General features: G+C 61.3%; 105 protein-coding genes (1 of these 105 cut by a window edge). 46 read left to right on the top strand and 59 right to left on the bottom strand.

The genetic code is table 11. The annotated features are described in order from the left end of the window. The 5 genes from truD to rpoS all read left to right on the top strand — a co-directional run. A protein-coding gene (gene truD / locus ACM530_RS03295; protein ID WP_416364260.1) for a tRNA pseudouridine(13) synthase TruD crosses the window boundary here: on the top strand, positions 1-69 show its 3' end. 990 nt of this gene lie to the left of the window's left edge; only the last 69 of its 1,059 coding nucleotides appear in the window; the start codon falls outside the window, past its left edge; it ends in the stop codon at positions 67-69. Then, positions 57-806, top strand: a complete 750-nt coding sequence (gene surE / locus ACM530_RS03290; RefSeq protein ID WP_145161904.1) for a 5'/3'-nucleotidase SurE — start codon at positions 57-59, stop codon at positions 804-806. Before truD ends, surE begins: the two co-directional genes overlap by 13 nt. A gap of 41 nt (positions 807-847) precedes the next feature. Continuing rightward, entirely contained in the window at positions 848-1,483 is a 636-nt protein-coding gene (locus ACM530_RS03285; RefSeq protein ID WP_169850588.1) for a protein-L-isoaspartate(D-aspartate) O-methyltransferase, read from the top strand. Positions 1,484-1,692: 209 nt separating this feature from the next. Then, complete coding sequence (locus ACM530_RS03280; RefSeq protein ID WP_145161907.1) at positions 1,693-2,529, top strand: peptidoglycan DD-metalloendopeptidase family protein; 837 nt, start codon at positions 1,693-1,695, stop codon at positions 2,527-2,529. Between the two features lie 106 nt (positions 2,530-2,635). Beyond that, on the top strand, positions 2,636-3,646 hold the full coding sequence (rpoS, locus tag ACM530_RS03275) for an RNA polymerase sigma factor RpoS (RefSeq protein WP_016974430.1): 1,011 nt from the start codon (positions 2,636-2,638) through the stop codon (positions 3,644-3,646). Between the two features lie 206 nt (positions 3,647-3,852). Here rpoS and ACM530_RS03270 read toward each other — a convergent pair whose 3' ends face one another. After that, complete coding sequence (locus tag ACM530_RS03270) at positions 3,853-4,062, bottom strand: cold-shock protein (protein ID WP_002554837.1); 210 nt, start codon at positions 4,060-4,062, stop codon at positions 3,853-3,855. Between the two features lie 389 nt (positions 4,063-4,451). Here ACM530_RS03270 and dcd point away from each other — a divergent pair, with 389 nt between their 5' ends. Further along, positions 4,452-5,018 (top strand): dCTP deaminase, encoded by a 567-nt coding sequence (gene dcd, locus ACM530_RS03265; RefSeq protein WP_106577147.1) that lies wholly within the window; start codon positions 4,452-4,454, stop codon positions 5,016-5,018. A gap of 107 nt (positions 5,019-5,125) precedes the next feature. Beyond that, a complete protein-coding gene (locus tag ACM530_RS03260; protein ID WP_106577146.1) occupies positions 5,126-5,326 on the top strand; it encodes a hypothetical protein in 201 nt (66 codons plus the stop codon). A gap of 30 nt (positions 5,327-5,356) precedes the next feature. On the opposite strand, the gene pdeM is transcribed toward ACM530_RS03260, so the two are convergent. The 15 genes from pdeM to ACM530_RS03185 form a co-directional block, all read right to left on the bottom strand. Continuing rightward, entirely contained in the window at positions 5,357-6,007 is a 651-nt protein-coding gene (gene pdeM / locus ACM530_RS03255) for a ligase-associated DNA damage response endonuclease PdeM (protein ID WP_404487236.1), read from the bottom strand. After that, entirely contained in the window at positions 6,007-8,487 is a 2,481-nt protein-coding gene (locus tag ACM530_RS03250; RefSeq protein WP_416364259.1) for a ligase-associated DNA damage response DEXH box helicase, read from the bottom strand. Before ACM530_RS03250 ends, pdeM begins: the two co-directional genes overlap by 1 nt. Before the next feature lie 57 nt (positions 8,488-8,544). After that, positions 8,545-9,309 (bottom strand): ABC transporter ATP-binding protein, encoded by a 765-nt coding sequence (locus ACM530_RS03245; RefSeq protein ID WP_106577143.1) that lies wholly within the window; start codon positions 9,307-9,309, stop codon positions 8,545-8,547. A gap of 13 nt (positions 9,310-9,322) precedes the next feature. Continuing rightward, a complete protein-coding gene (locus tag ACM530_RS03240; RefSeq protein ID WP_404487237.1) occupies positions 9,323-10,441 on the bottom strand; it encodes a succinylglutamate desuccinylase/aspartoacylase family protein in 1,119 nt (372 codons plus the stop codon). A 9-nt stretch (positions 10,442-10,450) separates the two neighbouring features. After that, the gene (locus tag ACM530_RS03235) at positions 10,451-11,161 is read right to left on the bottom strand and encodes an ABC transporter permease (RefSeq protein WP_145161917.1); all 711 of its coding nucleotides are present in this window, start codon (positions 11,159-11,161) and stop codon (positions 10,451-10,453) included. After that, a complete protein-coding gene (locus ACM530_RS03230) occupies positions 11,158-11,886 on the bottom strand; it encodes an ABC transporter permease (RefSeq protein ID WP_416364258.1) in 729 nt (242 codons plus the stop codon). Before ACM530_RS03230 ends, ACM530_RS03235 begins: the two co-directional genes overlap by 4 nt. Before the next feature lie 59 nt (positions 11,887-11,945). After that, positions 11,946-12,725, bottom strand: a complete 780-nt coding sequence (locus ACM530_RS03225) for a transporter substrate-binding domain-containing protein (protein ID WP_106577139.1) — start codon at positions 12,723-12,725, stop codon at positions 11,946-11,948. 311 nt (positions 12,726-13,036) lie between these two features. After that, the gene (locus tag ACM530_RS03220; protein WP_416364257.1) at positions 13,037-14,671 is read right to left on the bottom strand and encodes an ATP-dependent DNA ligase; all 1,635 of its coding nucleotides are present in this window, start codon (positions 14,669-14,671) and stop codon (positions 13,037-13,039) included. Continuing rightward, entirely contained in the window at positions 14,668-15,672 is a 1,005-nt protein-coding gene (locus ACM530_RS03215) for a ligase-associated DNA damage response exonuclease (RefSeq protein ID WP_145161921.1), read from the bottom strand. The genes ACM530_RS03220 and ACM530_RS03215 overlap by 4 nt, the downstream gene beginning before the upstream one ends. Positions 15,673-15,874: 202 nt before the next feature. Beyond that, complete coding sequence (locus ACM530_RS03210) at positions 15,875-18,316, bottom strand: penicillin acylase family protein (RefSeq protein ID WP_416364256.1); 2,442 nt, start codon at positions 18,314-18,316, stop codon at positions 15,875-15,877. 207 nt (positions 18,317-18,523) lie between these two features. After that, positions 18,524-19,168 carry a glutathione S-transferase N-terminal domain-containing protein gene (locus ACM530_RS03205; RefSeq protein ID WP_416364255.1) on the bottom strand — a complete coding sequence of 215 codons (645 nt, stop codon included), beginning with the start codon at positions 19,166-19,168 and terminating at the stop codon, positions 18,524-18,526. Positions 19,169-19,261: 93 nt separating this feature from the next. Continuing rightward, the gene (locus ACM530_RS03200) at positions 19,262-20,047 is read right to left on the bottom strand and encodes an ABC transporter ATP-binding protein (RefSeq protein ID WP_416364254.1); all 786 of its coding nucleotides are present in this window, start codon (positions 20,045-20,047) and stop codon (positions 19,262-19,264) included. After that, positions 20,044-21,117, bottom strand: coding sequence for a FecCD family ABC transporter permease (locus ACM530_RS03195; RefSeq protein ID WP_416364253.1), 1,074 nt, complete (start codon positions 21,115-21,117; stop codon positions 20,044-20,046). The genes ACM530_RS03200 and ACM530_RS03195 overlap by 4 nt, the downstream gene beginning before the upstream one ends. A 155-nt stretch (positions 21,118-21,272) precedes the next feature. Then, on the bottom strand, positions 21,273-22,388 hold the full coding sequence (locus ACM530_RS03190; RefSeq protein ID WP_416364252.1) for an ABC transporter substrate-binding protein: 1,116 nt from the start codon (positions 22,386-22,388) through the stop codon (positions 21,273-21,275). 32 nt (positions 22,389-22,420) lie between these two features. After that, positions 22,421-22,915, bottom strand: a complete 495-nt coding sequence (locus ACM530_RS03185) for a TonB-dependent receptor plug domain-containing protein (RefSeq protein WP_416364251.1) — start codon at positions 22,913-22,915, stop codon at positions 22,421-22,423. A 196-nt stretch (positions 22,916-23,111) separates the two neighbouring features. Between ACM530_RS03185 and ACM530_RS03180 the strand changes: the two genes are divergently transcribed. Both ACM530_RS03180 and ACM530_RS03175 read left to right on the top strand, forming a co-directional pair. Continuing rightward, positions 23,112-23,822 carry a response regulator gene (locus ACM530_RS03180; protein WP_416364250.1) on the top strand — a complete coding sequence of 237 codons (711 nt, stop codon included), beginning with the start codon at positions 23,112-23,114 and terminating at the stop codon, positions 23,820-23,822. Then, positions 23,819-25,240, top strand: a complete 1,422-nt coding sequence (locus tag ACM530_RS03175) for an ATP-binding protein (RefSeq protein WP_416364249.1) — start codon at positions 23,819-23,821, stop codon at positions 25,238-25,240. The genes ACM530_RS03180 and ACM530_RS03175 overlap by 4 nt, the downstream gene beginning before the upstream one ends. A gap of 127 nt (positions 25,241-25,367) precedes the next feature. On the opposite strand, the gene ACM530_RS03170 is transcribed toward ACM530_RS03175, so the two are convergent. From ACM530_RS03170 to ACM530_RS03155, 4 genes are read right to left on the bottom strand one after another with little or no spacing between them, the layout of a single operon-like run. Continuing rightward, on the bottom strand, positions 25,368-25,568 hold the full coding sequence (locus ACM530_RS03170) for an SEC-C metal-binding domain-containing protein (RefSeq protein ID WP_003189235.1): 201 nt from the start codon (positions 25,566-25,568) through the stop codon (positions 25,368-25,370). Continuing rightward, on the bottom strand, positions 25,565-26,047 hold the full coding sequence (locus ACM530_RS03165; protein ID WP_106577128.1) for an LEA type 2 family protein: 483 nt from the start codon (positions 26,045-26,047) through the stop codon (positions 25,565-25,567). The genes ACM530_RS03170 and ACM530_RS03165 overlap by 4 nt, the downstream gene beginning before the upstream one ends. A 21-nt stretch (positions 26,048-26,068) precedes the next feature. Next, complete coding sequence (locus tag ACM530_RS03160; RefSeq protein WP_145161945.1) at positions 26,069-26,539, bottom strand: YchJ family protein; 471 nt, start codon at positions 26,537-26,539, stop codon at positions 26,069-26,071. Positions 26,540-26,541: 2 nt separating this feature from the next. Then, positions 26,542-27,039 (bottom strand): DUF6231 family protein, encoded by a 498-nt coding sequence (locus ACM530_RS03155; RefSeq protein WP_145161948.1) that lies wholly within the window; start codon positions 27,037-27,039, stop codon positions 26,542-26,544. Between the two features lie 190 nt (positions 27,040-27,229). On the opposite strand from ACM530_RS03155, the gene ACM530_RS03150 reads away from it, so the two are divergent. The 3 genes from ACM530_RS03150 (at position 27,230) to ACM530_RS03140 (ending at position 29,130) form a co-directional block, all read left to right on the top strand. Next, complete coding sequence (locus tag ACM530_RS03150) at positions 27,230-27,925, top strand: OmpA family protein (RefSeq protein WP_369300778.1); 696 nt, start codon at positions 27,230-27,232, stop codon at positions 27,923-27,925. Between the two features lie 160 nt (positions 27,926-28,085). Further along, positions 28,086-28,379, top strand: coding sequence for a DUF1145 domain-containing protein (locus ACM530_RS03145; protein ID WP_404487245.1), 294 nt, complete (start codon positions 28,086-28,088; stop codon positions 28,377-28,379). Next, positions 28,372-29,130 (top strand): collagen-like protein, encoded by a 759-nt coding sequence (locus ACM530_RS03140; RefSeq protein ID WP_145161956.1) that lies wholly within the window; start codon positions 28,372-28,374, stop codon positions 29,128-29,130. The genes ACM530_RS03145 and ACM530_RS03140 overlap by 8 nt, the downstream gene beginning before the upstream one ends. Before the next feature lie 155 nt (positions 29,131-29,285). Here ACM530_RS03140 and ACM530_RS03135 read toward each other — a convergent pair whose 3' ends face one another. Further along, the gene (locus ACM530_RS03135; RefSeq protein ID WP_119738805.1) at positions 29,286-29,750 is read right to left on the bottom strand and encodes a CopD family protein; all 465 of its coding nucleotides are present in this window, start codon (positions 29,748-29,750) and stop codon (positions 29,286-29,288) included. 99 nt (positions 29,751-29,849) lie between these two features. Here ACM530_RS03135 and dinG point away from each other — a divergent pair, with 99 nt between their 5' ends. The 6 genes from dinG to ACM530_RS03105 all read left to right on the top strand — a co-directional run bounded on the left by dinG (position 29,850) and on the right by ACM530_RS03105 (position 38,328). After that, entirely contained in the window at positions 29,850-31,994 is a 2,145-nt protein-coding gene (dinG, locus tag ACM530_RS03130; protein WP_416364248.1) for an ATP-dependent DNA helicase DinG, read from the top strand. 98 nt (positions 31,995-32,092) lie between these two features. Further along, positions 32,093-34,390 (top strand): beta-galactosidase, encoded by a 2,298-nt coding sequence (locus ACM530_RS03125; protein ID WP_416364247.1) that lies wholly within the window; start codon positions 32,093-32,095, stop codon positions 34,388-34,390. An 82-nt stretch (positions 34,391-34,472) separates the two neighbouring features. Further along, positions 34,473-35,618, top strand: coding sequence for a serine hydrolase domain-containing protein (locus ACM530_RS03120; RefSeq protein ID WP_369300773.1), 1,146 nt, complete (start codon positions 34,473-34,475; stop codon positions 35,616-35,618). Positions 35,619-35,761: 143 nt separating this feature from the next. Further along, positions 35,762-36,922, top strand: a complete 1,161-nt coding sequence (locus ACM530_RS03115; protein WP_242194247.1) for an OmpA family protein — start codon at positions 35,762-35,764, stop codon at positions 36,920-36,922. Positions 36,923-36,949: 27 nt separating this feature from the next. Further along, on the top strand, positions 36,950-37,597 hold the full coding sequence (gene pdxH, locus ACM530_RS03110) for a pyridoxamine 5'-phosphate oxidase (protein ID WP_416364246.1): 648 nt from the start codon (positions 36,950-36,952) through the stop codon (positions 37,595-37,597). Between the two features lie 266 nt (positions 37,598-37,863). Then, a complete protein-coding gene (locus tag ACM530_RS03105; RefSeq protein ID WP_003189251.1) occupies positions 37,864-38,328 on the top strand; it encodes a glycine zipper 2TM domain-containing protein in 465 nt (154 codons plus the stop codon). Positions 38,329-38,416: 88 nt separating this feature from the next. Here the strand turns inward: ACM530_RS03105 and ACM530_RS03100 are convergent, their stop codons facing one another. Both ACM530_RS03100 and nhaA read right to left on the bottom strand, forming a co-directional pair. Next, a complete protein-coding gene (locus tag ACM530_RS03100) occupies positions 38,417-40,039 on the bottom strand; it encodes a methyl-accepting chemotaxis protein (RefSeq protein WP_242194245.1) in 1,623 nt (540 codons plus the stop codon). Positions 40,040-40,235: 196 nt separating this feature from the next. Then, positions 40,236-41,411 (bottom strand): Na+/H+ antiporter NhaA, encoded by a 1,176-nt coding sequence (gene nhaA / locus ACM530_RS03095; RefSeq protein WP_416364245.1) that lies wholly within the window; start codon positions 41,409-41,411, stop codon positions 40,236-40,238. Positions 41,412-41,627: 216 nt separating this feature from the next. On the opposite strand from nhaA, the gene ACM530_RS03090 reads away from it, so the two are divergent. Beyond that, a complete protein-coding gene (locus tag ACM530_RS03090; RefSeq protein ID WP_242194240.1) occupies positions 41,628-42,722 on the top strand; it encodes a PLP-dependent cysteine synthase family protein in 1,095 nt (364 codons plus the stop codon). Positions 42,723-42,858: 136 nt separating this feature from the next. On the opposite strand, the gene ACM530_RS03085 is transcribed toward ACM530_RS03090, so the two are convergent. The 3 genes from ACM530_RS03085 to ACM530_RS03075 form a co-directional block, all read right to left on the bottom strand. Then, positions 42,859-44,472, bottom strand: coding sequence for an NAD(P)/FAD-dependent oxidoreductase (locus ACM530_RS03085; protein WP_179606714.1), 1,614 nt, complete (start codon positions 44,470-44,472; stop codon positions 42,859-42,861). Positions 44,473-44,578: 106 nt separating this feature from the next. After that, on the bottom strand, positions 44,579-45,250 hold the full coding sequence (locus tag ACM530_RS03080) for a COG3650 family protein (protein WP_106577112.1): 672 nt from the start codon (positions 45,248-45,250) through the stop codon (positions 44,579-44,581). 97 nt (positions 45,251-45,347) lie between these two features. Then, entirely contained in the window at positions 45,348-45,947 is a 600-nt protein-coding gene (locus tag ACM530_RS03075; RefSeq protein WP_242194236.1) for a short chain dehydrogenase, read from the bottom strand. Positions 45,948-46,050: 103 nt separating this feature from the next. Between ACM530_RS03075 and ACM530_RS03070 the strand changes: the two genes are divergently transcribed. Beyond that, on the top strand, positions 46,051-46,965 hold the full coding sequence (locus ACM530_RS03070; RefSeq protein ID WP_242194233.1) for a LysR family transcriptional regulator: 915 nt from the start codon (positions 46,051-46,053) through the stop codon (positions 46,963-46,965). Here ACM530_RS03070 and ACM530_RS03065 read toward each other — a convergent pair. From ACM530_RS03065 to ACM530_RS03025, 9 genes are all read right to left on the bottom strand, one after another. After that, the gene (locus tag ACM530_RS03065) at positions 46,956-47,441 is read right to left on the bottom strand and encodes a DoxX family protein (protein ID WP_145161998.1); all 486 of its coding nucleotides are present in this window, start codon (positions 47,439-47,441) and stop codon (positions 46,956-46,958) included. The genes ACM530_RS03070 and ACM530_RS03065 overlap by 10 nt on opposite strands. Next, positions 47,438-48,214 carry a DNA-binding domain-containing protein gene (locus ACM530_RS03060; RefSeq protein WP_242194230.1) on the bottom strand — a complete coding sequence of 259 codons (777 nt, stop codon included), beginning with the start codon at positions 48,212-48,214 and terminating at the stop codon, positions 47,438-47,440. The genes ACM530_RS03065 and ACM530_RS03060 overlap by 4 nt, the downstream gene beginning before the upstream one ends. Beyond that, positions 48,211-49,089, bottom strand: coding sequence for a DUF692 domain-containing protein (locus ACM530_RS03055; protein WP_242194227.1), 879 nt, complete (start codon positions 49,087-49,089; stop codon positions 48,211-48,213). The genes ACM530_RS03060 and ACM530_RS03055 overlap by 4 nt, the downstream gene beginning before the upstream one ends. 23 nt (positions 49,090-49,112) lie before the next feature. Then, positions 49,113-49,412 carry a DUF2282 domain-containing protein gene (locus ACM530_RS03050; RefSeq protein WP_145162006.1) on the bottom strand — a complete coding sequence of 100 codons (300 nt, stop codon included), beginning with the start codon at positions 49,410-49,412 and terminating at the stop codon, positions 49,113-49,115. A gap of 260 nt (positions 49,413-49,672) precedes the next feature. Continuing rightward, the gene (locus ACM530_RS03045; protein ID WP_010212366.1) at positions 49,673-50,374 is read right to left on the bottom strand and encodes an ABC transporter ATP-binding protein; all 702 of its coding nucleotides are present in this window, start codon (positions 50,372-50,374) and stop codon (positions 49,673-49,675) included. A gap of 1 nt (position 50,375) precedes the next feature. After that, a complete protein-coding gene (livG, locus tag ACM530_RS03040) occupies positions 50,376-51,143 on the bottom strand; it encodes a high-affinity branched-chain amino acid ABC transporter ATP-binding protein LivG (protein ID WP_016975067.1) in 768 nt (255 codons plus the stop codon). Next, complete coding sequence (locus ACM530_RS03035) at positions 51,140-52,393, bottom strand: high-affinity branched-chain amino acid ABC transporter permease LivM (RefSeq protein WP_064451210.1); 1,254 nt, start codon at positions 52,391-52,393, stop codon at positions 51,140-51,142. The genes livG and ACM530_RS03035 overlap by 4 nt, the downstream gene beginning before the upstream one ends. After that, complete coding sequence (livH, locus tag ACM530_RS03030; protein WP_106577104.1) at positions 52,390-53,313, bottom strand: high-affinity branched-chain amino acid ABC transporter permease LivH; 924 nt, start codon at positions 53,311-53,313, stop codon at positions 52,390-52,392. The genes ACM530_RS03035 and livH overlap by 4 nt, the downstream gene beginning before the upstream one ends. A 228-nt stretch (positions 53,314-53,541) precedes the next feature. After that, the gene (locus ACM530_RS03025; protein ID WP_145162009.1) at positions 53,542-54,669 is read right to left on the bottom strand and encodes a branched-chain amino acid ABC transporter substrate-binding protein; all 1,128 of its coding nucleotides are present in this window, start codon (positions 54,667-54,669) and stop codon (positions 53,542-53,544) included. A 341-nt stretch (positions 54,670-55,010) separates the two neighbouring features. Between ACM530_RS03025 and ACM530_RS03020 the strand changes: the two genes are divergently transcribed. Then, positions 55,011-55,313: a DUF2288 domain-containing protein gene (locus ACM530_RS03020; protein WP_017530446.1), complete on the top strand. Its 303-nt coding sequence runs from the start codon at positions 55,011-55,013 to the stop codon at positions 55,311-55,313. A 435-nt stretch (positions 55,314-55,748) separates the two neighbouring features. On the opposite strand, the gene ACM530_RS03015 is transcribed toward ACM530_RS03020, so the two are convergent. Next, the gene (locus tag ACM530_RS03015; RefSeq protein WP_145162014.1) at positions 55,749-58,013 is read right to left on the bottom strand and encodes a putative bifunctional diguanylate cyclase/phosphodiesterase; all 2,265 of its coding nucleotides are present in this window, start codon (positions 58,011-58,013) and stop codon (positions 55,749-55,751) included. Positions 58,014-58,152: 139 nt separating this feature from the next. Then, a complete protein-coding gene (locus ACM530_RS03010) occupies positions 58,153-58,518 on the bottom strand; it encodes a YkgJ family cysteine cluster protein (protein ID WP_145162017.1) in 366 nt (121 codons plus the stop codon). Positions 58,519-58,769: 251 nt separating this feature from the next. Here ACM530_RS03010 and ACM530_RS03005 point away from each other — a divergent pair, with 251 nt between their 5' ends. Beyond that, positions 58,770-60,116 (top strand): spinster family MFS transporter, encoded by a 1,347-nt coding sequence (locus ACM530_RS03005; protein WP_145162019.1) that lies wholly within the window; start codon positions 58,770-58,772, stop codon positions 60,114-60,116. A gap of 104 nt (positions 60,117-60,220) precedes the next feature. Here ACM530_RS03005 and rapA read toward each other — a convergent pair whose 3' ends face one another. Continuing rightward, on the bottom strand, positions 60,221-63,067 hold the full coding sequence (rapA, locus tag ACM530_RS03000) for an RNA polymerase-associated protein RapA (protein ID WP_145162022.1): 2,847 nt from the start codon (positions 63,065-63,067) through the stop codon (positions 60,221-60,223). A gap of 219 nt (positions 63,068-63,286) precedes the next feature. Here rapA and ACM530_RS02995 point away from each other — a divergent pair, with 219 nt between their 5' ends. Next, positions 63,287-63,628, top strand: coding sequence for an aspartate-semialdehyde dehydrogenase (locus ACM530_RS02995; protein ID WP_145162025.1), 342 nt, complete (start codon positions 63,287-63,289; stop codon positions 63,626-63,628). Here ACM530_RS02995 and ACM530_RS02990 read toward each other — a convergent pair. The 3 genes from ACM530_RS02990 to ACM530_RS02980 form a co-directional block, all read right to left on the bottom strand. Beyond that, positions 63,625-64,806 (bottom strand): aminotransferase class V-fold PLP-dependent enzyme, encoded by a 1,182-nt coding sequence (locus ACM530_RS02990; RefSeq protein WP_145162028.1) that lies wholly within the window; start codon positions 64,804-64,806, stop codon positions 63,625-63,627. The two genes, ACM530_RS02995 and ACM530_RS02990, sit on opposite strands and share 4 nt — an antisense overlap. After that, positions 64,803-65,273 (bottom strand): RidA family protein, encoded by a 471-nt coding sequence (locus ACM530_RS02985; protein ID WP_416364244.1) that lies wholly within the window; start codon positions 65,271-65,273, stop codon positions 64,803-64,805. Before ACM530_RS02985 ends, ACM530_RS02990 begins: the two co-directional genes overlap by 4 nt. A gap of 91 nt (positions 65,274-65,364) precedes the next feature. After that, a complete protein-coding gene (locus ACM530_RS02980) occupies positions 65,365-66,237 on the bottom strand; it encodes a LysR substrate-binding domain-containing protein (RefSeq protein ID WP_416364243.1) in 873 nt (290 codons plus the stop codon). 100 nt (positions 66,238-66,337) lie between these two features. Between ACM530_RS02980 and ACM530_RS02975 the strand changes: the two genes are divergently transcribed. After that, positions 66,338-66,532 carry a hypothetical protein gene (locus ACM530_RS02975; RefSeq protein ID WP_145162038.1) on the top strand — a complete coding sequence of 65 codons (195 nt, stop codon included), beginning with the start codon at positions 66,338-66,340 and terminating at the stop codon, positions 66,530-66,532. A 143-nt stretch (positions 66,533-66,675) separates the two neighbouring features. Beyond that, positions 66,676-66,792, top strand: coding sequence for a cytochrome c oxidase subunit CcoM (ccoM, locus tag ACM530_RS02970; protein ID WP_017137226.1), 117 nt, complete (start codon positions 66,676-66,678; stop codon positions 66,790-66,792). A gap of 722 nt (positions 66,793-67,514) precedes the next feature. On the opposite strand, the gene ACM530_RS02965 is transcribed toward ccoM, so the two are convergent. The 3 genes from ACM530_RS02965 to ACM530_RS02955 all read right to left on the bottom strand — a co-directional run bounded on the left by ACM530_RS02965 (position 67,515) and on the right by ACM530_RS02955 (position 70,093). Then, positions 67,515-68,990, bottom strand: a complete 1,476-nt coding sequence (locus tag ACM530_RS02965) for an inorganic phosphate transporter (RefSeq protein WP_200623568.1) — start codon at positions 68,988-68,990, stop codon at positions 67,515-67,517. Positions 68,991-69,312: 322 nt separating this feature from the next. Next, positions 69,313-69,513, bottom strand: a complete 201-nt coding sequence (locus tag ACM530_RS02960) for a hypothetical protein (RefSeq protein WP_057701255.1) — start codon at positions 69,511-69,513, stop codon at positions 69,313-69,315. Positions 69,514-69,805: 292 nt separating this feature from the next. Continuing rightward, positions 69,806-70,093 (bottom strand): hypothetical protein, encoded by a 288-nt coding sequence (locus ACM530_RS02955; protein WP_404487265.1) that lies wholly within the window; start codon positions 70,091-70,093, stop codon positions 69,806-69,808. On the opposite strand from ACM530_RS02955, the gene pcaR reads away from it, so the two are divergent. From pcaR to pcaC, 11 genes are all read left to right on the top strand, one after another. Next, positions 70,082-70,924: a pca regulon transcriptional regulator PcaR gene (gene pcaR / locus ACM530_RS02950; protein WP_145162733.1), complete on the top strand. Its 843-nt coding sequence runs from the start codon at positions 70,082-70,084 to the stop codon at positions 70,922-70,924. The two genes, ACM530_RS02955 and pcaR, sit on opposite strands and share 12 nt — an antisense overlap. A 145-nt stretch (positions 70,925-71,069) precedes the next feature. After that, on the top strand, positions 71,070-72,410 hold the full coding sequence (locus ACM530_RS02945; RefSeq protein ID WP_416364242.1) for an MFS transporter: 1,341 nt from the start codon (positions 71,070-71,072) through the stop codon (positions 72,408-72,410). A 300-nt stretch (positions 72,411-72,710) separates the two neighbouring features. Further along, entirely contained in the window at positions 72,711-73,568 is an 858-nt protein-coding gene (locus ACM530_RS02940; protein ID WP_416364241.1) for a CoA transferase subunit A, read from the top strand. Next, complete coding sequence (locus tag ACM530_RS02935) at positions 73,565-74,347, top strand: CoA-transferase subunit beta (protein WP_242194199.1); 783 nt, start codon at positions 73,565-73,567, stop codon at positions 74,345-74,347. Before ACM530_RS02940 ends, ACM530_RS02935 begins: the two co-directional genes overlap by 4 nt. Beyond that, positions 74,344-75,546: a 3-oxoadipyl-CoA thiolase gene (gene pcaF / locus ACM530_RS02930; RefSeq protein WP_242195045.1), complete on the top strand. Its 1,203-nt coding sequence runs from the start codon at positions 74,344-74,346 to the stop codon at positions 75,544-75,546. Before ACM530_RS02935 ends, pcaF begins: the two co-directional genes overlap by 4 nt. Positions 75,547-75,563: 17 nt before the next feature. Next, positions 75,564-76,268, top strand: a complete 705-nt coding sequence (gene pcaH / locus ACM530_RS02925; protein WP_145162748.1) for a protocatechuate 3,4-dioxygenase subunit beta — start codon at positions 75,564-75,566, stop codon at positions 76,266-76,268. Between the two features lies 1 nt (position 76,269). Further along, entirely contained in the window at positions 76,270-76,836 is a 567-nt protein-coding gene (pcaG, locus tag ACM530_RS02920) for a protocatechuate 3,4-dioxygenase subunit alpha (protein WP_145162751.1), read from the top strand. A gap of 186 nt (positions 76,837-77,022) precedes the next feature. After that, positions 77,023-78,318 (top strand): MFS family transporter, encoded by a 1,296-nt coding sequence (locus ACM530_RS02915; RefSeq protein ID WP_416364240.1) that lies wholly within the window; start codon positions 77,023-77,025, stop codon positions 78,316-78,318. Positions 78,319-78,327: 9 nt separating this feature from the next. Beyond that, the gene (locus ACM530_RS02910) at positions 78,328-79,692 is read left to right on the top strand and encodes a 3-carboxy-cis,cis-muconate cycloisomerase (RefSeq protein WP_416364239.1); all 1,365 of its coding nucleotides are present in this window, start codon (positions 78,328-78,330) and stop codon (positions 79,690-79,692) included. Positions 79,693-79,702: 10 nt separating this feature from the next. After that, entirely contained in the window at positions 79,703-80,494 is a 792-nt protein-coding gene (gene pcaD, locus ACM530_RS02905; protein WP_145162758.1) for a 3-oxoadipate enol-lactonase, read from the top strand. 72 nt (positions 80,495-80,566) lie between these two features. Continuing rightward, positions 80,567-80,962 (top strand): 4-carboxymuconolactone decarboxylase, encoded by a 396-nt coding sequence (pcaC, locus tag ACM530_RS02900; RefSeq protein ID WP_242194196.1) that lies wholly within the window; start codon positions 80,567-80,569, stop codon positions 80,960-80,962. A gap of 114 nt (positions 80,963-81,076) precedes the next feature. Here the strand turns inward: pcaC and ACM530_RS02895 are convergent, their stop codons facing one another. The 7 genes from ACM530_RS02895 to ACM530_RS02865 form a co-directional block, all read right to left on the bottom strand. Further along, complete coding sequence (locus ACM530_RS02895; RefSeq protein WP_262209272.1) at positions 81,077-81,961, bottom strand: polysaccharide deacetylase family protein; 885 nt, start codon at positions 81,959-81,961, stop codon at positions 81,077-81,079. 311 nt (positions 81,962-82,272) lie between these two features. Continuing rightward, entirely contained in the window at positions 82,273-83,523 is a 1,251-nt protein-coding gene (locus ACM530_RS02890) for an OprD family porin (RefSeq protein ID WP_242194192.1), read from the bottom strand. 152 nt (positions 83,524-83,675) lie between these two features. Then, positions 83,676-85,295 carry a J domain-containing protein gene (locus ACM530_RS02885; RefSeq protein WP_416364238.1) on the bottom strand — a complete coding sequence of 540 codons (1,620 nt, stop codon included), beginning with the start codon at positions 85,293-85,295 and terminating at the stop codon, positions 83,676-83,678. 11 nt (positions 85,296-85,306) lie between these two features. Beyond that, positions 85,307-87,004: a molecular chaperone HscC gene (locus ACM530_RS02880; protein WP_242194187.1), complete on the bottom strand. Its 1,698-nt coding sequence runs from the start codon at positions 87,002-87,004 to the stop codon at positions 85,307-85,309. A gap of 314 nt (positions 87,005-87,318) precedes the next feature. Further along, positions 87,319-88,776 (bottom strand): AdeC/AdeK/OprM family multidrug efflux complex outer membrane factor, encoded by a 1,458-nt coding sequence (gene adeC / locus ACM530_RS02875; protein ID WP_119738870.1) that lies wholly within the window; start codon positions 88,774-88,776, stop codon positions 87,319-87,321. Beyond that, positions 88,773-91,937 (bottom strand): efflux RND transporter permease subunit, encoded by a 3,165-nt coding sequence (locus ACM530_RS02870; RefSeq protein WP_242194184.1) that lies wholly within the window; start codon positions 91,935-91,937, stop codon positions 88,773-88,775. The genes adeC and ACM530_RS02870 overlap by 4 nt, the downstream gene beginning before the upstream one ends. Before the next feature lie 3 nt (positions 91,938-91,940). Continuing rightward, positions 91,941-93,089 (bottom strand): efflux RND transporter periplasmic adaptor subunit, encoded by a 1,149-nt coding sequence (locus ACM530_RS02865; RefSeq protein ID WP_119738874.1) that lies wholly within the window; start codon positions 93,087-93,089, stop codon positions 91,941-91,943. A 286-nt stretch (positions 93,090-93,375) separates the two neighbouring features. Between ACM530_RS02865 and ACM530_RS02860 the strand changes: the two genes are divergently transcribed. Next, positions 93,376-94,008 (top strand): TetR family transcriptional regulator, encoded by a 633-nt coding sequence (locus ACM530_RS02860; protein WP_027604391.1) that lies wholly within the window; start codon positions 93,376-93,378, stop codon positions 94,006-94,008. 385 nt (positions 94,009-94,393) lie between these two features. Here ACM530_RS02860 and ACM530_RS02855 read toward each other — a convergent pair whose 3' ends face one another. Genes ACM530_RS02855 through ACM530_RS02845 form a run of 3 tightly spaced genes read right to left on the bottom strand, consistent with a single transcriptional unit; the run spans position 94,394 to position 96,988 of the window. Continuing rightward, complete coding sequence (locus ACM530_RS02855) at positions 94,394-95,449, bottom strand: alkene reductase (RefSeq protein WP_416364237.1); 1,056 nt, start codon at positions 95,447-95,449, stop codon at positions 94,394-94,396. 31 nt (positions 95,450-95,480) lie between these two features. Next, on the bottom strand, positions 95,481-96,647 hold the full coding sequence (locus ACM530_RS02850; protein ID WP_017137251.1) for an MFS transporter: 1,167 nt from the start codon (positions 96,645-96,647) through the stop codon (positions 95,481-95,483). Between the two features lie 14 nt (positions 96,648-96,661). Then, positions 96,662-96,988, bottom strand: a complete 327-nt coding sequence (locus ACM530_RS02845; protein ID WP_145162776.1) for an ArsR/SmtB family transcription factor — start codon at positions 96,986-96,988, stop codon at positions 96,662-96,664. 154 nt (positions 96,989-97,142) lie between these two features. Between ACM530_RS02845 and ACM530_RS02840 the strand changes: the two genes are divergently transcribed. Next, on the top strand, positions 97,143-97,727 hold the full coding sequence (locus ACM530_RS02840) for an ACP phosphodiesterase (protein WP_404487270.1): 585 nt from the start codon (positions 97,143-97,145) through the stop codon (positions 97,725-97,727). 113 nt (positions 97,728-97,840) lie between these two features. Here ACM530_RS02840 and ACM530_RS02835 read toward each other — a convergent pair whose 3' ends face one another. Together ACM530_RS02835 and olsB are read right to left on the bottom strand one after the other, a co-directional pair. After that, positions 97,841-98,632 (bottom strand): lysophospholipid acyltransferase family protein, encoded by a 792-nt coding sequence (locus tag ACM530_RS02835; protein ID WP_242194176.1) that lies wholly within the window; start codon positions 98,630-98,632, stop codon positions 97,841-97,843. Then, entirely contained in the window at positions 98,632-99,387 is a 756-nt protein-coding gene (gene olsB, locus ACM530_RS02830; RefSeq protein ID WP_119738887.1) for an L-ornithine N(alpha)-acyltransferase, read from the bottom strand. The genes ACM530_RS02835 and olsB overlap by 1 nt, the downstream gene beginning before the upstream one ends. 185 nt (positions 99,388-99,572) lie before the next feature. Between olsB and ACM530_RS02825 the strand changes: the two genes are divergently transcribed. After that, the gene (locus tag ACM530_RS02825) at positions 99,573-100,646 is read left to right on the top strand and encodes a serine hydrolase domain-containing protein (protein ID WP_416364236.1); all 1,074 of its coding nucleotides are present in this window, start codon (positions 99,573-99,575) and stop codon (positions 100,644-100,646) included. Continuing rightward, positions 100,643-100,957, top strand: coding sequence for an amidase (locus ACM530_RS02820; protein ID WP_416364235.1), 315 nt, complete (start codon positions 100,643-100,645; stop codon positions 100,955-100,957). Before ACM530_RS02825 ends, ACM530_RS02820 begins: the two co-directional genes overlap by 4 nt. A 310-nt stretch (positions 100,958-101,267) precedes the next feature. Here the strand turns inward: ACM530_RS02820 and ACM530_RS02815 are convergent, their stop codons facing one another. Next, positions 101,268-101,558 (bottom strand): DUF3077 domain-containing protein, encoded by a 291-nt coding sequence (locus ACM530_RS02815; RefSeq protein WP_416364234.1) that lies wholly within the window; start codon positions 101,556-101,558, stop codon positions 101,268-101,270. 532 nt (positions 101,559-102,090) lie between these two features. On the opposite strand from ACM530_RS02815, the gene ACM530_RS02810 reads away from it, so the two are divergent. The 6 genes from ACM530_RS02810 to ACM530_RS02785 all read left to right on the top strand — a co-directional run bounded on the left by ACM530_RS02810 (position 102,091) and on the right by ACM530_RS02785 (position 108,840). Beyond that, the gene (locus ACM530_RS02810) at positions 102,091-103,266 is read left to right on the top strand and encodes a M20 aminoacylase family protein (RefSeq protein ID WP_416364233.1); all 1,176 of its coding nucleotides are present in this window, start codon (positions 102,091-102,093) and stop codon (positions 103,264-103,266) included. A gap of 59 nt (positions 103,267-103,325) precedes the next feature. Then, positions 103,326-104,636 carry a citrate-proton symporter gene (locus ACM530_RS02805; RefSeq protein ID WP_416364232.1) on the top strand — a complete coding sequence of 437 codons (1,311 nt, stop codon included), beginning with the start codon at positions 103,326-103,328 and terminating at the stop codon, positions 104,634-104,636. Beyond that, complete coding sequence (locus ACM530_RS02800) at positions 104,633-106,075, top strand: amidase (protein WP_416364231.1); 1,443 nt, start codon at positions 104,633-104,635, stop codon at positions 106,073-106,075. Before ACM530_RS02805 ends, ACM530_RS02800 begins: the two co-directional genes overlap by 4 nt. 64 nt (positions 106,076-106,139) lie before the next feature. Continuing rightward, positions 106,140-106,910, top strand: coding sequence for an IclR family transcriptional regulator (locus tag ACM530_RS02795; protein WP_416364230.1), 771 nt, complete (start codon positions 106,140-106,142; stop codon positions 106,908-106,910). Between the two features lie 189 nt (positions 106,911-107,099). Further along, positions 107,100-107,681, top strand: a complete 582-nt coding sequence (locus tag ACM530_RS02790; RefSeq protein ID WP_416364229.1) for a YceI family protein — start codon at positions 107,100-107,102, stop codon at positions 107,679-107,681. A 1-nt stretch (position 107,682) separates the two neighbouring features. Then, on the top strand, positions 107,683-108,840 hold the full coding sequence (locus tag ACM530_RS02785) for a phospholipase D-like domain-containing protein (RefSeq protein WP_416364228.1): 1,158 nt from the start codon (positions 107,683-107,685) through the stop codon (positions 108,838-108,840). Between the two features lie 21 nt (positions 108,841-108,861). Here the strand turns inward: ACM530_RS02785 and ACM530_RS02780 are convergent, their stop codons facing one another. Both ACM530_RS02780 and bglX read right to left on the bottom strand, forming a co-directional pair. Next, on the bottom strand, positions 108,862-111,759 hold the full coding sequence (locus tag ACM530_RS02780; protein WP_416364227.1) for a S8 family serine peptidase: 2,898 nt from the start codon (positions 111,757-111,759) through the stop codon (positions 108,862-108,864). 307 nt (positions 111,760-112,066) lie between these two features. Continuing rightward, entirely contained in the window at positions 112,067-114,358 is a 2,292-nt protein-coding gene (bglX, locus tag ACM530_RS02775) for a beta-glucosidase BglX (protein WP_416364226.1), read from the bottom strand. Positions 114,359-114,383: the final 25 nt, after the last annotated feature.

The raw sequence follows: 114,383 nt of genomic DNA, 5'->3' as shown, positions 1-114,383 counted from the left end.
ACTGTCTTGGTGCGCGAGCTTGTTGATCTGGTGCCGGTGGGGCAGACGGACAGCCCATGCGTATTCTGATATCAAACGATGACGGTGCCACCGCACCCGGCCTTGCCGCGCTTTATGCTGCGCTGGAAGATTACGCCGAGTGTGTGGTGGTTGCCCCGGACCAGGACAAGAGCGGCGCCAGCAGTTCGCTGACGCTCGACCGTCCGTTGCACCCGCAGGTTCTGGCCAATGGCTTTATCAGCGTGAACGGTACGCCCACCGATTGCGTGCACCTGGCGATCAACAGCTTGTTGGCGCAGGAGCCGGACCTGGTGGTGTCGGGCATCAACCTCGGCGCCAACCTGGGCGATGACGTGCTGTATTCCGGTACGGTGGCGGCGGCGCTTGAAGGGCGTTTCCTGGGCCGCACCTCGTTCGCCTTTTCCTTTGCCTCGCGGCAGCTGGATAACCTGGCGACGGCGGCGTATTTCGCCCGCAAACTGGTGGAGGCCCACGGGTCCCTGGACCTGCCGCCGCGCACAGTGCTCAACGTCAACATCCCTAACTTGCCCCTCGACCATATTCGCGGCATCCAACTGACGCGCCTGGGCCATCGCGCCCGTGCGGCCGCGCCCCTGAAAGTGGTCGATCCGCGCGGCAAGGAAGGTTATTGGATTGCGGCAGCCGGCGACGCCGAGGACGGTGGCCCGGGCACAGACTTTCATGCGGTGATGCAAGGTTATGTATCGATTACCCCGTTGCAGCTTGATCGCACTTTCAGTGATGCCTTCAGTAGTCTCGATGGCTGGCTCGAGGGGCTGCGTTGATGGCGCGTGAACAAGACGACCTGCTGCGCCGTGGCATCGGGATGACCTCGCAGCGTACCCGCGAGCGTTTGATCCAGCGCCTGTACGAAGAAGGGCTGTCGAACGCCCAGGTGCTGGAAGTCATCCGGCGCACACCACGCCACCTGTTTGTCGACGAAGCCCTGGCGCATCGGGCCTATGAAGACACCGCATTGCCCATCGGCCACAACCAGACCATTTCGCAGCCTTATATGGTCGCGCGCATGAGTGAGCTGTTGCTGGCGGCGGGGCCTTTGGACAAAGTGCTGGAGATCGGCACCGGTTCGGGCTACCAGACTGCCGTGCTGTCGCAACTGGTGGAGCGGGTGTTCTCGGTGGAGCGCATCAAGGTCCTGCAGGACCGCGCCAAGGAGCGCCTGGTGGAGCTCAACCTGCGTAACGTGGTGTTTCGCTGGGGCGATGGCTGGGAAGGCTGGCCGGCGCTGGCGCCGTATAACGGCATCATCGTTACCGCCGTTGCTACCGATGTACCGCAGGCGTTGCTGGATCAACTGGCACCTGGCGGGCGGTTGGTTATCCCGGTGGGCTCCGGCGAAGTGCAACAATTGATGCTCATTATCCGGGAAGACGAAGGCTTTTCCCGGCACGTACTGGGCGCCGTGCGCTTTGTACCGTTGCTCAATGGCCCGCTGGCCTGATCATTTATTCGCAAACAGTGAATTCTGTGGGTGGGGATGTGTCTTACAGCGGGGCTTATAGAGTCAACATGATGGGAAACCGGGTTTAAACATGATGAATTTTTCGTTTCAGTCGTGTGCCGGTAAAAATCCAATGCCCAGTTATACTTGCGTCATATTTCAAGCCTGATACAGGCGTTCATGTTCAGCCACCACAAAGGGAGCGGCGGGTGAGTCTCACAGGTCCTGCGCAGCGTATGAGTAAAACAAGCTTTCAGCGACTGGTGCTTGGCCTTGTCTTGAGTTCCTTATTGGCGGCCTGTTCGAGCACGCCATCGAGCGGTGCGCGGGTGGTTGACCGCAATAAAGCAGCGCCGCAAAAACCGACGGTCACCACCGGGCAGTATGTAGTGCGAAAGGGGGACACGATGTTCTCGATCGCCTTCCGTTACGGCTGGGATTACAAGGCGCTCGCAGCTCGTAACAATATTCCTGTGCCCTATACGATACATCCAGGTCAGACCATTCGTTTCGATGGGCGCACCGGTTCAACGCCTACGACAGTTGTGACAAATTCCGGATCTTCGCCGTCGTCTTCGAGCAAAACCACGATCATTACCCGGCCTGCAGGCACCGCCGCGCCTAGCGTTGCGAGCAAACCGGCGCCTGCGCCGTTGCCGCCTGCAGGGCCTGCCCCGACCGGTTGGGGATGGCCTTCAAACGGGGTGTTAATTGGAAAATTCTCTTCAAACGGTAGTTTGAATAAAGGCATTGATATCGCCGGGGATTTGGGACAGCCTGTTTTAGCTGCGTCTGATGGGACAGTGGTGTACGCCGGGAGTGGTTTGCGGGGCTACGGCGAACTGGTCATCATCAAACACAGCGATACCTACGTCAGTGCTTACGGTCATAACCGCAGGCTGTTGGTTCGGGAGGGGCAGCAAGTCAAAGTCGGACAGACAATTGCCGAAATGGGGTCAACTGGTACAGACCGGGTGAAACTGCACTTTGAGATTCGCCGCCAAGGGAAACCTGTAGATCCGCTGCAATTCCTTCCCCGTCGTTGATGTGTTGCACAGCCTGTTCCCTCACGTAGAAGGAACAGGCTCCAGCGTTGCCAAGGATAGAGGCGTCGCTTGAGCTTGAGGTCGAACTCACCAAAGGACTATAACAATGGCTCTCAGTAAAGAAGCGCCGGAGTTTGACATCGACGATGAGGTTCTCCTTGAAATGGAGATACTCACCGAAAAGGAATCGATGTCGAATGATGAAGGGTCTGCTACACCTTCAGTTCGCACCAAATCCAAGAACTCCACCGCGTTAAAGCAACACAAGTACATTGACTACACGCGGGCGCTCGACGCGACGCAGCTGTACCTCAATGAAATCGGCTTTTCCCCTCTGCTCACTCCCGAAGAAGAAGTCCATTTTGCGCGCTTGTCGCAAAAAGGCGATCCGGCTGGGCGCAAACGCATGATTGAAAGTAACTTGCGCCTGGTGGTGAAAATCGCCCGACGCTACGTCAATCGTGGGCTGTCGCTGTTGGACCTGATCGAGGAAGGCAACCTGGGCTTGATTCGGGCGGTGGAGAAGTTCGACCCTGAGCGGGGCTTCCGCTTTTCGACCTATGCCACTTGGTGGATTCGTCAGACCATCGAACGGGCGATCATGAATCAGACCCGCACGATCCGGTTGCCGATCCATGTGGTCAAGGAGCTCAACGTCTACCTGCGGGCGGCGCGTGAGCTGACACAAAAACTCGATCATGAACCTTCGCCTGAAGAGATCGCCAACCTGCTGGAAAAGCCGGTAGGCGAGGTTAAGCGCATGCTCGGCCTGAACGAGCGCGTGTCTTCGGTCGATGTCTCGCTGGGTCCGGATTCGGATAAAACCCTGCTGGACACCCTGACGGATGATCGTCCGACGGATCCTTGCGAACTGTTGCAGGACGATGATCTTTCCCAAAGCATTGACCAGTGGCTGTCTGAGCTCACGGACAAGCAGCGTGAAGTGGTGATTCGCCGCTTCGGCCTGCGCGGCCATGAGAGCAGTACCCTGGAGGACGTAGGCCTGGAGATCGGTCTGACCCGTGAGCGGGTGCGGCAGATCCAGGTAGAGGGCCTCAAGCGCTTGCGTGAGATCCTGGAGAAGAATGGCTTGTCGAGTGAGTCGTTGTTCCAATAAGCGACGCGGGACTAAGTGTGGGAGCGGGCTTGCTCGCGAATGCGGAGTGTCAGTCGACAGATGTGCCGACTTATCCATCGCATTCGCGAGCAAGCCCGCTCCCACATTTTTTTGTGCCCGGCATTACGTCTGCGTGAGGGTCAAATCCCGGGCATAAAAAAACCCCGCTTTTGAGGGCGGGGTTTTTTCGACTAAGTCAGTACAAGTTAGATAACTTGAACTTCTTCAGCTTGCATGCCTTTCTGACCGCGGGTAGCGATGAAAGAAACCTGTTGGCCTTCTTTCAGGCTTTTGAAGCCGTCGGATTGGATAGCTTTGAAGTGAACGAACAGATCGTCACCGGATTGTGGAGTGATGAAGCCGAAGCCTTTTTCATCGTTGAACCACTTAACGGTACCAGTTTGGCGATTAGACATGGTGTATCTCCTTGGACAAAGTTAACTGCGACTCAGGAAAAGCCCTGGCCGAGACTGAGTGCAAAGAGCAGGAAAAATTCTTGGAGATGGTTGGATCGAAATTCAACATATCGTGTAGAGATTCTCAGTGACACAAGCAGCACAGTGGCGCCACCTTAACCCTTTTTCCGGAACGTGCCAATGGTATTTCCGAAGGTTTCTCTATTTTCGTGACTGGCGGTGGTATTTACAGTCACAGGGGACCGCACTATAAGCCCCGGCCCTGTTGGCTGCGGCTTGCAGCAGCCGGTGCATTCATCAAGAAAAGCCCCGCGCCCTTTGAACCCCGCAGCCGGCCCCGGTAAGATGCCCAACAGAATTTTTCCACCTCGCTATTCAGGACACCCGCCATGAGCATCAAATCGGACAAGTGGATTCGCCGCATGGCGCAAGAGCACGGCATGATCGAACCGTTCGTTGAACGCCAGATCCGTGGCGCCGGCGACGCTCCGGTGATTTCGTACGGTGTTTCCAGCTATGGCTACGACGTGCGTTGCGCCGATGAATTCAAGGTGTTCACCAATATCAACTCGGCGATCGTCGACCCTAAGAACTTCGACGAGAAGAGCTTCGTCGACGTCAAGAGCGACGTGTGCATCATCCCGCCAAACTCCTTCGCCCTGGCGCGCACCGTGGAGTTTTTCCGCATCCCGCGTGACGTGCTGACTATCTGCTTGGGTAAAAGCACCTACGCGCGCTGCGGCATTATCGTCAACGTGACGCCGCTTGAGCCCGAGTGGGAAGGTCACGTGACCCTGGAGTTCTCCAACACCACCACGTTGCCGGCCAAGATCTACGCCAATGAAGGCGTGGCACAGATGCTGTTCCTGCAGTCCGACGAGGCTTGTGAAGTCTCCTACAAGGACCGCGCCGGCAAGTATCAGGGCCAGCGTGGCGTCACACTCCCACGCGCTTAATCGAAAGGTCTTACACGTTAAGGGAATTAGTCTGCGGGAAGTGACTCTATTGGGTGTACTGCCTCGGTGCGTGCAAAACGCGCCGAGCCACGCTTGAGGAGTACTTTATGAAGATCGACCCGCGAATCAGCGCCGAACTCGCCCGGCTTGAACCCAACCAGATTGGTGTTCTGGCCTGGTCCCTGATGGCCGACCCTGCGTATGCGGGCGGCATCCCTGGTCAACCTGATCAAGATTGGCCGCAACCGCCCACCGAGCCTGGTGAACCGACGCTCCCCGATGAGCCGCCACCCGCGCCTGTCGCCTGATCGTTCAGGGCAGGAGACATGGCCGGTTCTTCAGCACACCGGCCATACGTCCTCATCGCCGATCACAAATATCTGCCGATCGTCGCGCTGTTCCACTGAATAACCCCCGGTAAAGGCGCCAAACGCCGGCAGCAGGCTGATCTGCGACCCGAGCTGAAAGCACGGCAGGCGCAAGCTCTGCCGGCCCCGGCCGCGCAATCGATAGACCGGGTGCACATGCCCCGCCAGTACATGGTGGCTGGCATGCGCGTCCGGTTCGTGTTGCAGGGCAAACGGCCCCATCAGCAAAGGCTCCGGCACCACCTCGATGCCCAAGTCGGCCGGTGGGTCACCTGCGCGTTTATCGTGATTGCCGCGAATCAGCGTCAGGCTCAGGTCGCGATTGCGCTCACGCCAGGCTCTCAAGGCGCTCAGCGTGCCGCTGGCGTGAGAGCCGGGGCCGTGCAGGAAGTCACCGAGAAAGATCACCTGCTCGCACGGCAAGGCCGATAACAGCCGGTCCAGGCGTTGCAGGTTTTCAGTCGTGGTGCCTTGGGGCACCGGTTGCCCAAGGCTGCGGTAGGCGGAGGCCTTGCCAAAATGCACGTCGGCAATCAGCAGGCACCGACGTGAGGGCCAGTACACGGCCTTTTCCGGCAGCAGCCACAGCTCTTCTCCCTCAAGCATTACCGAACAGTGCATCAGCGTTTCCCGTTATCTGCGACTTTTTCCAGGTCCTTGACCATCCGTGCAATGCGCTCCGAAAGTTTCTCCGAACTCATGCTCTCGCGCATCCGCTCAACCAGCAGTGGGAAGGCCAGCGGTGTAGGCCGTTCGATCAGGTGCAGGTCCAGTTTCAGCGCGGCCAGATGGCGCAATGTCTGTTCCAGCCGACGAATATCCAACTCATCACGCAGGACTTCTTCCCCGGCCTGGGTCAGCAGCAGGTTCTGCGGGTCATATTGCTTGAACACTTCAAAAAACAATCCGCTGGAGGCCTGAACCTGCCGCGTGCTTTTTGGCGCCCCGGGGTAACCCGCGAACACCAGCCCGGCGATGCGCGCGATCTCGCGAAAGCGCCTGAGGGCCAGTTCCCCGGCATTCAGGCTGGCTATGACGTCGGTCAGCAAATTTTGCGGACTCAACAACGCTTCGTTCAGCAGCAATGGCCAATCCACCGGCGTGGCGCTCAACAGCTCCAGCCCGTAATCATTCACCGCAATCGAAAAGGTCACCGGCTGCTGTTGGCTGACCCGCCACGCCAGCAGGCTGGCCAGGCCCAGATGCACTTGGCGTCCGGCGAAGGGGTAAAGAAACACGTGCCATCCTTCCCGCGACTTCAGGGCTTCGGCCAGTAAATGCTTGCGCGTCGGCAGGCCCGACCAGCGCAACTGGGTTTGCAGCAAGGGTTGCACCGCCTGCATTTCCGGGCCGTCAAAATGCCCGTGCGCCGCCGCATCAAAACGCTCGACCACCGCCTGCGCCAGCTCGTTGGAAAGCGGCATGCGCCCGCCATTCCAACGCGGCACGGCGGCTCTTTTCGCAGTGCTGCGACGCACGTAAGCAGTCATGTTTTCCACGCGCACCAGCTCCAGCAAACGCCCGGCGAACAGAAAACCATCACCGGGTTTGAGCCGTGCGATAAAGCCTTCCTCGACACTGCCCAGGTTCTTGCCGCCGCCGCCTTTGCTCCAGAATTTCAGCTGGATACTCGCGTCACTGACGATGGTGCCTACGCTCATGCGATGGCGCCGCGCCAGGCGTGCATCCGGCACGCGCCACACGCCGTGCTCATCGGGCTCCACGCGGCGGTAATCCGGGTAAGCCGTCAGCGACAATCCGCCATGGCGCACAAAACCCAACGCCCAGGCCCAGTCGGCTTGCGTGAGGTCACGGTAAGCCCAGGCCCCGCGCACTTCCGCCAGCAGCGCGTCCGGCGTAAAGCCTCCGCCCAGCGCCATGCTCACCAAATGCTGTACGAGCACGTCCAGCGGCTTGTAAGGCGATTCACGGGCTTCGATGCGCCGTTGGGCGATCGCGTCCTGGGCGGCGGCCGCTTCCACCAGCTCCAGGCTGTGGGTCGGCACCAGCGTCACCCGGGACGGCCGCCCTGGTGCGTGGCCGGAGCGTCCGGCGCGCTGCATCAAGCGCGCCACGCCTTTGGCCGAGCCGATTTGCAGCACGCGCTCCACCGGCAGAAAATCCACGCCCAAATCCAGGCTGGAGGTGCACACCACCGCTTTGAGCTGGCCGTCTTTCAAGGCTCGCTCCACCCAGTCGCGCGTTTCGCGCGAGAGTGAGCCGTGGTGCAGCGCGATCACGCCCGCCCAATCCGGACGCGCCTCGAGCAACGCCTGGTACCAGATCTCCGACTGCGCCCGCGTGTTGGTAAACACCAGGCAACTGCTGCTGGAGTCAACTTCGGCGACGACTTGCGGCAACATCTTCAAACCAATATGCCCGGCCCAGGGAAAACGCTCGGTGGTAGGCGGTAACAAGGTATCGACCTGCAGCGTTTTGGCCGTTTGCCCCTGCACGTTGATCCCGCCACCTTGTGGGACCAAAACCTCCAGTGCGTGAGCCTGATTACCCAGCGTCGCCGAAATTCCCCACACCATCAGTTCCGGATGCCAACGCCGCAAGCGCGCCAGCGCCAGTTGCAGCTGCACGCCACGCTTGTTGCCGATCAGTTCGTGCCATTCATCCACGATGACCATGCGCAACTGCGCCAGGCTCGATTCACTGTCGGCACGCGCCAGCATCAACGTAAGACTTTCCGGCGTGGTAACCAGCGCGGTGGGCTGACGGCGGGTTTGGCGTGCGCGTTCGCTGCTGCTGGTATCGCCGGTGCGCAGGCCGACGCTCCAGGGAATCTGCAGGGCCGCCAGCGGCGCTTCAAGGGCGCGTGCAGTGTCGGCGGCCAGCGCGCGCATGGGTGTAATCCACAGCACCGTCAGCGGCTCAGCCGGCGGTTTGCGTTTGCCGGTGGCGGGCGGGCGAGTGATGGCGAAGCGATTGAGGGCGCCAAACCACAGTGCATAGGTTTTACCCGCGCCGGTGCTGGCATGCAGCAAGCCTGACTGACCCTGCTTGACGGCCGCCCATACCGCTTTCTGAAAGGCGAACGGTTTCCAGCCCTTGGCGGCAAACCAGTGTTTTGCGAAGTCGAGGGGTTTTGCCATGGATGGGCTGACGCTCTGGAGGCTCTCATTCAGAGACCCTCCAGGCGCCGCAAAGGTTTACTTCAAATTGCCGCTCAAAAACTGCTGCAGGCGCTCGCTCTTCGGATTGCCCAGCACATCCGCAGGCGCACCTTGCTCTTCCACCAGGCCCTTGTGCAGGAACAGCACCTGGCTCGACACCTTGCGCGCAAAGCTCATTTCGTGGGTGACCATGATCATGGTGCGGCCTTCCTCGGCCAGCCCCTGGATCACCTTCAATACTTCACCGACCAGCTCCGGGTCGAGGGCCGAGGTCGGCTCGTCGAACAGCATCACCTCCGGCTCCATGGCCAGGGCGCGGGCGATGGCCACCCGTTGCTGTTGGCCACCAGACAAAAACGCCGGGTATTGATCGGCCACGCGCGCCGGCAAGCCGACTTTGTCGAGGTAGCGACGGGCGCGGTCTTCGGCGTCCTTTTTGCTGCAACCCAGCACCCGGCGCGGCGCCATGGTGATGTTCTCCAGCACGCTCATGTGGCTCCACAGGTTGAAATGCTGGAACACCATCGCCAGCCGTGTGCGCAGGCGTTGCAGCTCGGCGTCGTCGGCCACGCGCATGCCGTGGCGGTCGCTGACCATGCGGATTTGCTGGCCGTCGAGGGTCATCGCGCCGTCGTTGGGGGTTTCCAGAAAGTTGATGCAGCGCAAAAAGGTGCTTTTGCCCGAACCGCTGGCGCCGATCAAACTGATCACATCACCGGTCTTGGCCTTGAGCGAGACACCTTTGAGCACTTCATTGTCGCCATAGCTTTTATGCAGGCCTTCAACGGTCAATTTGTACATGGGGCTTGCATCCTCAAGGCGAAAGTAGGTAGCCGCTGCGGTAGGCTTCATGGCCTGCGACATGGCTGATCACCATGCCGGCCGTGGCCATGCGCCGCAGCGAACGGGCGTAAAGCAGGCCGGCGCTTTTACAGTGCACGGGCGTTACGCGGTCAGTAAGGGGGTCGATGATTTCGGCGATCAATTGCCCGGCTTCCAGGTATTCACCGGGCAGGGCGCTGAAGACCAGCAAACCGCCAACGGGCGTGGTCACAGGCTCGACGCCCGCCAGTGGGGTGGCCGGGTAGGGCAATGGGGGCAGTGGCGCCGCGGTGCCTTCAATCGCGCCGAAGTGGATCAGGTAGTCGATGATCGCCTGGCAGTCGAGGCGGGCCAGGCCGTGGTTGACGTCGCCCTGGCCGCGCAGCTCGACGGTCACCGAAAAGCTGCCCATGGGAATCGGGAAGCGCTCGCCAAAGCGTTGCTGCAACTGCCACCACACCAGGGTGAAACATTCATCGAAGGACTGCCCGCCGGAATCGGTGGCAAGCAAGTTGGCTTCCGAGCCGATGTAGCGTGCCAGCGGCTCCACCTGCGGCCAGGCTTCGGGCGTGGTGTACAAGTGCGCCACGGCTTCGAAGTCGCAATGCAGGTCAAGCACCATGTCGGCATCGCAGGCCAGGCGTTGCAGCACCAGGCGTTGGGATTGCAACTGGGTGTCGGCCGATTGCCGGGCGAGGGCATTGGACAGCGCGGCACGGATCAAACGGGCGTTGTGCTGCGCGTCATCCCCCAGCAAATACTCGACCTGGTTACCCACCTCTTCACTGAGGTCGACAAACCGGCGGTTGAAATTCTGTCCGCTTTCCAGCTCGTAGCGGCCCAGCGGAATATCCATCAACACTTGCTCCAGGCCCACCGGGTTGGCAATTGGCACCAACACGATTTCGCTGCGCAGCCTGCCGGCCGCCGCCAACTCGGCGAGGCGGGCCTTGAGGTGCCAGGCCACCAGCATGCCCGGCAGTTCGTCGGCATGCAGCGATGACTGGATGTAGACCTTGCCTTCAGCCTGTTCCGGGCCGAAGTGGAAACTGTGAATTTGCCGCGCCGTGCCTGGCACCGGCGCGATCAGATCATGTACCTGATGACGCATGACGACTCCTTAATGGCTCGGCCCGAGAAAGGCCAGCCAACGGCGCTCCGCCAGACGAAACAGCCCGACCAGCGCAAAGGTCACGGTCAGGTAGATCAGCGCAGCGATGCCGAATGATTGAAAGGTCATGTACGTGGCCGAGTTGGCGTCCCGGGCCACCTTGAGAATGTCCGGCACCGTCGCGGTGAATGCCACGGTGGTCGAGTGAAGCATCAGGATCACTTCATTGCTGTAGTACGGCAACGAGCGGCGCAGCGCCGACGGCATGATCACATAGGCATAGAGCTTCCAGCCGCTCAGGCCGTAAGCCTTGGCTGCCTCGACTTCGCCATGCGCCATGCTGCGGATCGCCCCGGCGAAAATCTCGGTGGTGTAGGCGCAGGTGTTCAGGGCGAAGGCCAGGATGGTGCAGTTCATCGCATCCCGAAAGAACGCGTCCAGCACCGGTTGCGCCCGCACGGCCGCAATGCTGTAGATCCCGGTGTAGCAGATCAGCAGCTGGATATAGAGCGGCGTGCCACGAAACAGGTAGGTGTAAAACTGCACCGGCCAGCGGATGTAGCGTTTGCGCGACACGCGGGCGATGGACAGCGGGATCGACACCACAAAGCCAATCACCAGCGCCGCGCTGAGCAGCCACAGGGTCATTGCCAGCCCGGTGATGTGCTGGCCGTCGCTATAAAGGAAGGGGCGCCAGTATTGCTGCAGAAGTTCGATCATCGCACGGCCTCCCGGGACCCAGCGGAGTAACGGCGCTCAAGCCAGCGCAGGACGACATTGGACGCGCTGGTGATCAGCAGGTAGATCAACGCGGCGATGACCAGGAAGTAAAACAGTTGGTAGGTGCTCTTGCCGGCGTCTTGAGCGGCCTTGACCAGGTCCGCCAGGCCGATGATCGACACCAGCGCCGTGGCCTTGAGCATCACCATCCAGTTGTTGCCGATGCCCGGCAGGGCAAAGCGCATCATCTGCGGGAAGGTCACGAAGCGAAACCGCTGCCCGCGCGTGAGCCCGTAGGCGGTCGCCGCTTCCAGCTGGCCCCGCGGCACGGCGAGGATCGCACCACGAAAGGTCTCGGTGAAGTAGGCACCGTAGATGAAGCCCAGGGTGATAACCCCAGCGCTGAATGGGTCGATCTCGATGTAGTCCCATTCCATGAAGTCGGTAAAACCGGTCAGCCAGATTTGCAGGCTGTAGAAAATCAGCAGCATCAGCACCAGGTCGGGCACGCCGCGAATCAAGGTGGTATAGAGCTGGGCGGGGACGCGGATCAGTCTGACGCTGGACAGTTTCGCGCTGGCGCCGAGCAAGCCGAGCAGGACGCTGACGGCCAGGGAGGCGACCGACAGTTTCACCGTCATCCACGTACCTTGCAGCAACAGCGGGCCGAACCCCTTCAAACTGAAGGCACTCAGCCCCAGGGTTTGCAAAAGATCTTCAAACATGAATTCAGGACCTATGGCGATAAAAAAGCGCCCACCTCAAACAGGTGGGCGCCAGGGTGTTATTTACCGCTGTACAGGTTCAGATCGCCGAAGTGTTTCTTCTGGATGGTGGCGTAGGTGCCATCATCGTGTAACGCTTTGATACCTTTATCGAGCAAGGCCTTGAGGTCTTTGTTACCTTTTTTGATACCGACCGCCGTTTTGGATGGCAGCAATGGGTCGTCGATGGCCTTGCTGACTTCGTAGTCAGCGCCTGCCGGCGACTTCAAAAAGCCCAGTTCGGCTTGCAGCATGTCTTGCACCGAAGCGTCGAGACGACCGGACGTCAGGTCGGCATACACCTGGTCCTGGTTGGCATAGGCCTTGGTGGTCACACCGGCTTTGTCCAGCACCGCCTTGGCGTAGGCTTCCTGGATGGTGCCTTGCTCGTAGCCCACGGTTTTGCCCTTGAGGGACTCAGGCGTGGAGAAGTTCGCGCCTTTTTTGAACACCAGGGACGTCGGGCCGGAGAACAGCTCGTTGGAGAAGTCGATCGCCTTTTCACGGGCTTCGGTCACGGTCATCGAGGAAATCACGCCGTCGAACTTGTTGGCGTTCAGGCCTGGAATCATGCCGTCGAAGTCACTTTCAACCCACTTGCACTTGACCTTCAGCTCGGCGCAGATCGCATTGCCCAGGTCGATATCGAAGCCTACCAGGCTGCCGTCAGCGGCCTTGGATTCGAACGGCGCGTAGGAAGGATCGACACCAAAACGCAATTCCTTGTATTCCTTGGCGGTGGCAACACCAGCAGCCATGCACAGAGCCAGTGCAGAAAGGGTCAGCAATGCTTTTTTCATTATGTAATCCCTGGAAACCAAGATAAGCGCTTGTGGCGCGTTTAGGACTGTTACTGAACGGTGTCAGACGGATCACGAGTAGCAATTTCTGCACCATAGTTCCGAATGACTGTTTTAAAAGGTGGGATAAGGGAGATGAGAGTGTAGGAGATGCCCGAAAATGGGCATTGATTTTTCAGTGCACCATTTTGGATCTTGACGCGAATCAGACGTGGGAGCGGGCTTGCTCGCGAATGCGGCGGGTCAGTCAATTCATCTGTCACTGGCCCACCGTATTCGCGAGCAAGCCCGCTTCCACATGAGGATGTATTTCAGGTCAGGAGGTCCTGCAGCGTGGCCAGGTTGTCCGCCTCATCCACCGCCTTATCCTGGCGCCACCGCAGCATTCTGGGAAACCGCACCGCAATCCCGCTCTTGTGGCGCTTGGACAGGGCTATCCCTTCAAACCCCAGCTCAAACACCATGCTCGGCGTCACACTGCTCACCGGCCCGAATTTCTCCACGGTGGTTTTGCGCACAATCGCGTCGACCTTGCGCATTTCCTCGTCGGTCAGGCCTGAATAGGCCTTCGCGAACGGCACCAGCGTGCGTTCGGTGCCGGGCGGGCCATCCCACACCGCAAAGGTGTAGTCGCTATACAGGCTGGCGCGGCGCCCATGGCCACGTTGGGCGTAAATCAACACCGCGTCGACGCTGAACGGGTCGACTTTCCATTTCCACCACACGCCCATGTCCTTGGTGCGGCCCACGCCGTACAGGCCGTCCTTGGCCTTGAGCATCATGCCTTCCACGCCCAACTGGCGAGACGCCTCGCGTTGCTGCGCGAGGTCTGCCCAAGAGGTCCCCGTCAGCGAAGGAGATGGCAGCAGCACAGGCTGGTTGCACAGGGCAATCACCCGCTCGAGTTGGGTGCGGCGTTCGGCCTGGGTGTGATTGCGCCAATCGTCGCCCTCGAACTCCAGCAGGTCGTAGGCGAGGACGGCGACCGGTGCATCTTCAAGCACCTTTTTGCTCAAGGTCTTGCGGCCGATACGCTGTTGCAGCAGCGCGAAGGGTTGCACTGCGTCCTTCCACACCACGATTTCGCCGTCGATCACCGTGCCATCCGGCAGGCCGCTGACCAGGCTGTGCAGTTCGGGAAAACGCTCGGTGACCAGCTCTTCGCCCCGCGACCAGACCCACAGCCGGCCTTCACGCTTGACCAGCTGCGCGCGAATGCCGTCCCACTTCCATTCCACCTGCCAGTCGGCGGGAGAGCCGAGCAGGGCGTCGAATTGCTCCACCGGCTGCGACAACCCATGGGCCAGAAAAAACGGATACGGCTGCCCGCCGCGTTGCGCGTGTTCGTCGGACGATTCGGCAGCAATCAGCTTGAGGTAGCCTTCAGGCGTAGGGCGATTGGACAGGTCGGTGTAGCCCACCAGGCGTTGCGCCACGCGCTTGCTGTCGAGGTCGGCCATCGCGGCGAGGGCGCGGGTGACCAGCAGTTTGGACACGCCGACGCGAAAGCTGCCGGTGATCAATTTGATACAGACCATCAGGCTCGGCTGATCCAGCTGGGCCCACAGTGCGGGCAGGCGTTCGGCGAGTTCCAGAGGCGGCAAACCCCGCAGGGGCAGCAGCTTTTCTTCAAGCCACACCGCCAGGCCATCTTCCGAGGTGTAGGTGGATTCGGGTAACAGCAGGGAAATGGTCTCGGCCAAATCGCCGACCGACTGGTAGCTCTCTTCAAATAACCACGGTTCGATACCTGAGGCTTCGGTGGCCATGTCGCGCAGCAGGCGCGTGGGCACCAGTTGCCGAGGCCGCCCGCCGGACAGGAAATACACCGCCCACGCTGCATCGTCGGGCGGGGCTTGGCGAAAGTACGCCTGCAACGCGGCGAGCTTGGCATTGCTGGACGTGGTGGCGTCGAGGTTGGCGTACAACTCGGCGAAGGCTTTCATGCGCTGGCCTCCTCTTCGTCATCGCCGTATTCGGTGGTGAAGCCCTGGGCATCCAGGCCTTTTTCCCGCAGGTGACGCACCAGAACACCGACAGAACCGTGGGTAACCATCACCCGCTCGGCGCCGGTTTGCTCGATGGCCCACAACAGCCCCGGCCAATCGGCGTGGTCCGAGAGCACAAAGCCACGGTCCACACCGCGGCGCCGCCGCGTACCGCGCAGGCGCATCCAGCCGCTGGCGAACGCGTCGCTGTAGTCGCCGAAACGCTTGATCCAACTGCTTCCGCCTGCGGACGGCGGGGCGATGATCAGCGCCTGGCGCAGCAACGGGTCGGTCTTTTTGAAGTCGCCGGCGTAGAGGGTTTCAGGGATATAAATGCCGGCTTCGCGGTACACGCGGTTCAAGGGTTCGACCGCGCCATGGCTGAGGATCGGGCCAATGCTGGCGTCGATGCCATGCAGGATGCGCTGGGCCTTGCCGAACGAATAACAGAACAACACGCTGGCCTTGCCGGCGGCGATATTGGCCTGCCACCAGTCATTGATCCCGGCGAAAATCTGCGCCTGGGGCTGCCAGCGGTAGATCGGCAGGCCGAACGTGGATTCGGTAATAAAGGTGTGGCAACGCACCGGTTCGAAGGGCGCGCAGGTGCCGTCGGGCTCGACTTTGTAGTCGCCGGAGGCGACCCAGACTTCGCCCTGGTATTCCAGCCGCACCTGGGCTGAACCCAGCACGTGCCCGGCAGGGTGGAAACTCAGGGTCACGCCGTGGTGCACGAGTTTTTCGCCATAGGCCAGGGTTTGCAGATTGATGTCCTGGCCCAGGCGCGAGCGCAAAATGCCTTCACCGGGCGCAGCGGCCAGGTAGTGCTCGTTGCCGGTGCGGGCGTGGTCGCCGTGGGCGTGGGTGATGACCGAGCGTTCCACCGGCCGCCATGGGTCGATGTAAAAATCTCCGGCGGGGCAGTAGAGGCCTTCGGGCCGGGCGATGACAAGGTCCATGGGCGTGCCGGGGCAATGGGCTTATCAAATAGGAGGAGGGGCACAGCGCAGAAGTTCTATCGGAATGCATGCAGTCCAACTGTGGGAGCGGGCTTGCTCGCGAAGGCGTCGTGTCAGTCACCGAATAGTTGGCTGAACAACCGCCTTCGCGAGCAAGCCCACTCCCACATTTTTGATCCGGTTTCTTCAGTGAAAAACCGGGTTATTTGCCGGGTGTGAGTGTCAAGCGGGTTTTCCCGTACACCTTGTCAAAGTTCTGCGGCTGCATCGGGAAGCTCAGGTATTGCGCCTTGAGCGACGGGTCGATGCCGTTCGCATAATTCGGGCTGGCCGGGTTGCCGGACTGGCCAATGCCGCCCTGGCCCATCATCGGTTCAATCTGGCCGAAGTCGACAATCATGCGCAGCGCCGGCACCTGGGTGGTGGTGAAGTCCTGGCCCCAACGGTAGGGCGCCGGATTCAGGGTGTTGTGGTCGCCGCCGCTGGCGAACGGGCCGCGAATCACCTGGCCGTTGGTGTTTTTCCAGGTGGTGGTGTGCAGCTTGCCCCACTGCCAGGCCTTGTGGTCGGCGCCCAATTGGCTGTCGCCGGTCGTGATCGCGGCGGCCAGGCTGCGGGCCAGGATCGCCGGTTTGTCTTCTTTTTGCGCCGTGCGCACGTCGTCCCAGAACGGGCTGTCTTCGCGGCCCAGCAGGTGGTCGGCGTTGGCGGAGTAGGACAGGTTGGCGTTGCTGATAAAAGCCTTCCAGCTGGCGCTGTTTTCCGGGCCGAGTTCGTCGAGGAAGATCTGCTTGGTGCTTTCCTGCAGGAACAGCTCGTAGATCGCCGCGTCGGCAGACGTTGGCGCCAGTCGGCCATCAAACGCCATCAGGCGATTCAGCGCCTCGCGGGCCTTGGTCGCGTCAGCCGCCGGCAGCGCATCGATCGCCTGTTTCAACGGCTGGGCCATGCCCGGCGCCTGGAACATGGTCTTGAGCTTGGCGGCGAAGGGGGTGGTCTGGTCGTACTGCATGGCGATCATGCTGCGGCTGTCATGCTTGCCGGCGTTGGCCAGCTGCGCCAGGCGTTCGCTGCGCTCCGGTGCATCCCAGGAATTGGACAGTTGCATGCCATAACCGCGTGGCGCGGTGCGCTGGTTGGCGGTGCCGATCCAGCCTTGGGCCGGGTCCTGATCGTACGGGTGCAGCATCGCGTCGGCGTAGCCGTCCCAGTCAAAACGCGCGTCCCAGCCCGGCGACGGCAGCAGGCCTTCGCCTTCGCGGCGGTTGGGGAAGCGGCCGGTGACTTGCCAGCCGATGTTGCTGGCGTCGGCGAAGATCATGTTCAGGGCGATGGCGCGGATTTCCCGGGTCGCGTCCGACGCCTTGCCGGCGTTTTGCGCACGGGACAGGTCGAAAAACGCGTCCAGGCTCTTGTCGTCCTTGAAGTCGGCGGTTTGCAGGGCCAGGCCGAAACCGCTGGTCAGCGCCTGGCTGCTGTTGAGCAGGGCGCCGTGGCGAGTTTCGTAGACCACTTCACGCAGTGGCCGCTGGCCTTTGGCGAAGTAGGTTTCGTTGCGCACGGTGGCCGGCAGCCATTTGCCGTTGTTCTCGTAGTACAACGCGTTGCCTTGGCGTTTGACCTTTTCCAGGAACAGGTCCTGGGTGTCGCCCTTGACCGCGCTCATGCTCCACGCGACTTTGCCGTTGAAGCCGGACAACAGGGTCGGCAGACCGGCAATCGAGGCGCCGACTGCCTGGTATTTGGGCGCACGGATCTGCACGTAATTCCACGACGACGGCGCTTGCGGCTGGGCGGCAAGGTCGCTGGCCAGCAGGCTTTTGCCGCTGCGGCTGCGTTGCGGGCCGATGGCCCAGTTGTTGGAGGTGGTGACCGCCAGGGCGTTGAGGCTGTTCAACTGCTGGCCGACGCTTTCCAGGCCCGCAAGGCCCGTGATCTGGCCCAGGTTCACGCCCTTGAGCTTGTCGGCCTCGTCCGCCGGGATTGGCTCATCCGGCGCGCTTGGCGTGAGCCAGGCGAGCTTGTCGACGCCGACTTTCTGCGCCAGCACCAACGAGGAGAGTTCTTCTTGCAGGTTGCTCGATTCGCTGAAATTCAACAGGCAGAACAACAGCGCCGAATCTTCCGGTTTCCAGTACTCGGGCTTGTAGCCGGTCTGGGCCAGGTCCGGCGGCAGCTTGTCGCGGTAGCGGAACAGGTAGGCGTTGACGCCGCGGGCATACACTTCAAAGAAGCGCTTGAGGCGCGGCGACGACGCGTTGTACAGCTCGCCGGCGCTTTTTTTCAGGTTGACCGCGCGCATGAAGCGGTCGACATCCAGCACCTCCGGCCCGGACATTTCCGCCAGACGGCCCTGAGCCAGCAGGCGCAAAGTGACCATCTGCGTGATGCGGTCGCTGGCGTGCACGTAACCGAGGCTGAACAGCGCGTCATGGAAGGTGTTGCTTTCGATCAGCGGCATGCCTTGGGCATTGCGGCGTACCGACACATTCTGTGCCAGGCCTTTGATCGGCTGCACGCCGGCAACGGGCGGCAGGGTGTCCTGGGTGCTCTGGAGCTGGCAACCGGCCAGGCTTAAAGCACTGGCCACTGCCGCGGCAACGCCGAACCGGGGAAGAAAATGTGAGAGGGCTGGCGAGGCCATGGCAAAGCTCCTGCGGGGGGTAGCGTCATTAAAGGCGCTACGTTAGTGAGCGCGGCGAAACGACGCAAGCAGGAGTTTGGGTTAAGCGCGATAACTTGAGACGAATAGAGATCAATGTGGGAGTCGGGCTTGCCCGCGATGCAGGCACCGCGGTTTTTCATGTGTACCGAGGTGATGCTATCGCAGGCAAGCCAGCTCCCACAGAGATCAGGCTTTGGGCGGATTCACTTTCTGCACCAGCTCATACGCCCGAACGGTCGCCGGGCGTTCCTTGATGCTGTTGAACCAACGCTGCGCGTGGGGGAAATCTTCCAGGCGCTGGCTTTGCCACTTGTGGGAAACAATCCACGGGTAGATCGCCATGTCGGCAATGCTGTAGTCCTCGCCCGCCACGAAGGCGCGGTCCGCCAGGCGCCGGTCCAGCACGCCATACAGGCGCGCGGTTTCATCGACGTAACGCTTGATCGCGTAGGGGATTTTTTCCGGTGCGAACTGGCTGAAGTGATGGTTCTGCCCGGCCATTGGCCCCAGCCCGCCCATTTGCCAGAACAGCCACTGCAATGCCTCCTGACGACCGCGCAGGTCTTTGGGGAGGAACTGGCCGGTTTTTTCCGCGAGGTACAGCAAGATGGCGCCGGATTCAAACAGTGAAATCGGCGCGCCGCCGTCGCTCGGGCTTTGGTCGACGATGGCCGGGATACGGTTGTTGGGAGCAATCGTCAGGAAGTCTGGTTTGAACTGGTCGCCCTGGCCGATGTTGATCGGGTGCACCTTGTAGGGCAGACCGGCTTCTTCCAGGAACAGTGAAACTTTGTGACCGTTGGGGGTAGTCCAGTAATACAGGTCGATCATGAAGCTCTCCAAATGAGCGAATGCCTGCAGGTATAGGTGATGATCCAAGGGCAATAATTCAATCAAACATTTGCGTCTAATCTTAGAAGCGTTTCACATAGCCCCATCGACCAGCACCTGCAACGACTGCTGCGAGCACCGTTCAATGCGCACCCGCACGCCGTAAACGTCGGCAAACAGCGCCGGGTCAAGCACCTCATCCGCCACGCCACTGGCGTACAAGCGGCCCTGGCGCAGCACGGCAATGTGGTCGGCAAACCGCGCGGCGAGGTTGATGTCGTGCAGCACCACCACGGCGATCAGGTTGTGTTCGCGCACCAGCCCACGCACGCAGTCCATGACCTTCAACTGGTAATTGAGGTCGAGGGCGCTGGTGGGTTCGTCGAGCAACATCACCTGTGGGCGGCGCGCGATGAGTTGGGCGAGGCTGACCAGCTGGCGTTGGCCACCGGACAAGGTGCTTAACAGTTGATCGGCCAGGTGTGCGATGCCGATGCGTTGCAACGCCTCAAACGCTTCACGCAGACAGGCCTCGCTGGACAAGGGAATGCCTTCGACATGGGCCACGCGCAATGCGGCGATCACGCTTTCCATCACGCTGAGGCTCAGGCCCGGCGGCAGGTTTTGCGGCATGTACGTGACGCGGCGCGCCCGCTCGGCCACGGACATGGCCGACAGGTCAAGCTCACCCAGCCTTACCACGCCTTGCATCTTTTCCAGCCCGGCCACGGCGCGCAGCAAGGTCGACTTACCGGCGCCATTGGGGCCGATCAGCGCGGTCAGGCTGCCGTGGGGCAGGGTAGGCAAGCTCAGGTCATGCACGATTTGCCGCCGGCCATAACTGACGTTGGCGTTGTGCACCGATAAGCCCTGGTTCATAGCTGCCTCCCGCGCTTGAACACCAGCACCACGAAAATCGGCACGCCCACCAATGCGGTGACGATGCCGACCGGCACGATCACGCCCGGCATGATCAGCTTGCTGGCAATCGACGACAGCGCCAGCAGCAACGCGCCGGTCAAGGCGCTGGCGGGCAGCAGGAAGCGTTGGTCTTCACCCACCAGAATCCGCGCGATATGCGGACCGACCAGACCGATAAAACCGATCGTGCCTACAAACGCCACGGCGGTGGCCGACAACAAGCTGATGCGCAGCAACGAGAAAAACCGCAGGCGCTTCACGTCCACGCCAAAGCTTTGCGCGCGGTCTTCGCCCATGCGCAGCAGGGTCAGGCGCGGTGCGGCGGCGAAAGAAAACGGCATCACCACCGCCACGACCAGGGCGAGGATGCCGAGTTTGTCCCAGTTGGCCCGGGTCACGCTGCCCAAGGTCCAGAACACCAGTTGCTGCAAGACATCTTCAGTGGCGACCAGTTGCAGCAGGGCCACGACCGCATTGCAACTGAACACCAGCGCGATGCCGAACAACACCAGGCTTTCCACGCCCGCGCCGCGCAGGCGCGACATGGCTTGCAGCAAAAATACCGAGGCCGCCGCGAAGATAAAGGCCGAGATGGAAATCGCCGTGTTGGCCGACACCCACAACGTGGTCACCGGAAACACGATGACCAGCGACGCGCCCAATGCGGCGGCCGACGACACGCCGAGGGTAAACGGGCTGGCCAGTGGGTTATTCAGGATCGCCTGCATCTCAGCCCCGGCCAGCGACAACGCGCAGCCCACCAGCACGGCCATCAGCGCGTAGGGCAAGCGCACATTCCAGATGATGACGTGGTCGGTGGCGCTGAGGTGCGAGGGGTGCAGGATGCCGTCGAGCAAAGCCGGCAGGCCCATGCCCGGCAGGCCCATGCCCGACGGGCCACTGGCCAGGTCCACCAGCATCGCGCAGACCAGCGCCGTGCCCAGCAGTGCCAGCAGCCAGGCGCGGCGTGCCAGCAAGCGGCGGTAGCCGTGAGTGGCACTGGCGAGGTCGAGGGTTTGAGTGGTCATTTGGCTCACACACATTTAACAAACGATGAACATCCAGATATGGGAGCTGGCTTGCCGGCGATAGCGGTGTATCAGTCGACTGATTCAGTGGCTGACACTCTGCTATCGCCGGCAAGCCAGCTCCCACTGACTGCGTTCCAACAGGGCGATAAGTGTTACTGGGTTTTTGCGTCAATCCAGTAAGCACCCTGCAACGGCATGCCCAGGAACTGTTGGTTGATTTGCTCCATGGTCGCCTGCGGGTCAAGCGTGGCGAACAGCTGCGGGTGCACCCACTTGGCCAGCGCTTCGATCGCCAGCAGGTTGTACGGCGAGTTGTAGAAGTCATGCCACAGGCCGTGGGCATTGCCCTCGCGGATGGCCCGAAGATTGGCGAACTCCGGCCGCGCCAACACCCGATCAAATGCCTCACGTGCTTCATCAGGGCTTACGCCAGCGCCCAGGATCAGCCCAGGCTTGTGGTTGCCGGTGGCCACGTACACGTCCGGATCAGCCTTCAGCGCGTACTCGACGCTGATATCGCCCAGCGCACCCGGCACCACGTCGGCGGCGATATTGCGCCCGCCGACCAGCTTGATCACTTCACCCATGCCGCTTTTGCCGGTGGTGTGCCCAGGTGCCTGCCAGGCACCGGCCAGCAGTTCCAGAAACACGCTCGGGCGCGGACCCGCCGGCAGCGTGGCGACGGCGTCGGTGATGACTTTGATGTGCTGGTCATAGAAGGCCAGGAAGGCGTTGGCCTGGGCTTCACGCCCCAGCGCCTGGCCCAGCGCGATCATGCTGGTGTGGGTGCCTTGCACCGGGTTGATACGGAAATCGACGAACAACACCGGGATGCCCGCCTTGGCCAGCACGTCAGCCACCGCGCTGTGTTCGGTCGGCCCGTGGCCGGAGATGCTGAACACCGCCAGGTCAGGTTTGAGCGAGAGAATTTCCTCGGCGCTGACGCTTTGCTCGGAGGCTTGCCCGATCAACGGGATGTCTTTGACTGTCGCAAACTTCGCCACATAGGCGTTGTAGGTGTGCGGGTCCAGCAGCTTCAAGTCGTTCTGCCAGCCAACGATGCGCTGGAACGGCGCGTCCTTGTCGAGCAAGGCAAATGCCGAAATCAAGCGACCTTCGCCGAGCACCACGCGTTTGACGTCATCCTTTACCTCGACCTTGCGGCCCAGCACGTCGGTGACTTCATGGGCGGCGGCGGTTTCGGCATGGCCGAGCACCAGCGCGGCGAACAGCACGCCGAGCTTGAGCACGTTACGGGGTTTGAACATGGCGGAGGCTCCTGATGCGGGAAAGTTAGAACTCATAATCGACACTGGCGGTGAGGGTGCGGCCGGCGCCCGGGATGCCGTAGAGCTGGAAGCCGTCGAGGGATGCGCCGACCTGGCTGTACGGTCAGGCTTTGCTCGGACGAAAAGCCGCGAATCGAAAACAGGTCGCCCCAGCCCAGGTTGCCTTCACCGGACATGAAGGTGATGCCCGGCACGTTGCGCAACACTTCCTGCAGGGTTTGCGCGTTCTGCTCTTTAAGCACTTGCTGCGGCACGATGGTCACGCTTTGCGGCGCGTCGAGCAGCGGCTGACTGATTTTCGCCGAGGTCACCCGGTCGACTTTGAAGGCGGAGGTGGTTTCTTCGCCGTCGACCTTGATTTGCGGCAGGCTCACCACCGAATCGTCTGGCGTGGCGGTGCGCGCATCGGCCCAGGCAGTCGGTGCGACACTGCCGGCAGCGAGAAAGCCGAACATCGGTGCCAGGGTGGTGTGCAGCGTGTGACGGTGCGGGGTGGACAGTGACATGGCGGTGACCCGAGCCTAAATTACAATTACTCTCATTTAGGTTCGGTAGTCTAAAGAGCGATTCGGCCCGCCATACCCCGGGTTTGTATCGCTGATGCGTGATTATGGTTTCCCACAACATTCCATTACATTTGCGCTTACCACTGGCTGAGCTTTCGGCTATCTCCTGCGTTTTGAGTTTTCGGATTGACTGCCCATGGCAAAGCTTGACCACCTGTTGATCGTTGATGACGACCCGCAAATCCGCCAACTGCTCTGCGACTATTTGAGTGACGCGGGCTTTCAGGTGTCCACCGCCGCCGACGGCAAGGAAATGCGCCGCCGCCTGGCGCTGAACGTGATCGACCTGATCGTGCTCGACCTGATGCTGCCCGGCGAAGACGGCCTGAGCCTGTGCCGGGAGCTGCGGGTCAGCTCCAACACGCCGGTGGTAATGCTCACGGCCAAGGGCTCGTTGATCGATCGCATCGTCGGCCTGGAAATCGGTGCCGACGACTACCTGCCCAAACCCTTCGACCCGCGTGAATTGCTGGTGCGCATCAAGGTGGTGTTGCGCCGGGTACAGAGTTTTCCGGACCGTGCGCGCCTGGATGAGGCGCCGAGCATTCGGTTCGCGGGCTGGCAACTCGACACCCGGGCGCGGCAACTGCTCAGCCCCGAAGGCGTGGTGGTCAGCCTGGGCAATTCGGATTACCGCGTGTTGCGCCTGTTGTTGCAGCACCCGAACCGCCCATTGAGCCGCGACTTTCTGCTCAACCATGTGTTCGACAAGGACAGCACGCCGTTCGACCGCTCCATCGACGTGTGCGTCAGCCGCCTGCGCTCGCAGCTGCCGGGGGGGCTGATCAAGACCGTGCGCAACGAGGGTTATATGCTCACCGCCGATGACGTGGTGCTGGGCGCGTGAGGCTGCTGCCGCGTTCGCTGTTCGGGCGCCTGGTGCTGATTTTGGTCAGCGGCATGCTCGCGGCCCAGGCGCTGACCAGCAGCATCTGGTACGACCGGCGTCATGGCCAGGTGCTGGAAATCCCCGCACGGCTGATCGCCACGCGTTTGGCGGACGTGGTGCGCGTGATGCACAGCGACCCGCAGCAGGCCGACCATTTGATCCAGCTGCTTGATGCGCCGCACTTTCGGCTGACCTTGAGCGACCAGGCCAGCAACACGCCCAGCACGCTCAACGACAGCGACCGGCCCACCGAACGCCTGATCAAGCAGGTGTTGGCGCAGAAAACCGGCTACGCGCAAACCTTGAGCCTTTTACGCCTGTCGCTGGTCGATGGCCAAGGGCAGACCGCCGGGCTCTCAACCTTGCTCAGCTCCAAGCCGGTGGTCGGGCAGTTTCTGATCGACCTGCGCCTGCCCGATGGGCGCTGGTTGCACGTGGACGCCAGTGAAGAGCAGGGCTGGACCAGTACCTCACCGCTGGACCTGTGGTTCGATTACGTGATGCGCATCTATTTGCTGCGGGTGCTGGTGCTGGTGGTCATCGCCCTGGTGGCGGTGCGCCTGGCCATCCGCCCGCTGAATGCCCTGGCCAAGGCCGCCGAGGCGCTGGGTCGGGACATCCAGCGCCCACCGTTACCGGTGGATGGCCCGACTGAAGTGCGCCGCGCCGCCCAGGCGTTTAATGCGATGCAGCAACGGCTGATCGCCAATATCGCCGAGCGCACGCGCTTTCTTGCGGCCATTTCCCACGACCTGCGCTCGCCGATCACACGCCTGCGTTTGCGCACGGAAATGCTCGAAGACACGCGCACCCAGGAGCGTTTTCGCAGCGACCTGGAAGAAATGGAACACATGGTGGCCAGCACCCTGGACTTTGTCAGCAGCGGTGAGATCAACGAGACGCGACAGAACATCGACATCAATGCCTTGCTGCAAAGCCTGCAGGCGGACCTGGAAGACGTGGGCGAAAGCGTGACCATCATTGGCCGGGCGAAGCAGCCGCTGCCGGGGTATGCGCGCAGTCTCAAACGCTGTGTGCAGAACTTGCTGGAAAACGCGGTGCGTTACGGCTGCGAGGTGGTGGTGCAGGTTGAGGATCAGGCGGACAGTTTGAGGATCGTCATCAGTGACCGTGGCCCGGGGATTCCCCAGGAGCAGTTGGAGCAGGTGATGGAACCGTTTTACCGGGTGGAAGGTTCACGCAATGCCGAAACTGGCGGGTATGGGTTGGGGTTGAGCATTGCGCATACGATTGCGCGGGCGCATGAGGGGCGGTTGAGTTTGAGTAATCGGGAAGGCGGCGGCTTGGAGGTGGTGCTGCTGTTGTGGCGAGCGGGCTTGCCCCGCGTTGGGGTGCGAAGCAGCCCCAAAACCTGAGATTGCGTTCTGTTTGAGGAAACGCGTTGATCTTATTGGGGCTGCTGCGCAGCCCAACGCGGGGCGAGCCCGCTCGCCACAATAAGCCCGCTCGCCATAGCAAGCCGGCTTCTGCGGGGTCAGGGCATCAGGCCCCGTGGCACTTCTTGAATTTCTTCTCGCTGCCGCATGGGCAAGGATCGTTGCGGCCGACGTCTTTCAGGGCGTTGCGCACCGGCTCCTGGTGAGCGTGGCCGCAGTTCGGGCCGTGGACATGGCCGTGGTCATGATCATGGTGGTCGTGATCGTGGTTGCAGTCAGGACCATGGACATGGGGTTGCTGAGTCATCGATGTCGCTCCGGAATAAAATCGCCGGGGATTATCTCGCCATTGTGGTTCACCTGCACGTCATTACCGATGAATAATCCGGTTTTCAGCTCGCCTTCCAGGCGATAGGGCACGGGTTTGCTCGGGTTTTTAAGCATCTGTACCACATCGCGTATCTGCGGCCAGAGGTTGGTTCGCACCTTCACCCGGAAAAAAGCATGGCCGCGCGGTGGTACGGTCAGCCATTCGTTGGACTCGCCTTCGGTCAGCACGAAATCGCCCAGGCTGACTTTGTAGATCAGGCCGCGCACCGTGAGGTCGGCGTCGTCGCGGTTATCCACGCGAAAGTAGAGCTTGAAGCGCTGCTCGAGCAATTTGGCGCGCACCACTTCAACCTTCACCAGGGAGACATGAGGCGGGGGCGAGCTGTCCTCGAACCAGGACGCGCACCCGGTGAGGCCCAGGGTCAACGCCAGCATCAAGCTGTACATCCGGAGCATGGCGTTTTCCCTGTCAGTTGATTAGAGGTAGCTGGAGCAGCACTTCTTGAATTTCTGCCCACTGCCGCACAAACATACATCATTGCGCCCGGCCTTCACCTCCACTGTCGGGTCGATGAAGTACCAGCGCCCCTCATTCTGTACGAAAGAGGACTGCTCGCGGTGGCTGTGTTCCCCGGTGCTGTCATGCCAGCGAGCGGTGAACGTCACGAACGCATGCTCCGGCTGGCCGCCAAACACTTCGGAGCTTTCCACTTCAAGGCCGAGCCAGGTGCTCTGCGCACTCCAGGCGCCGATGGCGGCGCGGTCCAGTCCGGCTTGTTGCGCGGGCAAAGTAGTGGCTACCAGGTAGTCCACCAACCCCAGCACGTAGGCGCTATAGCGCGAACGCATCAACGCGGTGGCGCAGGGCGCCGGGTGGCCGGCGTGATAATGGCCGCAGCACGCATCCAGCAGATTGCCGCTGCCACACGGGCAAATGGGTGTACTCATGGTTACCACCAATACTTTCCGAAGTTTTCCGGGTTGGCCCAGAAGCGGGCGTTGAGCCAGTCCGGCACTTGTTTATAGTCAAGCAGATCATAGGTAAACAGCGTCAGAACCTGATCATCACGCTGGAAGCGCTCACCGGCTTGCAGCGCCAGAGAGAAAAAATCGGTCTCCTTCCAGCCGCAGGCGTTCAGGTCTGCCAGCACCGCAATGCGACTGGCATTGAGGTTGCGAATGCCGCCGAGCAGCGTCAGGCCTTGCGGTTTTGACAGGTGCTCCAGGCAATCGACCACCAGCGCCAGGTCAAAACGCTGCGCCGCAAGTTCTGCCGGTAACGGCCCGGGCGCGGCAATCGCTACCTGGGTGTCCGGGTGCTCGGCCTCAAAGGCCTCCAGCGCCGGGAACTGGCTGGCACCCAACAACAACAGGCGTTTGGGCTGGTGCAAATCCAGCAAGGCGGCCAGCGCTTGCTGTGGCGTACGGGAAGAAATACCAGCGGTCATCAGAGATCCTCACATCAGGACCCTAGAGACTAGCGCGGCTGAGCGTGCGGGCCTAGAGCGGGCGGCGTGCAAAAGTCCTGCACACAGGGCGATCTCCAATAAACACGGGGGTGCGGCGCAGTGGCGCAGATGAAAAGAGCGGTCTTTACTCCACCCGTCGGCCCCCGCCGATCCCCTCAGGAGAAATCAGATGAGCATCATGCGGACAGCTCTACCCTTGGTTCTGCTAACCGGAGTATTGACAGGTTGCGCAGGTTTGCAAAAAACCGATTGGCCCACCTGTGCAGCCGTCGGTGGTGTGACCGGCGCAGCGATTGGCGCCACTCAAAGTTCGGCATACGCGGGTTATGGCGCGCTGCTGGTCGGCGGCATGGCGGGCGCCTATTGCTGGGTGCACGGTGATGGCGACGAAGATGGCGATGGCGTGCCGGACAGCCGCGACAAGTGCCCGGGCACGCCTAAGGGCGTGCAGGTTGATGTCAATGGCTGCCCACCTGTGCCAGTGGCGGCCGTGGTGGAAGAGGTGGTCGTGGTCAAGGAAGAAACCATCGTGATCCGCGATGTGCACTTTGAGTTCGACTCGGCCAGGCTGACGGCGGCGGATAAAACCAAGCTCGACACCATCGCCACGCGCCTCAAACGTGAAGCCCCGAGCGCGCAGTTGCGGGTCAGCGGGCATACCGACAGCGTCGGCAAAGACGCCTACAACCAGAAACTCTCGGAAAAACGCGCGCACTCGGTCACCGATTACCTGGTGAGCGCGGGCGTGCCGCGCAGCAACTTTGTATCGGTGGTGGGCGCGGGTGAAAGTCAGCCGGTGGCCGATAACAAAACCGCTGACGGTCGAGCCTTGAACCGTCGTGTGGAAATCAAAATCAACCGCTGACGGCCTTTGCCCCTGTGGGAGCCACAGGGGCATTGCTGGCGATCCTCGCCGAAACCGCAAGCAAACCGTGCCTTTATCAAGTTTTTTCATCCTTCACTGGCAAATCGCCTGCAGAAGTCGGTACTGTGCGCCCAAAGAATAATAGGCAGGGGCATGCAGGATGAAGGTGTTTTGGGGGCTGGGAAAGTTTCTGACGTTGCTGTTCTGGGTTGTGGTGGTGGTCAATTTATTGCGGCCGCTCGCCAATCCGTTTCACCTGTTGGTCAGTCTGGCCGGCAGTCTGCTGTTGCTTACTCATCTGTTGGAATTGCTGTTGTTCAACAGCAGCCTGAAACACCGTGCCCACCCCTGGCGTGACCGCCTGCAGATTCTGCTGGTGGGGATGTTCCATGTGCGGGGCCTGTCGGCACCTGCCGTTATTGATGAAGCAAACAAGGAGGCCAATCATGCGTAAGGTTTTTCTGTTGGCCCTGTTGGTCAGCCCCATTGCCCTGGCGCAGAGCGTCAGTGTTGAAACCAACTCGCTGATGCGCCTGCCCAGCAGCACCAACGTTTTGCAGCTCGAACGCCTGGATGTGGCGGATTACGGCACGTTGCTGGTTCCGGCGACCATCAGCCAAGTGACGGTGGATGAGCTGCATTTGGGCCGTGAAGCGCGGATCGCCATCGCCCCCGGCAATACCGCGCTGCAGTTGCAAGTGCGTAATGCGCAACTGGAACATGGCAGCCAGATCACTTCGCGCGGTGCTCCCGGTACCCACGAAAGGCCCGCCAAGGCGGGGCGTGACTTGGTCCTGCGCATCAACGCGCTGACCGCCGATGAACTGTCGGTGGACGCCCGTGGCGGCGCCGGGGCCCAAGGCTATGCCGGCCTGGATGGCGCCAATGGCGTGGACCCGGGCTGCACCTGGGGTTCAGCCGGGCGCGGCGCCAATGGCGACAATGGCGGTGATGGCCTGCCAGGCGCAGCGGGCGCGACCGTACGCGTCGAGCTGCCGCAGAGCTTCCCGGCCGAGCAGATCAAGGTCTGGGTGGATGGCGGTGCGGGCGGTTTGGCCGGCACGGCCGGTAAACCGGGCAAAGGTGGGCAATCCAAGGGCTGCCTGGTGTACCGCGCCGATGGTGGCCAGAAGGGCCGGCCAGGGTTGGAAGGGCAACCGGGGCCGGCTGGGCCTGCGGGTGCTGTGACTATCCAAAGGCTCTAACGCCTCATTGTGGCGAGCGGGCTTGCCCCGCGTTGGGCTGCAAAGCAGCCCCAATAAGGCCACCGCGTTTTTACAGATGTTATGCGCCGTCTGGTTTCAGGGCTGCTTCGCAGCCCAACGCGGGGCAAGCCCGCTCGCCACTGTAGTCGGCAGCTTCAGAACATCGGCCGAGCTGAAGCAATCGCCACCACCACCAGGCCGATAATCAGGTTAATCCCCACCAGCTTGCGAATCTGCCCCAGCGCAGCCGCACCCGCCGGCCAGTCCTCGGCCGCTACCGCTGTGCGCAGTTCCGGGAATTTCAACGCCTGGATACGGATAAACAGCGCAGTCATCACCAGATACAAGCCCATCATCACCTGCACATAGCGCGGTGCGGTCTCAAAACCACTGAAGCGCAGTTGCAGCAGGCCGATGCCGCTGATCGGCAAAACCAGCACCGCCACCCAGACCCACACGAAAAAACGTTGAAACACATTCGCCCACAGCTTGAGCCGGGCAGGGCCCTCAAGTGCCGCCATGGCGGCGGGGCGCAGGATCATCCAGGCGAAAAACATACCGCCGACCCACACCAGGGCGGCCAATACATGCAGGGTGTAAGCGAGGCTAAACGCGGTCATTGTGGTACTCCGTTCTGCGCGGGATTAATTAGCGGGGTATGATAGCGGCCGATCCGAACCACTGAAAATTTATCCAGCGTTTTTTGCGCCCGACTATCCATGATCAGCACTGAACTCAAAACCACGATCCAGGGCGCCTATTCGCGTTTTCTCGAAGCCAAGAGCTTGAAACCGCGCTACGGCCAACGCCTGATGATCGCCGAAGTGGCCAAAGTCCTCGGGGATATCGACACCGACGACGAAGGTCGGCGCAGTGGCGACCCCGCGGTCGTGGCCGTCGAGGCCGGCACCGGTACCGGCAAAACCGTGGCCTACAGCCTGGCCGCGATTCCTACCGCCAAGGCCGCCGGCAAGCGCCTGGTGATTGCCACCGCCACCGTCGCCCTGCAGGAGCAGATCGTCTACAAAGACCTGCCCGACCTGATGCGCAACAGCGGCCTGAACTTCACCTTCGCCCTGGCCAAGGGCCGTGGGCGCTACATGTGCCTGTCCAAGCTCGACGTATTGCTGCAGGAAGGTCACGCCCAGACCGCCACGGCATCGCTGTTCGAAGAGGAAGGCTTCAAGATCGAGGTTGATGAAGTCAGCCAGAAGCTGTTTACCAGCATGATCGAGAAACTTGCCGGCAACAAATGGGATGGCGACCGCGACAGCTGGCCCACCGCCCTGGAAGACGCCGACTGGGCGCGCCTGACCACCGACCACAGCCAGTGCACCAACCGGCATTGCCCCAACTTCGGCCAGTGCGCCTTCTACAAGGCCCGCGAGGGCATGGGCAAGGTCGATGTGATTGTCACCAACCACGACATGGTCCTGGCTGACCTGGCCCTGGGCGGCGGCGCTGTATTGCCGGACCCGCGCGACACCCTTTACGTATTCGACGAAGGGCACCACTTGCCCGATAAGGCCATCGGCCATTTCGCCCACTACACCCGTTTGCGTTCCACCGCCGACTGGCTCGAAACCACCGCCAAGAACCTGACCAAATTGCTCGCCCAGCACCCGTTGCCCGGCGATCTGGGCAAGCTGATCGAGCAGGTGCCGGAGCTGGCGCGCGAGATCAAGACCCAGCAGCAATTCATGTTCAGCGCCTGCGAGCAGGTCGCCGACTTCAAGCCCGGCGAAGACGTTGAAGGCCGCGAACGGCCGCGTCATCGCTTCGTCGGCGGCTTGATCCCCGAGCACATGCGTGAAATGGGTATCGAGCTGAAGAAAGGCTTCTCACGGCTGACCGACCTGTTCACCCGCCTGACCGACCTGCTCAAGGAAGGCATGGACGGCGAGGTCAATATCGGTATCGCCAGCAACCAGGCCGAGGAATGGTACCCCCTGTTCGGCAGCCTGCTGTCGCGCGCCCAGGGCAATTGGGAGCTGTGGACCGCCTTTACCGTCGAAGACCCCGAAGACGACCCGCCCATGGCGCGCTGGCTGACCTTGTCCGAAAGCGGTGCGCTGTTTGATATCGAGGTCAACGCCAGCCCGATCCTCGCCGCCGAAATGCTGCGCCGTAACCTGTGGAACGTGGCCTACGGCTGCCTGGTAACCTCGGCCACGCTGACCGCGCTGGGCACTTTCGACCGTTTCCGCATGCGTGCCGGGCTGCCGAAAAAGGCCGTCACCGCCGTGGTGCCGAGCCCGTTTCACCATGCCGATGCCGGTGTGCTGCGAGTGCCGGACCTCAAGGCCGACCCGCGCGACGCGGCCGCGCACACCGCGGCGATCATCCGCGACTTGCCGGACCTGGTGGAAGGTTCACGCGGCACCCTGGTGCTGTTCTCCTCGCGTAAACAGATGCAGGACGTGTTCGACGGCCTTGACCGCGACTGGCGCAAGCAGGTGTTCATCCAGGGCAACCTGTCCAAACAGGAAACCTTGAACAAGCACAAAGCGCGTGTTGATGGCGGTGATTCCAGCGTGTTGTTCGGCCTGGCCAGTTTCGCCGAAGGCGTGGACTTGCCCGGTGCCTACTGTGAACACGTGGTGATCGCCAAGATCCCGTTCTCGGTACCGGATGACCCGGTCGAGGCGGCCTTGGCCGAATGGATCGAAGCCCGTGGCGGTAACCCGTTCATGGAAATCTCGGTGCCGGATGCTTCCTTGAAGCTGGTCCAGGCCTGCGGGCGCTTGCTGCGTACCGAGGAAGACCGGGGCACCATCACCTTGCTCGACCGCCGTTTGGTCACGCAACGCTATGGCAAGGCTATCCTCAATGCTTTGCCGCCTTTCAGGCGCGAAATTTCTTAAGCCACTGTGGGCGAATTCGCCCACTTCGTGGTCTATCTCACTGCCAACGCTTTACGTCATCAGGCCATTCACCGGCCGTTTGGGAGAACCTTGTTCGTATGATTCGCACGCTGCCCGCTCTGTTTGCCTTGTTGTTCGCCGCGCCCTTGATGGCCGCGCCTGCCGGGCAACAAACGCTGTTCAATTTCGTCCGGCCTGCCGATGTGGTCAAGGTCGCGACCCAGGACGCGAGCCTGCCGCAATACAACGCCGAACAAACCGCTGAGGGCGAGGTGCTGCGCCGCATTACCTTCAACCCGGCGGCCGAACCGAGCCTGGTGCTCAGCCCGCAGACCGGCGTGTGGGACTGGTCGCAGTCCGGCGCCATGAGCCTGCGTATCCAAAGCGCCATGGACTGGGCGCTGACCCTCTACGTCAAGGTGCAGAGCACCGACGGCCAGACGCTGGTCAGCCGCATCGACCTGCCGGCCGGCCCCGCCCAAACCCTGCTGATTCCGCTGCAGGCCAACTCGCCGCTGAGCCAGGGCATGAAGGCCGGGCCGCCGATGCCGATTACTGTGGAGGGCCAGCGTGTGCTGTTGGCCAGCAGCGCCGGGGCAATCGATCGTAGCCAGGTGGCGTCGGTCACCCTGTCGATGATCAAGCCCAATGCTGCCCAAAGCATCCTGCTGGAACGCTTTGGCGTGCAGGAAAGCGAGCCGGTGCTGAAGGCTGCCTACAGCGCACTGGTAGATGCGTATGGTCAGTCCACGCGCGCGCGTTGGCCGGAAAAAGTCAGCAGCGATGAACAACTCAAAGCCGCTGCGGCCAAGGAGCAGCAACAGCTCAAGGGCTGGCTGGCTGAGCGCGACAAGTCTGCCCTGGACCAATATGGCGGCTGGAACAAAGGCCCGGCGTTCGAAGCAAGCGGCTTTTTCCGCACCGAGAAGCGCGACGGGCGCTGGTACCTGGTGACGCCGGAAGGCCATCCGTTCTACTCCCTGGGCGTCAATACGGTTGCTCCGGACGATAACCAAACCTACGTGGCCGGCCGCGAATGGATGTTTGCCGCGCTGCCCAAGTCCGGTGAGCCGTTCGACAAGTATTACGGCAGTGCGGATAACCGTGGCGGCAACGGCGCTGACCAGGGCCGGGGCTTTAATGTGGGGCGTTGGTACGACTTCTATGGCGCCAACCTGCAGCGCACCTATGACACGCAGGGTTTTGACCACAAGCGCTGGGTCACGCACACGCTGGACCGCCTGCAAGCCTGGGGTTTCAACACCGTGGGCAACTGGAGCGACGAGGATTTGGCCAGCGCCGACCGCGTGCCGTACACCTTGCCGCTGTCGATTGTCGGTGACTACGCCAGCATCAGCACCGGCACTGACTGGTGGGGCGGCATGCCCGACCCGTTCGACCCGCGTTTCGCCATGGCCACCGAGCGCGCGGTGGCGATCGCGGCCCGCGATCACCGCGACGACCCGTGGCTGATCGGCTTTTTTGCCGACAACGAGCTGGCCTGGGCCGGCCCTGGCGACGATCCAAAATCGCGTTACGCCCTGGCCTACGGGACCTTGCGCATGACCACCGACGTGCCGGCCAAACGTGCGTTCCTCAAACAACTGCGTGACAAATACCGCAACGAAGAAGGCCTCTCCAAAGCCTGGGGCATTCACCTGTCGGGCTGGGAGCTGATGGAAGACCCGGGCTTCGAGCCACCGATGCCGAGCCCTGAGCACCCGGAAATCGAAGCGGACTTCAAGTACTTCCAGAAGACCTTCGCCGATGCCTATTTCAAGACCATCTCCGATTCGTTGAAGTGGCACGCGCCCAACCAGTTGCTGCTGGGTGGCCGCTACGCCGTCAGCACCCCGGAAGCCGTAGCGTCCTGCGCCCAGTATTGCGATGTGCTGAGCTTCAACATGTACACCCTCAAGCCTCAGGACGGTTACGACTTCGCCGCCCTGCGTGCGTTGGATAAGCCGGTACTGATCACCGAATTCAACTTCGGCTCGGCGGATCGCGGTCCGTTCTGGGGCGGCGTGACTCAGTTGGCCAAGGAAGAAGACCGTGGCGTGGCGTACAGCAACTTCCTCAAGCAAGCCATGGCTGAGCCGTCGATCGTCGGCGTGCATTGGTTCCAATACCTGGATCAACCGGTGACGGGGCGTCTGCTGGACGGTGAAAACGGCCACTTTGGCCTTGTAGGCATCACGGATGTGCCGTTCCAGGGCTTTGTCGACAGCGTGCGCAAGAGCAACCTGGCGGCCGTCGACCAACTGGGCAAGGAAGCCGAAAAAGCCAAGGCCGCCAGCGGGGTGCGTGAGAGCGAAGCCAGCAAGTCGGGGCACGACGGCAGAGGCGCGGGGCAGGGCGCCGGGCATGCTGGCGGTCACTCTGGAAATGGCCATTGATTCATATTTGACGGGTTCACAAAACCGCCAATGACTGGAACAATGTCGGCCACTTATTACGGTGTTTTCCGAGGCGGCTTAGGTGCAGATTCAGGGTCATTACGAGCTCCAGTTCGAAGCGGTACGTGAGGCATTCGCCGCGTTGTTCGATGACCCGCAGGAGCGTGGTGCCGGGCTGTGTATCCAGATCGGCGGCGAAACCGTTGTCGACCTGTGGGCCGGCACCGCCGACAAGGACGGTGCCGAGGCCTGGCACAGCGACACCATCGTCAATCTGTTTTCCTGCACCAAGACCTTCACCGCCGTGACGGCCCTGCAATTGGTGGCCGAGGGCAAGTTGCAACTCGACGCCCCTGTCGCCAACTACTGGCCCGAGTTTGCCGCAGCCGGTAAGGAAGCCATCACCCTGCGCCAGCTGCTCTGCCACCAGGCCGGGTTGCCGGCGATTCGCGAAATGCTCCCCGCCGAAGCCCTCTATGACTGGCAACTGATGGTCGACACCCTGGCGGCCGAAGCCCCATGGTGGACGCCCGGCCAAGGCCACGGCTACGAGGCCATCACGTATGGGTGGCTGGTCGGTGAATTGTTGCGTCGCGCCGACGGGCGTGGGCCCGGTGAATCAATTGTTGCGCGGGTTGCGCGGCCATTGGGGCTGGACTTTCATGTTGGCCTGGCGGACGAAGAGTTTTATCGCGTTGCGCATATAGCGCGCGGCAAAGGCAATATGGGCGATGAAGCCGCTCAACGATTATTGCAAGTTATGATGCGCGAACCTGCGGCCATGACAACGCGTGCATTTGCCAACCCACCGTCTATTCTGACAAGCACTAATAAGCCCGAATGGCGGCGCATGCAGCAGCCGGCGGCAAATGGTCACGGTAATGCGCGTAGCCTGGCGGGGTTTTATAGCGGATTGTTGGACGGTAGTTTGCTCGAAGCGGACATGCTCGAACAATTGACCCGCGAACACAGTATCGGACCGGATAAAACTTTATTGACACAAACCCGTTTCGGCTTGGGCTGCATGTTGGATCAACCGCACTTGCCCAATGCGACGTTCGGCCTTGGCCCACGTGCGTTTGGGCATCCGGGCGCGGGTGGTTCGGTCGGTTTTGCCGATCCGGAACATGATGTAGCATTTGGTTTCGTGACTAATACACTGGGGCCTTATGTACTTATGGACCCGCGTGCACAGAAGTTGGTCGGAATATTGGCCGGTTGTCTGTAAAGAGCTTGCTGTTTCACGTTTTTTTGTTACAAAGGCAACTATAAGAAGGCGCTGAACGAAATTTTGTAACTTTAATGTTCTGTAAGCGTCTGTTTAACGGGTCAACCAGACCCTCCGGTTTTTTCTCATTTTGTGGATATCTCATGTTATCGAACAAGTCCTTGGCACTGGCGCTGTGCCTCACAATTACGGGTTGCGCACAAACTCCACAAAATGATGCCGAAGGTGGGCATTGGTGGTCATTTGGATCAGACAAGGCTGCTACCAAGGACGCAGTAACCAAAACCGACGCCATGCCGGATGCAAAACCAGCCGCTGGCGCCAAGCCTGCAGCCCCGGTTGCCGCCGCCGCTGCTCCAGCGCCTGCCGCTGCTGCCGCACCTGCGCCCGTGGCCAAGGCCGAGACCGGCTCCAGCTGGTGGCCGTTCGCCTCTAAAAGCGCCGATGAAAAAGCGGCTGATGCCAAAGCCGATCTGAAAGCCGACCTCAAGGCTGCAGACCCGACGACTCCGGCCGTCGCCAAGACCGACACCGACACCAAGTGGTGGTGGCCTTTCGAAAGCAAGCCAAAACCATTGGCCAAGGTCGACGTGACCAACGTGCCGATGCCTGACCCGAAAATCACTCAAGCCTGGCTGGACGACTATGAGCCGCGCCTGCGTGCGGCCATCAAGGACAGCAACCTGCAATTGGAGCGTCGCGAGAACGTATTGGTCGTGATCGCCCCGGTTGATGGCTCTTACAACCCGAAGCGTCCTGCGATGCTGCTGCCGGTTACGTTGGGCCCGTTCACTCGCGTGGCCAAGGCGGTTGAAGGCGATCCGAAAACCGCTGTGTTGGTCTTAGGCCACGTCGACACCAATGGTGCCGAGCCCGCGAGCCAGGCGTTGACCCGCGAGCGCGCGCAGTCCATCGCTTCGATTTTCAGTCTCAGCGGCTTGAAGCAGGATCGCCTGATGATGCGTGGCATGGGCGACCTTATGCCGCGGGCTGCCAACGATAGCAATCAGGGGCGTGCGCTGAACCGTCGCATGGAAATCATGTTCACTCAGCGTACAACGATGTTGGCGTTGTTGAGCAAGTACAACTCGGGCAAGCCACCGGTTGCGGAAATGGTTGCCGTGCAGACTGCACCCGCTCCCGTACCGGCGCCTGCTGCGAAAAAAGCCGCTCCGGCGAAAAAGGCTCCGGTCAAGAAAGCCGCTGCCAAGCCCGTTGCGAAAAAAGCGGCCGCCAAGCCGGCCGCGAAAAAAGCCGCACCCAAGGCCGACGCTCCAGCGACAAACGACCAGGCGAAAAACTGATCTGCTGAACCAGAAGGATAAAGCCGCATGACCCAGGCACTGGCCGATATGCGCCGTGACTACACACGGGACGGTTTGAGCGAGGCCCAGGCCCCGGGCGAGCCGTTTGCATTGTTCCACCAGTGGTTTGCCGATGCGGTGAAAACCGAGCAACCACCGGTGGAAGCCAATGCCATGACTCTGGCCACGGTCGACCTGGACGGTCGTCCGCACTGTCGTATCCTGTTGCTCAAGGGCCTGGATACACAGGGTTTTACCTTCTTCACCAATTATCAGAGTGCCAAAGGCGAACAGCTTGCGGCACAGCCGTTTGCAGCCATGACCTTCTTCTGGCCCACCCTGGAGCGCCAGGTGCGCATCGAAGGGCGGGTGGTCAAGGTCACGCCCGAAGAGTCGGATGCTTATTTTCAGGTCCGCCCGTTGGGCAGCCGTCTTGGGGCTTGGGCGTCACCGCAGAGCCGGGTCATCCGTGATCGCGAAGAGCTGCAAGACTTGCTAAAGGCCACCGAGCAGCGTTTCAGCGACATCCAACCTGATTGCCCTGAGCATTGGGGCGGGTATCGCTTGCTGCCCGAGCGTATCGAGTTCTGGCAGGGTCGCGCCAGTCGCCTGCATGATCGCCTCAACTACCGCCTGCAAGCCGGCGAGTGGACTCGTGAGCGCCTCGCGCCCTGAGTTTCACCTTTCGTCACCTCGTTCGAATGTTGCCCTCCACGGCGAAGTCTTTATCCATAAGTCTTCGGCGTGTGCTGCTGCGCGACTACAATAATGATGAACGCGTCCATGACATTCTTCGGAACAGTTGAGTGCAACCGTTCGTCTATTTTTCTGGTGCTGGCAGTCTGTACTAAGGCTGAATGAAAGCAATTTTCTGCGGTACTCGCCGTGACAGGCGCCAAGCCGCAGCGTCTAATGAATACCTGTCCTTTGGAGTTGATGCTATGCGTAAGTCCGTTTTACTAGTTGCCTGCTTTACCACCCTGTCGTTGCTGTTGGGTGGCTGCGCCTCGAGTCTGACCGGCGACTCGTACTCCCGTGACGAGGCGCGTCGTGTACAGACCGTTCGCATGGGCACCATTGAATCCCTGCGTCCAGTGAAAATCGAAGGCACCAAGACCCCAATCGGCGGCGCTGCTGGCGCCGTGATCGGCGGCGTTGGCGGCAGCGCCATCGGCGGCGGCCGTGGCAGCATTGTTACCGCTGTGATCGGCGCCGTAGCCGGCGGCCTGCTGGGCTCGGCCACCGAAGAAGGCCTGACCCGCACCCAAGGCGTGGAAATCACCGTTCGCGAAGACGACGGCAGCATGCGTGCCTACGTCCAAGCCGTGCAGGAAAATGAAATCTTCCGCATCGGCGACCGTGTACGCATCATGACCGTTGACGGTACCAGCCGCGTTACTCGCTAAACGCCGGCCCTGAAATACAAAACCCCAACCGAGTGATCGGTTGGGGTTTTTTATTGCAAGCGCGGTGTGCCGCGCACGCTGCGTGACGTCAAACCTGGAAGTGCTTGACCATCGTGTTCAACTCATGCGCCAGGCTGGCGAGGGATTGCGAGGCTGCGGTCGTTTGAGTCGAGCCCTCTGCCGACTGAATCGACAGCTGCTGAATGTTCAGCAAGTTGCGATCGACTGCTCGAGCAACGTCGGCTTGTTCCGCCGCCGCCGTGGTAATCACCAGGTTGCGGTCATTGATCTCATCGTTGGCAGCCAGGATGTCTGCCAGCGCTTGTTGCGCCAGCTCGGCCAGCCCCAAGGTTTGCTGAGTCATGGCGCTGCTGTCGAGCATGGTGTTGACGGTGCTGGCCGTGTTGGCCTGAATGCTGCCGATCATCTGCTCGATTTCCTGGGTCGATTGGGCGGTGCGATGGGCCAGTGCACGAACCTCGTCGGCGACCACGGCGAAACCACGTCCGGCCTCACCGGCACGCGCAGCTTCGATGGCGGCGTTAAGCGCCAGCAGGTTGGTTTGCTCGGCAATGGTGCGGATCACATCGAGTACTTTGCCGATGCCTTTAGCCTGTTCGGCGAGGCCGCCAACTTGCCCTGAGCTGACCTCGACCCCACGGGTCAGCGCTTGAATCGAATTCAATGCCTCGCCCATGCGCTGTTGGCCCTTCAACGCAATGCTGCGCGATTCCTGGGACAGGTCGGAGGTCGATGCTGCGTTTCGCGCAACCTCCTCAATCGCAGTGGTCATCTGAGTGACGGCCGTGGCTGCCTGCTCGATTTCGCCATGTTGCTGTTGCAGGTCGCGGCTACCCTCGGCGGTGACGGCATTCAACTCTTCGGCAGCAGCGGCCAGTTGGCTGGATGAGCCGGTGATTTGCCGCAAGGTCTGCACCAGGTTGTTTCGCATGGTTTCTTGCGCCCGCAGCAAGCGGGTGGCTTCGTCATTGCCCGTAGGGTTTATGGGATGGGTGAGGTCGCCCTTGGCGATGGTTTCGGCCACCTGCACCGCTTCAATGATGGGGCCGGTAATGCTGCGGGTCAGTAACCAGGCCACCAGCACTGTGCCGGCACTGACCAGCAAAATGACGATGGTGATGCCGCTCACCGCATGTTGGTAAGCGCCTACGGAGGTTTGGCCGGCCTGTTCGGCGCCTTTGTTGGCGAGGTCGATCAACTGGTCGAAGTTCTTGGTCATCTGCTCGTAGCTTTCTCGAATGCTGTTGAGAAAGTCGCGGGCGCCGGCTTTGTCGCCCGAGCGCGAGCGCTTGAGCATTTCGGTATGGTTCTTCGCGTAGGCATCCAGGCTTTGGTTGAACACATCCAGACGCGATTTTTCCTCGGATGTGCGTAGCAGCGCGGCATATTGGGTCAGCTGTTCCTTGACGCTTTTCAGGCGGCCAGCGGATTTGTCTTCATAGGTCTGCATCTCCGCATCGCTTGCCGACAGGATGTGCGCCATTTCGCCCAAGCGAAAACGGTCGAGCGACGCGTTGGCCAGGGCCAGAATCCTGACACGCTGCATCCAGTTGTTCTGAATGTCGGCAGCCTGGGACTGGACTTCGCCAATCTGCTTGAGGGCGAACAGACCGAGAAACACACTCAGCGACGCAATAGCTGCGAAGCCAATGAAGGCTCTGGCAGCGATTCTTATATTTCTCAGGAACATGGGATTTTCGCTCGGCTGGATACGCGTTGGAGAGCTGTGTCGGGCGGGTGTCCCTGGCAGGAACAGTGCTAGCGACACAATCACTAATCGGCGGCGCGCGCAAAGTCTTTAGGCGTTTGAGGCAAGTGTCCTCTTCAGAAAGAGAAAAACCCCAATCGGGCTCACCGATTGGGGTTTTTGGGTGCCTTCAGAACCCTCAGGCTTTCTTGCGACTCGCCATCGCGGTCACGGCATAACCCATACACGCGGCCAGGATCGACCCGGTCAGAATGCCCATTCGATCCTCCCCGGCGAATTCGCTGGCACCCGGCACGAACGCCAGTGAGCCGACAAACAGGCTCATGGTAAAGCCGATACCGCACAGGATCGCCACCCCGAACACCTGGCCCCAGTTCGCGCCGCTGGGCAGCGCGGCAAGGCCGGTCTTGATGGCGAGCCAGGTGAGGCCGAACACGCCGATGGTCTTGCCGATCAACAGGCCGGCGGCGATGCCCATTGGCACATGGTGAGTGAAGCTTTCCAGGCTCACGCCGGCCAGGGAAACGCCCGCGTTGGCGAAGGCAAACAGCGGCAGGATGGCGTAGGCCACCCACGGGTGCAGGGCGTGTTCCAGTGTCTGCAGGGGCGAGGGCTCGGCATTTTTGGTGCGCAGCGGGATGCAGAAGGCCAGGGTCACGCCGGCCAGCGTGGCGTGCACGCCACTTTTGAGCACACACACCCACAGGATCAGACCAATGATCAGGTAGGGCCCGAGTTTGATCACGCCCAGGCGGTTCATCGCGATCAAGGCAATCAGGCATGCGCCTGCACCCGCCAGAGCAGCGCCGGACAGGTCCGCGGAGTAGAACACGGCGATGACGATGATTGCGCCGAGGTCATCAATGATGGCCAGGGTCATCAGGAACAGTTTCAGCGACACCGGCACGCGCTTGCCCAGCAGGGCGAGCACGCCCAGTGCAAAAGCGATGTCGGTGGCCATGGGGATCGCCCAGCCGGAGAGTGCGGCGGGGTAGTCCTTGTTGATCGCCCAGTAGATCAGCGCCGGCACCACCATGCCGCCAATGGCTGCGGCGCCCGGCAGTACCACTTGCGAGGGTTTGGACAGGTGGCCATCGAGCAGCTCGCGCTTTACCTCCAGGCCGATCAGCAGGAAGAACAAGGCCATCAGGCCGTCGTTGATCCACAGCAGGGCAGGCTTGGCGATTTTCAGCGCGCCAATCTGTGCCACCACTGGTACGTCGAGAAAGGCGTTGTAGAGGTGCGACAACGGTGAATTGTTGATGATCAGCGCCAAGGCCGCAGCGGCGATCAACAACAGACCGCTGGCGGCTTCCAGCTGGAAGAAACGGGTGAAAGTGCTACGCAGAGGCAAGGGATGCTCTCCAATCCAGGTTCAATAGGTGGGTACCCTAACCCGTACCGTTAGTTGTTAAAACAAAAGTTATATTCTTATTTGTTATAAGTAGCGGGCAGGGTCGGCGTTGCGCCAGAGCCTAGCAATTGTGTGTCTATTTGAGTCGCCACTGTATCTGTGTGCAGTGTAGGAAACTCCCTAAAATTGGCGCTGAAATCTTTAGAGACGCACCTTATGAGCGACCACCGTACCTGGGCCCGCGAAGCCATTCGCATCATTGAAGCGGACTTCCAGCGCAGCGCCGACACGCACCTGATCCCTTTGCCGTTGCCGGGGTTGCCGGGTATCGAGTTGTACTTCAAGGACGAGTCCAGCCACCCCACCGGCAGCTTGAAGCATCGGCTGGCCCGTTCACTGTTTCTGTACGCGCTGTGTAATGGCTGGCTCAAGCCTGGCGCGCCGGTGATTGAGGCCTCCAGTGGGTCGACGGCCATTTCGGAAGCGTATTTCGCGCGCCTGCTTGGCCTGCCGTTCATTGCGGTGATGCCGGCCACCACGTCTCAGGAGAAGATTGCCCAGATCGCCTTCTATGGCGGCAAGAGCCATCTGGTGAAGGATCCGACGCAGATCTACGCCGAGTCCGAGCGGTTGGCGCAGGAAAGTGGCGGTCACTTCATGGATCAATTCACCTATGCCGAGCGCGCGACGGACTGGCGGGCGAACAACAATATCGCCGAGTCGATCTTTCAACAGATGCGCTTTGAGCATTACCCCGAGCCGAGCTGGTTGATTTCCAGTCCTGGTACCGGCGGCACCACCGCGACCCTGGGGCGTTACGTGCGCTATCGCCAGCATTGCACCCGCGTGCTGTGTGCCGACGCCGAACGCTCGGTGTTCTTTGACTATTACCAGACGGGCGATGCCAGCTTGCGCCTGGATTGCGGTTCGCGGATCGAAGGGATCGGCCGGCCACGCGTCGAGGCGTCGTTTTTGCCCAAGGTGATTGATGCGATGGTCAAGGTGCCGGATGCGCTGTCACTGGCAGCCATGCATTACCTGGCCGAGCGTCTGGGGCGGCGGGTCGGTGGTTCCAGCGGGACTAACCTGATCGGTGCCTTGGTGGCGGCCCAGCAGATGCAAGCGGCAGGGGAGTCTGGGTCGATCGTGGCGATTTTGTGTGACGGGGGAGAGCGGTACGCCACTACTTACTACGATCAGGCGTGGCTCGCCGGGCAAGGTTATGCGTTGAGCGGGCTGATTGCGGCTGTTGCGGCCAGTGTTGAACGCGGTGAGCCGTTGCCGGAGACAATCCTGCGCGCAAACATCTGAACACCGGCAAAAACCAATGTGGGAGATGGCTTGCCTGCGATGGCAGAGTCTCAGTCGCCGAACTTATCGACTGAACCACCGCCATCGCAGGCAAGCCAGCTCCCACCTTTGATCGGGGTTGGCTGTAACAGAGTGCTTAGGCCTCGATGCCCAACATATCCCGCGCCAGCGCCTCGGCAATCCGAATTCCGTCAACGCCCGCTGACAGAATCCCACCGGCATAACCCGCACCTTCACCGGCCGGGAACAAACCTTTCACGTTCAAGCTCTGCATCGACTCGTTACGGGTAATCCGCAGCGGCGAGGACGTGCGCGTCTCGATCCCGGTCAGCACCGCATCGTGCAACGAGTAGCCTTTGATCTGCTTCTCGAACGCCGGCAACGCTTCACGAATTGCTTCGATGGCAAAGTCCGGCAAGGCCAGGGCCAAGTCACCCAGCGACACACCGGGCTTGTAGGACGGTTCCACGCTGCCGATGGCCGTGGACGGCTTGCCCGCGATGAAATCCCCCACCAGTTGCGCCGGGGCCTCGTAGTTGCTGCCGCCGAGGATGTAGGCGTGGGACTCCAGGCGCTCCTGCAACTCGATACCCGCCAGCGGGCCACCCGGGTAATCCACCTCCGGCGTGATGCCGACGACGATGCCGGAGTTGGCATTGCGTTCGTTACGCGAGTACTGGCTCATGCCGTTGGTTACCACGCGGTTCGGCTCGGACGTGGCCGCCACCACCGTGCCGCCCGGGCACATGCAGAAGCTGTAGACCGAGCGGCCGTTCTTGGCGTGGTGCACCAGCTTGTAGTCGGCCGCGCCGAGTTTCGGATGCCCGGCGTATTTGCCCAGGCGCGCCGCGTCGATCAGCGATTGCGGGTGTTCAATCCTGAAGCCCACCGAGAACGGCTTGGCCTCCATGTACACACCACGCCCGTGCAGCATTCGGAAGGTGTCGCGGGCGCTGTGGCCCAGGGCCAGGATCACGTGCTTGGAGAGCAGTTGCTCGCCACCGTCGATAACCACGCCGTTCAGCTGGCCGTCTTCGATCAGCACATCGGTAACGCGCTGTTCGAAACGCACTTCACCGCCCAGGGCGATGATCTGCTGGCGCATGTTTTCGACCACGCCGGTCAGGCGGAACGTGCCGATGTGCGGCTTGCTGACGTAGAGGATCTCTTCCGGCGCACCGGCCTTGACGAACTCGTGCAGGACCTTGCGACCGTGGAATTTCGGGTCCTTGATCTGGCTGTAGAGTTTGCCGTCGGAGAAGGTCCCGGCGCCGCCTTCACCAAACTGCACGTTGGACTCGGGGTTGAGCACGTTTTTGCGCCACAGGCCCCAGGTGTCTTTGGTGCGCTGACGCACTTCCTTGCCGCGCTCGAGGATGATCGGCTTGAAGCCCATCTGCGCGAGCAGCAGCCCGGCGAAGATCCCGCACGGACCAAACCCCACCACGATTGGCCGTTCGACCAGGCCTTCCGGCGCCTGACCCACCACCTTGTAGCTGACATCCGGCGCCGGGTTGACGTTGCGGTCATCGGCGAACTTGAGCAACAGGGCGGCTTCGCCTTTCACGTTCAGGTCGATGGTGTAGATGAAGCACAGCTCCGACGACTTTTTGCGGGCGTCATAGCTGCGTTTGAACAGGGTGAAATCGAGCAGGTCATCACTGGCGATGCCCAGGCGCTGCACGATGGCAGGCCGCAGGTCTTCTTCGGGATGGTCGATGGGCAGCTTGAGTTCGGTGATTCGTAACATGACGGGATCCGGTAGGCGGCAGACAAAAAGGCCGGCTGTTTTGCAAACCGGCGATTATAAGCCCCAAAGGCGGTTTTCCGACACGTTAAAACAGCGTTGGGCCGAATCAGTCGTCGCGAGAACCGCCGAATGCCGCGCAACCACGCTGCACTTGGCCGTTGACGCGCAATTCGGCGGTCATGTGTTGCAGGCTGCCGCTGACGCTGTCGATGCAACGCTGCGGCGCGACCCAGAGTTCGATGTGCTGGTTATTGGCTTCGGTCATCAGGTTGAAACGGCCGTCGCCCAGTTGCTCTTCCACAAAAGGCACCGCCAAGGGTGGCTGACCTTCGCGCTCCAGCACCATGCCCTTGGCGGTCACATTCATCGCCCAGGCGGGTTTATGACCATTGGCGCGCAGCACCATGCGCTTGAAGTCCGGGTCGTTGCAGGCCGAGGTCGAACGCTCCATGCGATAAAGCTGTTGCAGCTCTACCGACCCCTGGGTGCCAGTGGCAACCCCGGAGAACTTGCCGCGCAAGTCGGCAAACAATGCGCCCTGTTGGCCAGCCAGTGAGGCGGCTTCCTGCAGGATGCTGGTGCCGCCGGCGTCGTTGACCACGTAGTTGCGTTTGTCACCGCAAGGCTGGAACAACAGCTTGCCGTCAACGGCCGTCAATTCACCCTGCATGCGGGTCAACCCGGCGGTAGACGGCTTTGCCGGCTCGCTCTCGAACATCTGGCAAGCGGTGAACAGAGGCAGCAGGGCAAACAGAACTAGGGTACGGGCGGCGCGCATTTATCGGGTCTCCAAACAAGTGCCGCCACGTTACGCAGGCTGAGGCCGCACCACAACCCCAGCGCCCTGCTTCAGGCAAATCTGACAGACGCCGGATTCAGCCGACGATAAACGTCTGGCCGGTCTGCAAGCCTTCTACGCTTTTGGCGTAGGCCAGTGCCACGTCGGCACCCGGAGCCGGTTTGTAACCGCGGAAATACGGGGCATAGCTGCCCATGGCTTCCAGCAGGACCGTCGGGCTCACGGCGTTGACGCGCAGGCCGCGTGGCAATTCGATCGCCGCGGCTTTGACGAAGGCGTCAATTGCGCCATTGACCAATGCGGCCGAGGCGCCGGTACGGATCGGGTCACGGTTGAGGATGCCGCTGGTGAAAGTGAACGAGGCGCCGTCGTTGGCATATTCGCGGCCGATCAGCAGCAGGTTGACCTGGCCCATCAGCTTGTCGCGCAGGCCCAGTTCAAAATCGCTTTCGCTCATTTCACCCAGCGCCACGAAATTCACGCTACCGGCCGCGCAGATCAGGGCATCGAACTTGCCGGTCTGCTCAAACAGCTTGCGGATCGACGCGCTGTCACTGATATCCACTTGGAAATCGCCGCGTGTGCGACCGATGCTGATCACTTCGTGACGCTGAACCAGTTCTGCCTTGACTGCCGAGCCGACCGTGCCGCTGGCGCCAATCAATAGAATTTTCATCGTGCTGTTCCTCCACGGGTAAGTGAAGGTTCAGTCTAGTGTGGCTTTTCAGGTGGATAAACGTGCTAATAGGCAACCTTTGGTTTTCAAATGGAAACAATCCATGAGCGAGATGGATGACCTGGCGGCCTTTGCCGTTCTGATCGAAGCCGGCAGTTTCACCCTGGCGGCCGAGCAACTGGGGTGCAGCAAGGGCCAGTTGTCCAAGCGTATCAGCCAGTTGGAGGCGCAGTTTTGCGTGGTGTTGCTGCACCGCACCACCCGCAAGCTCAGCCTGACCGCAGCCGGTGCAGCGCTGTTGCCCCAGGCTCAGGCGCTGGTGGTCCAAGTGGAACGCGCCCGTCAGGCATTGGCGCGGCTCAAGGACGATTTGGCCGGGCCAGTGCGTATGACGGTTCCGGTGTCGTTGGGAGAAACCTTCTTCGATGGCTTGCTGCTGGAGTTCTCCAAGCAGTACCCCCAAGTGCAGATCGAACTGGAATTGAACAATAACTACCGAGACCTGGCGCGGGATGGGTTTGACTTGGGCGTGCGTTCCGGCGCCACCGAACATGAGCGCCTGGTGGCCAAACCGCTGCTGGCCTGGCATGAAATGACCTGCGCCAGCCCGGCCTACCTGGAGCAACACGGCGAGCCGCTGACCCCGGCAGACCTGGCGACGCACACCTGCCTGCTCAACAGCCACTACAGCGGGCGTGAAGAATGGCTGTATCACCAGCAGCACGAACTGCTGCGAGTACGGGTCAGTGGCACCTTTGCCTCCAACCATTACAACCTGTTGAAGAAGGCCGCACTGGTTGGCGCCGGGATCGCCCGCCTGCCGTCCTACGTGTTACCCGCGGAACTGGCTGACGGGAGATTGCGCTGGCTCCTGCGCGATTATCAGACGCGGAGCATGCCGATGTACCTGGTTCACCCTTATCAGGGTGGTTTGCCGCGTCGCACCCAGGTGCTGGCTGATTACCTGGTGGATTGGTTTAAGCGCGGCGGCGAGGCCCTGGACCGTCTTCAGCGGTAGCGGCGTGCAATCAAATGGTCGATGGACAGGCAGCCCGGGCCCTTGGCGACCAACAGCAGCAGCACGGTGATCCAGGTGCCGTGGGTCGGGTAGGCGTCCGGATAAACGAAGAGTTGAATGGTCAAGGTCATGCCGATCAGGGCCAGGGCCGAGAACCGCGTGGCAAAGCCCACCAGGATCAGCACCGGGAAGAAATGCTCGGCAAACGCCGCCATGTGCGCGGCGACTTCCGGTGACAGCAAGGGCACGTGGTATTCACTGCGAAACAGCGGCAGTGTGGACGCCGCAAGACGCGGCTCGCCGAATTGGAACGTGCCGCTGATCAAGTCGATGGCAAAGCCCTCGACCTTGGTCTGCCCTGATTTCCAGAACACCGCGGCAATGGAAAATCGTGCGAGAAAGGCGATCAGGCTGTAGGGGATTTTCTCGAACAGTGCGATGACCCGATTGACCAGACTCGAAGGGAATGTGTTCATGGCAAGACCTTTTGTTCCAGGTGCAAATGAGTGATGGCGTCGTGGCTGATCAACAGGGCCAGGCATTGGTTCAGGTCGAACTGCGCCGACGCTTCAAGCGCGTGCTGCACCGCCGTCTCCAGTGCCGCGCCGTGATTCAGGCTGTCGATGAACGCGACCGAGCCGCTGTCGATGGCGAATACCTTGACCGCCAAGCCTTGGCGTAACACCAGCGCGCTTTGGGCGTGCCAGGGATTCAGAGTGGCCAGGCCACCTTCGGTCTGGTGCGCAGCCCAAACGGCCACCACCGCATAAGCGCTATTCAGGGTGGCCAGGGATGGATGCAGGTGCAGGCGCAGGTTGCCCAGGACTGTCTGGCCTTGCAGCGTTTGGAGAATGGCTTGCTGGTCCAGCGGCTGGGTATCTGCCGCGTGGTAGGCGCAAACCCGCAAGCGCTCGAGCCTTGTGACGTCAGCCAGGTAGGGCACGCTGGCCGCCGGCTCAAAGGCCTGAATAAACCCTGCGAACGCGCTGCCGTACTCGCTCATCAGCGGGCTGGTGGGCGGGCATGCCTGTACAAACAGGCCGGCCATGGCGCGAAAAAACTCATCGCCGACCAACTGCAAGGTCACCGGGTAAGCGGTCGCCAACGCGTTGATCAACGCGCTGTGGACATTGTTGCGATACACCGCAAAACGGCTGGCCGGGTCGGCGCCATTGCGGCTGAACAAGCCGTCGGGGCACGCCAGGTCGGGATCGATCAAGGCGTCGGCAAACGCAGCGTGATGGCTCATACGTTCACCTGCGACAGATGCCAGTCGGCGTGTTGAGCTTCGGCATGCAGCACACTGAACGCAGGCACCTGGTTATCCCGCTCGATCAGCGTGGCCATTGGGCCCGTGCGCGTGAGTACCTGTTCGTATAACTGCCATACCGCGTTATCGATGGGCGCGCCATGGTCGTCGATCAACAGGCGATCGCCCAGGCTGTCAGTGTCTTCGGCAAAACCCGCCAGATGTATCTCCCCAACGGCGTGTAATGGCAGCGCGTCGATGTAGGAAAGCGGCTCGCGCTGGTGATTGATGCACGACACATAAACGTTGTTGACGTCCAGCAGCAGGCCGCAGCCCGTGCGGCGGATAACCTCGCTGATGAAGTCCGTTTCGTCCAGGGTGGAGCGCTCGAATTGCAGATAGGTCGATGGATTTTCCAGCAGCATCGGCCGCTTGAGCGTGCTTTGCACCTGATCGATGTGCTCGCACACCCGGTTCAGTGTGGCGGCGTCGTAGGCCAGGGGCAGCAAGTCATTGAGAAACACCGGGCCGTGGCTCGACCAGGCCAGGTGTTCGGAAAACGAGTGGGGTTGATAGCGTTCGATCAGCAAGGCCAACCGTGCCAGGTGCTCACGGTTGAGCGGGCCTTCGCCGCCGATGGACAGGCCCACGCCGTGCAGTGACAGCGGGTACTGCTCGCGGATCAACCCCAGGTAATGATGGAACGGCCCGCCGGCCACCATGTAGTTTTCGGCGTGCACTTCAAAAAAACCGATATCGGGCGAGGTATCGAGCACTTCAATAAAGTGCTCGTTCTTCAGCCCCAGCCCGGCCCGATAGGGGAGGCCGGGCACCTGAGCCGGTGAGACCGTGTGTTGGGGTAAAAGCGTCATCATCAGTACTCAGGCTGCGGGCTGTTTCAGGACTTGGCGGTGAAGGCGGCTGCCTGGCCGAAACCGGTCGGCGAGGTGGAGCTTGGGGTTTTAGCGCAAGTGCCGGCCGGGACCAGTTTCCAGGCATTGGCCTGGTCTTTGACTTTCGAGGTGCCGGCGCAGGAAGTGCCGGCGCCCGCAGCGCAATCGTTCTTGCCGGCTTCAGCGACGCCGAAGCATTTGTCCATCTTGGCGTCGTCGGCGTGGGCCATGTTGGACATTGCGGACAGGCTCAGAGCAGAGCCGAGGGCCAGGATCAGGGTAGCGGCGGACAGTTTAGTGGTCATGGTGTAACTCCTGCGGTGGGTTGAGGTAGCGAGCTTGATTGCCTGCTTACTCCACTAGAGGCGGCAGGGCGAATTTCGTTACAAGTCCGACGACAATAATTTCAAGAAACGCAAAATTTAAGCGTCACACAAAGCAAATGTGGGAGCGGGCTTGCTCGCGAATGCAGGGCGTCAGTCGATAGAAACTTAACTGAGACACCGCATTCGCGAGCAAGCCCGCTCCCACATTTAGATCCAGTTCATACAGCAACCGGATGGTATTAGCCCCCGAGGTAAGCCTCCCGTACCTTCGGATCCGTGAGCAACTGCTCACCTGTGCCCTGCATCACCACCCGGCCGTTTTCCAGCACGTAGGCGCGGTCGGCGATTTTCAGCGCCTGGTTGGCGTTTTGCTCGACCAGGAACACCGTTACACCGTCCTTGCGCAGCTGTTCGATGATGTCGAAGATCTGCTGGATGATGATCGGGGCCAGGCCCAGGGACGGTTCGTCCAACAGCAACAGCTTGGGCTTGCTCATCAGCGCACGGCCAATGGCGAGCATTTGCTGCTCGCCGCCGGACATGGTGCCGCCGCGCTGGCTGAAGCGTTCCTTGAGCCTGGGGAACAGGTGCAACACCTTGTCCATCTGCTCCTGGTAGTCGCCCTTGTCGGTGAAGAACCCGCCCATGGCCAGGTTCTCCTCGACGGTCAGGCGCGAGAACACGCGGCGGCCTTCGGGCACCACTGCAATGCTCTTGCGCATGATCTGCGAGGACTGTTGCCCCACCAGCTCTTCACCCATGTAGCGGATGCTGCCGCTGTGGGCCTGCGGCGAACCGCACAAAGTCATCAGCAAGGTGGATTTGCCGGCGCCGTTGGCACCGATCAGCGTGACGATTTCACCTTGGCGCACTTCCACGTTGACGCTGTGCAGGGCCTGGATCTTGCCGTAAAAAGTGGAAACGTTTTCGAATTGCAGCATTTTACGCTTCCCCCAAATAGGCTTTGATCACTTCAGGATTGTCGCGGATCTGTTCCGGTGTCCCGTCGGCCAGCGGCGTGCCCTGGTTGATCACCACGATGTGGTCGGAAATGCTCATGACCAGTTTCATGTCGTGTTCGATCAACAGCACCGTGGCGTTGTTTTCCTCACGCAACACGCTGATCAGCGCCTTGAGGTCCTCGGTTTCCTTGGGGTTCAGGCCGGCAGCCGGTTCGTCGAGCATGAGGATCCGCGGGCGGGTCATCATGCAGCGGGCGATTTCCAGGCGACGTTGCTGACCGTAGGCCAGGGTGCCGGCAGGGCGGTTGGCAAACTCGGTGAGGTTGACCTTGTCCAGCCAGTACTCGGCGTATTCCATGGCCTCGCGCTCGCTCTTGCGAAACGCCGGGGTCTTGAACAGGCCAGCAAAGAAGTTGGTGTTCAGGTGACGGTGCTGGGCAATCAACAGGTTCTCGACCGCCGTCATGTCCTTGAACAGCCGCACGTTCTGGAAGGTGCGTACCACGCCCTTGCGGGCGATCTCGTGGCCGGCCAGGCCCTGGATCGGCTGGCCGTCCAGCAGGATGCTGCCACCGCTCGGTTTGTAAAAGCCGGTGAGGCAGTTGAACACCGTGGTTTTGCCGGCGCCGTTGGGGCCGATCAGCGCCACCACCTGTTTTTCTTTCACGGTCAGGGCCACGCCGTTGACCGCCAGCAAACCGCCGAAGCGCATGCTCAAGTTTTCGACTTTCAGGATCTCGCGGCTCATTTGCGCAGCTCCATGTGTGGGCGTTGCATCGGCAGCAGACCTTGGGGACGCCAAATCATCATCAGCACCATCATGGCGCCGAACATCAACATGCGGTATTCGCTGAACTCTCGCATCATCTCCGGCAGCAGGATCATTACGATGGCCGCCAGGATCACGCCCAGCTGCGAGCCCATGCCACCCAGTACGACGATGGCGAGGATGATCGCCGACTCGATAAAGGTGAACGACTCCGGGGTCACCAAGCCTTGGCGCGCCGCGAAGAAGCTGCCGGCGAAACCGGCGAATGTTGCCCCGAGGGTGAAGGCCGAAAGTTTGATGACGGTTGGGTTCATGCCTAACGCTCGGCAGGCGATCTCATCTTCGCGCAACGCTTCCCACGCCCGCCCGATCGGCATGCGCAGCAGACGGTTGATTACGAACAGTGCCGCCAGTGCCAGCAACAGGGCCACCAGGTACAGGAAAACCACTTTGCTCACCGGGTTGTAGTCGATCCCGAAGTACTCGTGGAAAGTCTGCATGCCCTCGGCGGCGGTGCGGTCGAACGACAGCCCGAAGAACGTCGGCTTGGGGATGCTGCTGATGCCGTTGGGGCCGCCGGTGATATCGGTGAGGTTACGCAGGAACAGTCGGATGATTTCACCGAAGCCCAGGGTCACGATCGCCAAATAGTCACCGCGCAGGCGCAGCACCGGGAAGCCCAGCAGGAAGCCGAACGTGGCCGCCGCCATACCCGCCAGCGGCAGGCAGATCCAGAAGCCCCAGCCCAGGTAATGCGAGAGCAACGCGTAGGTGTAGGCACCCACGGCGTAGAAGCCCACATACCCCAGGTCGAGCAGGCCGGCCAGGCCCACCACGATGTTCAGGCCCAGGCCCAGCAACACGTAGATCAGGATCAGTGTCGCGATATCCACCGCGCCGCGTGAGCCGAAGAACGGCCAGATCAACGCGGCCACGATCAGGCCGATGATGATGTAGCGCTGGGTGCGCGGCAGGGTCAGGAACTGGCTGACCTTGGGTGATACCAATGGCCCACGGTTGCCCTTGAACAACGCACCGACCTGCTGGGTGAACAGCACGCGCAGGAACATCAGCACCGAGCACAGGGCGATGATGGTCAGGGTGACGGGACCGGTGCCATGCACTTCCAGGTTGATGCCGACAATGCTCAGCTTGAGGCCGAGTACCGGAAAGGCCACGGCCCATACCAGCAAGGCGCTGAAAAACGCCGATTTAAGATATCTGCTCATACTTTCTCAACCTCCGGACGGCCCAGAATGCCGGTCGGACGGAACAACAGCACCAGAACCAACAGGCCGAACGCCACCACATCCTTGTATTGGTCGCCGAAAATATCGGCGCCAAAGGCTTCAGCCACGCCCAGCACCAGCCCGCCGAGCATGGCGCCCGGAATACTGCCGATGCCGCCCAGAACCGCCGCGGTAAAGGCCTTGAGGCCTACCAGGAAACCGGCGTTGGGGTTGATCACGCCGTACTGCATGCTCAGCAGCACCGCCGCGACGGCCGCCAGCGCAGCACCGATGACGAAGGTCAGGGCAATGATGTTGTTGGTGTTGATGCCCAGCAGGTTGGCCATCTTGATGTCTTCGGCGCAGGCCCGGCAGGCGCGCCCCAGACGGGAGCGGGAAATGAACAGCGTCAGGCCCAGCATCGCCACCAGCGTGACGACGAACACCAGGATCTGCATGTAGGAAATCAGCACTTCTTGTGCGCCACCTGGGCCGAAGGAGATGCTCCCCGGAATCAGGTTGGGAATGGACTTGTCCTTGGAGTCCTGGGACAGCAATACAGTGTTCTGCAGGAATATCGACATGCCGATGGCGGAAATCAGCGGGATCAAACGGTTGCTGCCACGCAAGGGACGATAGGCAACCCGCTCGATGCTGTAGCCGTAGGCACTGGTTACAACAATCGACGCGATAAACGCGGCGGTCATCAACAGCGGCAGGGAGTGGATACCCATCATGGCCAGCCCGGCAAGGGCGATGAAGGCCACGTAGGAACCAATCATGTACACCTCGCCATGGGCGAAGTTGATCATTCCAATGATGCCGTAAACCATTGTGTAGCCAATGGCTATCAAGGCATAGGTGCTGCCAATGGTCAGGCCATTAACCAGCTGTTGGAAAAAATGATAGATCTCAGGCATTACAGCGCTCCTAAAAACCCGATACGCATTTCACTGGTGGAGTCATGTTCCGGCCCTGCGCTGTGTTCTATGAGCACATTTGCACAAAGCGTTTGCCAGCGAACCGCTGGTGACGGTTTTAAGATTTTCAGGTGAGCCAGCGCCCGGATCGCGGGTGACAGGCCCATAAACCTCGTAAAACAAAGCCCACTGCTCTCACAGTGGGCTTGTTGACCAGTAACGCCTGGCTTACTGAGGGGAAACTTCGGTTTTTGGTTTACCGAAGTGCCATTGGTAGACCACGAACTTGAAGTCCTTCAGGTCGCCCTTGGCGTCAAAGCTCAGATCGCCAGTAGGGGTCTTGAAAGTGCCTGCGTGGATGGCAGCTGCCACCTTGGCGGTGTCTTCGCTCTTCGCGGCAGCGATACCGCCGGCGATGACTTCAACCGCAGAGTAAGCCGGGAACACGAACGGACCGGTTGGGTCCTGTTTGTTCTTGGCGAACTCTTCAACAATGGCTTTGTTGGCAGGGTCGGTGTCGAAGGATTTAGGCAGGGTTACCAGCAGGCCTTCGGAAGCGTCCTGGGCAATTTGCGAGATGGAGTCGTTGCCGACGCCTTCCGGGCCCATGAACTTGGCGTTCAGGCCTTTTTCCTTGGCTTGGCGCAGGATCAGGCCCAGCTCTGGGTGGTAGCCGCCGTAGTAGACGAAGTCGACGTTGGCTTGCTTGAGCTTCTGGATGATCGAGGAGAAGTCTTTATCGCCGGCGTTCAGGCCTTCGAAGACAGCGACTTTCACGCCTTTCTTCTCAAGGGTCTGTTTAACGGCAGTCGCGATGCCTTCACCGTATTGCTGTTTGTCGTGCAGTACGGCAACCACCTTTGGCTTCACGAAGTCGGCGATGTAGTTGCCGGCTGCCGGGCCCTGGGCGCTGTCCAGGCCGATGGTACGGAATACCAGTTTATAACCACGGGCGGTGATTTCCGGGCTGGTAGCCGCCGGAGTGATCATGATCACGCCTTCGTCTTCGTAGATGTCGGTTGCTGGCTGAGTGGAGCTGGAGCAAAGGTGACCGACTACGAACTTGACGCCGTCGTTGACCACTTTGTTGGCTACGGCAACGGCTTGTTTTGGATCGCAAGCGTCGTCGTATTCTTTGGCTTCAAGCATTTTGCCGTCGACGCCGCCCTTGGCGTTGATGTCGGCGATTGCCTGCTTGGCACCCATGAATTGCATGTCGCCGTATTGCGTCACAGGGCCGGTTTTTGGACCTGCGATACCGATCTTGATGGTGTCGGCTGCGAACGAATGGCCGGCAACCCCAGCCAGGACCATAGCGGCAAACAGTTTGGAAATCTGCTTAGTAGCCTTATTCATAGTGCTCCACTCTTACTGTTGTATTTTTTATAGTTCTAGCGGCCTTGTGAGCTGCAGAACCGGATCAGATATCTCGGATATCCCCCCGGCATTGCCCTGGCAACTGTACCGGTACAGTGTAGAGCGCCGGTTGATCGCTTGAAAAGCTGGCTGCTGGGGGCAAACGCCGGGGGTGTCGCTTTAATGAAAGAAAAAGACAGAATTGCGGCGGGGTGATGCCAGAGTTTCAGGCAATCCTTGGCTTTCCTGACACTTTCGTTCGGTGCCTCATTTGCAACTGGGTTTTTCTGCCTGACGCCTGACGCTATGATTGCGCCGATTTTTTATTCAGGTGAATTCCCATGACGCAAGAACCTAGCACCCTCTATGCCAAGCTGCTCGGTGAAACCGCCGAAATTTCCTGGAAGGAGCTCGAGCCGTTCTTTGCCAAGGGTGCCCTATTGTGGGTCGACGCCGGCCTGGATTTGATCGAAGCCGCCGAGGGGATGGCCGAGGATAACCGTGACAAAGTCGCTGCATGGCTGGCTGCAGGGAGCCTTGGCGAGGTGTCTGCGACGCGGGCATTGGACCTGGTCGAGAGGGATCCAAGCCTGTGGGCGGTGGTGGTTTCGCCGTGGATTCTGATCCAGGAAAGGGCGGCGTAAGAAACGGATGCGCTAAAAAGGTGCACTGCTCGGTCCCCTGCAAGTGTGTAGCGGAGTAACCGCCGGCGCCGTGATGGCACCTTGCCGTAGAGAAAGGTCACAGGTGAGGGTGACGTGCGCGTCACGGGAACAGTTGTGCGCGGGGCCGAAGGCTCAAGGAATTGTTTCTGGGTGTGGCAGGGATCAGGATTTTGCTTGTCTGGCAGACCGCTATTGCGGGCAAGCCAGCTCCCATATTTGACATGCATTCCAAGTGGGGGAGCAGGCTTGCCTGCGATGGCCGCGACTCGGTCTATGCAGTCTTGCCAGTATGGTGATTCAACGAAATAACCTTGGTCTTCCCCATCCGATGAGCAACGCCACGTGGACGTTGATGAACCGCTCGTTCGTCGGCCTTCTTCAGGCAAATGATGGCTAAATGCCAAATATTCGGCGTTAACGAATTGGCCTGACGATCGAAGGTGGGCCGATACGGCCTGTGACAAGGTCTTTTGGCGGCGTGGTGTCTTTGCTGCCTTCCACGCTGAAAGGGTAGAGCGGGTTACGCATCTGGATGCCCTGGATCACGCCAACCACATCGCTCAAAGGCACCGCTGGGCTCAGCAGGTAGCCCTGAATGAAGTCACAGCCATGGTTGAGCAGCAGTTCGAATTGCGCCTGGGTTTCCACGCCTTCGGTGACAACGTGCAGGTGCAGCGTGTGAGCCATGCCGATAATCGCCTGGACGATCTCGATATCGGCAGTCGATTTGGGAATGTCCTGGATAAAGGAACGGTCGATCTTCAGCGTGTTGAGCGGCAGGCGCTTGAGATAAGCCAGTGACGAGTAGCCAGTGCCGAAGTCATCAATCGCCAGCGACACGCCCAGTGCCCGGATTTGCCGCAACAGCGCGAGCGTGCTGCTGATGTTGCCCATCAGGGCGTTTTCGGTGACTTCCAACTCCAGGCGTCCGGCGGCGATGCCGGCGAAGCGCAGGGCGTCTTCGATTTCATCCGCCAGTTCGTCACGCGCCAGGTTGAGGGCCGAGCAGTTCACGGCCATGGTCAGCTCGGTATAGCCGCGGTCAGACAGCAGGCTCAAATCGTGGCATGCCTGGCGTAATACCCAGTGGTCCAGTTCGGCAATCAGCCCGTTGCTTTCGGCAATGGCGATAAACCGGTCCGGCGCCAGCAGCCCGTGTTGCGGGTGTTGCCAGCGCACCAGGGCTTCCAGGCGCGTAACCTTGCCGAGTTTCATGTCGAAGATAGGCTGATAAAACAGGACCAGTTGGTTGCGCGTGCGCAGGGCGGCGCGCAGCTCTTCTTCCAGTTGCAGTTCCAGAAACGCGCGGGTTTTGAGGTTGGAGCTGAAAAAGTTCAGGCTGTTGCGCCCGGTGTCTTTGGACTGGTAAAGCGCCAGGTCGGCGGTTTTCAGCAGCTCCTCACAGGTCACGCCATCATCGGGGAACAGGCTGATGCCGATGCTGGTGGTCATCACCATGCGCCGGCCGGCCAGTTCGATCGGCTCTTTCATCTTCTGCATGATGCGCTGCGCCATATGCCGCGCTTCGTCGCGATGGTGAATGCTGATCAGGATGCAGAATTCATCGCCGCCAAAGCGCGCGACCACATCGTCATGGCTGCGCACCGACCCTTTGATATGCCCGGCCAACACAGTGAGTAACTGGTCGCCGGCATCATGCCCAAGGCTGTCGTTGATGCGCTTAAAGTGGTCGATATCGAGGAAGATCACCGCCATCATGCCGTGGCTTGCAGTTTTTTCGGCGACTTTCTCCGCGAAAATCTGATTGAAACCGCGACGGTTGAGCAGGGTGGTCAGCGCATCAAAATGCGCGACCTGTTGCAGCGAGGCGCGGGCCTGGTCCAGTTCGCTGAGCAGCGCGTTGACCCGGCGCAGGTCGCGTTCCTTGTGCTGCAGTTTTTTGTCGGCCAGTGCTGCACTGACGCTGCTGCCGATCACCAACAGGGTGATCACGGCCACGGACAGGCCAAGCTGGATGGGGTTGTTGTCCAGTGGCAACGCGAGGTCCGCACCGTTGGGCACCATCATTTGCATGGCAGCCATGCCGGTGAAGTGCATGCTCAGGATGCCGGCGCCCAGCACCAGGCTGGCGGCGTATTTGAGCAATTGATGGAACACACCGGTGCCGTTGCGCAGGTAGCACGACAGCAGCAACGCGGCCAGGCTGGCGCCAATGGCGATGCCCACCGACGCCAAAAACAGCCCCGAGTCGAAGTACACCTGGGCCTGGGAGCGCATGGCCGACATGCCGACGTAGTGCATCAAGGCAATGCCCAGTCCCATCCATACCGATGCCAGCAGGTATTGATGAAAGCGCAAATGAGCGTGACTGAGGGTTTGCATGGCAAACAACGAGGCAATCAGGGCGATCACCAGCGAGGCGAACGTCATGAGCAGTTCGTAATGAATGGCAATAGGTGCCTGAAAGGCCAGCATGCTGATGAAGTGAGTCGACCAGATGCCGCCTGCCAGGCATCCCGCCCCCAGCCAGCGCCAGTGGCGGCGGGCAGTAGGGTCTTCCACGTGGCCGACGCGCTCGGCCATGTCCAATGTTCCGAACCCTGCTGCACAAGCGACCAGATACGCCAGCAGCACCAGAAAGGGGTTATGACTGCAATTGAGTAATAAATGCCCGTTATCTGGAAGCTCGGTAAAAAAATACATACCTCGCCATTCCATAGCATGTCCCGTCAAAGTCAGTACGTCATTGCCTACAGCAATGGCTTATGACCTCGAGTATAGAAGCCTTGCGGGATTTGCCAGGAATAATGGCACTTTGCTCTGAATGATTTTGGCATGCTCGCCATAGCGTTTGCTGCTAAGCGCTGATCGGCAGGTCGAACTCGAAAGGCGCCTCGAGGGGCGGCAAGCCAAAGGCGGCGCGTGCCGTGTCGCAATCGACGTTCTGTTCGCCCTGGCTCCACGACGCGTCGAACTCCCGACACGGGCTCGATCGCTGCTCATAGATCATGCAACGGGTGCCTTTGCCGACTTCCCCCTCAAGGCTGCAGCAACGCGCGGGTTTCTGGTCGGTGCCGATCATCGCCACGCGCGTGGGATTGATCTGCACCACCAGGTCATCGGGCACGGTGCCCCCCGATGAGGCGCACTCACCCCAGAAGAAAGACACACGAAAGTGTGAACAGCAGGCACCGCAACTCAGACACGGACTGGCTTCGGACATGGGCGTCATCGATAAGAAAAGTAGGATGTGGGTGTTACGGAAGGCTCGCCATTCTATCCTTGGCGTTGCCGTTGGGAAGGGGGGCGTGAACTTATATTTTTGTAGGCGAAGTCCCGTGATACCGGGCGAAATCATGCCCTATCAGCTTTACGAATCATTACAGACAACCGGCACCTGCCTGACTATGTTGCAGGTACCGGGCAGGATGCATCGGGCATCGCAGCTCTCATAACAATAAAAGAGACGGACCCATGCAGAACTCGACCCAAGCGGCGAATGCCTGGCGCATTCTGTTCCTGCTGTTCCTGGCCAACCTGTTCAATTTCTTCGACCGCACCATCCCCGCGATCATCATCGAACCCATTCGTATGGAATGGCACCTGAGCGACTTTCAGCTCGGCATCATCGGCACCGCCTTTACTATCGTCTACGCCATTGCCGGTTTGCCGCTGGGGCGCATGGCCGACACCGGTTCGCGCAGCAAACTGATGGGCTGGGGCTTGTTTGCCTGGAGCGGGTTGACCGCACTCAACGGCCTGGTCGGCAGTTTCTGGACCTTCCTGCTGGTGCGCATGGGCATCGGCATTGGCGAAGCCAGCTATGCGCCGGCGGCCAACTCACTGATCGGCGACCTGTTTCCCGCCCACCGCCGCGCCCGCGCCATGGGTATTTTCATGCTCGGCCTGCCGTTGGGCCTGCTGCTGGCGTTCTTCACCATCGGCGCGATGGTCAAGGCGTTCGACAGCTGGCGCGCACCGTTCTTTATCGCCGCCGTACCGGGGCTGATCCTCGCGGTGTTCATGTTCTATATCAAGGAGCCCAAGCGCGGCGCGGCCGAAACCGTGCAGGTCTCGCAGGAGCGCGTCGATCGCCCGATCCGCCGCGTGCTGGCAGTGCCGACCTTCCTGTGGCTGGTGCTGGCCGGGCTGTGCTTCAACTTTGCCACCTATGCGTGCAACTCGTTTCTGGTGCCGATGTTGCAGCGCTATTTCCTGATGCCGTTGCAGGAGGCGGCGGTTGCCACTGGCGTAATCGTGGGCATCACCGGCCTGGTGGGCCTGACGTTGGGCGGCTGGATTGCCGACAAGATCCATCAGCGAATCGCCAATGGCCGACTGTTGTTCGCCGCCTGCAGCTTGATCATCTCCACCGTCACCACCGCGTGGGCATTGCACGCCGGACGCATCGAGATTGGTGTGTTTGTGGCGCTGTTCAGTGTGGGCTGGCTATTTGCCTACAACTTCTATACCTGCGTGTACACCGCCATTCAGGACGTGGTTGAGCCGCGTCTGCGGGCCACGGCGATGGCGCTGTTCTTCGCCGGGTTGTACCTGTTGGGCGGCGGCATGGGGCCGATTGTGGTGGGCGGACTGTCTGATCACTTTGCCCATTCGGCGATGTATGCCGATGGGGCGGCGCAGATGACTGAAGCCTATAAAGCGGTGGGGCTGCACGACGCCATGTACCTGATTCCGGTGGCGCTGTTTTTGACCCTGCTGTTTCTGTTCCAGGCGTCGCGCAGTTTTGTGCGTGATGCCAAGCGCATGAAGGATGGGTTGGGGGCGGTGGAGGTGCCGGCTGCGGCGGCTACCGCTTGAGACCGAGGTGACGCCATCGCGGGCTTGCCCGCGATGAGGCCCTCAAGCCAAACAAAAAAGGCCCGCATTGCGCGGGCCTTCTTCTTAACAGGGCAGGGCGGTAATCAACCCGCCACCAGCACCCGAATCGCTTCCAGTCGCAGCGCCGCTTTGTCGAGCATGGCCAAACCTTGCTCGCGTTGCTGACGCAGGGCAACCAGCTCGCTGTCACGCACGGTCGGGTTGACCGCTTGCAACGCGGTCAGGCGCGCCAGCTCTTCGTCGGTGTCCGCCGCCAGGCGGCGCTTGGCCTCGGCCACTCGCTCGGCGTGGCGCGGGGTGATCTTCTCTTCACCGGCATTGATGCGCGGCGTGAGTTGGTCACGCTGAGCCTGCACGAACTTGTTGGCGCTGGCGCGTGGCACGCTTTCGAGCTGGTCGTTCAGGGTTTCAAACGACACGCGGCCGGACAGGTCATTGCCATTGGCGTCCAGCAGGCAGCGCAAGGCCGCCGGTGGCAAGTAGCGGCCCAGTTGCAAGGAGCGCGGCGCAACCACTTCACTCACGTACAGCAATTCGAGCAACACGGTGCCCGGCTTGAGCGCCTTGTTCTTGATCAGCGCCACGGCGGTGTTGCCCATCGAGCCGGACAGCACCAGGTCCATGCCGCCCTGCACCATCGGGTGTTCCCAGGTGATGAACTGCATGTCTTCGCGCGACAGCGCCTGGTTACGGTCGTAGGTGATGGTCACACCTTCGTCGTCGCCCAGCGGGAAGCTGGCGTCGAGCATTTTTTCGCTGGGCTTGAGGATCAGTGCGTTTTCCGAATGGTCTTCGCTGTCGATGCCAAAGGCGTCGAACAGGGTTTCCATGTAGATCGGCAGGGCGAACTGGTCGTCTTGCTCGAGGATGTCCTCTACCAGCGCATCGCCTTCACCCGCGCCGCCGGAGTTGAGCTCCAGCAAGCGGTCGCGACCGGTGTGCAGCTCTTGCTCCAGACGCTCGCGCTCGGCGCGGGCCTCGTCGATCAGGGCTTGCCATTCGCCATCGTCGGCGTTTTCCAGCAACGGCAGCAGACGCGGGCCGAACTGATGTTGCAGGGCGTTGCCGGTCGGGCAGGTGTTGAGGAACGCGTTCAGCGCTTCGTGGTACCACTGGAACAGACGCTCTTGCGGGCTGGTTTCCAGGTACGGCACGTGCAATTCGATCACGTGCTTCTGACCGATCCGGTCCAGACGCCCGATCCGCTGTTCCAGCAGGTCAGGGTGGGACGGCAGGTCGAACAGCACCAAGTGGTGGGAGAACTGGAAGTTGCGGCCTTCACTGCCGATTTCCGAGCAGATCAGCACCTGGGCGCCGAACTCTTCGTCGGCGAAGTAAGCGGCCGCGCGGTCACGCTCGAGGATGTTCATGCCCTCGTGGAACACCGTGGCCGGAATGCCGGAACGCACGCGCAGGGCGTCTTCCAGGTCCATGGCGGTTTCGGCGTGGGCGCAGATCACCAGCACTTTGGTGCGCTTGAGCATTTTCAGCTGGTCGATCAGCCACTCCACGCGTGGGTCGAAGCGCCACCAGCGGTTTTCTTCATCCACGTCCGGCTGCGACTGGAAGCTGACTTCCGGGTACAGCTCGGCGTGTTCGCCCAGCGGCAACTCGAGGTATTCGTCCGGGTTCGGCAGCGGGTAGGCGTGCAGTTTGCGCTCCGGGAAACCTTGCACGGCAGCCCGGGTGTTACGGAACAGCACGCGGCCGGTGCCGTGGCGGTCAAGCAGCTCACGCACCAGGCGCGCACTGGCTTCGGTGTCGCCATCGTTGACGGCGGTGAGCAGCGCTTCACCTTCGTCGCCGAGGAAACCCTGGATGGTCTTGTGTGCGGTCGGCGACAGGCGGCCTTTGTCCAGCAGCTCCTGCACGGCTTCGGCCACCGGGCGATAGTTTTCGCTTTCGGCGCGGAAGGCATGCAGGTCGTGGAAGCGGTTCGGGTCCAGCAGGCGCAGGCGCGCAAAGTGGCTGTCCTGGCCCAGCTGTTCCGGGGTGGCGGTCAGCAGCAGCACGCCAGGAATCACCTCGGCAAGTTGCTCGACCAGCGAATACTCCGGGCTGGCCTTGTCTTCATGCCAGACCAGGTGGTGGGCTTCGTCGACCACCAGCAAGTCCCAGCCGGCCGCGAACAGTGCGTCCTGGGCCTTCTCGTCGTCCACCAGCCATTCCAGGGCCACGAGGGCCAACTGGGTGTCTTCGAACGGGTTAGTGGCATCGCTTTCGATGAAGCGTTCTTCGTCGAACAGCGCAACCTGCAGGTTGAAGCGGCGGCGCATTTCCACCAGCCACTGGTGCTGCAGGTTTTCCGGCACCAGGATCAGCACCCGGCTGGCGCGGCCGGAAAGCAGCTGGCGATGGATCACCAGGCCTGCTTCGATGGTCTTGCCCAGGCCCACTTCGTCAGCCAACAATACCCGCGGCGCGATACGGTCAGCGACTTCACGGGCGATGTGCAGTTGGTGAGCAATAGGTTGCGCACGCACGCCACCCAAGCCCCACAGCGAGGACTGCAGTTGGCGGCTGGTGTGTTCCAGGGTGTGGTAACGCAGCGAGAACCAGGCCAGCGGATCGATCTGGCCGGCGAACAGACGGTCGCTGGCCAGGCGGAACTGGATGAAGTTGGACAGTTGGGTTTCCGGCAGGGTGACCTGCTCGTTCTGCCCATTGAGGCCGTGGTAAACCAGCAGGCCATCGACGTCGTCGACTTCCTGTACGGTCATTTTCCAGCCTTCGAAATGGGTGATGGAATCACCCGGCGAAAACCTCACGCGAGTGAGGGGCGCATTCCGTAGCGCATACTGACGAGTGTCGCCAGTGGCCGGATAGAGCACGGTCAACAAGCGGCCGTCCTGTGCCAGAACGGTGCCTAACCCCAGCTCTGCTTCGCTGTCACTAATCCAGCGTTGCCCCGGTTGATACTGCTGCGCCATGCTGCCTGACTCCCGCCGTGAAAAAGCCGACTATCTTAACGGAACAAGGCCCTCAGCCAAAGGACTCTGACAAAAACTACTCCGTTAACGCGCGGGTTCGAAAGCTGGATCGACGGGTGGCGGGCACTTGCGAGTGTCGACTGGGTCACAGCTTGGCGAGCTTGGGCTCAAGTCGCCCTGCAACCCGCCGACAGCCTGTTGATCAGGAGAATAATTATTATGCTGCCACCCATGCTGCCCGTCAGCGTTGTGCCGGTCACGTCACAACTTGACCCGGTGCGTCAGAAGCCGGATATCCCGCCCGTGGTGCCAGTGCAAGCGGGCTCCAACGAAAGCACGATCGACCTGAAAAAGGGCGATGCCGAGCAGTCAACCTTGCTGCTGCGCGAGGAACAACGCCGCCAGCAGGAACAGCAGAAGCGCCGGCGTGAAGCCGACGAAGACCCCGAAGCGCACCTGGCGATTCCCGGCGATGTGCTCAACGCCGACAACACCGTGCCAGTGGTGCCGCTGATCGAAGATGCGCCGCGCCAGGGCCTGTGGGTGGACGTCGAGGTTTAGTCACGCAATTCGCGTAGCGCGGTGATCAGCCGTTCAATGTCATGTTCGGTGTTGAGCGGGCTGACCGACACCCGCGCAACGCTCGTCAGCCCTCGCGCCTGCATGTCCAGCGGCGTGTAGGCCACACCATTTGCGCCGATGTTGATTCGTTTCAACCCCAGGCGGCGTTTGAGCTCGAAGGCGTCCCAGCCTGCGAGGTTGAAGGCGATCAGTCCTGAGTGCGCCGCGCCCAGGTCGTGCAGGGAAACCCCCGGCAACTGACGCAATGCTTCACGGATTCGCTCACTAAGTTGTAAGACCCTTTCCCACGTGTGCTCCACGCCCAGTCGATTCACCTCCTGCAACGCATTGCCCAAGCCAGCCAACAAGGCAAAAGACACCTCGCTGGTTTCAAAGCGCCGGGCGTCATCGCGCAGGTCGAAGCCTTCGGCGGTCCAGGGTGCGGAAAACACATCACGCTGAGCGGGATTGAGCTGCGAGAGAAAATCCGGTCGCACATACAGTAACGCCGTACCGCGGGGCCCACGCAGGTGTTTGCGGCCGGCCGACTTGAGCACATCGCAGTGCAGCGCCTGCACATCCACCGGCAGTTGGCCGACCGCTTGGCCGGCGTCGATGAAATAGGGAATGGCGTGACGCCTGGCCACTGCGCCGATCGCCTGGGCAGGGTTGATCAGGCCGCCGTTGGCGGGCAACCAGGTCAAGTCGATCAGCTTGACCTTGGCATCAATCATCGACTCCAGCGCCACCGGGCAGACTGCGCCGGTTTCATCGCAGGGAATGACTTCTATCCGTGCGCCGGCTTGCACCGCCTGTTGCATGCTCGCCAGGTTGCCGCCCCATTCGTGGCGACCGACCAGAATGCGCTCGCCAGGTTGCCATGGGCCCAAGGCCTGGAAGGCCATGCTCCAGGCGCTTGAGCCGCTGCTGGCAAATGCGATCGACGAGGTCGGCGCATTGAGCAATTGCGCGGCTGCGCGCCGGGCTTTTTCTACCAGCACTTCACCCTGCTCGCCGGCCTCCATCGGGCCGTCGCGGGCTTCGCGTTGCAACTGGTCGATGATTGCGTCCAGCGTGGCCTGGCTGGGCAGCGAGGCACCCGCGTGGTTAAAGTGCACGATGCCCGACTGGCAGCCGGGTGTTGCGTCGCGCAGCTGCTGAACTTCGAGCGGGCTCACGGCTGCAACTCGAAAATCGCATCAACCTCCACCGCCACGCCGGCCGGCAGGCTGGACACCCCGACGGCAGTCCGCACATGCCGGCCTTTGTCACCCAGGGCGTTGACCACCAGGTTCGATGCGCCGTTGGCGACCACGCTTTGGCGCTGGAAGTCGCCGCTGCTGGCAATGAACACACCCAGGCGCAGAATGTGCACCACGCGCGACAGGTCATCACCGACGGCATCGCTCAATTGCCCCAGCAAACCCAGCGCCGCCAACTCTGCCGCCTGGGCGCCTTCTTCATCGCTGAGGGTTTCGCCTAACCGGCCGATGTAGGCGGGTTTGCCATCGATCATGGGAATTTGCCCAGAGATAAACAGCTGGTTCTGGCTGATCACATGGCTGATGTAGTTGGCCGCCGGCTGGCTGGGCGTTGGCAGCGTCAGGCCAAGGGCTTGCACGCGTTGGCGAAGGGAGTCGCGCATGTTGAATCCTCTAGGGGCAAGAAGGTTTCAGCATGTTGGCTGAGCCGTCGGGCGACAAACGGATAGATCTCACCTGACGTATCGAAAAAACTCACGCGTCGCGGCAGGCGTCCTTCAACCACTGGCTGAAGCATTCGGCCGCGTCGCTGGCGGGGCCTTGGGGCGCGATCAGCCAGTAGCCGATTTCGCTGTGATAGGGCGGCCAGTCGAAGGCTTCCACCAGGCTGCCGTCCTGCAGCTTGCGCTCGATCAAGCGGTGCCGGCCCATGGCGATGCCCTGGCCGGCCACAGCCGCTTCGACCACGATGTTGTAGTCGTGCAGCATCACGCGGGGGTGGTGCTCGAGGTCGACGTGATAATGCGCGGACCAATCCGTCCATTCGAAGGGCCGGTGCGAGGTGGCCATCAATAACGCGCCGTTGTGCAGTGGGCCGGCCTTGAAGGCCGGGCTGCACACTGGTGAGATCACTTCGGGCATCAGGCGGGTGGCTTGTACATCCGGCCAATCGCCTTTGCCATAGCGGATGGCCAGATCCACCTCGGCCGCGGCGACGTTGGCCAATTGAATCGCCGGCAGCAACTCGACCTGGATATGCGGGTAACGGTTGAGAAAGCCGGCCAGGCGTGGGGCCAGCCACAGGGTGGCGAAGGATGCCAGCAGGCCGACGCGTAGCACGGTGGTAGTGGGCGCTGTTTTTTGCGCGCGCGTGGCGGCGGCGATGGCGTCGAGGGCGGGGCGGATTTCGGCGTAGTAACGTTGGCCGTCGGCGGTCAGGTCAATCGCGCGGGTGCGTCGGATAAACAGCGGTTTGCCCAGATGCTGTTCGAGTTTGTGCACCTGGTGGCTCAAGGCACTTTGGGTGACCGACAGCTCGTTCGCCGCCTTGATGAAACTCAAGTACCGCGCGACGGCTTCGAAGGCGCGTAAAGCCAGCAGCGGCGGAAGGTCCTTGTGCAGTGCCACCTGAGTGCGCCTCCGGGGTCGAGTGGAAAGGGCCGATTTTGGGCGATGCCCTGCATTTTGTCGCCCGCTGATTTGCCGTTGGGCGGGGGAGGCCGCATTATTGAGCCATTCCCGCCACGACGTAAGCCAAGCCATGAGTGATGACGACAAGCTGATTGACCTGAATGCCGAACGCGCCAAACGCGTGCATGACCTTAATGACAAGCGCCTGAATGAAGTGCGCCAGGCGTTTGAGCAAGCGATGCCACTTGGCAAAGTTAAGAAAAAGTCGAAGAACAAGCCGAAAAAACGTTGAAACAACCTGCATCTGTTGATGCAGGTCAGTTATTGCCCTTCTTTACGCCCCTTTGCGGGCGACATTGATCCCCGTCAATTTTCCCATCCGCCTTCTCCATTAACTTAGCCCTATCGCAACAGGGCACGTGCAGGAGGCCGGTCATGTTTTTCGATAATGTGGTGTTTGCCGGAGTGTTGACTGTCAGCCTCATGGTGTTGTTTTTTGTAGGGTTTGGAATTTTTATCTGGAAGGACGCTAATAAGCGTAAAGAACCGTAAGTTCTTCTGGGTTATATGAGCACGCAAGGCATTTTGGGCGACTTCGGTCGCCCTTTTTTTTTGCTACGGTTTAGTGTGTATATCCGTTGCTGCGATCAACCCTGCGTTCTGCCAGCGTGGTTAACGGGGCCTGTCAGATCAAGATCAAAAGCAGAGCGCGGCGGCCTAGTAGCCGACCTGAGTGGTATAGGCAAAAGCGGATCAAAAGCATAGCAACACATTTCTGTCTGAAGCACAGAGAGCCAAATGTGTGAGCGGGCTTGCTCGCGAATGCGGTGTGTCAGTCAGCTCATATGTCACTGGCACACCGCCTTCGCGAGCAAGCCCGCTCCCACAATTTCACTGAGTTCAACCGCCAGCACCGCACTGCTTTTGCTTTTTCTGTGGGAGCTGGCTTGCCTGCGATGCAGGCACCTCGGTGTATCAGTGACACCCAGTAGATGCCATCGCAGGCAAGCCAGCTCCCACATTTGATTGAGTTCAGGTTCCAGAATCAGGTCGGCTGTCAGGCACACCGAAGCGTGAGCGAGGTGCCGAGTGGTGGGGCAAGAGCCTTTTGGTTACGTTTGGGCTCTTTTCAAAAGTGACCCGCCGTAAGGGCGGAACCCATTGCAGCCCTCACCGCAGCAACGGATATACACACTAAACCCCAGACCCAAAAAAAGGCGCGACCCCCATCAGAGATCGCGCCTTCTTTATATCAGCCGCAGCCTAGCAGCCTATCAACTACCCAACGCCTTGGACGCCAACCAGAACAACCCGGCCGACAAGCCCACCGTCGCCGGCAAGGTCAACACCCAAGCCATCAGAATGGTCTTCACCGTACCACCCTGCAGGCCGCTTTTATTGGCGACCATGGTCCCGGCAACACCGGACGACAACACGTGGGTAGTCGAAACCGGCAGGCTAAAGATGTTGGCCAGGCCAATCATGCTCGCCGTGGTGATCTGCGCCGACATGCCCTGGGCATACGTCATGCCCTGCTTGCCGATCTTCTCACCGATGGTCAGCACCACACGCTTCCAACCCACCATAGTGCCAAGGCCCAAGGCCAGTGCCACCGCCAGGATCACCCAGAACGGCGCGTACTCGGTCGTGGCCGTCAAGTCTTTACGCAGCTTGTCCAGGTCGGACTTCTCACGCGCATCCAGGCCCGGCAGCTTGCCGACTTTCTTCGCGGTGTCGTCCAGGCACAGCAGGTAGCGGCGCACTTCGATACGGTGCTCGGAGGTCAGCGAGTGGTAGTCCGAGACACCCTTCAAGGTGTCCATCAGCGCGCTGATGGTGGGCTCGGTCTGCTGCGGGTTGCACTGGAACTTGCCCGGCAGGTCATCCTTCACGCTTTTGCCCAGCGCCAGAAACTCGCCGAGGGTGGCGTTGTTACGCTGGTAGAACTGGCTCAAGTGCACGGTGGCGTCACGGGTGCGCTCGATCTGGTAAGTGGTGCTGCCCAAGTCGAGTACGAACTGCGCCGGCACGATACCGATCAGCACCAGCATGATCAGGCCGATACCTTTCTGACCATCGTTGGAGCCGTGCACAAAGCTTACGGCCATCGCGGAAATCACCAGCACCAGGCGGTTCCAGAACGGCGGGTGTTTCTTGTCGTCAAGCTTGCGGCGCTGGTCCGGGGTCTTGTGCATCTTCGACAGCGGGCGCCACCATTTCAGGCCGAGCAGCACCAGGGCTGCGACCAGGAAACCGGCCATCGGCGAGAACACCAGAGACGCGCCGATATCGATCGCTTTCTGCCAGTTCACACCGTCAGCCAGCGGGATATCGTTGATCAGGGCATTGGCCAGGCCGACACCCAGGATCGAGCCGATCAGGGTGTGGGAACTGGAGGCCGGGATACCGAAGTACCAAGTGCCCAGGTTCCAGGTAATCGCCGCTGCCAGCAAGGAGAAGACCATAGCCAGACCATGGCCGGTGTTCACATTGATCAGCAACTCCACCGGCAGCAAGTGCACGATGGCGTACGCGACACCGACACCACCGAGCAACACGCCGAGGAAGTTGAACACCCCGGAGAAGAACACGGCCAGGTGCGGCGGCATGGCTTTGGTATAGATGACTGTGGCCACCGCGTTAGCAGTGTCATGAAAGCCATTGATGAACTCGAAGGCGAGGACAAAGGCCAGGGCGAGCAACAGGCTCACTAGAACCCACGCATCCAGTCCGCTGAATAAATCGATCATGAAGGTTTTCTGACCCGGTCGTAAGGGGGCGCGATTATGCCAGAAAACCTCAGTAATCGATGCACTAGCTGCTCATCGGTAACAATCTTCATTGAAAAAAAACCGGGCAGAGGTGCGCATCCCAGGGTTTTCGGGGCTTTGGCAAGTCTTTGATTTATAAAGCTGGGGGGCGAAAACGCGGGTTTTTTTGACCGAATTGTCACATTTGAAACATTTGTACGAAATTTCGTTCAAGGCTGTAGGAGCCTGATTAAATCAGGCTGCCCGCCGCTGGCAATGCGCCAGCGGCGGTGGCAAAACCTTGAAGCTCAAATCCAAGTGCTTATGGCTCTTCGGTTTTGAGTTCCTGTTCAATCTTTTGGATTTCCTGGGCAAATGCCTGATCGAGCAAACTGGCTCGTTTGCGCCAGGGCTTGCGCTCGGGCTCAGGCTGGGCGGCGTAAGTGGTGATTTCCCCGCCGTAAACGTCCTTGTAACGTTGCTCCTGGCGCTCAAGTTCCGCGCGCAGTTCGTCTTTCGTCACAGTGTTACCTAAATGAGTTGAGTGTATTGAATGTGCAGCGCCGCGCTTGAAAGTCGTCCTCGGGCTGTTTCAAGTTGAACAGGCGAACTGTTCAAGTTTGAAAGAAGCACAAGGGGCAAACATTTAAGCGGATACGTGTGACCGGCGATGCTCGAACGCTGCAAAGCCTGGCGAGCTCCAATCCCGATTATTGTTACCGGGCCGACCTCTGCACAGGTTGCATTATAGCGACGTATTTGAATAACACTATCGTCGTGAAGTTAAAAAGCGTCAACGTTGCGTGAGGGTTTTGTTACATACAGGTGTCAGTCTTTTCGAAAAAAACGTGTCGACCTTCTGCACTTTTATAAATGGCGGATGGTTGCTCAAACTTAAGCGATCCCTTCGGCACATCCGTGAAGTGTGCTGGTTCGTTGAGCGCCATTGCGCGGCCGGAAAATTGCGATAATCGCATGATCGTCCGATAATCGCCCAAAGTTACTGACCCCGCCTTGTGCATTCTGGCCAGCGCGGCTTGTAATAGCGGCCAACCCTCCCAGCGGTTGAAAATAAGAGAAAGGACCCTGAAATGAACGATCAATTGCGCAACTCCTTCGCGTCAGTGGCGCCGCCGATCGTGGCGTCCCCGGCCAAGCGCATCCAGGCGTTTACCGGTGATCCGGACTTCATGACTTCCCTGGCCCGTGGCCTGGCCGTGGTGCAAGCCTTCCAGGAGCGCAAGCGCCACCTGACCATCGCCCAGATCAGCCACCGCACCGAAATCCCTCGCGCCGCCGTGCGCCGTTGCCTGCACACGTTGATCAAGCTCGGCTACGCCACCACCGACGGGCGTACCTATTCACTGTTGCCCAAAGTCCTGACCCTGGGGCACGCCTATTTATCCTCTACGCCGCTGGCAGTGTCGGCTCAGCCTTACCTCGATCGCATGAGCGAGCAGCTGCATGAAGCCTGCAACATGGCGACGCTGGAGGGCGACGACATCCTCTATATCGCCCGTTCCGCCACCACCCAGCGCCTGATCTCCGTGGACTTGTCGGTGGGCGGGCGCTTGCCGGCCTATTGCACGTCCATGGGCCGCATCCTGCTCGCGGCACTCGACGATGCCTCGCTGCAGGACTACCTCGACCACGCCGACCTGCAAACCAAGACCAGCCGCACCTTGACCACGCCCGACGCCTTGTTCGAATGCCTGCAGCAAGTACGCCAGCAGGGCTGGTGCATTGTCGACCAGGAGTTGGAGCAGGGCCTGCGTTCCATCGCCGTGCCGGTGTACGACGCGTCCGGCCAGGTGCTGGCCGCGCTCAACGTGAGTACCCACGCCGGTCGGGTCAGCCGCAGCGAGCTGGAGCAGCGTTTCCTGCCCAGCATGCTCAGCGCCAGCCGTGAGCTGAGTGCGCAACTGTTTGCCTAAGTGTTCGATGACCGCACAGATCCCGGCTTGATCAATTGACGGTGTTTCCCCTGGCTTATTAATGTGCGGCAGCGCTGTCAGCGCCGCCCAATAATAATGACGACCTCAGGTCGTTCGCCCGCCCATCGGTGTGGAAATAACAATAATGAATCAGCCCTCTGTCGGTACTAACCTGGACGTGCAGTCCTTTATCAATGCCCAGCCGTTGTCACGCTATCAATGGCGCGTGGTGATCCTGTGCTTCCTGATTGTCTTCCTCGACGGGCTCGACACCGCCGCCATGGGCTTTATCGCGCCCGCACTCTCGCAGGACTGGGGCATCGACCGCGCCAGCCTCGGCCCGGTGATGAGCGCCGCGTTGATCGGCATGGTGTTCGGCGCGCTGGGCTCCGGCCCGTTGGCCGACCGTTTCGGGCGCAAAGTGGTGTTGGTGAGTGCGGTGCTGGTGTTTGGCGCGTTCAGCCTGGCCTCGGCCTACAGCACTAACGTTGACCAGTTGCTGGTGTTGCGTTTCCTCACCGGGTTGGGCCTGGGTGCGGGGATGCCGAATGCCACCACGCTGCTCTCCGAATACACGCCCGAGCGTCACAAGTCGCTGCTGGTCACCAGCATGTTCTGTGGGTTCAACCTGGGCATGGCCGGTGGCGGATTTATCTCGGCCAAGCTGATTCCAGCGTTCGGCTGGCACAGCTTGCTGATGATTGGCGGCATCCTGCCGTTGATCCTGGCGATGGTGCTGTTGGTGTGGCTGCCGGAATCGGCGCGCTACCTCGTGGTGCGTAATCGCGGCACCGACAAGGTGCGCAAGACCTTGTCACCCATCGAGCCCAACCTCGTCGCCCACGCCACCAGCTTCAGCGTGCCCGAACAAAAAACCGTCAAGGCGCGCAACGTGTTCGCGGTGATCTTCTCCGGCACTTACAGCGCCGGCACCTTGTTGCTGTGGCTCACCTACTTCATGGGCCTGGTGATCGTGTACCTGCTGACCAGTTGGCTGCCGACCCTGATGCGCGACAGCGGCGCCAGCATGGAACAGGCGGCGTTTATCGGCGCGCTCTTCCAGTTTGGTGGCGTGTTGAGTGCGGTCGGCGTGGGCTGGGCGATGGACCGGTTCAATCCGCACAAGGTCATCGGCACTTTCTACCTGCTCGCCGGGGTGTTCGCCTACGCGGTGGGGCAGAGCCTGGGCAATATCACGTTGCTGGCCACCTTGGTGCTGGTTGCCGGGATGTGCGTCAACGGTGCGCAATCGGCGATGCCGTCACTGGCCGCACGCTTCTACCCGACCCAAGGCCGCGCTACCGGCGTGTCGTGGATGCTCGGCATCGGCCGCTTCGGCGCGATCCTCGGTGCGTGGATGGGCGCAACCTTGCTGGGGTTGGGCTGGAACTTCGAGCAGGTGCTGACGGCGCTGGTGATTCCGGCGGCATTGGCCACGGCGGCCGTGCTGATCAAGGGCATGGTCAGCCATGCGGACGCGACCTGAGGTCTGACACGATTTTGTAGCAGCCACGAGGCGATGTGGGAGCTGGCTTGCCTGCGATGCAGACGACTCGGTCCAGCAGGCAAATCGAGTTGATGCAATCGCAGGCAAGCCAGGTCCCACATTGACAGTTGGGCAGCTGAACTGGCTGCTTTACACGAAGATTAGCTAGATAACAATCCGTTCGATAATCGAACGCTGAGTCGATTATCAGATTGTTCGACCCCTTTGCCCGGCTTAATCTTCAGGCACTTGGGCGCCACCTCAGCGCCTTTTTCGATCAACACCGGGAGCCCGAACCCCATGGCTGAAATCCTTGCGCTGCGCGACGCGGTGAAGCAATTCGTGAATGACGGCGATACCGTCGCACTGGAAGGCTTCACCCACCTGATCCCTACGGCAGCAGGTCATGAAATCATTCGTCAGGGCAAGAAAGACCTGACGCTGGTGCGTATGACGCCTGACTTGATCTACGACCAGTTGATCGGTGCTGGCTGCGTCCGCAAGTTGATTTTCTCCTGGGGCGGCAACCCCGGCGTAGGCTCCCTGCATCGCCTGCGCGACGCGGTCGAGAAGCAATGGCCGCAACCGCTGGAGATCGAAGAACACAGCCACGCCGACCTGGCCAATGCCTACGTCGCCGGTGCATCCGGCCTGCCGTTTGCGGTGCTGCGCGCCTACGCCGGTTCTGACTTGCCCAAGGTCAACCCGCTGATCAAAACCGTGACCTGCCCGTTCACCGGCGAAGTGCTGGCGGCGGTGCCGTCGGTTCGCCCGGATGTCACCGTGATCCATGCACAGAAGGCTGACCGCAAGGGCAACGTGTTGCTCTGGGGCATTCTCGGTGTGCAGAAAGAAGCGGCCCTGGCGGCCAAGCGCTGCATCGTCACCGTCGAAGAGATCGTGGACGACCTGAACGCGCCGATGAACAGCTGCGTGCTGCCGACCTGGGCGCTGACAGCGGTGTGTCACGTACCGGGTGGCGCGCATCCGTCCTACGCCCACGGCTACAACGAGCGTGATAACCGCTTCTATCAGGCGTGGGACCCGATCGCTCGCGACCGTGGGACCTTTACCGCCTGGATCGACGAATACATCCACGGCACTCCCGACTTCCGTGAATTCCAGGCCAAGCTGGCCGCCGCGCAGGAGGCCAAGTGATGGCTTACTCGACCAACGAAATGATGACCGTCGCCGCCGCGCGTCGCCTCAAGAACGGCTCGGTGTGCTTCGTCGGCATCGGCTTGCCTTCCAAGGCTGCCAACCTGGCGCGCCTGACCTCGTCGCCCGACGTGGTGCTGATCTACGAATCGGGCCCGATTGGCGCCAAGCCCAGCGTCTTGCCGCTGTCCATCGGCGACGGCGAACTGGCAGAAACCGCTGACACCGTGGTGCCGACCGGCGAGATTTTCCGCTACTGGCTGCAAGGCGGGCGCATCGACGTCGGTTTTCTCGGCGCGGCCCAGGTTGATCGATTCGGCAATATCAACACCACCGTGGTCGGCGATTACCACCAGCCCAAAGTGCGCCTGCCGGGTGCTGGTGGCGCGCCGGAGATTGCCGGCTCGGCCAAGAGCGTGCTGATCATCCTCAAGCAGTCGGCGCGGTCGTTTGTCGACAAGTTGGACTTCATCACCTCCGTCGGCCACGGCGAAGGCGGCGACTCACGTAAACGCCTGGGTCTGCCAGGCGCCGGCCCTGTAGGGATTATTACCGACCTGTGCATCATGGAGCCGGAAGAGGGCAGCCATGAATTTGTGGTCACCGCGCTGCACCCCGGCGTCACCCGCGAACAAGTGGTCGCGGCCACTGGTTGGGCGATTCGGTTTGCCGATCAGGTGAGCACCACCGACGCACCGACGGACATCGAACTGAAGGCCCTGCGTGATCTCGAAGCCCGCACTGCCGCCGCCCATGGCCAAGCGCCAGGAGAAGCCTGATGCGTGACGTGTTTATCTGTGATGCCATTCGCACGCCCATTGGCCGCTTTGGCGGTGGTTTGTCCACGGTGCGTGCCGATGACTTGGCGGCCTTGCCGATCAAGGCCCTGATCGAGCGCAACCCTCAGGTTGAGTGGGCGGCGGTGGATGAAGTGTTCCTCGGTTGTGCCAACCAGGCCGGTGAGGACAACCGCAACGTCGCGCGCATGGCCCTGCTGTTGGCGGGCCTGCCGGAGAGCATTCCCGGCGTGACCCTCAACCGTTTGTGCGCCTCGGGCATGGACGCGATTGGCACGGCATTCCGTGCCATCGCCAGCGGCGAAATGGAGCTGGCGATTGCCGGCGGCGTTGAGTCGATGTCCCGTGCACCCTTCGTGATGGGCAAGGCTGATGCGGCGTTTTCACGCAACATGAAGCTTGAAGACACCACCATCGGCTGGCGTTTTATCAACCCGTTGATGAAGGCCCAGTACGGTGTGGACGCGATGCCGCAGACCGCCGATAACGTCGCCGACGACTACAATGTGTCCCGCGCCGATCAGGACGCTTTTGCCCTGCGCAGCCAGCAACGTACCGCCGCTGCGCAAGCCGCCGGGTTTTTCGCTGAAGAAATCGTGCCGGTGCGCGTCGCGCATAAAAAGGGCGAGACCGTGGTCGAGCAGGATGAGCATCCACGGGACACAACCCTGGAAGCCCTGGCCAAACTCAAGCCAGTCAATGGCCCAGACAAGACCGTCACCGCCGGCAACGCCTCGGGCGTGAATGACGGCGCAGCGGCGCTGATTCTGGCCTCGGCCGAGGCCGTGAAAAAACATGGCCTCACCGCCCGCGCCCGTGTGTTGGGCATGGCCAGTGCCGGTGTTGCACCGCGTGTGATGGGCATCGGCCCGGTGCCGGCGGTGCGTAAACTGGTGGAGCGCCTTGGTCTGGCGGTTACCGACTTTGACGTCATCGAACTCAACGAAGCCTTCGCCAGCCAAGGCCTGGCGGTGCTGCGTGAGTTGGGCATTGCCGACGATGCCCCGCAGGTGAACCCGAACGGCGGCGCCATCGCCCTCGGCCACCCGCTGGGCATGAGCGGCGCGCGGTTGGTGTTGACGGCGTTGCACCAGTTGGAAAAAACCGGCGGCCGCAAAGGCCTGGCCACTATGTGTGTGGGCGTCGGCCAGGGTTTGGCGCTGGCGATTGAACGCGTTTAATAAGAGAGGATGGCTCCATGAGTGACAAGCCCGGATACCGGCGCCCGCAAGCGGGCACTCAACCCGATTACCTGCACCCGGCCTACCAGTCGACGAACTTGCGTTCGCCGTCTCAGCCGTTGGTGTTTCTGCCGCATTCCTTGTCAGAGATCACCGGCCCGAGCATCGGCGCCGAACGCGTCAATGAGAAGGACAACGACCTGACTGCCCAGCACGAGGGCGAACCTCAGGGCGAGCGCATCATCATTCATGGCCGCGTGCTGGATGAAAATGGCCTGCCGGTGCCGGGCATTCTGGTGGAGATCTGGCAAGCCAACGCCGCCGGTCGCTACAACCACAAGCGCGACCTGCATGACGCGCCACTGGACCCGAACTTCACCGGCACCGGCCGCACCGTCACCGACGCGGATGGCTGGTACCAGTTCCAGACCATCAAGCCCGGCGCCTACCCGTGGGGCAACCACCACAACGCGTGGCGCCCGGCGCATATCCACTTTTCGCTGTTTGGCCCCAGCGTGCTGACGCGCCTGGTCACGCAGATGTACTTCCCCGGCGACCCATTGCTGGAGTACGACCCGATCTACAACTGCGTGCCGGACACCTCGGCCAAGCAGCGCCTGATCGCCAGCTTCGACCTGGAAAAAACCATTCCTTCCTATGCCCTCGGCTACCGCTGGGACATCGTCCTGCGCGGCCGCGACGCCACGCCGATGGAGAAATGAGATGAGCCTTTACGCAACCACGTCCCACACCGTCGGGCCGTATTACCACATTGGCCTGACCTGGCTGAACCGCGAAGACCTGACCGTGCCGGCCACCCTTGGCGAACGCGTGGCGATCAGCGGGCAAGTGGTGGACGGCAACGGTGATGTCGTCAACGACGCCATGCTTGAAGTCTGGCAGGCCAATGCTGCGGGCAAATACGATCATCCGGAAGATGACCAGGCCAAAGCCGTCGATCCCAACTTCGAAGGCTTTGGGCGAGTGCCGGTAGATGCCGAAGGGCGCTTTCGCTTTACCACGATCAAGCCGGGCAGCGTGCCAGGGCTTGCGGGTACGACCCAGGCGCCGCACCTGGTGGTGCTGGTGTTTGCGCGTGGGCTGGTGAAGCACTTGCTGACAAGGATTTATTTTGACGGTGAAGCGTTGAATGGCGATGACCCGTTGCTGGCGTGTGTGCCGGCTGAGCGTCGCGGCACCTTGATTGCCAAAGCGGATGCGGGCGGTGTGCACCAGTGGAATGTGATTTTGCAGGGCACAGATAAGGAAACGGTGTTCTTCGATTACTGAGATGGCTTAAAACCTGTCGCAGGCAAGCCTGCTCCCACATTTAAAGGCGTCCCCAATCAAAATGTGCGAGCGGGCTTGCCCGCGATGAGACCCTTCGAGGCGACAAGTATCCAAAAGTCTGCTTGCGGAACATGGTTGTTGCAAAGTATGTCTAGGCTATAACCGTTCCCACTGAGTGAAAAACACATGACAACAAAAACGATTCACTACACCGGAGAAGAACGCAGCAAGCGGATTTTTGCGATTGTCGGGGCCTCGTCCGGCAACCTTGTCGAATGGTTCGACTTCTACGTTTATGCCTTCTGCGCCATCTATTTTGCCCCGGCGTTTTTTCCGTCGGAGAGCCCCACCGTACAACTGCTCAGCACCGCCGGCGTGTTCGCTGCCGGCTTCTTGATGCGCCCTATTGGCAGCTGGGTGTTCGGCAGTCTGGCCGACAAGCACGGCCGCAAGAATTCGATGATGATCGCGGTGCTGATGATGTGCGCCGGCTCGCTGGTTATTGCGTTTTTGCCGACCTACAAGGACATCGGCATCTGGGCGCCAATCCTGTTGTTGGTCGCGCGCCTGTTTCAAGGCTTATCGGTGGGCGGCGAGTACGGCACCACCGCCACCTACATGAGTGAGGTCGCCCTCAAGGGCCAGCGCGGGTTCTTTGCCTCGTTCCAGTACGTGACCTTGATCGGCGGGCAATTGCTCGCGGTACTGGTGGTGGTGATCCTGCAGCAATTTCTCAGCGAAGATGAACTGCGCGCCTGGGGCTGGCGGATTCCATTTGTGGTCGGTGCCGTCGCGGCGGTCATCTCCTTACTGCTGCGCCGTACCTTGAAAGAGACGACCACCAAGGAAATGCGCGAACACAAGGACGCCGGCAGCATCACCGCGCTGCTGCGCAATCACACCGCGGCCTTTATCACGGTGCTGGGTTACACCGCCGGCGGCTCGCTGATTTTCTACACGTTCACCACGTACATGCAGAAGTACCTGGTGAACACGGCCGGGATGCATGCCAAGACCGCCAGTTACATCATGACCGGCGCGCTGTTCCTCTACATGTGCATGCAGCCGCTGTTCGGGATGCTGGCGGACAAGATCGGCCGCCGCAATTCCATGCTGTGGTTCGGCGCCCTGGGCACGCTGTGCACCGTGCCGATCCTGCTGACCCTGAAAACCGTCAGCAGTCCGTTCCTGGCCTTTGTGCTGATCACCCTGGCCCTGGCGATTGTCAGCTTCTATACCTCCATCAGCGGCCTGGTCAAAGCCGAAATGTTCCCGCCCCAGGTACGTGCATTGGGCGTGGGCCTGGCGTACGCGGTGGCCAACGCGACTTTCGGCGGCTCGGCTGAAGTGGTCGCGCTGGGCCTGAAATCCATGGGCATGGAGAACGGCTTCTATTGGTACGTCACCGTGATGATGGCGATTGCTTTCCTGTTCAGCCTGCGCCTGCCCAAGCAGGCGGCGTATCTGCACCACGATCTGTAAGGAAGAGTTATGACACTGCGCACGAGCAATCAACTGTTCGACGCCTACTTCAGCGCTGACAGCATGGCCGATGTGTTCTGCGACCAGGGGCGTTTGCAGGGCATGCTGGACTTTGAAGCCGCGCTGGCCCGCGCCAAGGCCCAGGTCGGCTTGATTCCCCAGGCCGCCGTCGCGCCGATTGCCCAGGCGTGCCTGGCGTCTTTGTACGACGTGGATGCGCTCGGCGTGGCGATTGCCACGGCGGGCAATTCGGCGATTCCGTTGGTGAAAGCGCTGGGCAAGTTGATCGCCAGTGAAGACGCCGGCGCCGAACGTTATGTGCATCTGGGCGCGACCAGCCAGGATGTGATGGACACCGGCCTGGTCCTGCAACTGCGGCGCGCGCTGGCGTTGATCGACGCTGACCTGGCGCAATTGGGTGAGACGCTTGCCGTGCAGGCCCAGCGTTATGCGCGCGTGCCATTGGCCGGGCGCACCTGGTTGCAGCATGCGACACCGGTGACCCTGGGCATGAAAATCGCCGGTTGGCTGGGGGCGCTGACGCGCAGTCGTCAGCGTCTTGCCGAGCTCAAACCGCGCCTGCTGGTGCTGCAGTTTGGCGGCGCGTCCGGAACGCTGGCGGCGCTGGGTGAGCAGGCAATGCCGGTGGCCGAAGCCCTGGCTGCGCAGTTGCAATTGAATTTACCCGAGCAACCCTGGCACACCCACCGTGACCGGCTGGTGGAGTTCGCCAGTGTGCTCGGCCTGATCGCCGGCAGCCTGGGCAAAATGGGGCGTGATATCAGCCTGTTGATGCAGACCGAAGCGGCGGAAGTGTTCGAGCCTTCGGCGCCCGGCAAAGGTGGTTCATCGACCATGCCGCACAAGCGCAACCCGGTGGGCGCCGCCGTATTGATCAGCACGGCGACCCGCGTGCCGGGCCTGGTGGCGACGATGTTGAGCGCCATGCCTCAGGAACATGAGCGCAGCCTTGGCCTGTGGCATGCCGAATGGGAAACCCTGCCGGACATTTGCCGGTTGGTGTCCGGCGCATTGCAGCAGGCGCTGCTGGTGGCCGACGGGCTGGAGGTCGACCCTGAGCGCATGGCGCGCAACCTTGAGTTGACCCAGGGCCTGGTGCTGGCCGAAGCCGTCAGCAGCGTGCTTGCCCAGCGCCTGGGCCGTGAAACCGCGCACCATCTGCTGGAGCAATGCTGCAAACGCGCCGTTGCCGACGGGCGCCATCTGCGTGCAGTGCTGGCCGACGAACCGCAGGTCACCGCCGAGTTGTCAGCCGCTGAACTGGACCGCCTGCTCGACCCGGCCCACTACCTCGGCCAGGCGCACACGTGGGTCACCCGCGCGGTGGCCGATCATTTTGCCTTGACCGCGTAAGGAGACCGCTGTGCCATTTGTACAACTCGCCGAGGGCGAACTGCATTACCAACTGGACGGCCCGCTCGACGCGCCGGTGCTGGTGCTGTCCAACTCCCTGGGCACCGACCTGCATATGTGGGACATCCAGATTCCGGCCTTCACCGAGCATTTTCGCGTGGTGCGTTTCGACACCCGTGGCCACGGCAAGTCCTTGGTCACCGAGGGGCCGTACAGCATTGAGCAACTGGGCCACGACGTGATCGCGCTGTTGGATGCGCTGCAGATCCAGCGTGCGCATTTTTGCGGGCTGTCCATGGGCGGCCTGATCGGTCAGTGGCTGGGCATCCATGCCGGTGACCGTCTGCAGCGGCTGGTGGTGTGTAACACCGCGGCCAGGATCGGCACGCCGGATATATGGAACCCGCGTATCGAGATGGTCTTGCGCGATGGCCCGGCCGCCATGGTGGCGCTGCGTGATGCGTCTATCGCCCGCTGGTTCACCGCCGATTTCGCCGCCGCCAACCCGCACCAGGCCAGGCAGATTACCGACATGCTCGCCGCCACGTCGCCCGAGGGTTACGCCGCCAATTGCGCCGCCGTGCGCGATGCGGATTTTCGCGAGCAGCTGGCATCGATCAAGGTGCCGACCCTGGTGATTGCCGGGACCGAGGACGCAGTGACACCGCCGGCCGGCAGCCACTTTATCCAGAACCACGTGAAGGGCGCCGAGTACGCCGAGTTCTATGCGGCCCACCTGTCCAACGTCCAGGCCGGGGCTGATTTCAGTCACCGGGTGCTGAGGTTCTTGCTGGCTGAATAAACCGTGTGACGAGCGCGCTTGCCACCACCACCGGTGATCGAGCCGAGACCCAATTGAACCAGGAGCTTTTTTGTGGACGAGAAACACCGTTACGCCGCCGGCCTGCAAGTGCGCCGCGAAGTACTGGGCGACGCACATGTCGACCGCAGCCTGAATGCCCTGACCGAATTCAACAGCGAGTTCCAGGAAATGATCACCCGCCACGCCTGGGGTGATATCTGGACCCGCCCCGGCCTGCCGCGGCACACCCGCAGCCTGATCACCATCGCCATGCTGATCGGCATGAACCGCAGTGAAGAACTGAAACTGCACCTGCGCGCCGCTGCCAGCAACGGCGTGACCCGCGCCGAGATCAAGGAAGTGCTGATGCAAAGCGCGATCTATTGTGGGATTCCGGCGGCGAATGCGACCTTCCACCTCGCCGAGTCGGTATGGGATGAGCTCGGCGTGGAGTCGCGCCAGGACTGAACTGAAACACGGTCAAAAAGGTGGGAGCGGGCTTGCCCGCGAATGCGGTGCATCAGTTAAAGATAAATTGACTGACCCACCGCATTCGCGAGCAAGCCCGCTCCCACATGGGTTTCAGTGGGAATCCGCATCCCATACCCAGTTCCACACTCCCGGCAGGTGCACCACTTCATTCACATCCTTGACCGTGCGCGCCAGCGCCGCGCGTTCCAGCACGGCACGGTCGGTGTAGAACGGCTCGGCCGCAGTCTTCATGCCGTTGATCCGAGCGCTGTCCATCAGGATCTGCAAGTATTCCTGCAGGTGCCGCGCGGTGTAGCGGTTGATGTCATGGAAGGTCACCACCACCGGTATCACGCCGTCCACTGTCGGTAACTCGCCCAGCGCGATGCGCTCGCGCACCACCGACAGCTGCCGATACAAATTCGCCCGGCGCCGCGGGCTGCCGTTGAAGCCCCAGATCTTGCCGTCATTGGCACTCAAGTCTGTCAGCAATACGTGCATGCCGTGGCGCTGGTAGGCGGCGAAGGTGCGCTTGTCGTAGTTCCAGAAGGGCGGACGTACCAGCGCGGGTGAGGCGCCGGTGATGGCGGCGATATCGGCCGCGCCCTGGCTGAGGGTGCTTTCAAGCTCGGCGTCGCTCAACCAGCGGTGGTTAGTGTGAAACCCGGTGGCGGTGTGGAAGGCCAGCACGTGACCCGCCGCGTATTCACGCACCATGGTCTTGCGGCCCCGCGGGCTGCCGCCTGAGCGGGAGGCTTCGGTCTGCAGGAAGAACACCGCCTTGATACCCGGCAATACCGGGTTATTCGCCAGGTCAGCCACCACCGAGCGGCTCGGGTTGTTGTAGCCCGAGGCGCTGGGGCCGTCATCAAAGGTCAGCAGAAAACGGATCGGCGCCTGGGCTTGCAGGCGTTGCTCGGTCTGCGGCGTCAGCGCGATAGGCGCGCCGATGCAGCCGGTGAGCAGAATCGACAGAATGACAATCAGGTATTTCATGGCGGCCTGGGTTCAGAGCTGGTCATCCGTGTCGTTGAGTCCCTGTGCCGGGTGATGGGCGCGTGCACGATACAGCATGAGCGCGGCTGTCATCAGCGGTAAATCGTGCCGCCTGTCTTGAAGGGGCGGGCTGGCTTCACGCGTAAGGGGTTCGAGTCGTCGTCGCCATTGCCAATACGGCTATGGTCATTGCCGCGCGCGCGTGAGTTTTGAGGTATTGGCGGGGAACGTTCCCGCTCCCATTGAGGCAACTTGCCAAAAAAACAGCCGCGACCAATCAAGGCGCGGCTGCCATTCGCACTGACGGACGCCTACAGCAGGCTGATCGGGTAACTGACGATCAAGCGGTTCTCGTCGAACTCATTGTTGCTGTAGTCGCGGCGCATGCTGGAGTTGCGCCAACGCACGTTCAAATCCTTGAGGGCGCCGCTTTGCACGGTGTAGCCCAGTTCGCTCTCACGGCCCCACTCCTTGCCGTCGGTGATGGCCCCGGTGTGCACGTTGCTGCCGCTGATATAGCGGTTCATCAGGGTCAGGCCCGGGAGGCCGAGGACGACAAAGTTGAAATCGTGGCGCACCTGCCAGGATTTTTCCTGGGCGTTGTCGTAGCTGGCGTTGTAGCTGTCGTTGGCCAGGGTGCCGCCGCTGGTACCGTTGACGCGCATCCACGCGCTGTTGCCGGTGAGTTTTTGCAGGCCGACGTAGAAGGTGTTGCCACCGTAACGCGCAGAAAACAGGCCGGACCAGGTCTTGTTGTCCAGCTCACCCGCACGGGCGCTGCCGTCATCCTTGCCGTAGAAGAACCCGAGGTTGGCGCCCAGGGTCCAGTCACCCACGGGCTGGCTGTGGATCAGGTTGACGTACTGCTGGCGGTAGATGTCCTTGAGCTGGGCATTCCATATGCCGATCTGGGTGCGTTTATCGTTGAACGCATATTCGCCGCCCTGGAAGTTGAAACGGTCGGAGGTGAAGGCGGTTTTACCGGACATCGACATGTCCGTCATGCTGCTGTCATCGCGCGGGCTGTTGGCGCGGAACTGACCGCCGTAGAGCGTGAGGCCGTCGATTTCCTTGGAGGTGATCTGCCCGCCGCGCAGGGTTTGCGGCAGGGAGCGGCCGTCGTCGGCGCGCAGGATCGGCAGCACCGGCATCCACTCGCCGACCTTCAGTTCGGTCTTGGAAAGCCGCGCCTTGAACGCCACTCCCAGGCGCCCGAAGTTATCGGCCGGGCGGCCGTCGTGGTCCAGCGGCAACAGCTGGGTGCCACCGGTGCCGCGCCCGCCATCAAGCTTTTGTGAGTACAACCCCAGCACATCCATACCCAAACCCAGCGTGCCCTGGGTGAAGCCGGACCGGGCGTCGAGAATGAAACTTTGCGTCCATTCCTGCGCACCGCCCTGGGCTTTGGTCGGGTTGGTGTAATTGCGGTTGAAGAAGAAATTGCGCAGGTTGAGGTTGGCGCTGGCGTCCTCGAGAAAGCCGTGTTCTTCGGCGACGACAGGGAGTGCAAGACTGGCGACAGCGGTCGCCAGCCACAGCTGGCGCGGTTGGAAAATGCTCATGGTGTTGGACCTGTTGTTATTGGGGTTATGCAGGTGCCGGCCATGGTGCTTGGCGGTGTGGACGTGATGAAAGTGGGGCAGGGCGGTTTGTGGGCGATGATCGAACGCAAGTTGGCGGGCATGCCTGCATCGGCTGCCCGCCCTTGGGAAAGTTACAGTCGAGATTCAACCAGGCGGGTCAACGGAAAGGCAGGCAGGTACAGCTGGAACGCGAGCGTCAGTACCACCATGACCACCAGAAACACCAGTTGCCAGGGGCTCCAGTAACTCCAATGCAGGCCGCTGATCCACGGCCATCTGGCATTGAAGGATTCGTCGACCGTGCCCATGCGCCGGTGGCTGAACAAGTGGATCAGGATCATGCCCAGGTACGTCACTATGCCCATCACGCCGAGCAAAAAGCCGAACATCACCAGCATCCCCACTTGCGGAATACCGTGGCGCAGGACCAACCAGTATTGGCGTGGGTTGAAGCGTTGGGGCAACAGCCTCTCGCTCAGCCATAGGTCGGCAACGAGGAATCGCGAGGTGATGGCGGCCCAGCCCTGAGTGAGGCGTATGGCGACGACGGTCGGCAGGAAGGTCATCAACATGAAGATGAAGAGTTCGAGCGGCACCGGGCCTTTTTTCAGGTGAATGGAGGCCACGCACGTGGCAATGGCCAGCCCGCCCCACACCCTGCCCCAGGTTTGTCCGGAGACCGGGCGCGGCAAAAATTTTCGCCAAAAAAATACATCGGGTTGCGGCAGGCGCTCCAGTAACGACGGATAGCGCCAGGCAAACTTTTGCGACAGTTGCTGGCACGCGTTCCACTGATCATCACCAAACTGGGACACCAAACGGAGCTGTTCGGCAGTCGGCATCCGCGTCAGCAGCAAGCGTGCGGGCAAGGTGTCGGGTGCGTTGCGCGGGCCGTTGTGGGCTTTTTCCAACAGGGTGTCGTAGAAACTCTCCTGTTCGCAGCGTTCAACCAAGCCCCGCCACATCCACTCGGGCTCGGGGTGCAGGCCTTTCTGGTCATCCCAGCCAAAGACCTGGCAGACGCGCTCAAACAACGGCACGCTCCACGTGGTGTCGTGGAGCAATTGCAGGACGATGCGCTGCCATTGTTGTTGCAGGTCGAACACGCGCAGCCAGGGTTGCTGGTTGTAGGCTTTAAGCAGGTTGACGAACTCGCGCTCGGCCTTTTGCTCCAGCTGTTCCTGCAGCGCCTGGCGATACGCCTGCAGCAGCTCGCCGCTTAGCGCCTCATGTTGCCAGGGGCTCATCGCCACACGTTGCCAAGGCGTCAGCCATTCCAAGTGCTGCACCGCCCAGGCGGCAATTGCCGCACGCTCACCGGGGGCATCGAAACAGTGGCGCAGCAGAGCTGCCTGGAACGCATCGGCGCAGAGTTGATGCTGGGCCTGTTCCCAGCGCTCGTCGAGGGTGTGAGCGCCCAGCCCGTTGATCAGCGCTTGCGCGCGCGTTTGCTCGGGCGGCAGGTCGAACAGGGCAGGGCTGACGAGGCGAGTATCGTCAAACTGCGCGTATTCATGCGGGTTGCCGTCGGCCAGTTCGGCCACTGGCGCGTCGATGACTTCGACCTCTTCGTCCTCATTGTCGGCGCGCCAGCGCGCGATATGCAGCGCTTGTTCGTAAGCCTCACGCAGGCGCTGGAAACCCTCGGCGTCGTCGTCCGGGCGGCAGCTTTTCAGCAGCCGCGCGTAAGTACGCTTGATGGTGCGCTCGTCGGCATCGTCCGCCAGTTGCAACACTGTCCAACAGTCCATGTCGTTCTCTCTCAGCGCCAGAACCCGTTGTCGAGTTGCTCAAGTTGGCGGGTAAGTTCGCTGCGGGCCTCACGGATGCGGCGTTCGTCCTGGGTGTCGAGCACTTGCTGGAACTGCGCGGCCCAGTGCCCGAGTTGTTCGCGCAACTCGCCGAGGTTTTCCTGGTAGAGCCGTTCGAGGCGGGCGGTCAGTACGGTGTTGACCTGCTGGTCGCGCGGGTGGATTTTCAACAGCGCCAAGGCTTGCAGGCGTTGCTGGATTTCCTGCGGACTGAGCACGCCGGGGTTGTTCTCGATCACCAGTGAATGCTGCTCGCCGGTCAGCGGAATGTTCACCTGGGCCTCGAGCAAGCCGTTGTTGTCGTAGGTGAAGCGCACGTCCAGCGAGACCTCGCCGGCCTTGCGCTTGGGCACGGGAATTTCCAACTGGCCCAGTTCGATGTTGTCTTTCACCAGACGGCTTTCGCCTTGGTAGATTTTCAACAGCACGCGGGTCTGGTCGTCGTGGAGGGTGACCACACTCTTGACCCGGCTGACCGGCACGCTGCTGTTGCGCTCGATCAGCGGCAGGTAATGCCCGCTTTCGATATGGCCGCCATATTGGTTCGAGGTTTCGATGCCCAGGGTGTACGGGCAGACGTCGGTCAGCACGATCTCTTCCAGCGCTGCCGAACGGGCCTTCAGCGCTGCCTGAATCGCCGCGCCGTGAGCGACCACCTGGTCCGGATCGAGGCTGATGGACGGGAAGCGTCCGAACAAGCCAGCGGCCAGTTTGCGCACCAGCGGCATGCGCGTGGTGCCGCCGACCAGCAGGATTTCATCCAGATCGCCGACCCGAATCCGCGCATCGCGCAGGGCGCGCTCAATCGGCGCGCGCAGGCGCTCAAGCAAGGGCGTGTAGAGCTTGGCGAGTTCAGCCTGGGTGAGGGTTGTGGCCCATTGCTGGCCGTCAACGCGCAGGGCGAACTCGGCGCTGTCGTCCTGGCCCAAGGCTTTGCGCACGCGCTCGGCTTCGCGGCGCAGGGCTTGCAGCACGGTGCTGGTGGGCGGGAAGCCCTGAGCATTGCGCTGGCTGTCGACGAAGTGTTCGAGCAATAAGGTGTCGAAATCTTCGCCGCCGAGGAAGTTGTCGCCGGCGCTGGCGCGCACTTCCATCACGCCGTCGAACAGCTCGATGATCGACACGTCGAAGGTGCCGCCGCCGAGGTCAAACACCAGGAACGAGGTTTCCTTGTCACGCTGGTGCAGGCCGTAAGCCAGCGCGGCGGCGGTGGGTTCGTTGATGAGTTTTTCAACGTTGAGCCCGGCCAGTTCACCGGCGATGCGCGTGGCCTTGCGTTGGCCGTCGCTGAAGTAGGCGGGCACGCTGATCACAGCCTCAGTGACGGTTTGGCCGTAGGTGCGCTCGATGTCTTCTTTCAGGCTTTTGAGCACCAGCGCCGAGAGTTCTTCGGGGCGGAACGAGCGGTCGCCCAGGCGCACTTCGGTGGCACTGCCCATGTAGCGCTTGAACAGCGAGGTGGTCAGGTGCGGGTGGGTGTGCAGGCGTTCCTTGGCGGCTTGGCCCACCAGGATGCGGCCTTGGTCATCCAGGCCGACCACACTCGGGGTCAGCAACTGGCCAAGGGCATTGGGCACCATTTCGGTAGCGTCACCGCGCCAGACGGCGGCTAAACTGTTGGTTGTGCCCAGGTCGATTCCTACGATCATTACGACAAGCTCCCTTTGTGGTCTGTAAGAATCTGTAACCAATTTTACCCTGAAAGGTTCCGCAGAAAGCAAGGCAAGCCCGCTTCCTGTAGTGAGCGGGCAGGTTGTGGCGAGCGGGCTTGCCCCGCGTTGGGTGGCAAAGCCGCCCCAATTCAGGCGCCGCGTAGTGCCCGGTGGAAATTGGGCGCCTGGTTCGGGGCCGCTTCGCGCCCCAACGCGGGGCCAGCCCGCTCGCCACGAGGAGAGGAGGGTTATCACCAGGCATAAAAAAACCGCTTCCGGTGAGGGAAGCGGTTTTCTCTACAACAGCACGATTAGAACAACTTCAGTGCCGGTGCTTCTTCTTTCACAGGCTCATTCTTCGCGGTCTGCTCGTTCCAGCCACCACCGAGGGCCTTGTACAGGTTGACCTCGCTGTTGAGCTGCGCCAGACGGTCGGTGATCAGCGATTGCTGGGCACTGAACAGCTGGCGCTGGGCGTCGAGGAACGTCAGGTTGCTGTCGACACCAATGCGGTAGCGACGCTCGGCCAGGCGGTAGTAATCCTGGTTGGCCGCGACGAAGCCACGCTGGGCGTCCAGTTGCTGCTTGTAGGTCGCACGCGCGGCGAGGCCGTCGGAGACTTCCTGGAAACCGGTCTGGATGGCCTTCTCGTAGTTGGCCACGTTGATCTCTTTCTGGATCTTCGAGTAGTCCAGGCTTGCGCGCAGGCTACCGGCGTTGAAGATCGGGATGTTGATCTGCGGCGCAAACGACCAGGTGCCCGAACCGCCCTTGAACAGGCCGCCCAGGGTTGGGCTGGCAGTACCGGCACTGGCGGTGAGGCTGATGCTTGGGAAGAACGCTGCACGCGCCGCGCCGATGTTGGCGTTGGCGGCCTTGAGGTTGTACTCGGCTTGCACAATGTCGGGACGACGTTGCAGCAGGTCCGATGGCAACCCGGCTGGCACTTCGCTGAGCAGGTCATCCGACAGCGGCTTGCTGGCGATATTGGCCGGCAAACCGGTGCCGAGCAGCAGGGTCAGGCTGTTTTCGTCCTGGGCCACCTGGCGTGTATAGCGCGCCAATTGCACACGCGCGTTTTCCACCGAGGTGCGCGCCTGGCTGAGGTCGAGGGCCGAGGCCACGCCGACTTCGTTGCTGCGCGAGGTCAGCTTGTAGCTCTGCTCGAATGCACCGAGGGTGTCCTGGGTCAGCTTGAGCAGTTCCTTGTCGGCCTGCCAGGTCAGGTAGGCGTTGGCCACACTGGCCACCAGGCTGATCTGGGTGCTGCGCCGCGCTTCTTCAGTGGCGAAGTACTTTTGCAGTGCTTCTTCGCTGAGGCTGCGCACGCGGCCGAACAGGTCCAGCTCATAGGAACTGATCCCCAGGCCCGCCGAGTACTGGCTGGTGATGCCCGCTTCGCCGGTCTGCGACAGCTTGGCCGGCGTACGCGTACGGCTGCCGCTGCCAGTGGCCGAGATGGCCGGGAACAGGTCGGCACGCTGGATCTGGTACTGCGCCGCGTAGGCGTCGATGTTCAGGGCCGCGACACGCAGGTCACGGTTGTTGACCAGCGCGGTCTGGATCAGCTGTTGCAGGGCAGGGTCATGGAAAAACTGCTTCCAGCCTTGCTCGGCAGCGGCCTGGCCCGGCGCCTGGGCCGACGAATACGCCGGCCCCTGCGGGTACTGCGCTGCCACCGGCGCTTCGGGGCGCTGGTAGTCAGGTATCAGCGAGCAGCCACTGAGCACGAATGCCGTGACGGCTAGGGAAAGTAGCGACTTGCTCATTGGCCAGCCTCTTTAGGAGTTTCAGTAGTGTCCGTCTTTTTGTTGCGCTCGCCAGCAGACGACACGGTTGCAAAGAACAGTGGCACCCAGAAGATCGCCAGGACGGTGGCGGTGATCATACCGCCAATTACGCCGGTACCGATCGCGTGCTGGCTGCCTGAGCCTGCGCCCGAGGAGATGGCCAGCGGCAATACGCCGAGCATGAACGCCATGGACGTCATGATGATCGGGCGCAGACGCATACGAGAGGCTTCGATGGCCGACTCGACAATACCTTTGCCCTGCTCGTGAAGCTCTTTGGCGAACTCCACGATCAGGATGGCGTTTTTCGCCGCCAGGCCCACCGTCACCAACAGGCCCACCTGGAAGAACACGTCGTTGGACAGCCCGCGCATGCTGGTGGCGATCAACGCACCGATCACACCCAGTGGCACCACCAGGATCACCGCGATTGGAATCGACCAGCTTTCGTACAGCGCTGCCAGACAGAGGAACACCACCAGCAGCGACAGGGCGTACAGCGCAGGCGCCTGGGAGCCGGACAGACGTTCTTCATACGACAGGCCGGTCCACGCATAACCGACACCCGCCGGCAGGTCCTTGGCAATGCGCTCGACTTCTGTCATCGCATCGCCGGTACTGTAGCCAGGTGCCGGAGTACCGAGGATTTCCATCGCGGCTACACCGTTGTAGCGCGAGAGCTTCGGCGAGCCGTAGATCCACTTGCCCGACGAGATAGCCGACATTGGCACCATCTTCCCGGAGGTGCTGCGCACGAACCATTTATCCAGGTCTTCCGGGGACATCCGGCTGAAAGCATCGCCCTGCACATATACTTTCTTCACGCGACCACGGTCGATGAAGTCGTTGACGTAGCTGCCACCCAGGGCGATGGCCAAGGTCTGCTGAATGTCTGACAGGCTGATGCCCAGGGCGCTGGCCTTCTCGTCGTCGACGCTGAGCTCGTACTGCGGTTCATCGTTCACGCCGTTGGGACGCACACCTGCCAGGATCTTGCTTTGTGCCGCTGCACCCAGGAACTGGTTGCGCGCAGCCATCAGCTTGTCGTGACCGACGCCGCCCTGGTCTTGCAGGAATACGTCGAAACCGGTGGCGTTACCCAACTCCAGAACCGAAGGCGGCACGATGGCATACACCATGGCGTCCTTGAACGTCTGAGAGAAGTAAGTCTGGGCGCGCTTGGCAATTTCGAATACCGAGTTGGATGCGTCGCGCTCCTCCCATGACTTGAGCATCACGAAGGCCAGGCCAGAGCTTTGGCCACGGCCCGCAAAGTTGAAGCCGTTTACGGTAAACACCGATTTTACGCCTTTGCCTTCGCCTGGCTCGCCTTCCTTGTCGTTCAGCAGGTAGGCACGCATGTCGTCAATGACGGTTTGCGTGCGCTCCGCCGAAGAACCGACCGGCGTCTGTACCTGAGCGAAGATCACGCCCTGGTCTTCATCGGGCAGGAACGCGGCGGGGATGCGCATGAACAGCCAGATCATGCCGGCCAGGATCAGCGCATAGACCAGGAACGCCGGAATCTTGTGCTTGATCATGTTGCCGACGCCGCGTTCGTAGCTCAGTACGCCACGGTCGAACGTGCGGTTGAACCAGCCGAAGAAACCGCGCTTGGGTTGGCCGTGCTTTTCCGGGTCGATCGGCTTGAGCATGGTTGCGCACAAGGCCGGGGTGAAGATCAGGGCAACCAGTACCGACAACGCCATCGCCGAAACAATGGTGATGGAGAACTGTTTGTAGATCACACCGGTGGAACCGCCGAAGAACGCCATCGGCAGCAGTACTGCGGACAACACCAGGGCAATACCCACCAGGGCGCCCTGGATCTGGCCCATGGACTTGACCGTCGCCTCTTTAGGCGACAAGTGCTCCTCGGCCATCACTCGTTCGACGTTTTCCACCACCACGATGGCATCGTCCACCAGCAAGCCGATGGCCAGGATCATGCCGAACATGGTCAGGGTGTTGATGGTGAAACCGAACGCAGCGAGGATCCCGAAGGTACCCAGCAATACCACCGGTACGGTCATGGTGGTGATGATGGTGGCGCGGAAGTTCTGCAGGAACAGGAACATCACCAGGAACACCAGCACGATCGCTTCGACCAGGGTGTCAACCACACCGGAGATCGATTCGGTCACCACCGGGGTAGTGTCATACGGCACCACCGCCTTCATGCCTGGCGGGAAGAACGGTTCCAGGGACGCCACGGTGGCGCGGATGGCCTTGCCGGTGTCCAGAGCGTTAGCACCGGCCGCCAGCTTGATCGCCATGCCGGATGCCGGTTTGCCGTTGAACTGTGCCGCGATGCTGTAGTTCTGACCGCCCAGCTCGATACGGGCGACATCCTTCAGGCGTACCTGTGAGCCGTCGGTATTGACCTTCATCAGGATATTGCCGAACTGCTCTGCAGACTGCAGGCGGGTCTTGCCGATGATGGTTGCGTTCAACTGGGTGCCGGGCACGGCAGGCAAGCCGCCGAGTTGGCCGGTAGCCACCTGCACGTTCTGTGCGGAGATCGCGGTGCTGACATCCACTGGCGTGAGCTGATAGTTGTTCAGCTTGGCCGGGTCGAGCCAGATGCGCATGGCGTACTGCGAGCCGAACACCTGGAAGTCACCTACACCGGCGGTCCGCGAAATCGGGTCCTGGATGTTGGACACGATGTAGTTGGACAGGTCGTCCTTGGTCATGCTGCCGTCTTCCGACACCAGACCGATTACCATCAGGAAGTTCTTCACCGACTTGGTCACGCGGATACCCTGCTGCTGCACTTCTTGCGGCAGCAGTGGGGTCGCCAGGTTCAACTTGTTCTGCACCTGAACCTGGGCGATATCCGGGTTGGTACCCTGGTTGAACGTCACGGTGATGGTCATGCTGCCGTCGGAGTTACTGTCCGAGGAAACATAACGCAGGTTGTCGATACCGTTGAGCTGTTGCTCGATGACCTGCACCACGGTGTCCTGCACGGTTTGTGCAGACGCGCCTGGGTAGGTCACCTGGATGTCGATGGCGGTCGGCGCAATGGCCGGGTATTGGTTGATGGGCAACTTCAGGATCGACAGTGCCCCGACCAGCATGATCACCAGGGCAATTACCCAGGCGAAAATGGGACGGTCGATAAAAAATTTCGACATGGATTACTCCCCTTTACCAGCATCGGCAGCAGGCGCTGCGGCAGTGCCGGCGGGTTTGGCGTTGTCTGCGTCCTTGACCTTGACTTCGATGCCCGGCTTGATGAATTGCAGGCCTTCGGTGATCACGCGGTCACCGGCGTCCAGGCCTTTTTCCACCAGCCAGTAGGCGCCGGCAGTACGGTTGGCGACCAGCTGACGTTGCTCGACCTTGTTGTCCTTGTTCACGATCAGCGCAGTCGGGATGCCCTTGAGGTCACGGGTCACGCCTTGCTGCGGGGCCAGAATGGCCTTGCTGTTCACACCGGCTTGCAGCTGGGCGTGGACGAACATGCCCGGCAGCAGGGTGTGATCAGGGTTCGGGAACACGGCGCGCAGAGTCACGGAACCGGTGGTCTGGTCGACCGACACTTCAGAGAATTCCAGCTTGCCGTCCTGGCCATAGGCGCTGCCATCTTCCAGGGTCAGCTTGACCTTGGCGGCATTTTCGCCGGCTTTTTCCAGCTGGCCGCTTTCCAGGTCACGGCGCAGTTTCAGCATTTCAGCCGAAGACTGCGTGACGTCGACATAGATCGGGTCCAGTTGCTGGATGACAGCCATGGCATCGGCCTGGCCATTGCTGACCAGTGCGCCTTCGGTGACCGAAGAACGGCCAATACGCCCGGAGATCGGCGCGAACACTTTGGTGTAGCGCACATTGATCTGGGCGGTTTGAACGTTTGCTTCGGCAGTCATGCGGTTAGCGACGGCAGTGTCGTATTCCTGGCGGCTGACGGCTTGCTCATCGACCAACTGCTTGTAGCGGTCGGTGATGGACTTGGTCTGGGTCAGGCTGGCTTGTGCGCTTTTCAGGGTCGCGTCATACACCGATGGGTCGATCTGGTAGAGCTGTTGCCCTTCCTTCACGTCGGCGCCTTCCTTGAACAGGCGCTTGAGAATGATGCCGTTGACCTGAGGCCGAACTTCCGCAATGCGGAAGGCGGTGGTACGCCCCGGCAATTCGGAGGTCAGGGTAAAGGCTTGCGGTTGAATGGTGACCACGCCGACCTGAGGGGTTTGAGCGGGCGGAGCCGCTTCTTCCTTTTTACATCCGCTGAGCAGCGATGCCAGGGCGACGGCAGTGACCAGAGCGGTAACAGCTGGCTTAAGTTGCATGAAGATCCTCGGGTCAGGCGCGCAGAATGCGCACAAGAAGTGTGGAAGGGTAAAAAACAAGCTGTGAGTAGATAAGTAGCTTGCTACGCAATATACTTACGTTCATGGTTGTTTGTAAACTCTTGACAGGCTTCGCGGAATGCTGACAAAGCAGGTCCAAAAGCCTCGATTTTAGTACGTTCGGCGCCCATGACGGTGTCGTCCCACAATTATTTAGATGATCGTTACCGCCTATTAAAGCTGCGTTACCGATAGTCCCAAGTGTTCTGATTGAGGTTTTACTGCCATGGTTCGTCGCACCAAAGAGGAAGCTCAGGAAACGCGCAGCCAGATTCTCGAAGCCGCCGAACAGGCCTTTTATGAACGCGGCGTTGCGCGCACTACGCTGGCGGATATCGCGGCGCTGGCCGGTGTGACGCGCGGTGCCATCTACTGGCATTTCAGCAACAAGTCCGATTTGCTCCAGGCACTGCTGGACACGCTGCACGAGCCCCTGGACGAACTGGCCCGGGCGAGTGAAAGCGAGGATGAAGTCGATCCGCTTGGCTGTATGCGCAAGCTGTTGATTCATTTGTTTCATCAGGTGGCCCTGGACCCGAAAACCCGGCGCATTAATGAGATTTTGTTTCATAAGTGCGAGTTCACCGATGAAATGTGTGACATGCGCCGCCAGCGCCAGACCCATAGCCTGGAATGCAACCTGCGTATCGGCCTGACATTGCGTAACGCGGTCCATCGCGGGCAGCTTCCGGAAAATCTCGACACCACCCGTGGTGCGGTGTGCATTCATGCCTACATCAATGGGCTGATTGGCCAATGGCTTCTGGTGCCCGACAGCTTTCAGTTGCATCAAGAGGCCGAGCGCTGGGTTGATGCAGGGCTGGACATGCTGCGCCTGAGCCCCAGCCTGCGCAATTAAGACAAAATGCGTAATTGCGTCCAGTTGTGTCAACAGCAAAGACAAGCGACAGTCGATCGTCCTTGCGCCTGAAAGGTGGGGTGACTTTATATACGGGCTGGCGGCCGGTTGATAGGTAGCCGCCTAAGTATTTTGTAGCAATATTGTTGCTAGCCTGTGAAGGAATGTTTCTAAAGCTGGCGCAAATCAGCATGTTGGAGCGGCTTGTGTGTGAGCCGGGCTTGCCCGCGATGCAGACACCTCGGTACGCCAGAGGCACCGCAGCGCTGCTATCGCAGGCAAGCCAGCTCCCACATAGGCCCGCCGCCACATTCAATCTCCGGTATTCCAGCGCGCAGTAAAAAGCCCCGGTTCTTGCGAACCGGGGCTTTTGCGTTTCAGACGATCAAAGCGCCAGGGTTGGGTAGTCGATGTAGCCGACCGGGCCCTTGGCGTAGAAGGTTTCCGGGTGCGCTTCGTTCAGCGGCGCGTCGGCCTTCAGGCGGGCTGGCAAGTCGGGGTTGGCAATAAACGGTACGCCGAAGGCCACCGCGTCTGCCTTGCCCGAGGCCAGCCAGGCATTGGCGCTGTCCTTGGTGAAGCGTTCGTTGGCGATGTAGGGGCCACCGAAGGCTTTTTTCAGTTGTGGACCGAGGCTGTCGCCGGCTTCTTTTTCACGCGAGCAGATGAACGCGATGCCACGCTTGCCCAGTTCGCTGGCGACGTAGGTGAAGGTTTCGGCCAGGTTGTCGTCGCCCATGTCATGGGAGTCGGCACGCGGCGCCAGGTGCACACCCACGCGGCCGGCGCCCCAGACGTCGATGGCGGCGTCGGTCACTTCCAGCAGCAGGCGCGCACGGTTTTCCAGGGAGCCACCGTAGTTGTCGGTGCGCTTGTTGGTGCTGCTTTGCAGGAACTGGTCGAGCAGGTAACCGTTGGCGCCGTGGATTTCCACGCCGTCAAAGCCTGCGGCCTTGGCGTTTTCGGCGCCGACGCGGTAAGCGTCAACGATATCGGCGATTTCAGCGGTTTCCAGCGCACGAGGCGTCGGGTAGTCGGCCAGCGGACGCACCAGGCTCACGTGGCCCTTAGGCTGGATCGCGCTGGGTGCCACCGGGGTTTCGCCGTTCAGGTACGACTCGTGGGAGATACGTCCGACGTGCCACAGTTGCAGGAAAATCTTGCCGCCCGCGCCGTGCACGGCCTTGGTCACATTGGCCCAGCCGCGTACCTGGTCGTTGGACCAGATGCCCGGAGTGTCCGGATAGCCCACGCCCAGCGGTGTCACGGAGGTAGCTTCGCTGAGGATCAGCCCGGCAGACGAGCGTTGCACGTAGTACTCGGCCATCAGCGCGTTGGGTACGCGGCCTTCATCGGCACGGCAGCGGGTCAGCGGCGCCATGATGATGCGGTTGGACAATTGCAGGTCGCCCAGTTTGATCGGATCGAAAATAGTCGTCATGGGATAACACCCTTCTGTTTAAGTGGATTGATCAGTTGGTCGCAGGGGCCAGGTCGGCATCGCCGCTCTGACGGAAAGTAATCAGGGTCACCAGCAGGGCCAGAATCGCCAGGGCCGCAGCCGCCAATGGCACGCTGGTCAGGCCGAAACCATGGGCAATCACACTGCCGCCGACCCAGGCGCCGAGGGCATTGCCGATGTTGAAGGCGCCGATATTCAGGGTGGACACCAGGTTCGGTGCGGCCTTGCCGAAGGTCACCACGTTGATCTGCAGCGCCGGTACGGCGGCGAACGAGGCGGTGGCCCACAGGAACAGGGTGATTTCAGTCGGGATCACCGCGACGCTGGTCCAGGTCAGCACCGTGGACACCACCGCCATGCTGATGAACACACCGATCAAGGTGGCCGCCAGGCGTTTGTCCGCCAGCTTGCCGCCGATGATGTTGCCCACGGTGAGGCCCAGGCCGATCAGCAGCAGGGTCCAGGTCACGCCTTTGGGCGACACGCCGGTGACGTCGCCCAGCAGCGGCGCGACGTAGGTGAAAAGGGTGAACATGGAGGCGGCGAACAGCGCGGTCATGGTCAGCGACAACCAGATGCCGGCACCTTTGAGGGCGGCCAGTTCGGCGCGCATGTCGAGTTTTTCTTCGTCACGCTTGGCCGGCAGAAAGCGGATCAGGCCGATCAGCGCCACAACGCCGATTACCGTCACGGCCCAGAAGGTCGAGCGCCAGCCAGCTTCCTGGCCCAGCGCGGTACCCAGCGGCACGCCAAGCACATTGGCCAGGGTCAAGCCGGTAAACATCAAGGCGACCGCGGATGCTCGTTTGTTGGCCGGCACCAGGTTAGCGGCGACCACCGAGCCGATACCAAAGAACGCACCGTGGCACAGCGCGGTGACCACACGGGCAAACATCAGCACGTTGTAGTCACTGGCCAGGGCGCAGAGCAAGTTGCCGACAATAAAGATGCCCATCAACGCTACGAGGGCGGCCTTGCGTGGCAGCTTGGCGGTGGCCAGTGCCATGAAGGGTGCGCCGATGGCCACGCCCAAGGCGTAGCCGGTGACCAGCCAGCCGGCGCCGGGAATCGACACGCCCAGGTCCGCCGCCACATCGGGCAGCAAGCCCATGATGACGAACTCGGTGGTGCCGATGGCGAAGGCGCTCAGGGCCAGTATGAGTAGCGAGAGGGGCATTTGCGTTTCCTTGGTTACAGCGGTTCGATGATTTCAGCGCTAAGTTCAGTCGTAAGCGCCGTGAGAAAGGCTTGGATCACTTCCTCATTGCGTCTGAAAAAGTGCCACTGCCCGGCCTTCTGGCTGCTGATCAAACCCGCCCGTTGCAAGGTCGCCAAGTGGGCCGACACGGTCGACTGGGACAAGCCGCAGCGCTGGTCGATCTGCCCGGCGCAGATGCCGTATTCGTGGTTGTGCACTTGCTCGGGGAACTGCACTTTCGGGTCTTTCAGCCAGGTGAGGATGTCTCGTCGTACTGGGTGCGCCAGGGCTTTTATTATTTCGTCGAGGTCGATGGACATGGCAGATGCTCGTTTTCGTAAAACGTTATATCGCGATGAGGCGAACTTTAAATCGTTACATCCCGATACACCAATATGCTTTTGGTCTTAGGACCGGCTATTTCGGTATATCGGGTTATAACGATACATGCATGGCAGTGGTAGACTGCGCGCCATGAATTATCTCGCACATCTGCACCTGGGCGGCCAACTTCCTGCGCAATTGCTGGGCAGCCTCTATGGTGACTTCGTCAAAGGCCGCCTGCAGGGCCAGTTCAGCCCGCAAATCGAAGCGGCGATCCAGTTGCATCGCTCCATCGATCGCTTCACCGACAGCCACCCATTGGTAGGCGAGGCGTTGTCACGCTTCAGCCTGACGCGCAAGCGCTACGCCGGGATTGTCCTGGATGTGTTTTTCGATCACTGCCTGGCGCGGGACTGGGCGCTGTATGCCGACCAGCCGCTGGAGCGCTTCACGGCGCAGGTGTACCGCGTGCTGGCGGCCGAGCCGCAGCTGCCGGGACGGCTGGCGCAGATCGCACCCTATATGGCGGCGGATGATTGGTTGGGGTCGTACCGCGAGTTCGCGGTGATGGAACAGGTGTTGCGCGGGATCTCACGGCGTTTGACCCAGCCCGAGGAATTGAGGCATGCCATGCAGGAGTTGCGGGTGTTGTATGAGCCGTTGAGTGAAGACTTTCGGCTGTTCTATCCAGAGTTGCAGAAATTTGCACAGCTCCAACTGACAACTGAGATCTAACTGTGGGAGCTGGCTTGCCTGCGATAGCAGTCTGTCAGTTGAAAGAGATGTGGCTGACCCGCCGCTATCGCAGGCAAGCCAGCTCCCACATTTTGAACTGTGTTCCGTTCATCTCAAGCTGCAAACGCCGGCCGAGCATCCACTTGCTCCGCCTCCGGCAACGGCCCAAACAACGCCTTCTGCACCGCCTGCTGCGCCTGGAACGCCAGCGCCGCGCGTTCCTGCCCGGCACACGCAATCGGCTGCAGCACATGAATCTCCACATCGCCCTGGTCGTTGGCAAACAGGCGCATCAGGTGCGAGAGCAAATCGTCATCACCAATAAACGGTGCCAGCGGGTCCACTTGCCCATCACGCAAATAACGAATCGCCACCGGTTGCAGCGACACATCGGCATCAATCGCACTGGCCAGCAAACGCCCGTGGAAGGTGCGCAGGCTGCGCCCGTCCGTGGTGGTGCCTTCGGGGAACATCAGCAGCGGGTGCTGTTGCTCCAGATGGCGAGTCATCTGCTTGCGGATCAACTGGCTGTCGCCCGAACCCCGGCGGATAAACAAGCTGCCGGCTTTGGCCGCCAACCAGCCGGCCACCGGCCAGGTGCGCACTTCGGCCTTGGACAGAAAGGACATCGGCGCCACAGCGCCCAGCAGTGGGATATCGGTCCAGGACACGTGATTGCTCACCCACAGCATCGGCGTTTTTGGCAATTCACCGTGCACCGTCACACGAAAGGGCAGGGCGTGGGTCAGCCGCGCCATAAAGAATCGCGACCAGCGCTGGCGGCGCACCATCGAGTTGGCCACGCCCAAACGCTCGAACACGCCAAACACGCTGGCCATGCTCAGCCCCAGCGCCACCACCAACAGCACCCGGGCGATGCGCCCGTACACGCGCAGGCGGGCCATTACATGGCCGCCTTGAAGTGGCGGGCATAACGTGGGCACAGCTCGTCACGCTTGAGCAGAATGAACACGTCGGCCACCTGGAAGTCTTCATCCCAGCACGGCTCGCCGCAGATCTTCGCACCCAGGCGCATGTAAGCCTTGAGCAATGGCGGCATTTCGGCGATCACGTTGGACGGCAAGTCCAGTGCCGGCAGTGGCTTTTTCGGCTCGGCGCGCAGGTGTTCGTTGCACAGGTAGCGTTCGCGCAGGCGCTGCATGATCGCGTGGGCCTGGATGCCGCCGTCGTGCATCGGGATGCTCGCGCAGCCCATCAAGTAGCTGTAGCCGCCCTGGTTTAAGACTTCCGCCAACTCGCCCCACAACACGGCAATGGTGCCGCCGTTGCGGTAGGCCGGGTCGACGCAGGTGCGACCGATTTCCAGGATCGGGCCTTGCAGGTGCAGCAAGCCGTGCAGGCTGAATTCTTCTTCGCTGTAGAACCGGCCCAGGGTGCTGGCGGCCTGGTGGTCGAGCAAACGGGTGGTGGCGACCAATCGACCGCTGTTCAAATCCCGCACGCCGATGTGGCTGCAGTGAACATCATAGTCATCCATGTCCAGACCCAGTTCCGCGCCTTTCAGCTTGGCGTTGAACTCGCCGCTGAACACGTTGAACCGCAGGGCCTGGGCTTCCTGCAAAGCCTTGGCGCCAATCAGGCGTTCGGCTTGCAGGCGGCGTTCATTGCCGGTGTCGCTGATGCGGGCGATCTGAGTCATGGCGAATCTCCGAGTGCCAGCCACATTTCGGCCGGTCGACTTGTTTGTCCAAACTCAGGCTATGTAGGCTCGGTGTCAGCGCCATGAAGTTACGGTGACGCTTAGATGACAGCCGTTGATGTCGCCAATCTGTCATGCGCCTCGGCTAGGCTCGCGGGCTTGAATGCCCCCTTGAGTTCGCGTCCATGGTCCGAGGCTTGTTGTGCGTTGCCCTGCTGTTTGTCACCGTTGCCGCCCGCGCCGACACCTGGCCTGACAAGGACTGGGCCCATGGCACAGCACTCACCGGCCCCGCTGTCGATGCTCTGACTGCCTATGCGTTCCCAACCCGTGACGACGCCACCCGCCAAGGCATTCGCACCGACGCGCTGCTGGTGATCCGCGACGGCGAGATCATCTATGAGCGCTACGCCGCACCCACTACCGCGAGCACGCCGCACCTGACCTGGTCGATCAGCAAAAGCCTGATGGCCACGGTGCTGGGCGTGGCCTATGGCGAAAATCGCTTCAAACTCACCGACCCCGCCGCACGCTTCTACCCGCCGATGAAGCAGCACCCCAAGGTGACGATGGCCGACCTGCTGCACTGGGCCTCGGGCCTGGACTGGCAGGAAGATTACGAATACGCCCCGCTGAAATCCTCGGTGGTGGCGATGCTCTACACCCGTGGCCGCGCCGACATGGCCGAGTTCGCCGCCGACACCGAGGCCGCAGCGGCACCGGGCCAAGCCTTCCGTTACTCCAGCGGCGACAGCAACATCCTCTCCGCCACCCTCAAAGGCATGCTCGGCCACAAGGCCTATATGAGTTACCCGTGGGACGCGCTGTTCAAGCCGCTGGGCATTCACAACGCCACCTGGGAAACCGACGCCGACGAAACCTTCGTCGCCTCCTCTTACGCCTACCTCACCGCCCGCGACCTGGCGCGCGTCGGCCTGCTGATGGCACGCGATGGGCGCTGGGGCGAGCAGCAATTGCTGCCCAAAGAGTGGGTCGCCTTCAACCGCCAACCCTTCGACAACTACAAAGCCGGCCAGGACGAAGCCATACCCGGCGGCCAGTGGTGGTTGAACCAGGGCGCGCCAATACCATGGCCCGACGCCCCGGCCGACACCTTCGCCGCCCTCGGCCATTGGGGCCAGGCGCTGTTTGTGATGCCCGATGAACACCTGGTAATCGTGCGTTACGGCGATGACCGCGACGGCAGCTACCGCCACAACGAACTGCTCAAGCGCGTGCTCGCGGCGGTGCAACCATGATTCGTCGTCATCCGTTCATCAGCCTGTTTCTACTGCTGTTGCTCGCGTTGCTGGGCTGCGTCTGGCATCAGCGCGTCAACCTGCAAGCCTTCCCCGACATCATCGCGGCGTACACCGCCAAGGAGTATTGCTCGTGCCGGTATGTGCAGAACAATCCGGCCGAGTATTGCCTGGGGTATGTGAAGCAGTACGTGCCGACCAGCGCGTTCAGCGACAACCCGGAGCGCAGTGAAGTGACGGCGAGCGGGTTGGGGCGCACGCACACGGCGCGCTGGCTAGGCGACCGTCAAGGCTGCCGCCTCAACCCCTGACACACCCAGGATTCCCTGTGGGAGCTGGCTTGCCTGCGATGCAGACACCTCGGCACATCAGGCATAACCAGTTGATGCCTTCGCAGGCAAGCCAGCTCCCACATTTGACCGAGTACACGCGTCTACCTGATGTACTGAGCTCAAAATGTGGGAGCGGGCTTGCTCGCGAATACGGTGGGCCAGTTATATATAAGCCGACTGACACACCGCCATCGGGAGCTAGCCCCCTCCCACATTGGATTTGCATTAATCATTGGAAATGAGAGAGGTCCAGGCAGGCGCCCGATGCACTGCACCGGGCGCGAACGACTTACTGCGAGGTTGGGCTGCCAGGCTGCAATGCCAGCAGCAAGTCATCAATGATGGCCTTACCCATTTCTCCCAGGTAATGCGAGGCGAATGCAAACTTCTCCGCCTTGGGATCCATGGCAGCTTCAAGGGAGAGCATTTTTGCGTAATAGAGCACGTGGGATGCGTGTTCCAGGGCTTCCACAAGCGGAACCCCGGCGTTGACGCGGAACACTTTCAGATGGCTTTTGTTCTCTCCGCAGTCTGCGAAGGTGGCGGCGCCGATGGTTTCGGCTGATGTTGCGTTAGTCATAACTGATTCCTTTTGCATGAACAAAAAGAGCTGCCACTAACGTTTCCAGGCGAAGGGTGGCAACTGTACGCGGGCTGGAAACCGAGGCAAAAGGAACCCGGCAGACCCGAAGGTCTCCCACGTACAGCCGCCAAAAAGCACAAACTGCAGGCATAAAAAAAGCGCCTGCTGATTGTTTGACGACGCTGTAGCGTCCTTAAGCATCGGGTTTCCAGGCCCGGTCACTGATGAGCAGCGACGGAGGCGAGGTTAACTCTATGCACGCGCCGTCGCAACCGGTGGCCAATAGCTGTCCGCAATCTGCGTTGCGTGGCGAGGGAGATTGGCCCCGTTTGACTGCGCAGCAGTCACCCGCTTTTAGGGGCGCTTCGCACCCCAGCGCAAGCAAGCTTGCTCGCCACAGGGTTATTAGGTGTCCGCCTCAGGTTCCACCCAGTGGAACCACCTTTGATTGTCCTCCCGCCCACATCGCGGTTAGCTGGCGATGTGTCGCCAACAAGAACGGGAACACCCGCCTGTGAGGAGAATCACCATGCGCCCACACCAGCACATTCTGGATTGGCTCAGCGACGTCGCCAGCGACTTGCACGCCGTGCGTCAAGACATCCACGCCCATCCCGAACTCGGTTTTGAAGAAAACCGCACCTCAGCACTCGTCGCGCAATCCTTGAAAAATTGGGGGTATGACGTGCACACCGGCATCGGCAAAACCGGTGTGGTCGGCGTGCTGCGTAATGGCAGCAGCTCACGTACGTTGGGCATTCGCGCCGACATGGACGCCTTGCCCATCTTCGAAAATACCGGCGCGGCCTACACCAGCCAGCACGCCGGTTGCATGCACGCCTGCGGGCATGACGGCCACACCACCATGCTGCTCGGCGCCGCACGTTATCTGGCGGCGACGCGGCAATTCGACGGTACGTTGAACCTGATTTTCCAACCCGCGGAAGAAGGCCAGGGCGGCGCGGAGGCGATGCTGGCCGATGGTTTGCTCGAGCGTTTCCCCTGTGACGGCTTGTTCGGGATGCACAATATGCCGGGCTTGCCGGCTGGGCATTTGGGCTTGCGGGTCGGCCCGATGATGGCTTCGCAGGACTTGCTCACCGTGACCCTCGAAGGCGTCGGCGGCCACGGGTCCATGCCGCATTTGACGGTGGACCCGTTGGTTGCGGCGGCGAGTATGGTCATGGCCTTGCAGACTGTGGTGTCGCGCAACATCGACACCCAGGAAGCCGCCGTGGTCACGGTCGGCGCGCTGCAAGCAGGGCAGGCCGCCAACGTGATTCCTCAACAAGCTCTGTTGCGCCTGAGCCTGCGCGCGTTGAACCCCAAGGTGCGCGAGCAGATGCTGGAACGCGTCAACGCAATCATCCAAACCCAAGCCGCCAGCTTCGGCTGCACGGTGCAGATCGAACACCGCCCGGCCTACCCGGTGCTGGTCAACCATGCCGAAGAAACCGAGTTCGCCCGCCAGGTCGGCGTCGCCTTGCTCGGCGCCGATGCGGTGGACAGCAATACGCGCACGCTGATGGGCAGCGAGGACTTCGCCTGGATGCTGCAGCGCTGCCCCGGCAGTTACCTGTTTATCGGCAACGGCGTGTCGCGGCCGATGGTGCATAACCCCGCCTATGACTTCAACGACGACATCCTGCTGACCGGCGCCGCCTACTGGGGCGCGCTGGCCGAGAGCTGGCTCAAGCCTGCCTGACGACCGCCTTTTTCTGCCGCTGGACCCTTGCCCCTTATCGGTTGAATGGAGTGTTCCTCATGCAGATTTCAAAACCCGGTGTTTCGCGCACCCGCCAGGTGGTGGCGGCCGTGATCGGCAATGCGCTGGAATGGTATGACTTCATCGTTTACGGCTTTCTGGCCAGCATCATCGCCCGGCAGTTTTTCCCCTCGGAGGACGAGTACGCCTCGCTGTTGATGGCCTTGGCCACCTTCGGCGTGGGCTTTTTCATGCGCCCGGTGGGCGGCATCCTGCTGGGCATCTACTCCGACCGCAAAGGTCGCAAGGCGGCGATGCAGTTGATTATCCGGCTGATGACGGTGTCCATCGCGCTGATCGCCTTTGCGCCCAATTACGCCGCCATCGGCATGGGCGCGCCGTTGCTGATCGTGGTGGCGCGCATGCTTCAAGGCTTTGCCACCGGCGGTGAATACGCGAGTGCCACGGCGTTTCTGGTGGAAAGCGCTCCGGCCCATCGCAAGGGTTTGTATGGCTCCTGGCAGTTGGTGGGGCAGTGCCTGGCGGTGTTTGGTGGCGCGGCGATGGTCGCGCTGGCCACGCATTTCTTTTCCCCCGAAACCCTCGACCTGTGGGGCTGGCGTGTGCCGTTCGTATTGGGTTTGCTGATCGGTCCGGTGGGGCTGTGGATTCGGCGGCACATGGAAGATCCGGAAGAATTTATCCAGGCACGCAAGCTGGCCACGGGTCCGGCGCCGAGTTTGATGGACGTGCTGCGTGAGCATCGACGCAGCATCCTGGTGTCGATGGGCTTGGCTTGCGGCGCGACGGTGTCGTTTTACGTGGTGCTGGTGAATATGCCGACCTTCGCCCACAAAAGCCTCGGCCTGCCACTGGACCAAGTGCTGATGGTGCAGATGTTTGCGGTGGCGCTGATGACCGTGGTGATTCCGCTGTCCGGCCTGCTCTCGGATCGCCTCGGGCGGCGGCCGGTGTTGATGGCTTTTACCCTGGCCTTCTTCGTGATGGTCTACCCGTTGTATGTGTGGGTGGCCGCCGCGCCATCGATTGAGCGTTTGCTGGTGATGCAAGTGCTGCTCTGCACGGCCATCGGCGGTTTCTTTGGCCCGGCGCCGACGGCCTTGGCCGAGCAGTTCCCTATCGAGGTGCGCTCGACCGGCGTGTCGGTGGCCTATAACGTGGCGGTGATGGTGTTCGGCGGCTTTGCGCCGTTGATCGTCACCTGGCTGACCAAAGTGTTGGGCACGCCAGTGGCGCCATCGTTTTACGTGCTGTTCGCTTGCGTGCTGACGCTGCTGGGCACTTACTGCATGCAGGAGGCACCGCGGGCGAAGAAAGCGCTGCCGTTTTCAAGTGAGGTGAAGCCTTGAGCATTGTTGAGTGGGACGCGACTGAGCTGTCGCGGGCGATTCATGCGCGGCAAGTGTCGTGTGAAGACGTGATGCACGCGTACCTGGCGCAGATCCAGCGCTTTAACCCGCGCGTGAATGCGCTGGTGTCGTTGCGCGACGCCGACGTCGTACTGGCCGAGGCCCTGGCCTGTGATCGCGAACTGGATCAGGGCCAATCGCGCGGCTGGATGCACGGCATGCCCCAGGCGATCAAGGACCTGGCCGCCACCAAGGGCTTGCGCACCACCTTGGGCTCGCCGTTGTTTGCCGAGCATGTGCCCAGCGAAGATGCCATCAGCGTGGCGCGGGTGCGGGCCAGCGGCGCGATCATTATCGGCAAGACCAACGTGCCCGAATTCGGCCTCGGCTCGCAGACCTACAACACCCTGTTCGGCACCACCGGCAATGCGTATGACCCACGCCTGGTGGCGGGCGGCAGCAGTGGCGGGGCGGCGGTGGCTCTGGCGCTGCGCATGCTGCCGGTGGCCGATGGCAGCGACATGATGGGCTCACTGCGCAACCCGGCCGCGTTCAACAATGTGTTCGGCCTGCGCCCGTCGCAAGGGCGCGTGCCGCACGGGCCGATGCCGGAAGTGTTCGTGCAGCAACTGGGTACCGAAGGCCCGATGGGCCGCAGTGTGACCGATGTGGCGCGGTTGCTGAGCATCCAGGCCGGTTACGACCCGCGGGTGCCGTTGTCATCCAAAGAAGACCCGACAGTGTTCGGCGAACCCTTGCCGCGCGACTTCAAAGGCGCGCGTCTGGGTTGGCTGGGGGATTACAACGGCTACCTGCCAATGGACGACGGCGTGTTGAGCCTGTGCGAATCGGCCCTTGGTGATTTCGTCACGCTGGGGTGTGAAGTAGAGCGCTGCCAGCCGGAGTTTTCCCTGGCGCGGCTATGGCGCAGTTGGTTGGTGCACCGCCATTGGCTGGTGCACGGCAATCTCGGCGCGGCCTACGCCAACCCGCAAAAACGTGCGTTGCTCAAACCTGAGGCGCAATGGGAAGTGGAGGGTGGCCTGGGCTTGAGTGCCCAGCAGGTGTACCAGGCGTCGGTGGATCGCAGCGAGTGGTATCGCGCCTTGGTCAAGTTGTTCGAACGTTACGATTTCCTGTTGCTGCCCACCGCTCAGGTGTTCCCTTTCGATGCACAACAGGCGTGGCCGCGCCTCGTTGGCGGGCGCGAAATGGACACGTACCACCGCTGGATGGAGGTGGTGATCGGACCGACACTCGCCGGTCTGCCGAGCATGAGCATCCCGGTGGGTTTCAACCCTGGCGGCTTGCCCATGGGCCTGCAGATCATCGGCCCGGCCCAGGCCGACCGCGCGGTGCTGCAACTGGCATACGCCCATGAGCAGTTGACGCAATGGGTGCAGCGCCGGCCACCGGCGTGCCTCGAATCAGGTGATTGACGCGCAACCGGGCCTGTATCTTGCTGTGAAAAATGATCATCCACCGGCAACAAGGAGATCGAACATGGGCAGCCACGCCGAGACAGGCACCGTACGGTCGGTTGAGCGCGCACTGGCAATTGTCGAATTGCTCGGTGAACACCAGGCGTTGGGGTTGGAGGAGCTGCATTATCTGACGCGTTTGCCCAAGGCCACTGTGTCGCGCATGTTGCTGACCCTGCAGGAGCAGGGTTGGGTCTATCGCGGCCTGAGCGATCGCCGTTATCGCCTGCGCGCCCAGCGCTTGTTCGGCGACACCCAGCAACGCTTCAAGCGCCAGGTGGTGGAAAGCGCCGCGCCGTGGCTGCTTGAATTGAGCGAACGCACCGGGCTGGTGGTGGATTTATCCTGTTTTGATGGCGAGCGCCTGGAGGTCATGGAAAGCGCGATCCCCAGGGTGCTGCGCAAGTTGTATCCGAACAATTGCCAGATCGTCGGCCAGCACGCCAGCCTGTTTCACTCGGCGATGGGCAAGGCCTGCCTGACGCAGCTGCCCGCCGAAGAGGTGCAACGCCTGGCGGGCCGCGATCACGTGGCGGCCGATGAGCAGTTGCACACCTGCGAGCAAACCCAGCACCAGGGGTTTGGCCAGCGCACCGAAGGTTATTGGGAATACCCGGTGCGCCTGCCGTTCCTGATACGCGCAGTGGCCTTGCCGGTGCAGGCCAATGGGCGGCTGGTCGGTAGCATGGCGTTGCACTGGCCAATGCATCAGGCGCCGGTGGAGCGCGTGTTGAACTTGCATATGGCCAGCCTTGAAGCGACGGTGCGCGATGTGCAGCGGGCGCTGGTCTGATAATCACCGCCGAACAAATGTGGGAGCTGGCTTGCCTGCGATTGCGGTGTGTAAGTGAATGAATCTGCTGACTGATACACCGCAATCGCAGGCAAGCCAGCTCCCACCTTGATCGGCTTTGTCAGTTACATTGCGCCCGGCACCCGGCACAGTTAAGGTTCGCCCAGGTTTTTTGCCTCATGAGTCTTTATGTTCAACGTCAAACCCCTGGCCTTCGCGCTGCTGGCCTGTGCCGCCATGCCCGCCCACGCCGACTGGTACCTGGATAACGAATCCTCACGCCTGTCGTTCGTCACCACCAAGAACACCGAAATTGCAGAAGTGCATCGCTTTCTGGTGCTGCACGGCAAGGTCGACAGCCAGGGCGCGGCCCAGTTGGAAGTGGAGGTGGAGTCGATCAACAGTGGCATCCCGCTGCGCGATGAGCGCATGCGCAATGACCTGTTCGACATCAAGACCTTCCCCGAAGCGCTGATCAGTGCGCAGATCAACCTGCAACCCATCAACGACCTGGCCCCCGGCGCGCAGTTGGAGTTGCGCCTGCCGTTGAGTGTGACGTTGCACGGCAAGACCCAAACCTACAGCGCCGAACTGCTGGCCACGCGCCTGGATGACCGACGCTTTCAAGTGGTGACCCTGGAGCCGGTGGTGTTGCATGCCGAAGACTTTGACCTGGCGCCGGGCGTGGCGACCTTGCGCAAAGCGGCGGGGCTCAAGTCGATCAGTTTGTCGGTGCCGGTGGGTGCGGTGCTGATTTTTACGGCGCGCTGACGTGAGCGGCGCAGTCTTCCCATGGCGCAGCGCCAACCGTTTCGAGTTGCTGATCGACGGCCCGCGTTTCTTTCCGCAGATGCTGGCGGGCATTGCCCGCGCTGAGCGGCAAGTCGAGTTGGAGTTGTACCTGGTGGAAGCCGGCGCCTGCGCCGACGCTTTGGTGCAGGCGCTGGTACTCGCCGCCGAGCGCGGCGTGCGGGTGCGCTGTCTGTTTGATGATTACGGCAGCCTGGCGTTTACCCTGGGGTTGCGTAAGCGCCTGACCGACGCGGGCGTGGAGCTGCGGTTCTACAATCGCCTGAGCTGGCGGCGCTGGATGCGCAATCTGTACCGCGACCACCGCAAGCTGTTGCTGATTGACCAGAGCGTTGCCGTGATCGGCGGCACCGGCGTGACCGATGAATTCTGGACGCCAGGGCAAGACACGGCCGAATGGCATGAAGTGATGGTGCAAATCAGCGGCCCGCTGGTGCTGGACTGGCAAGCGCTGTTTGAGCGGCAATGGCATGCCAATGCCGCTCGCCGTGAATGGAAGCCCGCTACCCATTTTGGTTTGCCGCGCCTGCCCAAGGTGCCGGCCACCGGGCCAGGCCTGGGGCGCGTTGCCTATGCCGACGCGCGTCAGCACCGCGATATCCTGCAGTCGCTGATCCGCGCCTTGAACAGCGGCCAGCAAAGAATCTGGCTGGCCACGCCGTATTTTCTGCCGACCTGGAGTGTGCGCCGTGCCTTGCGCCGCGCGGCTGGGCGTGGGGTGGATGTGCGTTTGCTGCTCACCGGCCCGCGCACCGATCATCCGTCCGTGCGCTATGCCGGGCACCGTTATTACCCGCGTTTGTTGCGCGCCGGCGTGCAGATTTTCGAATACCAGCCGTGCTTTCTGCACCTGAAAATGGTGCTGGTGGACGATTGGGTGAGCATCGGCTCGTGCAATTTCGACCACTGGAATTTGCGCTTCAACCTGGAAGCCAACCTGGAAGCGCTGGACCCGCAATTGACGCTGGCCGTGGCCGGCAGTTTCGAACGCGATTTTGCCAAGAGCCAGGCCGTGAGCCTCGAAGCGTGGAAGTCGCGGCCGTTGTGGCGGCGGGTCAAGCAGCGGGTGTGGGGCTGGATTGATCGGCTGGTGGTGAATCTGTTGGATCGGCGGGGGTAGGGCGCCCCCGCCCTGAGCTGACTAAAACTGCAACCTGTACTGCGCCGTAAGGCTTTGGTCGCGCGTGCGCTCACCGCGCTGTTGGCTGAAGCCCAAGTCCAACGTGCTGTCGCGGCTCAGGCGCGCGGTGGCGCCCAGTTCCAGGCGGGTGCTGAGGCGATCCAACGGCGCGCCGCTGACGCTCATCACGCGGCCGCCGTCCCAGGCGGCCTGAGTGGTCGGTTGCAGGTCGCCGCTTGCATGGGTATAAGCCAGGCCGCCACGCAGGCTCAGCCATGACGGGCCGATCTGCGCCTTGCCCAGGTCGAGGTTGACCCGCACACCGCCGGTGGTCAGGTTGACGTTTTCCTTCGAGCGTTTGCCCTTTAGTGCAGCCATGCCGCCGCGCTCTTTGAAGCCTTCGCTGCGCTGTTGCACATTGGCCAGTTGCAGGTACGGCTGCCAGTCCCAGAAGGCATGGCTGAACCTATAGTTGGCCTCGGCAAACGCCTGCACGGTGCGGCTGGCGTATGTGGCGGTCAGGCGGTTGTCGACGCCGGGGAAGCTGACGCGGCGTTTTGTCTCGATCTCATGTTGCGCATAGGCGATGCCGCCATACACGCCGAACGCGTCCCATGTGTGGCCGGCATGCAGGGCCAATTGGTAGGTGTCGACGCTGGCTTTGCCACGCGAACCGGCCCTCACCTCCGTGCGGCCGCTGCCGGCAACCACGCCCACGCGAGTGCCTTGCTCCAGCGTGTGGTCGAACCCCAACAGCAGGTCCGTGCCGTTGTGGTGAGTGCGCGTGGTGTTGCTGTCGCCTGCGAGTTGGCCGGATTGACGCGGCAGTTGCACCCAGATGCCTTGGTTCTTGGCGTCGAGTGCGGCGTCGCGACTGTCTTGCGCCAGGCGCTGACGGTCGAGTGCGGCCTGGCGCACGACACGGCTGTTTTCAATCAGCACCGCTTGGGTGCTGGCATGCAGTTCGCCGCTCAACGAGTCCAGGGCTGCAGGTGCCTGCTCGGGAAACAGCGCGGTCAGGCGTTGCAGCAGCGGCGAGGGTTGGGTTTCAGCATCCGCAGCATGGGCGACGGCGCGTTGGTTGGTAGTCTGCGCCGCTGATGCCAGTGACTGACCGCGGCCAAACTCCACCAGCAAGTGATTGCCTTGCTTGACCTGGGAAACGCTGAGGAAAGGCGAGAACTCGCGGCGGTCTACCGAGGTAAATTCGCCATTCAACTCACCTTGGGCTTGAAGGATGCTGTAACGCTGGCCCAGGTAATAGTGGTTGGGTTGCGCACTCAGGTACAACGAGCCGCCGTTGATGGACGCCTGATTTTGGACCTGCAATCTGGCCGGGGCTGTCTGGCTGGTCAGCCCGGTCATCAGGGTTGAACCGGCGGCCTGTTGGTAGTTGCCCTCGACGGCCAGCAAACCATTCAGGCGCAGCAGACCGCCTTCGAGGTTAACGTCACCCTTGAGGTTATTGGTGGCGTCCAGCTCCAGAACACCCGCTTTGAGCGTGACGCCGGCAAAGCTGTTGTTGCCGCTCAGGCGCAGCCAGCCGATGCCGGTTTTTTCCAGGTGCCCCGGGCCGCTGATGTCGTTACGCCAGTCGTCCCAGGCGCCGCCTTGCCAGACCCTGGCGCCGCCGGCGAGGCGGTCCATGTTCACCACGGTGTCGACCCGCAGTTGGCCGGGGCCATCGATGGCTTTTTTCAGGTTCATCAGGCCCCAGCCATAGACGTCGTCTACGCCAGGCTCGCCCAGATCGGTGGCGGTGGTCAGCAACACGTCGCGGATTTGCGGGTTGTCGAGGTAGGGGAAGCGTTCCATCAGCAGGGCCAGCCCGCCGGTCACATGCGGGGCGGCGATGGAGGTGCCGGAGGCGGTGAGGTAGTTGAACGCGGGATTGTCGCCGGTCACCTTGAAACCATCGACTTCGCCGTCGGCGTCATGGTGGTTTTCGGTGGTGATCGAGCCCGACACCCAGGCTGAGGTGATATTCGTTCCGGGTGCGGCCAGGCACCAGTCTTTGCTGAAGCCGCAACGGTAGGAGCGATCGCTCAATGTCAGGCTTTGATCGAGGTTGACCACGGTCAGCCAATAGGGCTCCAGCGCTTTGATTGCGCGGGGCAGGCTCGAATGGACGCCGGTAAACGGTGCTGTTTGGGGCGAGGCGTTGGCCGTGTCGGTATTGCCCGCTGCCCATACCTGCAACATGCCGTATTTGATCGCACCCTCGGCTGTGGCCTTGAGCTCTTGATATTGATTTATCTCGGCCAGGAAGGCGTCGAGTTCTGCCTCACCCGCCAGGGGCATAGGTGTGCCCCAACTGTGATTGACCACGCGTACCTGCTGTTCGTGCAGTTGCGCGTAGGCCATGCTCACGGCCGCAGGCGTTACGTTGGTGACGCTGAAAGGGCTTAAACCCGGCCCGCCAAGGTAGCTGTTACTGAATTTGCGCACCGCACTCATGTGGGCGCCGTAGGCCACGCCCTGGATGCCAGAGCCATCACGGTTGGCGACTATCCTGCCGGCAACGTGAGTGCCGTGAGCGTTGTACTGAGTGCTCACATTTTTCAGATAGTTATCAAGCTCTTCGCGGGTGATGTCGCCATTGGCAATGGCCTCCTCCAAGCCAAGCAAGGCTTCGGGAGGCAGTGAGTCGATGACGTTCACCGCGGAACGCTCACCCTCGCTGAAAAAGCAGCCATCCGCCAGCACCGTCTCACTCATGCAGCCAGGGTCGGCCAGGCGCACGCCGGAATGGGGCTTGCCGGCAAATTCAGGGTGGCGCACATCGGTTCCAGAATCGTAAACCCCCACCCGCACGCCTGTGCCGCTCAACCCCCTGGCGTAGGCGTGGTCGGCACCGATTGCACCCAGCCCCCAGTCTTTGTTGAACTCTGGACTGTGCCAGCTGGCTGCATCGTGCAAGCGGCCTTGTTCGACGTAGCTGGTTGCTTGAACCGACAGGCTCGACAGGCATCCGAGCACACAGAGGGCGACAGCCGCTGGCTTGAATGGTGATTGAGCGGGCGCCTGTGTTGCGGGCGCTCGAACGGTTTTCGGGGGCGACATGGTCCACACACCTGCACAGTTATTTCGGGTCAATAGCGTGCGTGAGTAGGCCGGGAGCGTGATGTAGGACTTGGCTTGAAGCGGGGAGGGAACGCTGACTTTTTACTGACTGAGGCGGGGAAGGGCGCAAGCCCCCTCTCACACGAAGAGGGGGCTGCACGTATTACAGCAACTCGAACGTCTGCTGCTGCACATCCTGGGAATCCAGCCCGATCTGCACATTGAACTGGCCCGGTTCCGCGGCGAATTTGAGCTGGGTGTTGTAGAACTTCAGGTCCTCTTCGGTGATGGTGAAGTGCAGCGTGCGCTCTTCACCGGCCTTGAGCATGACCTTCTGGAAGTTCTTCAGCTCTTTCACCGGGCGGATCATCGAGCCGGCCACGTCCTGGATATACAGCTGCACCACGGTTTCGCCGTCGACCTTGCCGGTGTTTTTCAGCGTGACGCTGGCGTCGAGCTTGCCGGTCTTGTTCAGGGTCGTGGACGACAGCGCCATGTCGGACAGGCTGAACGTGGTGTAGCTCAGGCCATAGCCAAATGGGAACAGCGGCCCGGTGACGTCATCGAAGTATTGCGAGGTGTAGTTGCCCGGTTTGCCCGGCGTGAAGGGCCGGCCAATGCTCAGGTGGTTGTAGTAGGTCGGAATCTGCCCCACCGAACGTGGGAAGGTGATCGGCAGCTTGCCCGACGGGTTGTAGTCACCGAACAGTACGTCGGCAATCGCGTTGCCGCCTTCGGTGCCGGCGAACCAGGTTTCGAGGATCGCGTCGGCTTGTTGGTTCTCGTCGAGAATCGACAGTGGGCGGCCATTCATCAGCACCAGCACCAACGGTTTGCCGGTGGCTTTGAGGGCTTTGATCAGGTCGCGCTGGCTTTGCGGGATGTTCAAATCGGTGCGGCTCGAGGATTCGTGGGACATGCCACGCGACTCACCTACGGCCGCCACCACCACGTCAGCGTCCTTCGCCGCTTTCACCGCTTCGTCGATCAGCACTTGGGCTGGGCGGGTGTCATCCACCACTTCCGGCGCATCGAAGTTGAGGAAGTTGAGGTAGTCGACCACGGCCTTGTCGTTGGTGATGTTGGCGCCACGCGCGTAGATCACTTTGCCTTTTTCGCCGATCACGGCATTGATGCCGTCGAGCATGGTCACCGATTGTTCAGGCTTACCGGCGGCAGCCCAACTGCCCATCATGTCGATAGGGGCCTTGGCCAGCGGGCCGACCAGCGCGATGGTCGCGGATTTTTTCAGCGGCAGGGTGTCGTTCTGGTTTTTCAGCAGCACCAGGCTGCGCCGTGCGATATCACGGGCGTCGGCGCGGTGCAGGCGGCTCTCGGCATAGGTGTCGGCCGGGTCATCCTCGGCCTTGCCGATGCGCAGGTAAGGGTCGTTGAACAGGCCCATGTCGTACTTGGCGCCGAGCACTTCGCGCACGGCGTTGTCGATGTCGCTCTGTTCGATTTCGCCGGACTTGAGCAGCCCGGGCAATTCCTTGCCATACAGCGAGTCGTTCATGCTCATGTCGATGCCGGCCTTGATCGCCAGCTTGGCGGCTTCACGCCCGTCCTTGGCCACGCCGTGCTTGATCAGCTCGAAGATCGCGCCGTGGTCACTGACGGCCAGGCCTTTGAAGCCCCAGTCCTTGCGCAGCAAGTCGTTCATCAGCCAGGTGTTGGCGGTGGCGGGCACGCCGTTGATCGAGTTCAACGCCACCATCACGCTGCCGGAGCCGGCCTTGATTGCCGCGTGGTACGGCGGCAGGTAGTCCTGGTACATCTTGACCGGGCTCATGTCGACCACGTTGTAGTCGCGACCGCCTTCTACCGCGCCGTACAGGGCGAAATGCTTGACGCTGGCCATGATGCTGTCGGCATTGGCGGGGCTGGCGCCCTGGAAGGCCTTGACCATGACCTCGGCAATGCGCGAGACCAGGTAGGTGTCTTCGCCAAAGCCTTCGGATGTACGGCCCCAGCGTGGGTCGCGGGAGATGTCGACCATCGGCGCAAAGGTGATGTCGAGGCTGTCGGCGGCGGCTTCCTGGGCGGCGATGCGCCCGGAGCGGCCGATGGCGTCCATGTCCCAGCTGGAGGCCAGGGCCAGGCTGATCGGGAAGATCGTGCGGTGGCCGTGGATCACGTCATAGGCGAAGAACATCGGGATCTTCAACCGGCTGCGCATGGCCGCGTCCTGCATCGGACGGTTTTCCGGGCGGGTGATCGAGTTGAAGGTGCCGCCGATGCGGCCGGCGGCGATTTCCTTGCGGATCAGCTCGCGGGGCATTTCGGGGCCGATGCTGATCAGGCGCAATTGGCCGATCTTTTCATCCAGGGTCATCTGCTTGAGCAGGTCGCTGACAAAGGCGTCCTTGTCTTTAAGCGCAGCAGGCTTTGTTTCTGCCCAGACGGGGTGAGTGGCCAGCGTGGCAACAAGGCCGAGCAAACACAGCTTCTTCATGAATATCCTTTTTCGGCTACTGCAC

This window comes from Pseudomonas sp. NFX183 (assembly GCF_047943075.1).
Classification (GTDB): Bacteria; Pseudomonadota; Gammaproteobacteria; order Pseudomonadales; family Pseudomonadaceae; genus Aquipseudomonas.
The sequence above is the reverse complement of the archived record's forward strand: the minus strand, read 5'-3'. Positions and strand labels throughout refer to the sequence as shown.

Bases quoted from the DNA above. Each gene is read 5' to 3' on its own strand.
- surE (WP_145161904.1), top strand. From the start codon at position 57: ATGCGTATTCTGATATCAAACGATGACGGTGCCACCGCACCCGGCCTT.
- ACM530_RS03285 (WP_169850588.1), top strand. From the start codon at position 848: ATGACCTCGCAGCGTACCCGCGAGCGTTTGATCCAGCGCCTGTACGAA.
- rpoS (WP_016974430.1), top strand. From the start codon at position 2,636: ATGGCTCTCAGTAAAGAAGCGCCGGAGTTTGACATCGACGATGAGGTT.
- ACM530_RS03270 (WP_002554837.1), bottom strand. From the start codon at position 4,062: ATGTCTAATCGCCAAACTGGTACCGTTAAGTGGTTCAACGATGAAAAA.
- dcd (WP_106577147.1), top strand. From the start codon at position 4,452: ATGAGCATCAAATCGGACAAGTGGATTCGCCGCATGGCGCAAGAGCAC.
- ACM530_RS03260 (WP_106577146.1), top strand. From the start codon at position 5,126: ATGAAGATCGACCCGCGAATCAGCGCCGAACTCGCCCGGCTTGAACCC.
- pdeM (WP_404487236.1), bottom strand. From the start codon at position 6,007: ATGCACTGTTCGGTAATGCTTGAGGGAGAAGAGCTGTGGCTGCTGCCG.
- ACM530_RS03250 (WP_416364259.1), bottom strand. From the start codon at position 8,487: ATGGCAAAACCCCTCGACTTCGCAAAACACTGGTTTGCCGCCAAGGGC.
- ACM530_RS03245 (WP_106577143.1), bottom strand. From the start codon at position 9,309: ATGTACAAATTGACCGTTGAAGGCCTGCATAAAAGCTATGGCGACAAT.
- ACM530_RS03240 (WP_404487237.1), bottom strand. From the start codon at position 10,441: ATGCGTCATCAGGTACATGATCTGATCGCGCCGGTGCCAGGCACGGCG.
- ACM530_RS03235 (WP_145161917.1), bottom strand. From the start codon at position 11,161: ATGATCGAACTTCTGCAGCAATACTGGCGCCCCTTCCTTTATAGCGAC.
- ACM530_RS03230 (WP_416364258.1), bottom strand. From the start codon at position 11,886: ATGTTTGAAGATCTTTTGCAAACCCTGGGGCTGAGTGCCTTCAGTTTG.
- ACM530_RS03225 (WP_106577139.1), bottom strand. From the start codon at position 12,725: ATGAAAAAAGCATTGCTGACCCTTTCTGCACTGGCTCTGTGCATGGCT.
- ACM530_RS03220 (WP_416364257.1), bottom strand. From the start codon at position 14,671: ATGAAAGCCTTCGCCGAGTTGTACGCCAACCTCGACGCCACCACGTCC.
- ACM530_RS03215 (WP_145161921.1), bottom strand. From the start codon at position 15,672: ATGGACCTTGTCATCGCCCGGCCCGAAGGCCTCTACTGCCCCGCCGGA.
- ACM530_RS03210 (WP_416364256.1), bottom strand. From the start codon at position 18,316: ATGGCCTCGCCAGCCCTCTCACATTTTCTTCCCCGGTTCGGCGTTGCC.
- ACM530_RS03205 (WP_416364255.1), bottom strand. From the start codon at position 19,168: ATGATCGACCTGTATTACTGGACTACCCCCAACGGTCACAAAGTTTCA.
- ACM530_RS03200 (WP_416364254.1), bottom strand. From the start codon at position 20,047: ATGAACCAGGGCTTATCGGTGCACAACGCCAACGTCAGTTATGGCCGG.
- ACM530_RS03195 (WP_416364253.1), bottom strand. From the start codon at position 21,117: ATGACCACTCAAACCCTCGACCTCGCCAGTGCCACTCACGGCTACCGC.
- ACM530_RS03190 (WP_416364252.1), bottom strand. From the start codon at position 22,388: ATGTTCAAACCCCGTAACGTGCTCAAGCTCGGCGTGCTGTTCGCCGCG.
- ACM530_RS03185 (WP_416364251.1), bottom strand. From the start codon at position 22,915: ATGTCACTGTCCACCCCGCACCGTCACACGCTGCACACCACCCTGGCA.
- ACM530_RS03180 (WP_416364250.1), top strand. From the start codon at position 23,112: ATGGCAAAGCTTGACCACCTGTTGATCGTTGATGACGACCCGCAAATC.
- ACM530_RS03170 (WP_003189235.1), bottom strand. From the start codon at position 25,568: ATGACTCAGCAACCCCATGTCCATGGTCCTGACTGCAACCACGATCAC.
- ACM530_RS03165 (WP_106577128.1), bottom strand. From the start codon at position 26,047: ATGCTCCGGATGTACAGCTTGATGCTGGCGTTGACCCTGGGCCTCACC.
- ACM530_RS03160 (WP_145161945.1), bottom strand. From the start codon at position 26,539: ATGAGTACACCCATTTGCCCGTGTGGCAGCGGCAATCTGCTGGATGCG.
- ACM530_RS03155 (WP_145161948.1), bottom strand. From the start codon at position 27,039: ATGACCGCTGGTATTTCTTCCCGTACGCCACAGCAAGCGCTGGCCGCC.
- ACM530_RS03150 (WP_369300778.1), top strand. From the start codon at position 27,230: ATGAGCATCATGCGGACAGCTCTACCCTTGGTTCTGCTAACCGGAGTA.
- ACM530_RS03145 (WP_404487245.1), top strand. From the start codon at position 28,086: ATGAAGGTGTTTTGGGGGCTGGGAAAGTTTCTGACGTTGCTGTTCTGG.
- ACM530_RS03140 (WP_145161956.1), top strand. From the start codon at position 28,372: ATGCGTAAGGTTTTTCTGTTGGCCCTGTTGGTCAGCCCCATTGCCCTG.
- ACM530_RS03135 (WP_119738805.1), bottom strand. From the start codon at position 29,750: ATGACCGCGTTTAGCCTCGCTTACACCCTGCATGTATTGGCCGCCCTG.
- dinG (WP_416364248.1), top strand. From the start codon at position 29,850: ATGATCAGCACTGAACTCAAAACCACGATCCAGGGCGCCTATTCGCGT.
- ACM530_RS03125 (WP_416364247.1), top strand. From the start codon at position 32,093: ATGATTCGCACGCTGCCCGCTCTGTTTGCCTTGTTGTTCGCCGCGCCC.
- ACM530_RS03115 (WP_242194247.1), top strand. From the start codon at position 35,762: ATGTTATCGAACAAGTCCTTGGCACTGGCGCTGTGCCTCACAATTACG.
- pdxH (WP_416364246.1), top strand. From the start codon at position 36,950: ATGACCCAGGCACTGGCCGATATGCGCCGTGACTACACACGGGACGGT.
- ACM530_RS03105 (WP_003189251.1), top strand. From the start codon at position 37,864: ATGCGTAAGTCCGTTTTACTAGTTGCCTGCTTTACCACCCTGTCGTTG.
- ACM530_RS03100 (WP_242194245.1), bottom strand. From the start codon at position 40,039: ATGTTCCTGAGAAATATAAGAATCGCTGCCAGAGCCTTCATTGGCTTC.
- ACM530_RS03090 (WP_242194240.1), top strand. From the start codon at position 41,628: ATGAGCGACCACCGTACCTGGGCCCGCGAAGCCATTCGCATCATTGAA.
- ACM530_RS03085 (WP_179606714.1), bottom strand. From the start codon at position 44,472: ATGTTACGAATCACCGAACTCAAGCTGCCCATCGACCATCCCGAAGAA.
- ACM530_RS03080 (WP_106577112.1), bottom strand. From the start codon at position 45,250: ATGCGCGCCGCCCGTACCCTAGTTCTGTTTGCCCTGCTGCCTCTGTTC.
- ACM530_RS03075 (WP_242194236.1), bottom strand. From the start codon at position 45,947: ATGAAAATTCTATTGATTGGCGCCAGCGGCACGGTCGGCTCGGCAGTC.
- ACM530_RS03070 (WP_242194233.1), top strand. From the start codon at position 46,051: ATGAGCGAGATGGATGACCTGGCGGCCTTTGCCGTTCTGATCGAAGCC.
- ACM530_RS03065 (WP_145161998.1), bottom strand. From the start codon at position 47,441: ATGAACACATTCCCTTCGAGTCTGGTCAATCGGGTCATCGCACTGTTC.
- ACM530_RS03060 (WP_242194230.1), bottom strand. From the start codon at position 48,214: ATGAGCCATCACGCTGCGTTTGCCGACGCCTTGATCGATCCCGACCTG.
- ACM530_RS03055 (WP_242194227.1), bottom strand. From the start codon at position 49,089: ATGATGACGCTTTTACCCCAACACACGGTCTCACCGGCTCAGGTGCCC.
- ACM530_RS03050 (WP_145162006.1), bottom strand. From the start codon at position 49,412: ATGACCACTAAACTGTCCGCCGCTACCCTGATCCTGGCCCTCGGCTCT.
- ACM530_RS03045 (WP_010212366.1), bottom strand. From the start codon at position 50,374: ATGCTGCAATTCGAAAACGTTTCCACTTTTTACGGCAAGATCCAGGCC.
- livG (WP_016975067.1), bottom strand. From the start codon at position 51,143: ATGAGCCGCGAGATCCTGAAAGTCGAAAACTTGAGCATGCGCTTCGGC.
- ACM530_RS03035 (WP_064451210.1), bottom strand. From the start codon at position 52,393: ATGAGCAGATATCTTAAATCGGCGTTTTTCAGCGCCTTGCTGGTATGG.
- livH (WP_106577104.1), bottom strand. From the start codon at position 53,313: ATGCCTGAGATCTATCATTTTTTCCAACAGCTGGTTAATGGCCTGACC.
- ACM530_RS03025 (WP_145162009.1), bottom strand. From the start codon at position 54,669: ATGAATAAGGCTACTAAGCAGATTTCCAAACTGTTTGCCGCTATGGTC.
- ACM530_RS03020 (WP_017530446.1), top strand. From the start codon at position 55,011: ATGACGCAAGAACCTAGCACCCTCTATGCCAAGCTGCTCGGTGAAACC.
- ACM530_RS03015 (WP_145162014.1), bottom strand. From the start codon at position 58,013: ATGGAATGGCGAGGTATGTATTTTTTTACCGAGCTTCCAGATAACGGG.
- ACM530_RS03010 (WP_145162017.1), bottom strand. From the start codon at position 58,518: ATGTCCGAAGCCAGTCCGTGTCTGAGTTGCGGTGCCTGCTGTTCACAC.
- ACM530_RS03005 (WP_145162019.1), top strand. From the start codon at position 58,770: ATGCAGAACTCGACCCAAGCGGCGAATGCCTGGCGCATTCTGTTCCTG.
- rapA (WP_145162022.1), bottom strand. From the start codon at position 63,067: ATGGCGCAGCAGTATCAACCGGGGCAACGCTGGATTAGTGACAGCGAA.
- ACM530_RS02995 (WP_145162025.1), top strand. From the start codon at position 63,287: ATGCTGCCACCCATGCTGCCCGTCAGCGTTGTGCCGGTCACGTCACAA.
- ACM530_RS02985 (WP_416364244.1), bottom strand. From the start codon at position 65,273: ATGCGCGACTCCCTTCGCCAACGCGTGCAAGCCCTTGGCCTGACGCTG.
- ccoM (WP_017137226.1), top strand. From the start codon at position 66,676: ATGTTTTTCGATAATGTGGTGTTTGCCGGAGTGTTGACTGTCAGCCTC.
- ACM530_RS02965 (WP_200623568.1), bottom strand. From the start codon at position 68,990: ATGATCGATTTATTCAGCGGACTGGATGCGTGGGTTCTAGTGAGCCTG.
- pcaR (WP_145162733.1), top strand. From the start codon at position 70,082: ATGAACGATCAATTGCGCAACTCCTTCGCGTCAGTGGCGCCGCCGATC.
- ACM530_RS02945 (WP_416364242.1), top strand. From the start codon at position 71,070: ATGAATCAGCCCTCTGTCGGTACTAACCTGGACGTGCAGTCCTTTATC.
- ACM530_RS02940 (WP_416364241.1), top strand. From the start codon at position 72,711: ATGGCTGAAATCCTTGCGCTGCGCGACGCGGTGAAGCAATTCGTGAAT.
- pcaH (WP_145162748.1), top strand. From the start codon at position 75,564: ATGAGTGACAAGCCCGGATACCGGCGCCCGCAAGCGGGCACTCAACCC.
- pcaG (WP_145162751.1), top strand. From the start codon at position 76,270: ATGAGCCTTTACGCAACCACGTCCCACACCGTCGGGCCGTATTACCAC.
- ACM530_RS02915 (WP_416364240.1), top strand. From the start codon at position 77,023: ATGACAACAAAAACGATTCACTACACCGGAGAAGAACGCAGCAAGCGG.
- ACM530_RS02910 (WP_416364239.1), top strand. From the start codon at position 78,328: ATGACACTGCGCACGAGCAATCAACTGTTCGACGCCTACTTCAGCGCT.
- ACM530_RS02895 (WP_262209272.1), bottom strand. From the start codon at position 81,961: ATGAAATACCTGATTGTCATTCTGTCGATTCTGCTCACCGGCTGCATC.
- ACM530_RS02890 (WP_242194192.1), bottom strand. From the start codon at position 83,523: ATGAGCATTTTCCAACCGCGCCAGCTGTGGCTGGCGACCGCTGTCGCC.
- ACM530_RS02885 (WP_416364238.1), bottom strand. From the start codon at position 85,295: ATGGACTGTTGGACAGTGTTGCAACTGGCGGACGATGCCGACGAGCGC.
- ACM530_RS02880 (WP_242194187.1), bottom strand. From the start codon at position 87,004: ATGATCGTAGGAATCGACCTGGGCACAACCAACAGTTTAGCCGCCGTC.
- adeC (WP_119738870.1), bottom strand. From the start codon at position 88,776: ATGAGCAAGTCGCTACTTTCCCTAGCCGTCACGGCATTCGTGCTCAGT.
- ACM530_RS02870 (WP_242194184.1), bottom strand. From the start codon at position 91,937: ATGTCGAAATTTTTTATCGACCGTCCCATTTTCGCCTGGGTAATTGCC.
- ACM530_RS02865 (WP_119738874.1), bottom strand. From the start codon at position 93,089: ATGCAACTTAAGCCAGCTGTTACCGCTCTGGTCACTGCCGTCGCCCTG.
- ACM530_RS02860 (WP_027604391.1), top strand. From the start codon at position 93,376: ATGGTTCGTCGCACCAAAGAGGAAGCTCAGGAAACGCGCAGCCAGATT.
- ACM530_RS02855 (WP_416364237.1), bottom strand. From the start codon at position 95,449: ATGACGACTATTTTCGATCCGATCAAACTGGGCGACCTGCAATTGTCC.
- ACM530_RS02850 (WP_017137251.1), bottom strand. From the start codon at position 96,647: ATGCCCCTCTCGCTACTCATACTGGCCCTGAGCGCCTTCGCCATCGGC.
- ACM530_RS02845 (WP_145162776.1), bottom strand. From the start codon at position 96,988: ATGTCCATCGACCTCGACGAAATAATAAAAGCCCTGGCGCACCCAGTA.
- ACM530_RS02840 (WP_404487270.1), top strand. From the start codon at position 97,143: ATGAATTATCTCGCACATCTGCACCTGGGCGGCCAACTTCCTGCGCAA.
- ACM530_RS02835 (WP_242194176.1), bottom strand. From the start codon at position 98,632: ATGGCCCGCCTGCGCGTGTACGGGCGCATCGCCCGGGTGCTGTTGGTG.
- olsB (WP_119738887.1), bottom strand. From the start codon at position 99,387: ATGACTCAGATCGCCCGCATCAGCGACACCGGCAATGAACGCCGCCTG.
- ACM530_RS02825 (WP_416364236.1), top strand. From the start codon at position 99,573: ATGGTCCGAGGCTTGTTGTGCGTTGCCCTGCTGTTTGTCACCGTTGCC.
- ACM530_RS02820 (WP_416364235.1), top strand. From the start codon at position 100,643: ATGATTCGTCGTCATCCGTTCATCAGCCTGTTTCTACTGCTGTTGCTC.
- ACM530_RS02815 (WP_416364234.1), bottom strand. From the start codon at position 101,558: ATGACTAACGCAACATCAGCCGAAACCATCGGCGCCGCCACCTTCGCA.
- ACM530_RS02810 (WP_416364233.1), top strand. From the start codon at position 102,091: ATGCGCCCACACCAGCACATTCTGGATTGGCTCAGCGACGTCGCCAGC.
- ACM530_RS02805 (WP_416364232.1), top strand. From the start codon at position 103,326: ATGCAGATTTCAAAACCCGGTGTTTCGCGCACCCGCCAGGTGGTGGCG.
- ACM530_RS02795 (WP_416364230.1), top strand. From the start codon at position 106,140: ATGGGCAGCCACGCCGAGACAGGCACCGTACGGTCGGTTGAGCGCGCA.
- ACM530_RS02790 (WP_416364229.1), top strand. From the start codon at position 107,100: ATGTTCAACGTCAAACCCCTGGCCTTCGCGCTGCTGGCCTGTGCCGCC.
- bglX (WP_416364226.1), bottom strand. From the start codon at position 114,358: ATGAAGAAGCTGTGTTTGCTCGGCCTTGTTGCCACGCTGGCCACTCAC.